The following is a 115,343-nucleotide window of genomic DNA, read 5'->3' as shown; positions in this document are numbered from 1 at the left end:
CACGATGGGTTGTTTGCTCAGGCTTTCCAAATCCACGGTCAGTGTGGAGTGATAGCCCAATTGGTGGCCCTTGCCGAACGGGCTGGTGTTGGGATCGGGGATGATGATCGGCAATGGGTTGCCGTCCGCGTCTTGTTCCAAAAACACCTGTTGATGCGCATTCAGCAGCATGAATTCGTTTTGTAAACGCCATATGCCGTAGCCGATACTCAGGTCCGCGCCGTAAACGGTATTGCGGATCCGGTTTTCGCCATCGAACTCGCTGAGGTGGGAAACGCCAATTTCAATGCCTTCAGGATTGGCATTGTGGATCTTGTAGGTGTTTTGCCCCAAAGCCAGACCCAACCGGCCGCCGACGGTATGGCCGTCGTTGGCATAGAGGGCGTCGGTCCAGAACACCGAATAGTTGAACATATCCCAGGCGCCGTAGGAACGAATACCGTCGGCATTGTAACCGCCCAATTGCATGCGGGAGGTGGTCAACGGCGCGGTAATAGTGATGCGGTCCTTGTTGGCGAAGTTTTGGTAATCGGTACCGAACGGTAAGTCGAAACGGCCGGCCTGGATGTGAAAACCTTTGTTATTGAAAATCCGGCCACGCGGGGGAATACGATCATTGAATGAATGGTAGTCGACCAGCGCGACGGCGATGCCGGCCATGGTGCTGCCGCCACTTAGCGCGCCGGGGCCGCTATTACCGCAGAATACCGCGCCGGGCGCGCCATAATCGGCGTTGGATGAATTGCCGCAGAGTACTAACGCCGAGCTGGCACCAAAGTGGTCGTCATGCACATAGTCCAGATCCAATTCTACCGAGCCGACGCTGAAGGTTTGGTCGGTAGAGTTGCCGGTTTTGGCGTTGATGTCGAAAAAGCCGCTCATTTGCAGGCCGTTGGCTTCGGCTGCTTCTTTCAAAGCAGCAATTTTTTTGTCCAGCGCTTTCAGTTTGGTATCCACTGTCGGCTCGGGCTTAGCATTGGCAGCGGTTTTTACCGGTGCAGGTGCCGGCGCGGGTTCGCCGGCCGGAGTCACTGTTGGGTTTGCCGACACCGCGACGGAATTGTTTCTTTCCTGCTCCAGTTGTTTGATGCGGGCTTCCAGTTGTTCAATTTTCTGGTCTTTTTCCTTCAGCACGCCTTGCACAATCTGTCGAATATGCTCGTCTTCCGCAGCGGTTGCATGTACGTCGGCGTAGGCTGCCAAGCTAAGCAGGGCGATAGCTATTCGCTGGTTTCTTGGATGCATGTCTATCTCTGGGTGTAAGCTTAGGACTACGTTTGTTTCAGAATCGTCGTAATGAGGCAAGGTTAGTTGCTTTTGTTGGCATTACAAGTTGGTGCATATTGCCGCACTAAATTCGCCGATCCGTTTCCGAATGACGGTGCGGCTTATTCAACAAAGAATCTAATGTTACAATGGACGGTTTTATGCCCGGCGCGCGTCTGTCAAAGGCTGGGGAACCGCGAATCAAGCTTAGGTCGTTTATGAATAAACTGAAATGTGCCGTGATAGGTGCCGGATATTTAGGAAAGTTTCATGCGGAAAAATACGCATCGTTAAAGGATTGCGAATTGGTGGCGGTGGTTGATATCAATGCCGAGGCGGCTCAACAAGTCGCCGAAAAAACCGGCTCTCAAGCTTTGACGGATTACCAGGAATTACTGGGCAAAGTCGATGCGGTCAGCGTTGTGGTGCCCACCAGTTACCACCACCGCGTATCCAAGGACTTTCTGAACGCCGGCGCGCATGTATTGGTGGAAAAGCCGATCACCGTTACGGTTGAAGAAGCTGATGAGCTGATCGCGATTGCCAAGAAAAAAAACGTCATTCTTCAAGTCGGGCACTTGGAACGGTTCAATCCAGCCGTGCGCGGTCTGGAAAAAATGGAAGATAAGCCTTTATTCATCGAGTCGCATCGCCTATCGCCGTTTAATCCGCGCGCCAACGACGTCAGCGTGGTGCTGGATTTGATGATTCACGATATCGATATCATCATGGCCCTGGTCGATTCGGAAGTGGAAAAAATAGATGCCAGCGGCACGGCTGTGCTGACCCAAGGCACCGACATCGCCAACGCCCGCATCACGTTTAAAAACGGCTGCGTGGCTAACGTGACAGCTAGTCGGATTAGTATGAAGATGGAACGCAAGATGCGCATGTTCCGCCCCAGTTCCTATATTTCCGTGGACTTTCAGAACCGGGTTTTGATCAAACATAGGACCGGCGAGAAGGAAATGTTTCCCGGCATCCCGGAAATCGTTACCGAGGAATCGGTATTTGAAAGCGGCGACGCCCTGCTTGACGAGATTAAACATTTTGTCAATTGCATCAAGACCGGCGAGAATCCGCTGGTTCCCGGCGAAGCGGGCCGTAAAGCGCTGGCTACCGCGATAGAAATCACTAAATTCTTAATCCATCGATAAAGGGCTGTCACTATGATCCCCATGGTCAATCTGCAAGCGCAGTATGCGGAAATTCAAGATGAAATCGTCGGCGGTTTCACCGAAACTCTAAACAACTGCGCGTTTATCCTGGGGCCGAACGTACAGGCTTTCGAGAAAGAAGCCGCCGCCTATCTGGGGGTTAAACATGCTATCGGTTGTGCGTCGGGCACCGATGCGCTGCATTTGGCCTTGTTGGCGGAAGGCATAGGCGCCGGCGACGAAGTGATTACCAGCGCATTTACCTTTATCGCCACCGCCGAAGCGATCAAATATGTCGGTGCCAAGCCGGTGTTTGTCGATATCGATCCGGGCACTTTCAATATCACCCCGGCCAATATCGAAAAAGCGATTACGGCCAAAACCAAGGCGGTGATGCCGGTGCATTTGTTCGGCCAGCCTGCCGATTTGCCGGCTATCAAAGCTATTTGCGACAAACACGGCTTGAAACTGATTGAAGACTGCGCGCAATCCTTCGGCGCGACGGTTTACAACAAGCAAACCGGCAGTTTCGGCAACGCCGCCGGCTTTAGTTTCTTTCCCAGTAAAAACCTGGGCTGTTTCGGCGACGGCGGCTTGGTGACCACCGATTCCGACGAGACCGCCGCGAAGATCAAGCAATACCGCAATCATGGTTCTGACGTTCGCTACTACCACGACGTGATCGGCTACAACAGCCGGCTGGACGAGTTACAGGCTGTAGTGCTGCGCGCCAAGTTAAAACGCATTGACCAATACAATGCCGCTCGCCGCCATGCCGCGCATTTGTATTCTGCGCTGATGGCCGACTTGCCTTTGACTACGCCGTATGAAGACGGCATTGGTGTGCATGTCTATCATCAATATACCTTGTTGTCGGATCGCCGCGACGAGGTGATGAAGGCCTTGCAAGAGCAGAAAATTGGCTGTGCGGTGTATTATCCGGTGCCGCTGCATCAACAAAATGTCTTCAAGGAAGAGTGTGCCGGGTTGTCCTTGCCGGTCACCGAGTCGGTAGCGGCGCGCTGTTTTTCTTTGCCGATTTGTTCCAACCTGAGCGACGATACCGTCAAGCAAATTGTCGGCGTGATTCGCGGCGTTTTCCAAGCGTAATTCAAAAAATGTAGGGTGGGCTAAGCCATGAGCGGCCCACCAACAACTCTCAAATGACCAATCAAGCAGTCTATACGGTGCTGTTTAGCGCCGGTGAATCCTCCGGCGACCAACACGCCGCCAATATGTATCTGGAACTGAAACAGCGTTGTCCGGCGATTCGCGGCATCGGCATGGGCGGCAGCAAAATGCGCCAGGCCGGTATCGACGTGCGTTACGATTCGGCGGGGATAGGCGTGATCGGTTTGGTGGAGATTCTGAAGCACTACGGCGAGATCCGCCGAGCGTTGAATTTACTGAAACAAATCATTGCCGATGAAAAACCGGATTTGCTGGTTTGCGTCGATTACAAGGAGTTCAATCTAAAGCTGGCGCGCTTTGCGAAAAACCAAGGCGTGAAAGTGCTATTTTACGTCAGCCCACAGGTTTGGGCCTGGCGGCCGGGCAGGGTAGTGACGTACGGCAAGGCCATCGACATGATGGCGGTCATCTTTCCGTTCGAGACCCAATACTACGAAGCCGAAAACGTACCGGTACGTTATGTCGGCCATCCCTCGGTCGACAAAGTCCATCCGCAACGCAGTCGGTCCGAGGATTTCGAGGTGTTTGGTCTGGACCCCAATCGGCCTGTCGTTGGCATACTCCCCGGCAGCCGGGGTAACGAAATCAAACGCATCTTGCCGGTGATGCTGGCGGCGGCGGCTAAATTGGCGGCGCAGCGGCCGGAATTGCAGTTTGTATTGCCGCAAGCCGATTCGATCAGCGATGCGGAATTGGCTGAGCATCTGGCTAATAGTACTGTGGCAATCCATATCGTCAAACAGCAGCCCTATGATGCGATTCAATGTTGCGACGCGGTGATGACCACCTCCGGCACCGCCTCGCTGGAAATCGCCTTACTCGGTGTGCCGATGGTGATCGTATATCGATTGGCAGCGTTCAGTTATTGGTTGGGTAAACGCTTGGTAAAGATCCCGTTTATCGGTTTGCCGAATATCATTGCCGGCAAGGCCGTAGTCAAAGAATTGATTCAGGAGCAACTGACCGCGGAGAATTTGGCGACCGAGATTTTCAATTTGTTGGCCGACGGGGATTATCGGCAGCGCTGCATTTCGGCGTTACAGGCCGTCAAACACCAGCTTGGCGATGGTGGCGGCTCAAAAAATATGGCGGAACTGGCTTTGGAGATGTTGGGCGGGCAAATAGCCGCCCAGGACCTATAAAACATCCGGGCTGCTCTGTTGGCAAGCAGCCGGATTTGAAGATTTACAGTCAGTATTAAACCGGACTGCGACTGTCGCGTTGGTCGTAAAATGCGGCGACAAACGTATCGAAGGTTTGATTTTCGATTGCGTCCCGCAAACCTTGCATCAATTCCAAGTAGTAGTGCAGATTGTGGATGGTGTTGAGCCTGGAGCCCAACATTTCCTTGCATTTATCCAGGTGCTTTAGATACGAACGTGAGTAATTTCGGCAGGTGTAACAACTGCAATCCTCGTCCAGTGGCCGAGTATCGAATTGGTATTGCTGGTTTCTGATTTTGATCACGCCGTGGCGGGTAAATAAATGGCCGTTGCGGGCGTTGCGGGTCGGCATCACGCAATCGAACATATCGATGCCGCGCCTGACACCTTCCACCAGATCTTCCGGGGTGCCGACACCCATCAGATAACGGGGTTTATCCACCGGCATTTTCTGATGAATCGCATCCAGCGTTGCCAGCATTTCGTGTTTGGGCTCGCCTACCGATAGGCCGCCGATGGCATAGCCGTCAAAGCCGATGTCGGTCAAACCGGCTATGGATTCTTCGCGCAATTGCGGATACATGCCGCCTTGCACAATGCCGAACAGTGCGGACGAGTTGCCTTCGTGCGCGCGCTTGCTGCGTTCTGCCCAACGCAGGGACAAGCGCATAGAGTCGGCGGCTTCTTGATAGGTGGCCGGGTATGGGGTACATTCGTCAAAAATCATCACGATATCCGACCCTAGGTCGCGTTGCACCTGCATCGACTCTTCCGGGCCCATGAATATTTTGCTGCCATTGACCGGCGATTTAAACGTTACGCCTTGTTCGCTGATTTTGCGCAATGCACCCAGGCTGAACACCTGAAAACCGCCGGAGTCGGTCAAGATCGGCTTTTGCCAGCGCATGAAATCGTGCAGGTCGCCGTGGGCTTTCATCACTTCCATGCCGGGCCGCAGCAACAAATGAAAGGTGTTGCCCAGTATGATTTGCGCGCCCAACTCGTTTAAATCTTCCGGGGTTAAAGACTTTACCGTGCCGTAGGTGCCGACCGGCATGAAAATCGGTGTTTCCACCACGCCGCGGGCAAAAGTTAGTTGACCTCGGCGGGCGTGACCGTCGGTGGCTTTGAGTTTGAATTCCATGGAAATCCGGCAAACGAAAAAAGGCGAAATTATCGGTTCTTTTTGTTCCTCAAGCCAGAGGATATGTAGTTCGGCGCAGAATAATCCTGTTTTGGCAGTTTCGCTGCCCGAAAATCAGGGTGTGTGTGTTGGTTAGCTTCAAAAAAAATTTGATTAGATTACCGCAGCTTTTGTATGCATATGCCCATCAGGCGGTATTTTTGTTTATTATCGGGCAATTTTAATGACATCGAGTCTCTCGCCCCTTAGCGATAGTGATGAATTTTTTTCAGGCCATAACAACTACAATCGGCCATTCTCGGGGAGAGGCTATGTTTGATACAAAAAGCAAAACCATTTTGGTAGTCGACGACTCTCCGGAAAATCTCACCGTCATCAGCGAATTACTGCAACCGCAATACCGCGTGCGGGTTGCAACCTCCGGGCAAAGAGCCTTGCAGATGGTCGCCAACCAGCCTTACCCCGATTTGATTCTGCTTGACGTGATGATGCCGGGCATGGACGGTTATCAAGTATTCGAGCATCTGCGCGCCGATCCTATTACGCGTACGATTCCGGTGATATTCGTCACCGCGATGGACAGTATGGAGTCCGAACTGCATGGACTGGATGTCGGCGCGGTCGATTACATCACCAAACCCATCCTGCCGCCCATCGTTTTAGCGCGCATCCGCACCCAACTGGAGCTGAAGCAGGCCAGAGATTGGCTGCGCGATGAAAATACCTACCTGGAAATGGAAATAGCCAAGAGGATGAGCGAAAACGAGTTGATTCAAAAAGTCAGCATTCGCGCCTTGGCGCATCTGGCGGAAATTCGCGATCCGGAAACCGGCAACCACATCCTGCGCACCCAAGGTTATGTCCAGCATTTAGCCCTGGCCTTGCAGAGCCATCCGCGCTTTTTCGCGACATTGACCGATCATTACATCGAATTGCTGACGCGCTCCGCGCCGTTACACGATATTGGCAAAGTGGGCATACCGGACGCGATCCTGCAAAAGCCAGGCAAATTAACCCGCGAGGAATGGGCAGTGATGAAGACCCACGCCAAATTGGGCAGCGACGCGATAGAAATGGCCGAACGTGATGCCACGCGCTCGGTGGAGTTTTTGATTTTGGCCAAGGAAATTGCGCATTGGCACCATGAAAAATGGGATGGCAGCGGCTATCCGGACGCGCTGGCAGGCGATGCTATCCCGGTTTCGGCGAGGATTATGGCGCTCGCGGATGTATTCGATGCGTTGATTTCCCGGCGTGTTTACAAAGAGCCCATGGCTTTCGCTGAAGTCAAGGCTATTATTGCTGAAGGACGTGGTCGCCACTTTGATCCGGATATGGCCGATGCCTTTTTAGCCGATTTTGACTCATTCCGCGATATTGCCCAACGCCATCTCGATTCAATCGCGGAGTAAATGAGTCATGACACAAAACGCTCGCATATTGTTGGTTGAAGACGAGGAAATTATTGCCATCATTATTCGGGATTTACTCGCCGCCGAAGGCTTTCTGGTGACGGTTTGCGCCAATGGCTGCATTGCTTGGGAAACGTTGCAACACGACCACGCCGGCTACGATTTGGTGCTGCTGGACCGGGGCTTGCCGGGGATGGACGGCATGGAATTGCTGCGATTGATCAAGAGTGATCGGGTCTTGGCCGCCATTCCGGTGATTATGCAGACCGCACGCAGCGACAAGAAAAGCATCCAGGAAGGGCTTAGTCAGGGGGCTTATTACTATTTGACCAAACCGATTCAACCGGAAATATTGATCGCCGTGATCAATGCCGCACTGCAACAGCGCCGTGAGTTGCAGGAGATGTCCGAAACAGTCAATCGCGCCGAACGTCCGTTGACGCTACTGCATTCCGCTGTGTTTCGTTTTCGCGATCTCGATGAAGCGAAGATGTTGAGTCATTGTTTAGCCCAATCCTGTCCGGAGCCCGAGCGGGTTATCCACGGTTTGCAAGAGCTGATGATTAATGCGGTCGAGCACGGTAACCTGGGCGTTTCCTATGCGGAAAAAGGCGAGCTGATGCTGGCGGGAGTCTGGCTGGACGAAATTCAAAGGCGTTTGACACTCCCGGAATTTAGCCGGCGTTTTGTTACTGTGCATTTCCAGCGATTCCCGGATAAGCTGGTGTTTACCATTCAAGATCAGGGTGCCGGTTTTAATTGGCAGGATTTTCTGGATTTTTCCCCGGAGCGGGTGTTCGATTTGCACGGCCGAGGTATCGCGATGGCCAGACTGATGAGTTTTGATCGTCTGGAATATCAGGGTAACGGCAATACGGTATGCGCTGTGGTTAACGGAGTGTCTCCTCTATATGGCTTCTTCGATGATTGAAGTCAATGCTGTCGAATAACGATCACTCAAACTCAGCGCAGGTCAGCCGCAAAAGCGTATTAGCCGTGGTGCTGATATACGCCATCTTCGCCGCCAGCTGGATTTTGGTGTCGGATCAGTTGCTTCACCACTTTTTCAAAGACCCCGACCAGCTTACGCTAGCTAGTATGCTGAAAGGCTGGGTTTACGTGCTGGTGACATCTTTACTGCTCTACGGCTTGATGCGGCGCTGGTTTGGCCGAAACGCCAAACCCCAAACTATTCCCCCCGCGCCGCGAAGCCAGTTGTTGTCGCTGGGTTTGTTGATGGCGGTCATCTTGGCTTTGATGGCGGCAAGCGTGGCTCTGACCATCGAGCAACACACTCAAGAGGAGTTCGGCCGGCTACAGGCGGTCGCCGGCCTCAAGTCCAGGCAAATCAGCGACTGGCTAAATGAACGGCGCGGCGATGCGGATTTTATCCAAACCAGCGAATTTATCATCGACCTGTATCAACGCTGGCAGATTGATGGCGATATGCAAAGCGCCGAACGCCTGCAAAGCCGTTTGGAACAATTTCGCAAAAGCTGGGGAATCTCGGCCATCAGCCTGCTTAAACCTGAAGGCGAGCGTTTATGGCGTTCCGCGAATGCACCCGCCACGCTCTTGCCTGGGCTGCTAAAGGTTGCGGAGCTGTCGACAAAAGCCCGGCAAGTCCAATTAGTCGATCCTTACAAAGATGACGGCGGACGCGTCCTGCTGGATTTGGTTGTGCCGCTGACAGCCCATCATCAGGTAGCGGCGCCGCTGATTGTTTTGCATCTTGATCTTAGCCAGTGGCTGTTTCCGGTTCTGGCGAGTTGGCCGGTAGCTAGCGGCAGCGGCGAAACCTTGTTGTTTCGGCGTGAGGGCGATGAAATTCTCTATCTGAATCCGCTGCGCTTTCGTCCGGATGCGGCGGCATCTTTTCGTCTGCCGCTCAACACTGCAAATTTATTGGCCGGCAAGGCGCTGCAAAGTCAAGCTAGCCTCGATAACGTCCTGGAAGCCAAGGACTACCGCAATGTTTCCGTTATTGGCCTGGTGCAGGCCATAAGCGGCACGGACTGGTTGTTACTGACCAAGCTGGATAAGGTCGAAATCTACACCAAGGCCCGGAGTGAAGTCTTTTGGATCGTGTGCGTCGGCAGTTTGACCATTTTTATAGTCTGCGCCGGTTTTTATCTGTTGCGGCAGAGTCAGAGCTTGGCCTTGGCCACGGCGGTACAGAAAGCGCAAGCGGAGCGTCTGCGGGCGCTGGATTTATTAGCCGCCATATCCGATTTGTCCGTGGACGCGATATACGCCAAGGACCTAGAGGGCCGTTACATCCTGTTTAATACCGCCGCCGCCAATTTTGTCGGTAAGCCGGTAGAGGAAGTGCTAGGTCTGGACGACACAGCCATATTTCCGCTCGAGCAAGCCGAGCAATTACGGGATTTTGGCCGGCGGGTGATGGCAGAAAATATCACTCTGACTAATGAAGAAACACTGGACACTCAACACGGACCTAGAGTGTTCCTGGCAACCAAAGGGCCGTTGTGCGATGAGAACGGTAAAGTGATAGGGCTGTTCGGTATCTCGAGAGATATTACCGAACGTAAGCAGGCCGAGCTTGAGTTACGCGAAAGCGAGGCACGCTTTCGCGGCTTGGTAGAACAGTCGCTGGCGGGCATTTATATTATTCAAGACGGGCGTTTCGTTTACGTCAACCCGGGATTTGCGGCGATCTTCGGCTATCAGCGGGCTGAGGACATTATCGACGGCAAACTGGTGGCGGATCTGGTCTGTCCACGGGACCGGCAGATGGTGTTGGAAAATTTGCGTCGACGTATCGATGGCGAGGTTGAGGACATTAATTACTGCTTTGAAGGCATACATCGCGACGGCCACGGCATTGACGTCGAAGTACATGGACGCGGTTTTACATACCAAAACCGCCCGGCGGTGATTGGTTTCATTCTGGATATCAGTGCCCGTAAAGCCGCCGAACACCAACTCAATCTCCAGGCCGCGGAACTAAAGGCGCGTAACGATGAATTAGAACGTTTTAACCGGGCCATGGTAGGCCGCGAGCTGGATATGGTTAAGTTAAAGCAGCAGATCAATGATCTGTCTGCGGAGCTGGGCCGGCAACCACCTTATGCATTGACGTTTTTATCAACCCAGCCCATAAATACCGCTAGGCATGAGCCTGACGAAGGGCGTGCCGGGTCCGGCTTCGACCAGCTCAGCTCGAACCAAGTACTAGTAATACATGGAAACGGGTTGATAAGCGGCAACACGTCGGCTGCGGAAGAAGACAGCTTATGAGTATCGCTGAGCTGCCATTTGGCGATTTTTCCAAGCTGGTGCGTTCTCGTTACCTGCTTAGGCATAGACTCGGCTATGTATTGGCGGTGCTGCTGGTTGCGGTTGCGCTGGCAATTCGTCTGAGTTTGCCAGCATCCTTCGGCGAACGCCCCATGTTGCTGCTGTTTTTGTTTCCGGTGATCGTGAGTGCCTTGCTCGGCGGCTTGGGGCCTGGACTATTGGCGACCTTGATGACGGCCGTTGTGACTGATTTCCAGTTGCTGCCACCGTATCGCAGCTTGGCGATTGCCGGAATTTACGATGTGGCGCAATGGACGCTATTAATTGCCAATGGCGTTTTAATTAGCCTGTTTAGCGAATTCTTGCTACGCACCCGGCAACGCGAAAATGCGCACTGGCGGCAATTGCTGGAAACGCGGGACAAGCTGCGGTATAGCCAAGCCTTATTCCAGACCACGTTCGAACAGGCGGCGGTAGGGATTTGTCTATTAACTCCGGACGGACGGTGGCTGAAGGCTAACCGCAAGTTTTGCGAGATAGTCGGTTATAGCGACGAAGAATTGCTAACCAGCAATTTTTCGGACATTGTCTATCGGGAGGATTGTGGCGGTCTGTTGCAGGTGCCGACGGACGAAGTGGATAGCTTTTCCGGAGACAAGCGCTTTATTCGCAAGAACGGCAGTATCGTCTGGGTTAAATTAAGTGCTTCCGCTGCGCGCAAATCGGATGGTCGGCCCGAGTGTTTTATTTTGATCATGGAAGATATTGAGCAGCGCGAGCAAGCGGTGCTGGCGCTACATAACAGCGAAACGGCTTTGAAAAGTGCCCAGCGTTTAGCCGCTTTAGGCAGCTGGACATGGGACTTGCAAACTGGCGAACTGAAGTGGTCGGAACAGATTTACAGTTTGTTCGGCCGCGATCCCCATTTACCGCCAGCCGACTATGAGGAGGTTGCCCGGTATTTTAAGCCCGATAGCTGGCAGGGCTTGCAGGCTGCCGTAGCTAAGGCCTGTAGCGATGGCGTAGCTTACGAATGCGAGGCGGAATTGATGGACCATGACGGTCTGCGTCGCTGGGTAGTAGCCCGAGGCGAGCCGGTCCGCAATGAGCAGGCTAATATTGTGGCTTTGCATGGCACCTTGCAGGATATAAGCCCGCGTAAACAGGCCGAACTTGCACTGCAAGATGCACAGCGGGCGGCCCTGGAAAAGCAAAGCGAGGCCAGGTTAGCCGCGCTTAATTTGATGGAGGATGCGCTTGCGGCCCGTGAAGCGGTCGAGGTGGCTAATGCCTCGCTGCGCGAAAGTGAAGAATTCAAGCGGGCTATTTTGGATTCAGTGAGCGCCAACATCGCGGTGTTGGACCGCGATGGCGTAATTGTCTCCGTCAATAGACCCTGGCAGCAGTTTGCCGAGGATAATGCCCTGGCATGCGGGAAATCCGTTGATGTTTGCGGCATAGGTACCAATTATTTGCAGGTTTGCCGGCAGGCATCGGGTCCGTATAGGCAGGGATCGTTGGCGGTATCCACCGGGTTGTCGGCTGTTTTGGAAGGCCGGCTTCCCCGTTTTAGGTATGAATATGCCTGCCATTCCGCGCAGAAGCAGCGCTGGTTTGCTATGGTCGTCACGCCTTTGGAAACTGCGGAAGGCGGCGCGGTGGTTTCTCACACCAATATCACCGAGCGTAAATTGGCGGAGATTGCCCTGGTCGAGAGCGAGGAACGTTTACGCTTAGCGCAAAGTAGTGCCAGCATTGGTATCTGGGATTGGCATATTGCTAGCGGCAAAGTGCAATGGACTGCCGAACTTGAGGCCATGTTTGGTTATGCACCAGGGACTTTTCCGGGTAATTATCAGGCCTTCAGCCAAGTTGTGTATCCAGGGGACCTGCCTGAATTGGAGCGCCGGCGAGACGCGGCGGTAGTGGCGCGCCAGTCGTTTGATTTTGATTTTCGGGTACAACTGCAATCCGGAAGCGTCAGATGGCTAAACTCTAAAGGCGGCGCCCATTATGATGAAATGGGAAAACCCAAGCGCTTGTTCGGTATTTGCATCGATATTACCGAGCGTAAAAACACCGAAAGCGAACTTAAACTCTGGGCGCAAGCATTCGAAAACGCTGAATTCGGCTTGGCGATTGCCGATGCTCAGACCAATTTGTTTTTGGCGGTGAATCCGGTCTTTGCCGCGGAGCGCGGCTACACTACGGAAGAATTGATCGGTAAACCGGTACTAATGGTTTATCCGGCTGATTTAATCGATCAGATCAAAGACCGGATCGAGAGCCTCGATACCACCTGCCATGGGGTGTTTGAGACCGAACATCAGCGCAAGGACGGTAGCCGTTTTCCGGTGATGATAGACGTGACCATCATTAAGTCCGGCGACGGCAAGCCATTCAGACGTGTGTCTTACGCCTTGGATATTAGCGAGCGCAAGGCCTCGGAGCTAGCTTTGCGCGAGCAAACCGATGCGCTACAGCGCTTCAATCGGGCCATGGTCGGCCGGGAAGTGGACATGATTGCGCTAAAACAAACCGTCAACGAGCTGTCTCGGCAACTGGGGCGGGAACAACCCTATCCTCTGGCGTTTATGGAGCGGACCGGGATAACCCCGACCCTGAGTGACCGGCGATGAAACGCGTCCGCCTGATTATTAACCCGTCCCTTAAGATCCCTGGATTCGTCATTCCCGCGCAGGCGGGAATCCATTGCGGCCGCTGGGCTCCTGCCTGCGCGGGAGCGAGGATATTTAAGGGCCGGGTAAATGTAAATTCAGTAAAACGCCGGGTCTTTTGGCCTTGCCCCGCCGGGGGAGAATATTACTTATCCCCCATGTTGATCGTGATAAGCCTATGAATCCAGTATTGAAACTACTGATTATCGAAGATGTACAGGCTGATTATCTGGCGCTGGTACACCACTTACAGCAAAACGGCATGGCCGTGGAATGCCGGCGGATAGATAGCAACTCGGCGCTGGTGCTTGCCTTGCAAGACGACTGGGATTTGGTTCTGTCGGATTACAAGGTGCCGGGAATGGATACTCGCGGCACCTTGCAATTCATTCAAGCTCACAGTATAGATTTGCCGGTTATTCTGGTGTCCGGCAGCGTGGGTGAGGAAGTTGCGATGGAGTTGTTGCGGCTGGGTATGGTCGATTTCGTGTTCAAGGACAATCCGGTCCGCTTGCTGCCGTCCATACGCCGGGCTGTCCGGGAGCGCGATCAACGCCGGATCAGGCGGGCCGCGGAAGAGGCCTCGCAGCAAAGTCAGGAGCAGGCTCTGTTAGAGCAACACCAGGCGCAGTTGGCGGCCTTGAATTTGATGGAAGATGCCATCGCAGCCCGCCAACGCGCGGAAGCGACCGCGGAAGCCTTGCGCGAAAGCGAACGGCGTTTGATGATGGCGCAGGAAGGCGCGCATGTCGGGATTTGGGATTGGGATATTGTTAACGATCAATGCTATTGGTCGCCGGAGTGCGAGCGCCTGTATGGCGCGCAGTCAGGCGGTTTGCGATCTAACGACGAATGGCGGGCGAATGTGCATCCGGACGATGTGCATTTGATAGACGACCAGTGGGAAAGCCGCATTTTGCGCGGCGAGCCGTTCGAGGTTGAGTTCCGCTTTATCCTGCAATCAGGCGAAACCCGCTGGCTGAGCAGCAAGGGTCGCGCACAATACGACGCCGACGGTAAACCGGTAAGGCTGTTTGGCATTAATCTGGATATTAGCGAGCGCAAACAAACCGAACAGCAACTGCGTAAGTTGGCGCAGGCGGTAGAACAAAGCCCGGCCAGCATCATCATCACCAATCTGAACGGGGAAATCGAATACGTTAACGAGGCGTTTTTGCAGGTCAGCGGCTACCAACGCGACGAGGTCATCGGCCGCAATCCGCGCATGTTGCAATCGAAAAAAACCCCGGCGGAAAATTATCGGGCTTTGTGGACCGCACTCGGCCGTGGCCAGACCTGGAAAGGCGAATTTATCAATAAACGCAAGGATGGTAGCGAGTATGTGGAATTTGCCATTATCGTGCCAATCCGCCAAGCCGATGGCAACGTTACCCATTTTGTGGCGGTCCAGGAAGACATCACCGAAAAAAAACGCGTCGCGCTGGAATTGGACCAGTATCGGCATCACCTCGAAGATTTGGTTGCCAGCCGCACGGCGGAACTGGAAGCGGCTAAAGTGTTGGCGGATTCCGCCAATCAAGCCAAGAGCGCCTTTTTGGCCAATATGAGCCACGAGATTCGTACGCCAATGAATGCCATCATCGGCTTGACGTATTTGCTGCGGCAAAGCAGTCCCAACCCGGAACAAAGCGAGCGTCTGGACAAAATCGACGGCGCCGCCCAGCATCTGCTGTCCATCATTAACGACGTACTGGATTTATCGAAGATCGAAGCCGGGCGGCTGGAACTGGAGCAAACCGATTTTTCCCTGGCAACGGTGTTGGACCATATTCGCTCCATTATTGCCGAGCAGGCGCGGGCCAAGGCGTTGAGCATAGAGGTGGATGGGGAGGGCGTCCCGCCATGGCTGCGCGGGGACCCGATGCGTCTGCGGCAGGCCATGCTCAACTACGCCACCAATGCGGTCAAGTTTACCGAACGCGGTTCGATTCGGTTGCGGGCGATGGTGCAGGAGGAAACCGCTGCGGGTTTGCTGCTGCGCTTCGAGGTGAGCGACTCCGGAATCGGGATTGAAGCGGACCAACAAACTAGCTTATTTCAGGCTTTCACCCAGGCCGATGTGTCTACCACCCGTAAATATGGCGGGACCGGCTTAGGCTTGGCAATTACCCGTCGGCTGGCGAATATGATGGGCGGTGATGCGGGCGTCGATAGCGTACTGGGTCAAGGTAGTCGCTTTTGGTTTACCGCTCTGGTGCAGCGCGGGCACGGTATCATGCCTTTACAAACCATTGAAAAACCCGCCGACGCGGAAATGATGCTACGCCGAGATTATGCCGGCGCGCGCCTGCTTTTAGTGGAAGACAATCCGATTAATCGGGAAGTGGCACTGGAGTTGTTGCATGGTGTTGGTTTGGCGGTGGACACCGCCGAGAACGGGCGAATCGCCCTCGAAAAAATCGGCAAGAACACCTACGATCTGGTGCTGATGGATGTACAAATGCCGGAAATGGACGGTTTGGAAGCTACGCGGGCGATACGCGCGCAGCCGAGTTTTACCCGCTTACCAATTTTGGCGATGACTGCCGCCGCGTTTGAGGAAGACCGGCATGTTTCGCTCGCCGCCGGTATGAACGATTTTGTTGCGAAACCGGTGATTCCGGAAGACCTTTACGCGGCCTTGTTGCGCTGGTTGTCGCCGCGTTCCGGTACGCGTCCCGTCAGTTCCGATAAAGCTGAAACCGCGCGCATTTCGCCAAAATATGTGGTAACTGGCGATACTGTGCCGTCGGTCTTACTGAGCATCGGCGGCCTGGACACCAGGCAAGGACTTGCCGTGGTGAAGGGTGACGTGGATAAGTATCAACGTTTGTTGAGCATGTTCGCCAATACCCATAACGAAGACTTGAAACAAGTCCAGGCCTACTTGGTCGATGGCAAACCCGACGAAGCAAAACGCATCAGTCACTGTTTAAAAGGCGTTGCCGGCACGCTGGGCGCCAAACAGGTTGCCGATTTGGCGGCTAAGTTGGACCGGGCGATAGCCGAGAACAGCAGTTTGCCGGTGTGTATGGAATTGGCGGGTTTGTGCGATAGCGAATTGACGCATCTGGTCCGTGCCATCCTGGCTTTACCTGCGCAATCGGCGACGAATGAAGTGGGCGAGGCGATTATCGATGCGGAAAATACGCGTCAAGTCGTTGCCGCGCTGGCGAGCCTGCTGGCAATTGGTGATGCGCAAGCCAGCCGTCTGGCTCGCGAATATGCGGTATTGTTGCGGGCGAAATTGGGTGCTTCGTATTCCGAGTTTGCCCGGCAAATAGAAGCCTTCGACTATCAAGCGGCGTTACTAACTTTACAGGCCTTGGAGTAGCAACCAATGCCTTTGGGAAACGCTGAACGATTGGTGAGGTTTTATGCCGGTAGCGGCGGACACAAAAAAGCCGCAGTAACTAAAAGAAACGGCGGCTATTGCTAAGCAAATTGCCGAGTCAGGACATTTGCGATTGTAGATAATTTGGCAAACCGATGATGTCGATCAGGCCCAATTGTTGTTCCAGCCAATGAGCGTGATCTTCCTCGGTGTCGTCCAGCATCACTTCCAGAATTTCCCGGGTTTGGTAATCGCGTACGCTTTCGCAATAGGCGATCACTTTGCGCAAATCCGTAACCACCTTATATTCGACCGCCAAATCGTTTTTCAGCATTTCCGGCACGTTCGTACCGACTGCCAGCGGTTCGCGCTTGGATAAATCCGGGGTGCCTTCCAGAAACAAAATCCGTTTGATCAAGGCATCGGCGTGGTTGGTTTCGTCTTGAACTTCGTGATTGATGCGTTCGTATAATTTGCTTAAGCCCCAGTTTTCATACATTCGGGAATGGATAAAGTACTGGTCAATAGCTGTTAGTTCGCCCGCCAGTAATTCGTTTAAATACGTTATGACTTGTTTGTCGCCTTGCATATGCCGCCTCCCGGATAAATTTGATAACGCCCGCTGCTATGGTAATACAAAAAGCCGCCGGGTTCTTGGTTTGCGCGGGTTACTCATTTGCGATTAAACGGCCATGCGATAGCGCTATGCTTCGATGCGACTTAACTCCGAAATTGCTCCACCTGACCATGTAAGTAAGCCGCCTGTTGGTTCAGCTCGCTGCTGGCGGTATGCGCCGCAGTGCCGCTTTCCACCAACTCGACAATCACGTCGCCTATGATATTTAAGTTTTTATCCAGATTTTGGGTGACATGGCTTTGTTCCTTTACGGCTGCGGCGATGTGCTTGTTCATGTCGCTGATGCGGTTGACCGAGTCGTTGATGATAAACAAAGCCTCCTCAGCGGCATTGGATAGGGCGACGGTTTCGTCCATGCGTTGCCGTCCTATTGAAATAACCTCGACCGCTTTACCGGTTTTGCTGATTAAGCTGTTCACCATTTTGTTGATTTCATGGGTGGCGTCCTGGACGGATCTCGCCAGATGTCTGACTTCGTCGGCTACCACCGCAAATCCCCGGCCTTGATCGCCGGCCCGCGCCGCCTCGATTGACGCGTTCAAAGCCAGCAAATTGGTCTGATCGGCGATACCGCTGATGGTGTCGACGATAGCGGTGATGTTTGTACTTTCCAGGCGCATATCTTCGATTACCCGAATGGCCTGGCCGATATTCTCCGACAGCGACGCAATTTTTACAGTGCTGGCCTGGACCACATCGCAACCTTTCAGCACCGATTGCATTGCGTTTGCCGTTGACGATTGCGCGCTTTGCGCATGCTCGGCAATGTCATTAGCGCTGACCGCCATTTCCGCCATAGCCGACACCACTTGTTGCATCTCGCGTTTTTGCATGGACAAGCGTTGGGCATTGTCGGCATTGATTTTGGAGGATAGGGCGGACGATAAGTTTACGGTTTTCGAGGAGGCTTTTATTTGGTTAATCAGCAGGCGCAATTTATCGAACAGAATATTCAAGTCGCCGGCTAGTTCACCCACTTCGTCATGCGACGCAACCGGTAAGGCTTTGGTTAAATCGTTGCTTTCCGTGATGGTCCGCACGTTGGTCGCCACTTGTTTCAAGGGGTTTATCAAGCGGCCGAGTACGTTCCAGGCCAGCAACATTGCCACAGCGACTATGGCAGCCGCAACACCTATCTGGCCGGTCACCGTGACGTTGCGTTGATTATCCAGTAGCTGTTCCACCGCTTGTTGTTCCGCCAGTACCACCGCTATCGGCATCTCCATATACACCGCCCATGTCGAGGCGCCTTCGGCTAGTTTAAAAGGCAGGACGATGTAAACCTTGCCGGCGTCGCTGGCGATGGAGAAATGCGTGGAACTATCGCGAATGCTGTTCTCGATCAAGCGATAGTGATCGGCCAACGCCGATTGTGCCGCTGTTGCCAGTTCTTGCAAGCGGCTATCGCCGGCAATCACGCCGGCCTGGCTAATCAATAAAATTCTGCCCTGACCGGCATAAATGCCTGAATTGGCTTCGCCGATGGTTTTGCTTAAAAAACCCAGGCCCACGTCTGTTCCGGCACCGCCGACATAGTTGTCGCCGTCCAGAATCGGATTGACCACCGACGCCATCAACACGCCTTCATAAAGATAAGGATCCACCACACAGGTGTTGCGCGTCAGTTTCGGGCAGGTGTACCACCAGTTCAGCGGATGGGCGACTTGCGGCGTTTCGTCGGTGATCACGTTTTCGCCTTCTTGCACGGAGCTGATCTGACCGTGTTCGTCGCGCACCCAATAAGGCGAGTAGCGGCCGCTGGCGCTGGAACCCGACTTTTCGTCGCCGACATAATGGGCATCGGCATTGTCGAAGCCGTTTAGTTCGGCGGTCACATAAGTCGATAACACGCTGGGCGATGCCTCCGTAGATTGCCGCACGATTTGATTTACGTGTTCGCGCATTGCCGGCGTGCCGGCCAAAGCCTTTTGTCGGGCATCCAATGTCGCCAGCGCATGAAACCGATTGACGGTATATGCGCTTTGAAAAATGGCCTGCAAAGGCTGGACTACCTGCAAGGCTGCCGATTCCATGCGATAGCGTGCTGCCGATTCGATAGCCGGCGTGATTGCCGCGCCGATTTTTTCCTGAGTTTGGCGCGCGCTGTACCAACCGAAACCGACAATCGCCAACACGATAATCGCCATACTGGCGGCGTTCTGCACCAACAATTTCGATAAAATTGAATTTTTGCGCATGGGGTAATCTGCTGAGGGCGTGCCGGGCTGAATGGATTGTTTTTATTTTTAAGGATAGACCAAGCAGGCGAATGATTTGTTTATTCACCCGGCCCGTAAATATCGCCGCTCCCGCGAAGACGGGAGCCCGGCAGCTACAATCTATTCGCCAAGGGGTCTGACGACTCCCACCTTCGCGGGAATGACGAAGCCAGGGCATTTGGGGGGCGGGTTAATAACAGGATGGGGTCGCAAATTTCACGGAGTGATCAAGCGAAGTTGCCAACTTGGTAAAGGCTTTGGCCCAGCGCTTATAGCCGGTCAAGCTAAATCAGTGCAGCTTGATGGCGTTCGTTTTAAGCAGCGGAGCAAAAGCAGTGTTTAGATCCTTGGCAAGTGCCGTTGGATCGCCATTAACGATGAATACCAGCCGGCCGCGACCGTCGTCCGCCGCTCTGGAAACTAATGGGCTAGGTGGATAAAGTCGAATGCTGGCTGCCTGGATGATCATCGGTTCGGTCTGTTCGGCAAGATAAACCACGCCTTTTATTCGGAGTAAATCTAGGGGATGGCGGGCCAACAGCTCGTGGAGGATGGTTTGCAGTTGCTGCCAGGGCAGAACTTGCTCAAAAAGCAGCGAGATACTGCGAAAGTTGTGAGCGGGTAACGGGCCGTCATCAGGCAAGCGGCGCAACATTGGGCCTGAGTTATGCAGCAAGCTTTCCACGCTGAAGTCTCTTGCCCCTGATGTCTGTCTGGGGGTGGCGGGCGCCAGAGCTTGCAAGTGCGTTTCCAGCGCGGCTTGCTGGTCCGCATCGCTCAAGTCGGCATGAGTTAGTAACAAAGTATCGGCCCACGCCACCTGCGCGCGGGCTTCGGCAAAACTATCCAGTTGCGCCGCAGCCGAGGGTATTGCCAAGGTGGTGATTACGCTTTGCAAATGATAACGGCTGGCCAGCCAGCGCTCGCGCAAAAGCGTATCCAGAATCGGTTCCGGGCTGGCCAGGCCGCTGGCTTCGATAATCATCCGTTCGAAGGGTTTGGTTTCGGCCTGATCCCACGCCATCCACAGGTTTTTTAAAGTGGGTGCCAGCGTGCCCTTAATCTGGCAGCACAAACAGCCGCCGGCCAGAGTCGTCAACGGCATACCGGTTTGTTCCAGTAAATCCTGATCGATGGGGGTGGCGCCGAATTCGTTGATGATTACCGCGGTTTTGGGATTGTTCGCAAGCAGACGGTTCAGCAAGGTGGTTTTGCCGCTGCCGAGGAAGCCGGTGAGGACGATGACGGGGATTTTGTGTGGATCGGTCATATTAATGTGGTCGCCCGTTCCGTATTAAAAGCTGCGTATACTTGCCCCAAGCTAATTCAAGTTTGGTTTACCCATTCGGACGGGGCATAGGTGTAATGGCGAATTATGCCTGATTTTTAAACATGAACGCTAACGACAGGCAGGGGCTGGCTTGCTGCCGCGATCATCAGTGACGTTTGTCTACACGCCGACCCGGCATGAAGCCAAGGCCTCCAGCATATCCTCCTTGGGCAGGTTGCGACCGATAAAGACCATACTCGATTCCCGCGTTTCATCGGCTTGCCACGGGTTGCCGAAAGTCTCGGTCATCAGCATATGCACGCCTTGATAAATCACTTTTTCCGCGCAGCCGGCGATGTTGAGAATGCCTTTGTAGCGGAGTAAGTCGTTGCCGTAGTCGCGGATCATGATGTTCAGAAAGGCCAGTATACGGGCCGCGTCGAGTTCGCGGTTGGTGCGAAACACGAATGAACTGATATCGTCTTCATGTTCGTGGCTGACGTCCTCCAGAAAGTCCGGTTCGATTTTCAGGATGTCGTCCAGATTGAAACCGTCAATATCCAGAATATCGCGCAGTTCGGTCTTGCCGAAATGCACGTGTTTTATCGGCGCTCTGGGGTTCATCGCGCGCAACCGGCTCTCCAGGTCTGCCACAATTTCCGGTTCCTGGAGGTCGGTTTTCGATAGCAGGATACGGTCGGCAAAGCCGACTTGCTCTTGCGCTTCGTGGTGTTCTTGCAGTTGTTGATGGGCATGCACGGCATCGACGACGGTGATGATCGCGTCCAGCTTGTAGTTTTCGGCAATGTTTTCGTCGATAAAGAATGTTTGCGCAACGGGGGCCGGGTCCGCCAATCCGGTGGTTTCGATGATGACCCGGTCAAGCTGGAGTTCTCCCGATTCGCGGCCGTCACTGAGTTCGCCGAGGATGCGCACCAAATCGCCACGCACACTACAACAAATACAGCCATTGTTCATGGTGACAATTTGTTCGTCGGCTTGCACTAACAACTCGTTGTCGATACCGGCTTCGCCGAATTCATTTTCAATCACCGCAATCCGTTTGCCGTGGTCTTCGCTGAGAATGCGGTTCAACAAAGTGGTTTTGCCGGCGCCGAGAAAGCCGGTGAGAATGGTCACCGGCACGGGGTAGTTGCGTTTGGGGTTGGCGTTCATCAGATCTCCGTCAGGATGGGGCGTTAACGCGTTGTATCAGCGCATAAGCCGAGTGATTATGGATAGATTCGAAGTTTTCCGATTCGACGCGGTAGCTGATGATTCGTGGCTCCGCGTTCAAGCGGGCGGCTACATCGCGCACCATGTCTTCGACGAATTTGGGGTGGTCATAGGCATACTCGGTGACGTATTTTTCGTCCGGGCGCTTCAACAGGCCATAGATTTGCGAGGAGGCTTCGGCTTCGACCAGCGTGATCAGTTCTTCAAGCCAGATAAACGCCTTTGTCTCCACCGTTACGCTAACGTGGGAGCGTTGATTATGCGCACCGCGTTCGGAAATTTCCTTGGAGCACGGACACAAACTGGTCACCGGCACCACCACCTTCACTTTGATGCGGCAGCCGGTCTTATCGATTTCGCCGATGAAACTGACTTGATAATCCATTAGGCTGCGTACGCCGCTGACCGGGGCGGCTTTATCGATGAAGTACGGAAAACGCATCTCGATATAGCCGGATTCGGCTTCCAGTTTGGCCAGCATTTCTTGCAGCATTGTCGGAAATGAGGCAATGCTGATTTCCCGGTCGTGATTATTCAATATTTCCACGAAACGGGACATATGGGTGCCTTTGAAGTCGTGCGGCAGATTCACGTACATATCAAAATGCGCGATGGTGCGCTGTTCGCCGCAGCTTTTATCTTTAACTCTGATCGGATGCAGAATGTCTTTGATACCGACTTTGTCGATGGCAATCCGCCGGGTGTCGGGCCGGCCTTGAATATCTTCGATGGGGCTCATAGGTTTGTTTTAACTATTCAGGTGTTGTTGGGAACACTCGTGTTTCAGCCGTGCACTCGAAACCGGGCCTGCTCGGCAAAGTCGGCGTCGTTGACTGCGAAATTGCTGAGTTTCAAGCTGTAGAAACGGTTGAAATGATCTTGTACGGTCCGGGTGATGCCGGCATCGTAATTCGGTTGCAGCACTTGGGCGCGACCGGCCGGGCGCGCCACGACGCAGCCGTCTCTTACCACCAGTTCGCCGTTTTTAAACAGCAGCGCCGCGTTGGCGAACATGGCAGCGATATTGGCTTGCGGACGGGCGGCAAACGCCCCCGTCAGCCGGTCGCATGTGCCCACGCCTTGCGGGTTGTAGACGGCAATATCGGCAATAGCCCCCGGTGCCAGATGGCCTCGGTCGTGTAAGCCCAGCAATTTCGCAGCGGCACTCCGGGTCATGGTCGCGATTTCGGTTAAGGTAAATTCTCGTTTCAGGTTTGGCAGCAAGGTCATCGCCAGCGCTTCTTGGTTCAAGCGCGCCATATAGGCTTGCCGGTAATCGGCGTCCATCAGCAGCCGGATCAATTCGGGGTAGGCGGTAAACGGTGCGCCGTTGGGATGATCGGTGGTGAAAAACAGCCGCTCCGGCGCGTCGGCCAGCAAAAACAGTTCCAGACCAATCGCCCATTGCAGGGTGTTGACGAAGCTGGCTTCGCGGTAGCGATAAGGCACCACGCCACCGGAACCTTCACGCTCGGCATCCCACATCACCCATTTGTTGGGGCTGGCGTCAGCGTGGCGACTGTATTGCGCGATGACGTCACCGGAAATGGTTACGGTCTGACCAAACAGCACTTGGCCGACATCCATGGTGATGTTGAGGTGGCGGTTGAAGGCCTCCAGAAGTTGCGCAGCCGCCGAGGAAAAGCCCTTGGCGCCTTCGTTGCCGTAGGCGTAAAACTGCACGTGCGCCAGGTGCATCGGCAAACCTTGCGCGGCTTCCATGGTGGCGACGATGGTATCGACATTGCCGGGAATGCCTAAGTTGTTGCAATGCACGTGCACCGGGTGCGGCACACCGAGCTGGCAGACGGCGGTTTGCAAGGTTTGCAGAATCTGCCGGGAACTGACGCCGTAGTCTGGTACGACGTCATCCAAATCGAATTGGCGGGCGTTGCTTTTAAAGGCATTGGCACCGCCGGCATTGATGACTTTCAGGCCCAAGGCGCGGGTGGCGTGTAAGGTCCAGGCCACGTAATCGTTGATCTGGTTCTGACTGGCCTTGGCTCGCATCAAACGCAGCAGTAAATCGTCATTTCCCAGTATCGCCAGTGCCGCAGTGTCCAGAATGGGAATATCGGCCATCTGTAAATGCACATCCAGCGCATTGACCGGCAACATGGCCGGCTCGACGACCGTGGTATAACCCATCCGCGCGTAACGGTAGCCGGTATCGGTGGTAGACCACTTCGCGTTGCTAAACGGATGATCCACATGTCCGCCGTGAGTGTATTTAGACGCTGGCACTATGGCCAGATTGCAGGCGGTCCGCAACCGCCGCGCGACATGGTTGCGGTGCTGTTCGGGTAACAGCAGCCGTGCGGTGTTGACGTTGCCGCCGGCAATATGGGTGTGAATATCCACCGCACCGGCCATCACGATATGCCCGGATAAGTCGTACACCTGATCGAATTTGGCGTTCGGGCCCGGATCGGACGTGATCAAGCCATCGCGGATAAATAGATCGCCGGGTTCTCCCTGCCGGTTTTGCGTGGGATCGTAAATGTGTCCGCCTGCTAACTTGATCAACAATTTCCAGCCCTCACAGCATGTCCAATGTCAGCACGAGGCGCTTCGGTTGCACGGCGGTGGGTGTCGGCGACCGATGCACAAAACCTTGGCCTTCGTTACCTTCCCAGGCTTCGCCCTTCATCAAACCGACCGCATAGGCCGGCATGCGCCGAATCGCAGTGGCGTCAGTTATCAGGCCGGACTGGTCATCCGGCAAACCGCAGCTGCCCATACCCAGTTTTTGTCTGTCCAGGGCGTATTCCGGCAACCATTCGGTGCCGATGCCGCCATAACTACAAATCATCCGCGCGGGCACCCGATCAACATGAAAGCGCGGACACATGGCGTTTTGTAAAGTCCGCAGGCGCAAGCCGGCCTGTTTCAATCCGAAGAGTTCGCAGAATGCGGAGGTCAAGAGCTCGACGTCCTCCAGCCATGCGCGGTAACCTTGGGTGTGGCTGGCTTGCGGCCAGAGGCTGGCAAAATCAAACTGATCGGGATTCACCGGCTGACTCAGTTCCAACTTGCCAAATTGCTTCGAGGCTTGGTTGATAAAGCTTTCAATGGCCGCAGGCAACGGTCGTTCTATTAAGCAAAGGTTCACGCCATCTTCGTAGATGCGTGTCAAATCGACGAAGTTTTTAGAGATTACCGTTCGGGTCGATGGTTTGTAGGAAACCGGCTGGAACGAGGCGAGGCCACTTAGCTGTGAGAGGGTCGATTGGCGAAAAGGTATGCGAGCAAACACAAAAACTCCTTAAATAGCGATCAGGACTTGTTCGAAAAAAACAATAAATTGCATGAGCACTATGCCCATGCCGAATGCTGCGGCTTGGCCGCTCAGGCTGGAGAAACTACAGCGTTCGTGCAATACCGGGATCAGATCGGAGGCGGCGATGTAAATAAAGCCGCCGGCAGCGATTGGCAGCAATAGGGTCAAGGACGATTCGGCTATCTGGCTAAGGAATAGGGTGAAGATCGCCCCCGGCAATACGGTCAGTGAGCAGTAAAAGTTGTAGAGCACGGCTTGCCTAGGTGCGTAGCCGCCGCGCAGCAGTGCGCCGACGTCGCCGAGTTCTTGCGGAACTTCGTGGGCGATGATGGCCAAGGTGGTGGTCAAACCTAGCGCCGGATCGGCCAGAAAACTGCCGGCGATCAATATGCCGTCGACGAAGTTGTGCATGGCGTCGCCGATCAGATTCATTTTTGCCAAAGGCAGAATCTCGCCACTCCCCGGCGTGATATCGACGTTGTGGTCGTGGCGCCAACGCACCAGTTTCTCCAACACGAAAAAGCCGAACACACCCACCAACACGGTTAAACAAACGTCGCTGACCGTACCGTGGCGACTCACCGCATCCGGAATCAAATGAATAAAAGCGTCTCCTAACAACACGCCTACCGCCAACGCCACCAAATACGGCACTACCCGATTCAACACCGCGGGTTTAAGCCATAATGCAAACACGCTGGATAAGGAGCAAAGGCTCACGGCGAGGCAGGCTGCAATAGCGCCGGCAATGGTGCTGAGGGCTATAGTCATGTGCGATGTGGTCCGGCAGACTTGATGGAATGGTAGTCGTGGTGCGAGCTGTAAATAAAGTCGGCGATTTGGTTCGGCAATGCGTGGGTGGCGAAATGCGCCAACATGAATCCCAATACAGTTATAAATAGTCTGGAGACGACGCGTTTCGGCAAGTCTGCTTCAACGAGGTATCCGACGATGGCTAGTATCACCAAAAGCTCAAAGCCGATCAGGTGCAAATAACTATCGATGCTAGCCATCGGCAAACCATTGGGGAAATTCGTCGCGATAGTGATGCCAAATCTCCGGGCCGGCAGCGAGTTCGGCATCGGTTAGCAGGCAGTCGTTGAGTTCTTGGCGGACTTTATCCGCATCGACGTTTTGGCCGATAAACACCAGCTCTTGCCGGCGGTCGCCATAGGGTTCCGCCCATTGGGACTGAATGTCCGGTAAATACTCTTCCGGCCATTCCTGTTTGGGCACCGAAGCCCACCAGCGCCCGGCCAAGCCGTGCTGCATCATTCCGCCGGCTTGCGACCAACTGCCGGCATGATCGGGGCGCGAGGCTAGCCAAAAGAAGCCTTTAGAGCGCAGCAATGTGCCGTTCTCCCATTCCCCTTCGTGTAGAAGATCATAGAAGCGCTGCGGATGGAAAGGGCGGCGGGCCGTGTAAACAAAGCTGCCGATGCCGTATTCCTCGGTCTCCGGGGTATGTTCTCCACGCAATTCTTTCAACCAGCCTGGCGCTTGTTCGGCTTTTTCGAAATCGAACAAGCCGGTGTCGAGGACTTTATGCAGATCCACCTGTCCCATCACCATAGGCACGATTTCCGCATCAGGATTAAGGCTGCGCAACACGGCTTTTAGATTGAGGATTTCGTCGCTGGCGATCAGATCGATTTTGGAAATCAGGATCACGTCGGCAAATTCGATTTGATCGACCAGTAAATCGGCGACGTTACGTTCATCGTCGTCGCCCAGGGATTCGCCGGTTTCCTTTAAACTGAGGGCTTCCATGTAATTGCGCATAAAATTCACGGCGTCGACAACGGTAACCAGGGTATCCAGGCGGGCGTGGTCGGATAAGCTCGCACCGTTTTCGTCGCTAAACGTGAACGTCTCTGCAATCGGCAAGGGCTCGGCGATGCCGGTGGATTCGATCACCAAGTAATCGAAGCGGCCTTCCTTGGCCAAATTGCCGACCTCGATCAGCAAGTCCTCGCGGAGGGTGCAGCAAATGCACCCGTTGCTCATTTCGACCAGTTTTTCCTGGCCACGATTCAGTTGTACTTCGTTTTTGACCGTTGCCGCGTCAATGTTGACTTCGCTCATGTCGTTGACGATCACCGCTACCTTGAGCTTATCCCGGTTATGCAGGATGTGGTTCAGCAAGGTGGTTTTGCCTGCACCCAGAAAACCGGACAGCACGGTGACGGGGAGTCTTCTGGATGGCGCGTCCTTAAAAATCATGGCGTTTTCGATGTTATATTGTAGCAATTGGGTGGTCAAAAAAAGGCGCTGCCGATAAAAGAAGCGCCTGTTTAAACGGTTCTAATAATTCACTCTAAAGCCTACTTCCGCTCCGCGTCCTGCTTCCGGTGCAAAATTTCGCAAGTACGATGTCGAATTGCGGATGTTTTGATTCAGCAGGTTGTTACCTTTGGCAAATACCATCAACTTGGCGTCTTTATAGGCTTTGACTTGATAGTTGGCGCCCACATTCAGCAAGAAATAGCCGGCAGTAGAGGTTTCGAAATCGCCGGCATGGGGCTGCGATTCGGCGCGAGTAAAGCGCAGATAGGTCGACAATTTATCCCGGTTGAAATCCAGTTGCAGGCCGTAGCGTAACGGCGGCATGCGTGGTACGTCGCTGCCGTTGACGAATTCGCCGCGGGTGTAGTCGCTGAATAAGGTCATCTCCAATAATCCGAGATGGTTTTCCATCATTGGCACGATCAGTTTGGCTTCATAACCTTTGAAGATGGCGTCGTTTTGTCCGCTGGTGACCAAAGGCACGCAATCCGCTACGCAAGGATTACCGTCTTGATCGACGAATTCGCCGTTGCGTTGCTGGAAAATATAATCGCTGGCCCAGTTGTGGAATAAGTCGAATTCGGCGCGTAACCAATCGGTTTTGAAGCGGTAGCCCAAGTCCAGGTTGTAGGAGGTTTCTTCTCTTAAACCCAAGTCGCCCCTGTCGTAACTGCGGGTGGCGTCGTGGTAACCGTCGGACAGCAATTCTTGGACCTGCGGCGCGCGCGAGGAACGAGTCACCGCCAGGTTCAGGCTGTTGCGATTATCCAGTTTCCAAACGGCCGAAGCCGACGCGCTGATGGGGGTATAGCTGAGATTGGCGAAGCCGTCCGGGCGAATATCGGTTTGTTCGACGCGGGTGCCCAGTTGATACGTCACCGCGCCAATGTCGAATGATTCGACGGCGAAGACGCCATAACTGGTAATGTCCGAGCGCGGTACGATGCTGTCACCGGTGAGTTTTTCGATCGCATTAAAGTCGCTGGCTTGGGCTTGAAAACCCACCACGCCGCGCAGCGGTCCCAAATCCTGGTGAGCCAATTCCATGCGGCCTTCGTAAGACTGGTTGGTGTAGTACGCACCGGGTTCGCCGTTGGCGATTTCGGTGTGTTGGTAATCGGTGTATCCAAGCCGGGTCCGCAGGCTTTTCGCGAAGCGGAATGGATTGTTCAGTTCGCTCTTAAAATCGTACTTGGTTTGCCGCATCGCGATGCGCACGGTTTCGTCGCCGGTGCCGTCCGGAGCGATGGCGTAGTTGTTATTTAGATTATTGATGGATACGCCGGCAAAGCCGGGCGCACCGATCCAGGACAAGCCGGCCGAACCGCTGATCGCTTCGGCGCCGGTGTTATTCAAAAAGCCTTTGGGGTTATCGACAATCTCCAGGCTGGGATCGGTGATCGCGACTTTTGCGGTGTCTATGCCGCTGCCGCCGATGTCCAGATTGTTACGATGCCGATAAAAGCCGTCCAGGTGATACGCGATGTTGTCCTTGCCGCCCTCGACTTTCATCGTGGTGCTGGTTTCGTCGGAAGTGGAATCGAAACGCTGCTCCAGCGCAGCGCCTACCAGCTTGTCGAACTGGCGGCCGGGGATACGGTTGTCAATGACGTTAACTACGCCGCCCATCGCGCCGCTGCCGTAGAGTAGCGTGGCCGGGCCGCGCAGCACTTCGATGCGCTCAGCCAACAGAGGTTCGACGCTGGTGGCGTGGTCGGGGCTGATTGCGGAAACATCGTTGCTGCCGATACCGTTGTTCAATACCCGGACTCTGGGCCCGGCTTGACCACGTATCACCGGAGTACCGACGCCGGGGCCGAAGGATTGGCTGCTGATGCCCAGCTCGTTTTTCAAGGTATCGCCGATGCTGTGGCCGGTTTTCATGCGCAATTCGTCGTCGCTCAATACGGTGACAGGCACCGGGCTGTCCGATTTTCTGTCTTGCAGCGGTGCCGTGACGATTATTTCGTCCAGTGCTTGAATAGCAGGTTCTTCGGCCATCAGAACCGGAGATGGCAGCATTAAAATCAGGGCAGCGGTTTTTTTCATGTTAAGCGAGGCAGTCAGAAACGATGTTTAAATATGTTATATTATAACAAGCGCTGATGCAATATTATCGCATTAGTTATTGCATAGTCCCGTTACGGCTTCCTTGGTGATTTGAGTTTGATTTGTTGTGAAAACAACAATGTTGACAGTAACAATTCGAGAGGGCTAACCGGATCGCTCTCTAAATCATATGGCTAAAATGTTACAGAAATGTTTCTTTAAACCCCGGAAGAAATACTTATTCACGGCGGCGGTGACAGACTTAGGTAATTTAGGCCTACTTCCTGCTGATCTAGGGGTGCGGCTTTTCCAGACATTGCATGGCCTGGATCGCAATTTCCAGTTCCTCGGCCGTGGCAATCACCAATACTGTCACACCGGAGTTGGGTTGACTGATGTTGTCGCAAGGTCGCACCGGTTTGCGGTTTTTTTCCTGGTTTATGGCAATCCCGAAGATGGTCATATCCAGACAGACTTGTTCGCGTAGCCAGGCATCGTTTTCGCCGATGCCGCCGGTAAATACCAAGGCATCGACCCGGCCCAACACCGCAAAATAAGCGCCGATGTACTTTTTGATGCGATAGGCGTACATCGCCAGCGCCAGGCGGGCAAGATCGTCGCCGGCTTCGGCCATGCGGTGTATCGCCCGCATATCGTTTTCGCCGCAAATGCCTTTGCAGCCGCTTTCTTTGTTGAGCAGGGTTTCAATGGCCTCGTTGGACAAATTCAGCGTGCGGCTCAGATAAAAATGGATTGCCGGGTCGATGTCGCCGCAGCGGCTGCCCATCATCAAACCTTCCAGCGGCGTCATGCCCATCGATGTATCGATGCTTCGGCCGTTTTGGATAGCAGTGACGCTGGCGCCGTTACCGAGATGCAGCGTGATCAGATTAGTTTCTGATAAAGGTTTGCCGAGATATTGCGTGGCCTGTTCGGCAACATAACGGTGGGAGGTACCGTGGAAGCCGTAACGTCTTACCCCATGTTCGGTATAAAGATGTTCGGGCAACGGATAGCGATAGGCATAATCGGGCAGGGTTTGATGAAACGCCGTATCGAACACCGCGACTTGCGGCGTCTCGCCCATTTGCCGGAGGGCTTCTTCGATTCCCAACAGATTGGCGGGGTTATGCAGCGGTGCCAGCGGAATCACTTCGGCAATGTGCTGCATCACTTGCGTATCGATTAACGCCGGCTCCCGAAAATGTTCGCCGCCATGTACCACCCGGTGGCCGATGCAGGCCAGTTCGCGACGGTCGTTCAGCACGCGGCAAGCAGCCAGTGTTTCGAACAACAATTGCAAGGCTTGTTGATGGTTGCGGCAGCTGATTTCTTCGTGTGTCCGATCATTATTCGCCAGCGAATAACTATGGCTGGCGGCGTCTTCGCCGATACGTTCGATGATACCGGCAATCAATACCGAGCGATCAGACATGTCGAATAAGCTGTATTTAACCGATGAACTGCCGGCATTGAGCACCAGAATTTTCATGAATATCTCGAAAGGGTGAGGCGATTAATGCGCAAGTTTCGCCGGTGGGGGTGGGTTGTAGCGGCGCTCCAGATCATGGTCGATTTTAGTGGTCAGGCTTTCCACCGCTTTGATGGTCAGACTGGCGTTGGGGCCTTTGGATTCGGAAATGTAGTCGCCGATCAATTTGCCATCCTCCACTTTGACCAAACGTCCCATCAGATAGGCGAACAAAAAGCTGGGTTTATGTAACCGTCCGACCAAAATATAGTCCGCTTGAAATTGCTTGCCCAGCTGCGCGGCGGCATCGGCGTGGTCGAACAAATAGCCTACACCGCTGTTGGCCGTTTTTTGCGCTTGGTTTGGTATTGCTATGACCACATAGCCGGCGCGCTTTAACTCCTGTTCCAGCAGCGGTTTTATCGACGCGGTTCTTTGTACCTCAGCGGGGACGCCCGGTGCCAGTGTCAGGTCTTTTAATTCAAAATCCAGAACGGCGATGCGGGTTTCCGCCAGTGAGCCAAAGCTCAAACTGTAAAAAAGTAGGCCGATTAGTAGGGCTTTTTGAATCATAATTTGTCGGCCTCCTGGGCCTGAATCGCAGTAATGACCACGGTGTTGACGATGTCGGTCACGGTGCAACCGCGGCTTAAATCGTTGACCGGTTTGTTCAAACCTTGGAGGATGGGGCCGACGGCGATTGCGCCGGAGGAACGCTGCACCGCTTTGTAGGTGTTGTTGCCGGTATTCAGGTCTGGAAAAATTAATACTGTGGCGCGGCCGGCGACCTGGCTGTCGGGCAGTTTGGTTTTAGCGACGCTGGCATCCACGGCGGCATCGTATTGCATCGGGCCTTCCAGCAACAGATCCGGTCGCAGCGATTTGGCGATTTTGACCGCTTCGCGGACTTTATCCACTGCCTCACCCTTGCCGGATTCGCCGGTGGAATAGGACAGCATGGCAATGCGCGGTTCGATGTTGAACATGCGCGCGGTTTCGGCGGCGTTAATGGCGATGTCGGCCAATTGCGCGGCATTGGGGTTCGGAATCACCGCGCAATCGCCATAGACCAATACGCGGTCTTCCAGGCACATGAAAAACACGCTGGAAACTATCGATGCGCCGGGCTTGGTCTTGATGATTTCAAAGGCCGGCCGAATGGTATGTTGAGTCGAATGCACCGCGCCTGACACCATGCCGTCGGCATAATCCAGATGTATCATCAAGGTGCCGAAATAGCTGGGATCGGCCATTAAATCGAAGGCCGTATCGTAAACGATGCAACGATGTTTGCGGGCCTGGTAATAGGTTTCCGCGAATAGCGGCCGCAGATCCGATTTGATCGGGTCGATGATGTTGATATTGTCCATCTTCAAGGCCATGGCCTGAATTTTCTGGCGGATTTCGGCTTCGTTACCCAGCAGGGTGATTTTCACCACATCGCGCAGCAGCAAAATTTCTGCCGCACGCAGAATCCGCTCTTCATTGCCTTCCGGTAGCACGATATGTTGCTTTCTGGCTTTGGCGCGCTGCAACAGATCATACTCGAACATCAGCGGCGTGATTTTGTGCGACACCTTGCTGCACAGCCGCAGCCGCAGTTCCACCATATTGATGTTACTTTCGATTAATCCCAACGCGGTGGCGATTTTGCGGTCGTCTTGAGAGTGTAGGCGGGCTGTGACCTGACTGACTTGTAACGCTGTGGTGAAGGTGTCGGAATCGACGCCGAGCACCGCGAAAGGCGTATCGCCCAGGCCATCGATCAATTTTTGCACTTGCGGGGCCGGTTGTTGATGGCCGGTTAATAATAAGCCGGCAATCTGCGGATAGTTGCTGGAATTGTAGGCCATCAGGCTGGCCATGATGATGTCCGAGCGGTCGCCAGGGGTAATCACCAAGTCACCGGTTTCCACATAATCTAGAAAGTCCGGCACCAACATCGCCGCCACTTTGTAGTGATACACCTCGCGGCTCATCGTTGCGTTTTCGCCGGAAAACACTTTAGCGCCTATGACTTTGGCGATGTTGCCGATGGTGGGTTTTTCCAGAGATGATTCGGCAGGTACCACGTACACCGGAAATTCGCTGGAATGATTTAAGCTGTGACGCAAGCTGGCAATTTGATTTTGAGCGACACCGATGATGACCGTGGCCAGCAATTCGCAGTCGTGTTCGTGTACGGAATGTTTCAGGCTGGCCAAGCCATTTAAAATTTGTTCGTCGCTACGATCTTCGCCCTGCATAACCGGCATCATCAGGCAGCCCAGATTGTTGGCGACATCGGCGTTGAAATCGAATTCGAAAATGGCGTTGCCATGTCGATAGTCGCTGCCGACGCAGAGCACATGATCGCAACGGGCCTTTAAGGCCCGGTATTTGGCTAGTATGGTTTTCAACAGTTCGTCGTATTGTTCGGCGGCCAAGAGTTGTCTGGCTTCCGCGCTGGTACAGCCATACATGGCTTCGTAAGGGGGGGCGAGTTGATAGCGGTGGCTAATGAATTGAATCAAATCGTCTTTGTCGGCATCGCCTTGAATAATTGGCCGAAAAAAACCGATATTGTCCGCGTAGCCGGATAACATTTCGATGATCGCCAGCATGATCAAAGATTTGCCGCTACCCTCGTCGACGCCGGCAATATAGATGTCTTGCGAAATAACGGGTTCGCTTCTTTGCGGATGGGACTGAGTCGGATTCATGATCGATGACTTATATATTAATGGGAAAGTCTAACCGAGGATGTTGCCACATGGCGCGCCGCTTGGCGACTGTATATTTTATTTATTCAGGCACCGCGCAAGTGTTGGGCGCATGCAAATAGTCTTTGGCTATCATAGGTTTGGATTTATAAAATAATGTAATATCAAAATAATTATTGATTAATCTGCAAGCTCGGCTTTAATGGCTATACTACTAGCCGGGCGCAGGGATTACTTGAACAACAGAGATGGCGAAATTTACCGTTTATTTTAAAGACAATGCAATCCATACAGGTGTTTTTGATTCTGGTGTAGTGCATATCGGTCGTGATGAAACCAGTGACCTAGTGGTTGACAGTCTTGCCGTCGCGCCCGCGCATGCCGTTGCCGTGATTAAAGACGGTACATGCGTTCTCAAGCAATTGAACGAAAAGTTTCCGTTATTGGTAAACGATCAGCGCACCAAGGAATGGAACCTGCAAAACAACGACATTATTAACATCGGTAAGCACTATATTGTTTACAACACCACCGATGAGTTTTCGGAAAAAGTCCTGGTATCCACGCCAGCCGACTTCGGCGATGCGGATGTACGGGCATTAAATGAGAAGCTGGAAGAAGCCGTAAAATCCCCCGAGGCCAACTTACAAGTGCTGAATGGCATGCACATTGGCCGTATCTTGCGCTTGAAAAAAGCCATGACGCGCCTGGGTCACGAAGGCGCTGGCGTTATAGTCATAGCCAGGCGCAAGGACGGTTATTTCCTCTCCGCCTTGCAAGGACATGAGGGCCTGGCAATTAACGACGAACCCCTAGGCGACCGCACTGTGCAATTGCAAAGTAACGATGTGATTGTCGTTGACAGTACCTCAATGCAATTTTTCTTGGATTAAGCCTATGACATTTGAAAAAAGCGATGATAAACGCCGTTTTCACAGGATTTTTTACCATACAGGGGCTGTGTTAACCGGTTCTGGACAAACCTATCCTTGCAAAATTATCGATCTGTCCTTGCGCGGCTGTCTGTTGGATTTAGAGCAGCCCTTAGTCGGTCAGGCCGATGCTTTATATTCCTTGAAATTCGATTTATCAGAAGAAATCAGCATTACCATGGAAGTGGCGGCAACCCATGCCGATGCCAACAGAGTGGGTTTTAAGTGCGTGCATATCGATATAGACAGCATTTCCAGCTTACGCCGATTGGTGGAACTCAACCTGGGCGATAGCGAGCTGCTGGAGCGGGAGTTGGCGGCTTTGGGTGATCTGGCGGAACACGCCGATCGTTAACTAGGTAAGCAGGTTTATAACGTCAGTCCAATCCTGCCAGCCAAAGCCTAAAACGCATGCCCCATTCCGAGGTATAGCCTACCGTGGTAAAGACAATATCGCCGGCGGCGTTAATGAAGAAAATCGCCGGTACGCCTTTAATACCGTAACGTTGACCGAGACTGCCGTTGTTGTCGTTCACAACCGGCCAGTTAAGTTGCTTGTTTTTTAGATAGTTCTGTAATGCGCTGTCGTCGCCCGAACGCACCGCGACCGTCAATCCCGGATAATCCCGCAGTACATTGCTGACGCTGTCCTGCATGCTTCGGCATATCCCGCACCATTCCGCCCAGAAATACAGCACGGCCGGACCTTTGCTCAGGCGTTGCATCGCACTTTCGCCGGCCAGCGTGGTTTGGGCTATGGGCGGTGGCGTACCGCTGACTAAGTCCTGATTGACCAGAAATTGCCCGGCAAAAATAAATAAAGCCGCAAAAATATAAAACCCCAGTTTTTTCGCCATTACAAGCCTTGCATCACGCTGGCGCCGTATTGTTTAAGCCAAAGCCGGTGTTGTTTAAAGTCGGGTAGATGTTCGGCTACCAGTTGCCAAAACGCCGGGGAATGATTTTTGTGTTTGATGTGGCAAAGCTCGTGTACCACCACGTATTCCAAAACCGCCGGTGGGGCTAACAGTAGCAGCCAATTCATATTGATGTCGTTTTTCGGTCCGCAGCTGCCCCAGCGGCTTTTTTGGGTTTTGATGCGGATACTGCGCGGAAACAGCGCAAAGCGCGGTGCGTGTAGATCGACCAATTCCTGCACATGCTGCTTGGCCTGGTTTTTCATCCAGCGGGTCAAAGCTTGCTGAATCAGTGGGGAGTGTTGTTCATCGGCAATCCCAGTGGGCAATTTCACCCAAAATATCTCGTCATTCAGTAGCTCGATGCGGACGGTTTTGGCTTTAGTAGTGGTGATTTTTAGCGGTAAGCGGTGGCTTTGGTAGGGGATATGCACGCCATCCCGATACTCGCTCGGCGCTAGCCGTGGGGCGGCGGTTTGTATTCTGCCGACGACGCGTTTTAGCGCGGCTTCTATCCAGTCCTTTTGGGCATGCACAAAAGCCTGAATGCGCCGTTCGGAAACTTTTAGCGGTGCCACCACTTCGATTTTGTCGGCGGTGACCACGATGCGGGTGTTTTTGGCGCGGCTGCTGCGGCGCAGGTTGTATGGTAAGGCGGCGGTGTGTTTGTTCAAAAAGGCGATTCCAGCATTCTTAATTTAAGCTCGGTCCACATGCTCAAGCGGTCCGAACCGCCGACATGTTGCCCGGAACCTTTGCTTTTGGCAAGCCATAAGCCGGTGCCGTTAAAGCTGTAGACGGGTTGCAAGTCCCGGCGTTGCGTAGCCGCGACGATGCCCGGTTTTAAGTTGTCCAGCACCAGGGGCACCGCGCGCGGCGAGTCGAAATAGGTGAGTACCATATGAGCCTGATTCAGTTCCAAAGCCTTGACATAGGTAATCCGTAGCTTGCTTTCATCGACGCCCATTTCCACCAAGGTAAAATATTTGGCTATGGAGTAATCTTCGCAATCGCCGGCACCTTTGGCCAGAAACTCGGTTGGCGCAGCCCAGTAATCGGTTTTTTGCCACAGGATAATATCGTCAACAAACTCGACGTTACCGTTGAAAAAGTCGTTGACCCGCGCCAGTTTCTCGGCTTCCGGCCAGCTTTTGCCGTTCTCGATCAAACTTTGCCAGTCCACAAAACGTTGTTTGGCGGCCGAGCCGTATTTTTTTTCTACTTTATCCAGCAGGCTCTGATCGATTAATAAGTCGGCTGCCAGCACCATGCCGCAACATAGGCTGAAGACAATAAGGGCGATGCCGGCAGCGTTGAGTGCGCGTTTGTTAGCGGCTGGCACCGACGATTCCTATCGCCTTTAAGCTGCGATAATCCTTATCCGATTGTACGTTTTCGGCCAGAATCGAAATATCCAGTAACGTGGAAATTTCTTGCATGGTTTGCACGAAGGCGTGTTTTTGCGAGGAACTGTCGATGCCGTTACCGATGTCGCGGGCCAGGCGGATAAAGTCCGGTTTCAGGCGTTTGACCAATTCCGCCGACATGGATTGGGTTTCGAAGCGTTTTATCATCACCCGCGCGCCCCATTGATGCACGGTTTCGATGAAGGCCTGATAGGCGTCTATATCCTTGACGACGGCATAAGCAGACAAACTGAATACCAGCTTTTTGGCTTCCGCCGGATTTTGCTTGATCAGTTTCTCCAGCCAGAGCCGGAAATCGCTGTTTTTGATGGTGCGGGTCGATACGTTGACGGCGATGGCGTGTTCGATGTGATTGTGTTGAATATGATCCAACGCGATGCGAATTACGCCTTTATCCAGATCGACGATTTTGGCGAATTTTTCGGCAATCGAGATGAACGGACCGATTGCCACCAGGCCGCCCTGTTTATCGTGCACCTGAATGAAAGCCTCTTCCATCAACAGTTCGCCGCTGCTGAATGCGGCGATCTGCCCAATATACCAAACCGAGTAACCGTTGTGGTCGACGCAGTCGAAGACCAAATCCTTCCAGGTGGCAATATCGCGGGCAAAATTATCGCCGGTGCGGATGAAATAACTGTTGGCGCCGATCAGATGCGCTTGTTCGTAAGCTTCGTGGGCGGCTTCCAGCAGGCTTTCGGTGGTCAGCAGCGGATTGAAAGCAACCACGCCGATGTGGGCCAAATCGGTTTTTTGGTAGCGTTCGCCCAATTCGGTAACTTCGTTGCTCAGGGCTTTCACCAACCCTTCCAATTGTTCCGGATTTCCAATCTCCAGCACGAGTGCAAATTCGGCGCCGTAGAATCGATACGCTTTGCCGGATTGTTCCCCAGCCAATTTGGCGATTTTTTCCAGTATGGCGGCAAACGCTTGTAAGAATTGATCGATCACGTCGCTGTCGCGCTCTTTAACCAGATCGACCAAACTGTCGATTTTTATCAATACAACAAAGGCATCTGCGTCTTCCAATGCCAAATTTTTCATGTCGGTTTCGAACACAGCTTTTTTATACAGCCCGGTCAAATCGTCGCGTAACAGGCTGGCGCCCATTTGGTCCAGTTTGCCATGCAGTGCGGCTATCGTGGTTTTGATTTTATGGGACATCGTATTCATGGACGCTGCTACATTGCGAACTTCGCGGGTCCAGGGCAATTCTTCTATGCTTTCGAAATGGCCGTCGCTGATCTGCTGGGCCAATAGATCGATTTTTCTTAGCGAGGCCAATGTGACACGCAAAAGCAGTGCCAGCAGGGCGATGGAGAACAAAAACGCCGCCAGGGAATAGTAAAATCCGGATTTGGCTTGTTCATACAGTTTTAGATAGGCGTAGCCGGAGTTTACGGTGACGTAGATCACTCCGCTCATGTTCCAGCCTGAGCTGATTTCGCTTTCGGCGGTGGCCGATGTCATCGGCAGGAGTTCGGTAAACCAGTCCGGCACGCCTTCTATGCGTTTGTCGCTGCTCAGGGCTACCAGCTCTTTGTTGTCCGCATCGACCAGTCTGATTTCCTTGTAATAACCCATATCAAAAATTGCGTTCATCATGGTTTTAATCACCGGATCGCGGTTATCGGCCATGTAAGGGCTAAGAGATAGGCCCAGCGAGGTGGCGGTATCCTGGGCATGATTCTTCGATTCGCCTTCCAGATAGTCCTTGATGTTGTTGACGCTCAACGCAAAATTGACGCTGAAAATCATCAAAAACAGCGCCGATATCAGGATTAACAATTGTTTGGATAATGACATGAGGCTCAGCTTCCCGTGGCTTCTTGGTTAATCATATGCGTCGCGAGTTGTTGCAGGGCGGTACGGATGTTTTCGCGCAGGCGCGGATCCGTCTCAATTTCGTCCAAGGCCTTATTCATGCACAGCATCCATTGATCGCGCTCCGATTCGCCAATCGGAAACGGAAAATGCCGGGCGCGCAGCATCGGGTGGCCGAATTCTTCGATGAACAAATTCGGGCCGCCCAGCCAGCCGGAGAAGAATTTAAATAATTTGTCTTTGGCGGTGGACAGGCTGGGGGCGTGCATGGCTCGGATGCCCTGGGCTTCCGGCAGAATATCCATATAAAAATAGAATCTATCGACCAAGCTGCGCAACGCCATCTCGCCGCCGATTAACTCGTAGGGGGTGGGGCTCATTTCCTATTTAACCTCGTATGTGCAATTTCTTTAGGTATACTAGCAGACGGTATCGACAATGCCTTGAAACTCCCGGGACATTGTGCGGTCACAGCATTACTTGTAACTTTGAGAGGATAACTGATCATGCGTTTAAATACTGCAACTGCTCGTTCGGAAGCCGGCATACTGGCGACCAATAAGGTTTTAAAGAATACTTATTTATTGCTATCGATGACTCTGCTGTTCAGCGCAGCTATGGCTGCGGTGGCAATGACGCTGGATTTGCCGCATCCGGGCTTGATTATTACCATGGTGGGCTACTTCGGTCTGCTGTTTTTAACCACCCGTTTCAGTAATAGTGCGCTGGGTTTGGTGTTTGTGTTTGCGTTGACCGGTTTCATGGGTATGACCCTGGGGCCGATTTTAAACATGTACATACACGCGTTCAGCAACGGCCATGAACTGATTTTAACCGCACTGGGCGGTACCGGCGTTATTTTCCTGGGCTTGTCAGGCTACGCGCTGACCACCCGCAAGGATTTTAGTTTTATGGCCGGCTTCCTGATGGTAGGGGTGCTGGTAGCGTTCTTCGCGGGTTTGGCGGCGATCTTGTTCTCGGTACCTGCGTTGTCGTTGGCGGTTTCCGCGATGTTCGTGTTGCTGATGTCCGGTATGATTTTGTATCAAACCAGTGAAATCATCCACGGCGGCGAAACCAATTACATTCTAGCCACCGTGTCATTGTATGTGTCCATCTACAACCTGTTCACCAGCTTGCTGCAATTGTTGGGCGTATTCGGCGGTAACGACTGATAGCTCGGTCAAATACGCTATTCGCTGCGAGTGTTAAACAAAGCGGATTGATAAAGCAACGCTGTTAAAGGAAAAATGCCCCGTCGGGAAACCGACGGGGCATTTCTTTATATGGGCATTACAGCTTGTTTAGTTCTTCAATTGGCCGGTTTTCGTCTGTCATTTAACCGGCCCGCAACGATGCTCAGGCAGTTTTAATGTTGCTCAGGGCTATACCAAGCCTCAGCCGCCATTTTGTACATTTCTTGAAAAATGACTTTCAATAATTGAAAAGCTGAAATAGCTATCAGTGCGCCGATAGTGACTCCGGCCATAGCGACAAGTGCGATTTTCATAATGCCTCCTCTTTTTTATCGAATAAAGTGTGAACAGCGTCATAAAAATGCCGCTTCGGGCGCGATTTTCCTATGTTAAACGAGGATTTCAAGTGGTTTTTAAACTACATCTGTCGCGCAATTTTTCAATGTTATTCATCTTCAGAGACTTAACATTCGACGTTAATGTTGTTTGCTAAAAATTTTTTTTCAAATGTTGTGTCTTTGCCTGCCAGCTGCTGATTTTTGAAGAACGTTTAAGCGGATATTGTCGGATCGGACTTATACTCTGGTGCTGCGTTTAATAGACGCAAAAGGGACGTACTCATGCGGCATTTGACTTAAGCAAATAAGCTGGTTAACTATAAAGCGGGGGATAAAACGATGAACGATAAACTATTGCCAAAAATTGACGAGAACCTGGTTTCGAAAATTGTGGATATTTTCTATGCCAGTATGCTGGATGACTATCGGATCAACCGATATTTTTACTCCAGGCCTATCCAGGAGCAAAAGGAACCTCTAAAACAGCTTGTAAACGCTTTGCTCAGTGCCGAGTCAGTCGAGCCTAAAAAACTGTCCGAATTGGCTGATGATTATTTTGCGGCGGCTTTTGCCAGAGGGAACGCCAAGCCCAGTTTGGTGAATAATCGAGACTTTGCGTTTTTGGAGATGTTCGTCACCGGCGATCTTGTCGGCAGCGACGAGAAACCCCATCTCACTCTGCTCTGTCCCGGCCATTCCCATTTTTTAAGATTACAGCCGATTGACGATAACTACGACGTGGTATTGGAACTATTGCAAAACAGCCTCAATCAATTGGAAGTTCCGCAGGAAACGGCTGCCCAGATTATGGCATTTGCGGCGTCCGGCCGGGACGGCATTCTTGGCAGAGGCCAGGCGATTTATGATGACGGGGATATAGCGACCGATTTCCGTACACATGGTTAATTTTGCTATCGTCTAAAGCTCGGAAATTGCTAAATCGTGCTGTTGCGCTTGGTGGGCTGGGCAGGCTTTTTGTTAGACGCGCGAGTTTTAACGAAGCTACAAGTCTTGGGCTTGAATAAACCTCAGTTGTCAGCATTCAATCAAATTCACCGCCAAGCCGCCGCGTGAGGTTTCCTTGTATTTGGTTTTCATGTCGGCGCCGGTTTCGCGCATGGTTTTGATGACCTTGTCCAGGGACACGAAATGCTTGCCGTCGCCGCGCAGGGCAATTCGCGCGGCGTTGATAGCCTTTACCGATCCCATCGCGTTACGCTCGATGCAGGGCACTTGCACCAAACCGCCGACTGGGTCGCAGGTCAAGCCCAAGTTATGCTCCATGCCGATTTCGGCGGCGTTCTCGACCTGCTCGGGAGTGCCGCCCAATACTTCGGCCAGTGCGCCGGCCGCCATGGAACAAGCGACACCGACTTCGCCCTGGCAGCCGACTTCGGCGCCGGATAGTGAGGCGTTCTCTTTGTACAAGATAGCTATCGCAGCTGCCGTCAGCAAGAAGCGAATCACACCTTCCTCATTCGCGCCGTCGCAAAAGCGCCAGTAATAATGCAATACCGCCGGGATGATGCCGGCAGCGCCGTTGGTGGGTGCGGTCACCACGCGCCCGCCCGAGGCATTTTCCTCGCTGACGGCAAGCGCGAACAAATTCACCCACTCCATTGTTCCGACCGGCATGCTTGGCGTTTGCCGGGGTATTTCGCCACTGAGCTGCCGATAGAGATTGGCAGCTCGGCGCCTGACTTTCATGCCGCCCGGCATTACCCCTTCTTCGTGCAATCCGCGTTCGACGCAAGCCTGCATCACCTGCCAGATGTTTAACAGTTTTTGGCGGATTTCCTCCTCACCCCGCCAGGCTTTTTCGTTGCTTAGCATCAAGTCGCTAATCGATTTGTTATGTGTCGCGCACAGTTTTAGTATCGCTGCACCAGTTTTGAAAGGGTAGGGCAGGCAGGTATCGTCATTGCTCAGCCGATCAGCGGCCGCAGCTGCGTCGGTCACTACAAATCCTCCCCCTACCGAATAGTAATCGCTTTGTAGCAGTTCGGCGCCGTTTGAGCCGAATACGGTAAAGCGCATGCCGTTGGAGTGATAGGGCAGTACTTTGCGTTGAAACAGCAAGTCGGCCTTCTCGTTGAACGGCACCGGGTAATGTTGCAATAGCTTAACTGCCCCCGTCTCGCGGATAGTCGCTAGTCGTTGCGGAATGATGGCGGGGTCAATCAAGTCGGGTGCTTCGCCTTCCAGACCAAGCAATACCGCTTTGTCGGTGCCGTGGCCTTTGCCTGTCGCGCCAAGCGAACCGAACAATTCGATGCGTAAGCGCTGTACTTGGCCAATAATGCCCTGTTGTTCCAGATTATTGACGAACGTCATCGCCGCCCGCATGGGGCCTACGGTATGAGAGCTGGAAGGTCCGATACCGATTTTAAAAATATCGAAGACGCTGATAGCCATAGTTATCGCCTAAATAGTGCTGAGAAAAGTGTTTCAAGAATAAAGGATCTGTGTCCCCATCGATAGCAAAGCAATTAATATGCCTCTGTCGCGAGCTTGTAAACAATATGTAGAAACGAAAAGGCAGGGCTGGCATTCCTAACTAGACTTATGCGTAAAGGTTGCGAAAACAAACTGAGTAGCAGTTTTTCCGACACAATTCGGGTTCGAGCTGCGAATGTCTTTCTTTTGGATTAATGGAGCCAGATCGTGAAAATACTGTTCCTAATTGGCTTTAGCATATCCGCATTTTTACCGGTTTGTCAGGCGATGGCCAAACCGATGAAGTGTGTCGTCGATGGAAAAACTTTGTATACCGACGATCAGGCCCAGTGTGAGAAAGGTGCCATCAAACCTATCAATGGCAGTGTACTGATTTCATCTTCCCCAAAGGCAACACCGGGTGCAAATAATAATGCCAAGCCAGCTCTTGAATTGCCGTCAGGTCTTAATGGAATTCTCCAACATTTCGGCATCACCGAAAAAGAGCTGGAAGATGGTTGGCAAACTGTTATGGAGGCGCATAAGCGCGGGTCATGGAAAGCGCCTGAAATGCCTGAGGATGACAAATAGCGGTTGTTTGTTCAATTCAATCAAACACGGCCGATTGCATTGGTATAAGGTAAGTATAGAGGCATAAAAAACCCCGCGAAGCCGGATAGCTTGCGGGGCTTTGCAATAGTGTGGGCCTGTGTGAAGCAGGCTTAGCTATTTACAGGCTGTAGTACATATCCAGTTCAACAGGGTGAGTGCTCATACGCAGACGAGTCACATCTTCTTGTTTCAATGCAATGTAGCCATCAATCACGTCATCGGTGAATACGCCCCCACGAGTCAAGAACTCGCGGTCCGCATCCAGAGCTGCCAGGGCTTCATCCAGAGAGAACGCTACTTGTGGGATAGCTTTTTCTTCTTCTGGCGGCAAATCGTACAAGTCTTTATCCATCGCTTCACCTGGGTGAATTTTGTTTTGGATACCGTCAAGACCGGCCATCAACATGGCGGAGAATGCCAAGTATGGGTTAGCGGTTGAGTCTGGGAAACGTACTTCGATACGGCGACCTTTAGGATTGGTGACGTAAGGAATACGGATAGACGCAGAGCGGTTACGTGCTGAGTAAGCCAGCATCACAGGCGCTTCAAAACCAGGAACCAGACGTTTGTAGCTATTGGTTGATGGATTGGTGATCGCATTCAATGCTTTAGCGTGTTTGATGATACCGCCGATGTAGTACAGCGCGGTTTCAGACAGGCCGCCATACAGGTTGCCGGTGAACAGGTTGACACCACCTTTCGCCAAAGATTGGTGAACGTGCATACCGCTGCCGTTGTCGCCAACCAGTGGTTTTGGCATGAAAGTCGCGGTTTTGCCATAAGCGTGAGCAATGTTGGCAATCACGTATTTCAAGCCCAATACTTCGTCGGCTTTTTTAACCAAGGTGTTGAATTTAACACCGATTTCGCACTGACCGGCAGTTGCCACTTCATGGTGATGAACTTCGACGGTTTGGCCGATTTCTTCCAGGACCAAGCACATTGCCGAACGCATATCTTGGAATGAGTCGACTGGCGGAACAGGGAAATAACCGCCTTTAACGCCTGGACGGTGACCGATGTTGCCGTTTTCGTAAACTTTCTCTGAGTTCCAACCGGCTTCTTCGGAATCAATTTGGTAGGAACAGCCGCCCATGCCGGTGTTCCAGCGGACGTCGTCGAAAATGAAGAATTCGTTTTCAGGGCCGAAGAATGCGGTATCGGCGATACCGGTAGATTGCAAATAGGCTTCTGCGCGTTTGGCGATGGAGCGTGGGTCGCGGACATAACCTTGCATGTCTTTCGGTTCGATAATATCGCAACGCAAGATCAGGGTTTTGTCATCAAAAAATGGATCGATAACCGCTGTGCTTGGGTCGGGCATCAGAATCATGTCGGATTCGTTGATGTGTTTCCAGCCGGCGATGGATGAACCGTCGAACATGTTACCTTCTTCAAAGGTATCTTCGTCGATAGTGTGCGCTGGGAAAGTAACGTGTTGTTCTTTGCCGCGCGTATCGCAGAAACGGAAGTCGACAAATTTTACGTCGTTTTCTTGGATTAATTTCAGAACGTGTTCAACAGACATTAGTGAGGGTCTCCGTAGGTTGTAATTGTTTTGGTCGATAAGCTAAACGTTTTAACAAAATCATCAAACGCAGTAAAGAGCTATAACAAACAAAGCCTCCAAAGGGCTTTCAACTCTATGGAGGCTTAGGGATTTAAAACGATAAATTTGCTTGGGTAACCAACTTAGAAAGTGATTACCACGTCCGCAGTAACCAGGAATTGGTTGTGGCGGGTGCCGTTGTCGAACGCTTTCGCGTTATCGGTAAAGTCATAACGCAGGTTTGGACGCAGGTTTAACCATTTTGCCGGTTTGTAGCTTAAGCCTGCTGTAACGGCGTAATAACCGCTGCCTTCTTGAACGTAACTGGCTCCGTAGTTGGTGCTGCAAGCAAAGTTATTGCCGACATTACCGGCCGCAGCAAAGCATCGGCCTGGACCGTTGACTCTGAAACCATTGTGGTCGCGGAACCATTCTGCACGCAAGCCTGCAGAAACTTTATCGTTAACGTCATAAATCAGGTACTGGTTAAGGCCGTACCACTCAGCATTTTGGTTCGGATTGGCAGCGTCAGTCGCGTTACCGTTTGCTGTCCAGACGTTGTCGGCAAAGCCGTGATCATGCTGGATAATGTAGTGCAGTTTATCGGTGAAGTTATGTTTACCCACGATGCTATACATGGCCCAAGAGTCACTGGCGCTCTCGGAACGTTCACCTGCTGTTGATGTTATCGCCAACGACGTGCCGGCGTCGTCGCTAGTCCAGGTGACGCCGCCCAGCCATGCCCAGTTACCTAGATCTCTATCCCAGTTGCCATCCCAGCCGCCGGAGTTGCTGCCGGTGACGGCGCCGCCCATTACTGTCCAGTTGGGGTTGTAGGCATAGGTCGCCAGTATACCCGTGTGGGTGAATGGCTCGCCGTATTGCATGGTGTAGGGTTTGGTGATGAAGAAGTTATCCGGTGCGGTAACAACTTCGTAACCGATTGGAGTATAAAAGTGTCCGGCTTTTACCGCGATACCATTGCCAAAAGGCAGGTTAAACTCCGCATAGGCTTGCGGTAATGCCAAGCCGTAGAATCGCTCCCCGTGTCCGCTCAAATTCAAATCCCAGTTGCCACGGTCACTGTCTGCTAGGGTGCCGGGGTCGAACCCGAATGAACCATAAGCTTGTGTAAACGCGGCGTCGGTACCGTACATCACGTCCACACGACCACCGATGTCGAAAGCATCGCCGCTAACAGTAATCGCTTTTTGCAAATACAGGTTCAATTGGTTCATTTGCGGCTCGCCAGTCCGGTCATTAAATGTTACCGGGCCGTTAAAACCGTCGCTGTTGCTGTGCAAGTTGGCGCCGACACTAGCGTTCAGCCAGCCACCAATTTTAAGATTGTGATCCTTCATAAATTTGGCTTCATTTGGATCAATGCCGGCTGCACCTAGCAAGCCGGATGCTTCCGTCCAGCTGTCCGCACCAGCGGAGGCACTGCAAATCACCATTAATCCGGCTAAGCAAGCGCGGCTGTGTGATTTTGTTAACGTTGTGTTGTTTCTCATGGTGGTTATCCCCTTGGTTCAGTGACTACTGAAAGATTGTACAGCAGTTTTTAGGCCATATTCGATTTATTAAAAATCAATAAGATAGGCGCCATATGTAGACTAGTTCATGAATCGCAATGGTGCAAATTCATTTTGTTGCACCAAAGTAATGCAGTGTTGTGATGTTGCGACAACACCCTATTTATTCTTAAAGCAAACCATTAAAACTGGCGGATCAAGGCCTGCAGGGCGGTATTGAGTTGCAATGGTGCAATCCAAAAAACGTCGCACCACTTTAGTGCGTTTCTTTTGTCCTTTTAGTTGATGTGTTTAATAAATCGTTAAAAATCATGGGAATAAATAGTGGCATGCATCATGCTTTGCTTGTTTCGGGAATTTACTAACTCAAGCAAAGAGGTGTTGAACTATGAAACTGATAACAGCGGTGGTTAAGCCGTTTAAGCTAGACGACGTGCGTGAGGCGTTGTCGGATATCGGTGTATCTGGCGTAACGGTTACTGAAGTAAAAGGCTTTGGTCGGCAGAAAGGCCACACGGAACTCTATCGCGGTGCCGAATACGTGGTGGACTTTTTACCCAAGGCAAAAATAGAGGTAGCGGTTGCGGATGCTTTGCTTGAGCAAGCCGTCGAAGCGATTGTGAAAGTAGCCAATACCGGGAAGATCGGCGATGGCAAAATTTTTGTAACCGATCTGGAGCAGGTGGTTCGGATTAGAACCGGCGAATCCGGCGAAGAAGCTCTTTAATATCAAGATGGGGAAACCAACAATGAAATATTTAACAGGCATGGCGCTGTTCGCGCTGTTTGGACTCTCGGGCATGGCGTTTGCGGAAGAGGTTGCGGCACCGGCCGTGCAAGCTACCGTTAATAAAGGTGATACCGCATGGATGATAGTAGCTACCGTGCTGGTTGCCTTAATGGTAATACCCGGCTTGGCCTTGTTCTACGGCGGTATGGTGCGCGCCAAAAACATGCTGTCTATCTTGATGCAGGTCTTTGTTATTTTTTCGATGACAGCGATTATGTGGGCAACATTCGGCTACAGCGTAGCGTTTACCGAGGGTAACGCCTTCTTCGGCGGCTTTAGTAAGGCATTTTTGAAAGGCATCACCCCGGATTCTATGGCGGCGACTTTCAGCAAGGGGGCTTATGTACCGGAATTCATTTATGTGGCGTTCCAGCTTACTTTTTCGGCTATCACGCCGGCGTTGATCATCGGCGCATTTGCCGAGCGGGTTAAATTTTCAGCGGTGTTGTTGTTTACCGTGATTTGGTTTAGCTTCTGCTATTTGCCGATGGCGCATATGGTTTGGTACTGGGCCGGCCCTGATGCGTATACCGATGCCGCTGCTGCGGAAACTGCCGGTGCGACTGCGGGCTTTTTATTCCAAAAAGGCGCCCTGGATTTTGCGGGCGGCACAGTGGTGCATATCAACGCCGGTATCGCCGGTTTGGTCGGTTGCTTGATGATAGGCAAACGTATCGGCTATGGTAAAGAGTTCATCGCTCCACATAGCGTTACCATGAACATGATAGGCGCGTCCTTACTGTGGATAGGCTGGTTCGGCTTTAATGCAGGTTCCAACCTGGAAGCCAACGGTCTGGCGGCATTAGTCTTCGTCAACACCTTGCTGGCCGCAGCAGCGGCAACCCTGGCCTGGATGGGCGCGGAATGGGCAGTGCGTGGTAAACCCAGCATGCTGGGTGCTACTTCAGGTGCGGTGGCCGGTTTGGTTGCAATCACCCCTGCTTGCGGCTGGTCAGGTCCAATGGGTGCTATCGGTTTGGGTTTGGTGGTCGGCGCGGTATGCTTCTGGTCGGTAACCTTTCTGAAACACGCACTGAACTACGACGATTCATTGGATGCGTTTGGTGTGCATGGGGTCGGCGGTATCATCGGCGCCTTGGGTACTGCCGTGGTCGCCAGCCCTGCCTTGGGTGGTACCGGTGTATGGGATTACGTCACCAACGCGACCTTGCCTGATTACAGCGTGATGACCCAGCTTGCCAGCCAAGCCTGGGGCGTCGGCATCGCCATCGTTTGGTCCGGCGTGGTGTCCTTCATTGCCTTCAAAATTGCTGATGTGGCTTTGGGTCTGCGGGTTAGCGAAGCGACCGAGCGTGAAGGTCTGGATGTCACCGAACACGGCGAAACCGCTTATCATGTTTAGGCTCGAAAGCTGCGGTTAACACGAAAAGAAACGGGTGGTCGGCGATGGCTGCCCGTTTTTGTTATCATGAAGCACTACTTTGGTGCTTTTGCCCGCGTAAATTGTAGGTTCTACCGGAATTATTTATTATGGTGGCAACAGTGACGAAACAGCTTTTTAATCATTCGAATTTGGGGATAGCATGAAATTAATTACAGCGATTATCAAACCATTCAAGCTGGACGACGTCAGGGAAGCCTTGTCCGAGATCGGCGTGGCCGGTGTGACGGCAACCGAAGTTAAAGGTTTTGGCAGGCAAAAAGGCCATACCGAGTTGTATCGCGGCGCCGAGTACGTGGTGGATTTTCTGCCTAAGGTCAAGCTGGAAATCGCAGTTGCGGAACACGTTGTCGACCAAGCCGTGGAAACCATCGTCAAGGCCGCAAACACCGGCAAAATCGGCGACGGTAAAATTTTTGTGACCAACTTGGAACAGATCATTCGCATTAGAACCGGCGAGACCGGAGAAGACGCTATCTAAGTATTCAAAAAAGTAAAAACAGCGAAACATCAAAAATCGCCCTGGTCTGCGCGTTATTCGCAGACCAGGGCGATTTTGTTGTTTAAAGACTGCTTAAAAATAACAACACACCACCATCTAGTGAAAGACAATGACAACAATAAAAAGAGCGCTGATGCTGATTGCATACAGCTTGATGTTGCCGCAGCAGGCTTGGGCCGACGGCATTAACCAGGCCAATACGGCTTGGGTTTTAACCTCTACCGCACTGGTTTTATTCATGACCATTCCTGGTCTGTCGCTGTTTTACGGCGGTTTGGTCAGAAGCAAGAACGTGCTGTCGGTATTGATGCAATGTTTTGCGATTACCTGTCTGGTATCGATATTGTGGCTGGCCGGCGTTTACAGCTTCGTATTTACCGATGGCGGTAGTTGGCAGCCATTTCTGGGCGGCGGCAGCAAGATTTTTTTGCCGGAAATGAGCACGCAAAACTTGATCGGCGATATTCCGGAAACCGTGTTTTTCATGTTCCAAATGACCTTCGCCATTATTACCCCGGCGTTGATTGTCGGTGCCTTTGCCGAGCGGATGAAGTTTTCGGCGATGCTGTGGTTTAGTGGGCTTTGGTTGATCGTGGTTTATATGCCGATTTGCCATTGGATGTGGGGTAACGGTTGGCTGGCGGCGTTGGGTGCCAAGGATTTTGCCGGTGGGATAGTGATTCACGTCAACGCCGGTGTGGCTTCCCTGGTGGCGGCATTGGTTTTGGGGCGCCGGAAAGGTTTTCCCACTGTGGCGATGCCGCCGCACAATATGACCATGGTGGTCACGGGCGCCGGTATGCTCTGGTTCGGCTGGTTCGGTTTTAACGGCGGTAGCGCGTTAAAAGCCGACGGCAGTGCAGGGATGGCGATTGCCGTGACGCATATTGCCGCCGCTGCCGGTGCTTTGACCTGGATGATGATCGAATGGCTACGTTTTAGTAAACCGAGCGTGCTGGGTATCGTCACCGGGATGGTCGCCGGCTTGGGCACCATCACGCCGGCTTCCGGTTTTGTCGGGCCGATTGGTGGTTTAATCATTGGGGTTGTCGCGGGTGCCGTGTGTTTTTATGCCACGCAATTCGTCAAACGCCGGTTAAAAATCGACGATTCCTTAGACGTGTTTCCGGTGCACGGCGTCGGCGGTTGCGTCGGCTCGATTTTAACCGGCGTGTTCGCGGCTGAAAGTTTCGGTGGCTTGGGTTTAAACGGCGTGACCATCGCCGAGCAAGTCGGCGTGCAAGCGCTGGCGGTTTTGGTGACGGCGGCCTGGAGTGCTTTGTTCAGCTATGTTTTGTTGAAACTCATCGATGCGTTCATCGGCCTACGCGTCAGTGAAGACGAGGAACAGCAAGGTTTGGACATCGTGCTGCACGAGGAAACCGGCTACCACAATCTGTAAAAATTAACGCTTAAACTATAGGCTTCTCATAGCGGGCAGGGCGGATAGCCACACTGCCCGCATCCCTACAAAATTAGGAAAACCATGCCCATTACTCTCGAAGCTTTAGAAACCATCGTACGCGCGGCCGGCGAAGTGGCGATGCGCTATTTCAACGATTTAGATTCTCTGGCGATTAACAAAAAAAGCGCTCGCGATTTGGTGACCGATGCCGATGTCGCGGTGGAAAATTACCTGAAACAAGCGCTCGGCGAGCAGTGTCCCGAGTACGGTTTTTGGGGCGAGGAAAGCGGGCAAACCGCGAATCAAACCAGTCGCTGGATCGTCGATCCGATTGACGGCACTCATTCATTCTCGAAAGGCCAATATTTTTGGGGTATAAGCGTAGCCTTGGAAATTGACGGCGAATTGATGATGGGCGCGGTTTACGGTCCGGCCTTGGATGATTATTACTGCGCGGAAAAAGGCAAGGGTGCCTGGAAAAACGGCAAACCTATTCGGGTGTCGGACGAAACCAGTTTGGCCAGCAGCATGGTGTCCACCGGATTTGCCTGCCTGCGCCAATATCTGGAAGATAACAACCTACCGCGTTTCAATCGCATCGCTCAGGCCACTACCGGTCAACGGCGGCTCGGTTCTGCGGCGCTGGATTTATGTACAGTTGCCGACGGTCAGGTCGATGCCTTTTGGGAGCAGGAGCTGAATCTTTATGACATCGCAGCGGGTGTGTTGATCGCCAAAGAAGCGGGCGCGACGATCACCGACTTTAAAGGCAATCCCGGCGTGTTTCCAAAGCAAGTGTTTGCCACAAACGGCAAGATTCTCGATCAGTTGTTGCCATTGATGTGAGCGTTTGTCATCAAGGTCTCGCAACGTGCGGCGATATCGATAGCTTGCTGCGTGGACGAGAAACCGGCGTATTTTTCCGCGAACTGCCGAGCAGCCTGCGAGTATTTCTCATGGCGGAATAGCTCAGTAAGCGATGTTTTGAAGTTAGGGCTTTTGCTTTCAACGGTGACATAAGCGCCGGCGCCAAGTGCTGCGGCATTTTGGGCGCTGATCAGTTGTTCGATCTGAAAAGGTAATGTCAGCAAGGGTTTGCCGCGCAGCAAGAAAGCCGACAGCGTTGCCACGCCGCCATGGCAAATGGCCAGATCGCATTGCTCAGCGGCGGCAGAGATCATTACCGGCTGCGGTGTGATGTGTAGATTGGCGCTACTATTCTTTTCTATAAAAGCCGGCGTTGTGCCGGGTATATGCACCAGTATCGACCAAGGCGACGCGCGCAACTGTTTTAACAATGCTTCCAGGCCAGGATATTTGGGGTGCAAATAAGCGAATATTTTTTCCGCTCCGACGCTTGGCCAGATTGGCTCAATACCGGCGGTTTGCAAAATAGTTGGTCCCCAATAGTTTGCACTACGCCATTGTTTATAGTGATCCAGCTCCGGAAAGGTGCAGATAAAGTCTTCCGCAAACTCAAATAAGTCCGCCAAAATCCTCAGTGGTGGAGTATTCAGACGGGCTAAAACCGAGTTTGTAGTGTTCAATACCTGTCTTTCGATGTCACTTAAGACCTTATCGGCGACTCGAAACCAAGGACGGATATTGGGCATTGGACTGATGCGCGGTGGCGAGAAAAATCCGTTGCCAAACCCAGCTCGCGGTATGTTAAATCCGTGGGCCGCGAGCAAGGCGGTCGGAGCATGATCGAATACAATCAGGTCAGGGTTCAGTTGCTGATATAAGTATTGCCAGGCTTTTGCCCGGGTAAGCAGGCCAATTTCATAGGTAAAGCCCGCATTCAGTATAAGCCCAGGATAACTGGAGGCCGGCGGTCGCGGATGATCATCTGGCCAGCGCATAGGTGCCTGCAAATAAGCAAAATTGTCGCCAGCAAGCAAGACTTCGGCGTATTCCAGATCTTTGAGTGCGAATAACACTTCGTGTCCATTTGCTCTCAGTTGGCGGGCCACGGGTAAAAATGCGGCGATATGCCCGTATCCTGCTCCTAATTCCCAGCAAAAAAGTACTCTACCCATGGTTACGAGAATGAGATCGAATGATGAGTTGTTGTGCTTGACACATTGCTTAAGGCGCTTTTAGATAAAATAATGTTCTTTAGGATTATTGGTTGCGATTTATCCACGGTGGATAAATTTTAGTAAACGATATGGGATCAGGCTATTTATTAGAGTTTGTAACTCACCGAGGGTATTCGGTGCCATAATCGGCAACCTATGGTTTTTATTATTTAATTTGTTCTATCAACCCTGCTAATTTCTCATGATCTTACCTATATTACATCCAGAAAACTTGCCAGGTTTATGCGGATTAGTAGCATTGCCGCCAATGCGTTCTTACCAGCGCTTAATCCATGCAATTCGACCTCTTGCGTTCAGTTCCAAGGAGATTCTGTTGGCTGCGGCTGCGGCCTTGTCTTTTGCGCCGTTCTCAGTACAGGCTTGGACTCTAGACTTTTCATCGAGGACCTATAATTTCAACGAAGCGGATGGCATTGTCCAGGTTAATGTTAATTTGGCTAACAGCTCGGGCGATTATGGTGGATGCACGATAAGTGGCGATGTGGTGGCTGTTGGAGGAAGCGCAACTGCTGGCAGTGATTATAATATTTCGGCTGGTACCTTTTCGTTCAACGCTCCTAGTGTCTTTGGGAGCGCTCATTCGGCTAGTGCGCCGGTATCGATCAATATCATTGATGATGCAGTGGTGGAAAGTGCTGAGACGGTAAATTTAGCCATCCAAAATTTAAATGAGAACTGTAGCTTTGATTCTGCGTCGGCTGGCGTGTCAGCAGTTGCCAATATCGTGGACAATGACGTTGCTCCCACTGCCACTCCCACAACGCCAACGACGCCGACAACGTCAACGCCGAATCTAAGCGCCGATCCGACCTTTACCCCCAATCAGCAATCAATTTACGAAGGTTTAACCAGCGCTTGCTCCGGCGCGAGCGGCGATTTATTGAACCGCTGCAATGAAATCAACAACGCCGACCTGAATGCGATCATTCCCGATGCCGTTGCCGCGCAAGGCGCGGCAGCCGTGGATTTCGGTTACAAACAATTGTCCGTGGTGCATGGCCGCATCGTGAATCTGCGTAATTCCCAGCAGCAAAGCTCCTCGTTACTGGGTTATTCCACCATCAATATCAACGGTGAAACGATACCGGTAGGCAAGGCTTTGATGACGGCATTGGGTCCGGCGCGGGGCGGTGCCGCTGGCGATGATCCAAACGACCAACTGTTCCGCGATAGCCCTTTGGGCTTCTTTCTGAAAGGTCAATTCAATGTCGGCGAAAAAGCCAATACCAGCAGCGAACGAGGTTTTAAAGCCGACAGGAAAGCGGTGACGTTTGGCATGGATTACAGCATTATGGATGAACTAGTGCTGGGCGCGGCATTCGGCTACGGCTCTACCGACACCAATTACAATTTAAATAGCGGCAGCATGTCGGCCGATGCATTCGAGTTTTCGTCTTACGGCAGTTATTTCTTGCCGCAGTCATTTTATATAGACTGGATAATGAGCTACGCGCTGCATTCGTTTGACATCAATCGGCGCATCCAATACACCGGATTCGACAATACGGCCACTAGTGCCGTCAATGGCGACCAGTACGGCTTTAGTTTAGGGTTTGGTAAAGATTTTGCGTTACAAAGTTTTGTGATTAATCCCTATGTAAGACTGGATTACAGCAAAACCAAAGTCGATAGCTATCAGGAAAGCGGCGGTGGCGGCTTGGCGATGGAGTTTGCCGGCCAGTCTATCGATTCGGCGACATCGACTATCGGCGGCCAAGCCAGCAACGCGATCAGCACCTCTTGGGGTGTGTTGTCGCCCGGCGTGCGCTTCGAATGGGTGCATCAATATTTGGACGAAAGCCGTTTGATCCAGGCGCGCTTTAGCCAGGCGGCTGCCGGCGCCGGCACATTCGCCGTAAAAACCGATACGCCGGATCGCGACTATTTCAATATCGGTACGTCGTTGGCGTTGAGTTTGCCGGAAGGTCGGGCGGGTTTTTTACGGTACGAATACCGCTTGGGGCAGGCGTATATTACCGATCATACTATCGAGCTGGGGGCCCGAATTCCGTTTTAAGGGATTTGTAGCGAATACTTTGGGGAAGGGGCCGCGCCGGGAATACCCCGTAGCGGCCGACTCTAATTCAGACTTATTTGGCGTTGGCCAATTCCGCGCGCATTTCGTCGATGACTTTTTTGTAATCAGGTTTACCGAAAATAGCCGAGCCCGCAACGAAGGTGTCCGCGCCGGCTTCCTTAATTTCACGAATATTGCCCACGTTCACGCCGCCGTCGATTTCCAGGCGGATATCAAAACCGCTGTCGTCGATAATTTTTCTGGCTTGGCGCAATTTATCCAACGCGGATGGAATGAAAGATTGGCCACCAAATCCGGGGTTAACCGACATCAGCAAAATCATATCGACTTTGTCCAGCACGTGTTCCAGATAATGTAACGGGGTGCCTGGGTTGAATACCAGACCGGATTTGCAACCCAGGTCTCTGATCATTTGCAGTGAACGATCAATGTGTCTGGAGGCTTCGGGGTGGAAGGTAATGTAGCTGGCACCGGCTTTAGCGAAATCGGGAATGATGCGGTCTACCGGTTCCACCATTAAATGGACGTCGATTGGGGCGGTTACGCCATGCTTACGCAGCGCTTCGCAAACCAGCGGACCGATAGTCAGATTGGGCACAAAATGGTTGTCCATAACATCAAAATGCACAATGTCTGCGCCCGCATTCAAGACATTAACAACTTCTTCGCCCAAGCGTGCGAAGTCTGCGGAGAGTATGGAAGGTGCAATCAGATTGTCAGCCATCTTTTGATCCTTTTGGTGAGGTTAAAAACCACCATTATAACTTCTTTCCGGCATTTGGCTAAAACAGTGGATTGATCGAACAATTTAGGGTCGCAGACGCCTGTTTCAAGCCTCAACTATCAGCTGATTACCAGCGCTTGATTGTTGTTAGGCTGGTAGTCGGTCAGAAATTTTTCGAATTCCGCTATCGGTAGCGGCTTGCTGGTCAAATAACCCTGATAAAGATCGCATTGCCTGCTCTTTAGAAAAGCCAGTTGCTCAGCGGTTTCCACACCTTCCGCAACCACTCGCATGCGCAACGTTTTTGCCATGGCGATAATCGTGGCGGTGATTTCCATATCGTCCGTGTGTTTAGGAATGTCTTCAATAAAACTTTTATCAATTTTTAAGACATCCAGCGGAAATAGTTTCAAATAAGCCAGCGACGAATAACCGGTGCCAAAATCGTCAATGGCCAGATGCACACCCAACCCATGCAACTTATGCAGAATTTCGATAGCTTCTTTTTCGCGCTTCATCAGGGCGCTTTCAGTGAGTTCGAGTTCCAGATACTCGGCTGGAAAACCGGTTTCTTCCAGAACCTTGGCGACCACATCGCTGATGTCGCTATGCAAAAATTGTTGCGGGGACAGGTTAACCGCCAGACGCAAGGGCGGAAAACCGGCTTTTCGCCAGCGCTGGCCGTTGCGGCAGGTTTCTCTCAACACCCAATTGCCGATACTGGTAATCAGACCGGTTTCCTCGGCAATCGGGATGAAGCGCAGCGGCGGTATCAGTTCGCCGCTGGCAGTCTGCCACCTGACGAGGGCTTCTGCACCCACTACCGCGCCATTATCGATGCATATTTGCGGTTGAAAAAACACCCGCAATTCGCCTTGCTCGATAGCTTGCCGCAGGCGGATTTCGATGTCGATGCGTTCGCGCGCCGCGCGAGTCAAATCTTCCGAGAAGTATTTGAAACGATTGCGGCCTTCGTTTTTGGCTTGATACAAGGCCGTATCGGCTTGCTGGATCAACTCGTCCGGCGAACCACCATGCTCGGGAAACATGGCAATGCCGACACTGACGCCGATGCGTACCTCATGACCACTGGGTAGTTGCCAGGTTTGGTTCAAAGCGCTGATGATTTGCGTGGCGACATGGGCCACCATTTCCGGTTGGTTGACTTCTTCCAACAATACTACGAACTCGTCGCCGCCGAGTCGGCAAATAGTATCGCTGGTACGCAGCCGGGTAGTCAGGCGCTCGGCCACCATTTGCAGTAAATCGTCGCCGGCCAAATGGCCGAAGCTGTCGTTGACGTCTTTGAAGCGGTCCAAGTCCAGCATCAACACCGCCATCTTGTTGGCTTGGCGGCGGGCTTTCTCGATATTGTGTTGCAGGCGCGACAGGAACAGCATGCGGTTCGGCAACTTGGTCAGCGGGTCGTGGTGGGCCAGGAATTCCAGTTCCATCTCCGAAGCCTTCAGCTTGGAAATGTCGGCAAACACGCCCACATAGTGACTGATCTCGCCATTGCCGTCGCGCACGGTGCTGATGCTTAATAGTTCAGGATACACTTCTCCGCATTTGCGGCGATTCCAAATTTCGCCTTGCCAATGATCCGTCGTGGCAATATTGGCCCACATTTCCCGGTAAAAATCGGCGTTATGGCGGCCGGAACTCAGGATGCCGGGACTATTCCCGATCACATCATGATTGGTGAAGCCGGTGATATCGGTAAACGCCCTGTTGACCATCGTAATCCTGCGCCGGGAGTCGGTAACCATCACGCCTTCACGCGTGCTTTCAAACACGGCGGCGGCTTGTCCCAAGCGCTCCTCGTTGGCTTTGATGTCGGAAATATCGGTAATGGTGCCGACGTAACCGCATAATCCGCCGGCTTCATCCAGTTCCGGCTCGGCGCGGCCCACCACCCAGTGCACACTGCCATCGGCATGTTGAAAACGGTACTGCATATTGAATGGCAGTAGGGCTGAAACGCAGCGCTGCCATTCGGCAATGACCGACTCTCGGTCTTCGGCAAGCAAACCGACTATCCAGCCGTCACCATGTGAGTTAATAAAATGCAAACCGGTGATCTCGCACCAGCGGTGATTGACATAGTCGCATTCACCTTTTTCATTGGTACGAAAAATCCCAACCGGGGCAATTCTCGATAAGGTATGGAAGAGTAATTCGCTCTCCTGCAAGGCAATCTCCGCTTGCTTGCGGGCGGTTATGTCGCGCAAGCCAATGACATAGGCCGCAGAGCCTTCCCATTCCAGTGGTGCGGAACGCAGTTCCGCCCAGGCTATGCCGCTGGGACGAATCAGGTTAATGTCTTGAAATTGAATTTTGTCAGCAGGAATCGGAATTGCTAAGGAATGGCCGATCAGGCTGCCGCGTTCCAGTAATTGTTCTGCTGCCTGATTGGCATAAATAACGTTGCCTTGCGGGTCGACCACCATCACGCCGTCGGTAATGGTGTCGAGGATCAGATTGAGTTGTTTGAGTGTTTGTGGCATTTAGGGGGTACGACGCGGCATCAAACGATCACTGTCTGCACACCTGTACCAACATTTTGGGTAGTGATTGCCGCCATCACCGACGACATCCGGGAAAGATCGCCCAGCAGCTTTAATACCGGTTCCGGCAGGTCGCGCACCAGCATCGGTGTGGCAAATATTTCTTTTTCCAAAGCTTTTTCCGGCATGCCCAATACTTCGACCACGTCGAATACCCAATGGCCGGGCTCGTAAATGCCGGCCAGCACCGCGCTGATTTGCTCGACCAGCCTGCGGGTTTCCGGATTTAGCGACACCACATATAAGGTCAAAACCAGTTTATGGTGGTTGGCGCGACGTTCTTCATGGACTTTGGCGATATGTACCACTTGCGCGATATTTCTGATTTGCGATGCCGACAAGGGCTTGCTGGCCAGTTCGAATTGCAAGCCTTCATCATGGGCGTCTTTCAGTTGATCCATGAATTCGGCGGCAAAGGCCGTGACGATATAGACATTCAGGCTGTTGTCCAAGGCCTTCAGGCGACGTAAGGTTTCCACGCCGTCGATGCCGGGCATGCGTAAATCCAGAAATATCAAATCGGGACGATCGGCTTCAACCATGGCGATACCTTGCAGACCATTCTCGGCTTCGCGAACCTTATAGCCTTCCTCTTCCAGAATCAGCTTGAAGGCGCCGCGTACCGCAGGGTCGTCGTCAATCACTAGAATATTGTTTACCATCGCCTCTGTCTCAATCCGTTAAAAAAATACTAATAGTGGGGGAATTTTAACCGTATGCGGCAACCTTCGCCAATGCGACTTTCCACCGCTATCGAGCCATCGGCATCCTGAATCAGACGGCGAGTGACCGATAAACCCAGGCCGGTGCCCTGGCCGGGTGGTTTGGTGGTAAAGAAGGGGTCGAACATGCGGCCTTGCACCTCGTCGGGGATGCCGGGGCCGTTGTCTTTTATAATCAACTCTAGCATTTTTTCCGCGGAGCTGACGCTAATTTCAATGACAGGTTGCGCAATGCCGCGCAGCGCATCGCGGGCATTGATTAAGAGATTGATCAGAATCTGTTGCATGCTTTCTGCGGTGCAGGCGAGTTTGGGCAAGTTTTCCGGTATCTCGGTGCGAACTTGGATAGCGGTTTTGCGCAATTCGCCTTCCAGTAACAACAAGGTTTGGCCTAAAACCTCTTCCAGCGAGCAACTGCCGGTTTGCGTGTTTTTTTGATGCATGAACACCAGCATATTCGAAACAATGTTTTTGATACGTTGAATTTGCTGCAAGGCTTGCGCGAGCACTTGTTTGGATTTGGCGTCTTCAGTGCGGTCCGAGACAAATTCGACGAAGTTCATCACGCCCATCAGTGGGTTGTTGATCTCATGGGCCACGCCGCCGACCAGCGTGCCGAGTGCCGACAACTTTTCCATTTGCAGCATATGATCCTGATTTTCCTGTAATTGTTTATAAGCTTGGCGGGTTTGTTCCAGTAAGCGGGCATTTTCCAACGAAATAGCGGCTTGCGCGGTCAATAGCTCGGTCATGCTGATTTTTTCCGGAGTGAATACGCCTTCGGATAGCCGGTTTTCCAGATACAGCAGACCGATTAACTCACTTTGCTTGATGACCGGCAAACACAATACCGAGCGTAAGCCGAACGCCACAACCTCGGGAGCATTTTGAAAATCACCTTCACTACAGGCATCGCTCAGCACGACTTTTTCGTGGGTGCGTTGCACGTAATTGACGATGGCGTGGCAGATGCCGCGCACCTTGTTCAAGCCGTAATAGTGCTTATGTATCGTGCGCTTTTTACCGACGTGCTGCTCGGCGGCGACCAAGAGCTCGTCATTTTGTTTGATCAGCAAGTAACCGTGTTGGGCTGCGGAGCTTTCCAACACCACGGCCATGATTTTTTGCATGAGTTGAGTCAGATCGATTTCCGCCGATAACGCCAGCGCCGACTTCATCAAATAGCTGATGTCCAGACTAGGTAAGGTAGTGGGCGCCGGGTGGGGTTTGGCTATTCTGGCGCCGGTTTCCGGGCTGACGTATTGATGACGCTCCTGTAGCCGGTTGTTTTTCGCGTCCGCACGGCATAGACGGTAATGGCGGCGGGCTTCGCCGTAATACAGTTCCGCATCGCCCAGGCCATGTTTCAGGGTCAGATCGGCCAGCGCTTCGTATAGATGGCCGGTCAGTACGCCATAGTTCTGTGCCAGCGATAGGGCGATGGCATCCAGATACAGATTGCGCGCGTCGCGATATTGGCCATGCTGATTGGCTAATTCCGCATGTATAAACATCACGTAGGGCTTTAACAAGGGACCGAGTTGCCCCCACACTTCCAGTTCAGCGAGCAAGGGCGGAATTTCGGAATCGATTCGCGCATCATCCGTTTCCGAGCGCAGCAGGTTCAAGATCCGAAATACATACCAAAGACGTTTCAAGACATTGTCGGTTAAACCATGCAAATAGTTTTCCACGGTTTTCAAGGATAGTGCCGCCGAACTATAGTCGCCCAGGTAATATTGGGCAAAACCCAGTAATGCGAAGTAACTGCCGGTAGCGGCAACATAATTATTGGCTTGCCAGTCAGCCAGGGTCGCTTGCATATCGAGCTGACCGCAGTCGGGCTTCATCGGCAATACCCAGCCGGCCATTACTGCTTGCGCCAGACCTATCGAAAACGACAGCTGGTTTTTACGGGAAAATTGTAAACACTCCTCGGCGGCTTCCTCGACCCAGCGCAGGTTTTTACCCTGGGCAATTAGATTCCACATCAGCGGGCCGTAGGACAAGCCGGCGTTGTATAAATCGCCGCAGTTCTTCCCGGATTGAATAGCTTTATGCGCGTAATCGACAATATCGGCGGGGTGGCTACGCGAGTGCATATTGCACCAGACGATGCCGTTCATGCCTCTGGTAGCGCCAAAGGTGTTGGGGTATTTGGCGCAAAGGTCGTGAGCCAAATCCTGATAGCGAAACGCCTGCGCGAATTTGCCTTGTTCGCCCAGATTTAGGCCCATGATGGAAAACGAATAAATCACCGATTCGTCCATGCCGCCTTCCAGACAATGCAAGGTGGATTGGGCGGCGGACAAATACAGCTGCGGCACCAGACCGCACATGTATAAATCCGGAATCAACTCGCTATAAAAAGCCAGTTCGATTTTGCTCTGCCGCTGTTCGGTAAACGGCATGTTTAGGATTTTTTGCCAGACATCGTCTTGCTGTTCGATGATCTGCATCAGATTTTCCATACGTTGCCGGGCTTGCTCGGGATCGTCGGGAATGGACTTGTTGAAATAAGCCAAGCCGCGATTGGCAGTGGCGATAGCTTGTTTGAAGTTGCCGAACGAGGATAGCGAAGTGGTCTGATCGGCCAGCGCTTCGGCTTTGTCCAGGTCGCTGACCGCATGCTCGATCAGCCGATTCAATAAAGCTTCCGAGCTGTCGTAGCGGCCGCACATCAGATCGGTTTTTGCCAGGCGTTGATAAATCCTAAACGTCAGCGCGTAGGCCGTTTCCCAACAATCGGTCGGCAGATAATTGTGGGCCTTCAGGAAAAATTCGTTGGCGGCATCGCCGGCTAGAGCATCCAGGGCTTTATTGCCGGCGTTGAAGTTGATATTCACCAGCCAATAGGCGGTTTGCTCGTCGAGTATAGCCGGGCAACCCTGATTGAGATGGGCGGCGATGGTGAATAAATTGTCCAGGCTGACCAGCTCGGCACCAGGCGGAACCACAGACAGTAGGCGATTGCCTATGCGCCAATGGATGCCGGGGCGGGACGCGGCGTCAACTTGTTGCAATACCGCTTCCTGCACCCGGTCATGGACAAATTGCAGGTCGGCTTTATTTTCCAGCAAGAGCCCCATGCTTAATACCGGTTTTAAATCCTCGAACAGCTGCTCGATGGGTTTGTCCAGCACCAGCCCGACATCCTCGGCAGTAAAGCGATTGCCCATGCATGCGCAGTGGTAAAGGATGTGTAAAGTCCGGCTTGGCAATTTACGCACTTTGGCACTGAACAGCTCCACCACGCTGGCCGGCATTTGCGTGTCGCGGATGCGGTTCATATCCCATTGCCAGTGCTGTTTGGCGTCGATACCGAGTAAACCTTCGTTGTACAACCAGGCCAGACTTTCACTGACAAACAAGGGGTTGCCTTCGGTCAAATGCGCGATAAAGTCGGCCAAATTTGCCGTGGCGGTTAGCGACGAATCCAGAATGTAGGCGACCATTTCGTGGCAGTCGGCGTCGCTGAGTTCGGTGAGATGAATCTCGGCCAGCGGGTCGGCGTTTTCTTGCACGCTACGAATCAGTTTCGTCAGGGGGTGATCTTGGTCCACTTCGTTGTGACGATAAGCGCCCATAAAAAACAAATAAGGGTGTTCGCGATGATTGGTGAACAGGTTTTGCAAGAAATCGAACGTGGCACTGTCGCACCATTGCAGATCGTCGATGAATAAGACCAAGGGATTTTCTTCGCTGGCCAGACAGGCTAGAAAGCGGCCGAACAGATTGTTGAAACGATTACGGGCTTCCACCGGCGGCAAGGGCGGGGCTTCGGCTTGCGGGCCGATGATGAATTCCAGCTCCGGCACCACGTCGACGATCACCCCGCCGGCATTGTCCAGCGCTTCGAGAATTTTTGTGGACCAATCATTTACTTGCGCGTCGCTTTCGGTCAGAAAGGTGCGTATCAGATTGCGCAAGGCCTGGATCAGCGAACTGTAGGGAATATTTTTTTGGTACTGATCGAACTTGCCGGAGCTGAAATAACCGCGATTTTTCACCAACGGTTTTTGCAGTTCCTGAATCAGCCGGGTTTTGCCTATGCCGGATAGACCGGAAATAAACACCGAACGAAACTGGCCTTGGGTTACCTGACTATATTCCTGGCGAATAAGCTCGGTTTCGCTTTCCCGGCCGACCATTTTCGAAATGAAAATCACCCGACGGCTGCGGTCATGCTGGCCTATACCAAAATCCGATACGCTGCCGGTAATTTCGTGTTCTTTCTGGCAGCGCAACAAATCCGCCAGCAAGCCGGAGGCGCTCTGATAGCGTTTTTCCGGTTGTTTCAAAATCAGTTTGGCGATGATTTCGCTCAGCGTGTTGGGAATGCCCGGGCTGATATCGTGGACTTTGACCGCCTCCTCGGCCAGATGCGAGTGAATCAGTTCCAAGGGATCAGCGGAAAAAAACGGCAAGCGGCCCGTCAGCAGTTCGTAAAACACGATGCCCAGCGAATATAAGTCGGTGGAGAAATCAACCCGGTAGTTGATGCGGCCGGTTTGCTCCGGCGAGGTATACGCTAAGGTGTTGCGGACAAACTCCGGATCGTAAATGAAATGACTGACATCGCGGATGTCCAACGGCGTAATGAAATCGGTCAAACGCAGATTCAAACTGCCGGATTGCACCAAAATATTGTGCGGTTTGATGCCGCCATGAGTGATGCCGGCATCATGCACCGATTGCAAGGTGTCGGCTAATGAGCAGGCCAGCGTAAAAAAATCGGCTAAATTCACCGCCTGCTGTTGGGTGATCCAAGCGTTTAATGATTGGCCGTTGAACCATGGTTGCACGATGAATTGATCGCCGTCGTTGGATTCCAAAGCCAACGGCGTGCAGACGCGCGGGTCGTGCAATACTTTCAGACGTTCGATTTTTTGCCGCAGGTGCCGGGATTGGTCGTCCCAACTGGACAATAGTTTCAGGCATTTAACCACCAGCGGGTATTCCGGCACATGTTTATGGTAGCCCTTATAAACCGTGGCTTGCAGGCTTTCTCCGAGTTTGTCGGTCAGCACGTAGCTGTCCAGTTGCGGAGCGTTTTTGAGCGGAACTGTTCTGGTGCTTATATCGATCATGCGTTGGCGACTGGGAGTATTAACGCGATTTTCGCGGCAGTTCCGGGAGCGGGCTGTTTTATAATTCTAGTCTTGTTTTGACTCAGCAGGATTAGCCATGGCCGCGACAGCCTCCAATATGCTGCCTCTAGGCAGTATCGCTCCAGACTTTTGTTTGCCGGATACCGTGTCCGGCCGCAACTATGCCTTGCAGGACTTGAAAGGCGAACGCGGCACCTTGATTTTGTTTATCTGCAACCACTGCCCGTATGTGTTGCACATTAAAGAGCAGTTGATCGCTATTGCCCGGCAATACGCCGCCTCAGGCATTGCGACGGTGGCGATCAGTGCCAATGACATCGAAAACTACCCGCAGGATGCGCCGGATAAAATGCAGCAGATGATGGTGGAATGGGGGCATCCCTTTGCCGCGTATTTGTACGACGAATCGCAGGCGGTGGCCAAGGCGTATCAGGCGGCCTGTACCCCGGATATTTATCTGTTCGATGCCGGTCTGGCTTGCGTTTATCGGGGCCGCCTGGACGGCGCCACGCCGAAGAATGCGGTGCCGGTAACCGGCGAGGATTTGCGCAGGGCCTTGGATCAGTTGCTGGCCGGACAGCCTATCGACGCGGCACAAATTCCCAGCATCGGCTGTAATATCAAATGGAAACATGCGGAGTAGTTGACGGTAATCCGGAGCAGGTTACCACCCTGGTAAAAACCGCTGTTTAGGTGTTTGATCTTTTCTGACTTCTGCCTGTGCAGAAGCGCTCTCAGACTTTGCCGTGCACTTTTTAGCGTTGTATATCGTCGAATTGCTCAACCAACATATCAAGTTCTTTGCTGAGTTCCGAGACACCGCCGCTGGCCGTGCTGGCATGAACCGCATGCTCTGTGGTTTGTCGCGATAAGGTGCCGACGGCTTCTACCGTTCTGGAAATTTCTTCGGAAACGATATGCTGTTGTTCGGCGGCGCTGGCGATCTGCACGATCATGTCGTTAATAATATTGACCGACAGCGTGGTTTGTTGCAGCGATTCGGTGGAGTTTTTTCCGTGTTCCGCACCGGTTGCCGCCATTTCCCTGACTTTAGCCATTTCCTGTACGGCGTTGTTCACGCCGGAGCGCAGGCCGTCTATCATTTTGTGAATTTCCTCCGTGGATTTTTGTGTGCGTCCGGCCAAGGTTCTGACTTCGTCGGCCACCACCGCAAATCCCCGGCCTTGCTCGCCGGCTCGCGCCGCTTCAATGGCGGCATTGAGTGCCAAAAGGTTAGTTTGTTCGGCAATCCCTTGAATCACATCAAGTACGCCGCCGATTTTCTTGCTGTGATCGGCCACAATTTTGATGACCGTTTCGGCTTGGTCGACCGCGATCACTAAGCGGTCTATCATTTGGATGGTATTGTTGACCCGCGATAGCGTCTCTTGCGATTGCTGATTGACGTCGTTGGCGGCTTGGGCGGCGTTGGCTGCGCTGCGGGCTACCTCGCTGACTGTGGCGCTCATTTGGTGTATCGCCGATGCAATCTGTTCGATTTCCGACAGCTGCCTATCCATTGCCACGCTGACTTGGTTGACTGCTCTGTAACTCGTATCTGCTTTGCCTGCCAAGGGCTCGGTCGCTTGAGTTAGACGGCGAATGATGGTTCTGGATTTTGCTTTTAACAGTTTCACCGCCAACAGTAATTGCCCAACCTCGCTGCTGTCAGCGGTGTAAATCTGCTGCATCACCGGATTGTCGATAACCCCGCGTGCTTCCGCCGCGGCAACTTTTAAGGGTTGTAAAACTAAAGAAAGCCAGGCATAACCGGCAGCTAGAGGGGCGGCAAAAACTGCTGCCGCTACCCCAAAACCGCTAGTCTCGGTCATGTATAGGCTGACGGCGGTCGTCAATTGAATCAGCGCAAACCCGGCGGTCAGTTTGCCGGACAAACCGATGCGGCTCAGAGGCGAATCGATATTTTTGCCGTTGTTCAGTTTTTCGTAGACAGTATTGGCACGGGCTACGCTAGTGCTGTCCGGTTTAACCCGCACCGATTCGTAGCCGACGATCTTGCTATTTTCGAAGCGTGGTGTGACAAAAGCATCCACCCAGTAATGGTCACCGTTTTTACAGCGATTTTTGACGATACCCATCCACGGCCGGCCGCTCTTCACGGTTTGCCACAAATCGGCGAATGCGGCGGACGGCATGTCGGGATGGCGAACGATGTTATGGCTTTGGTTTAACAGCTCTGTCGTGCTAAAGCCGCTAATCTCCAAAAAATCTTGATTGACATAATTGATCTTGCCGGCGGGATCGGTCCCGGAAGTGATGGTGGCCGAAGACGCGTAAATCACTTCACGCTGGGTAATAGGTAAATTTTTTCTCATTTTTTATGGGGTAGGCAGAGATAGAAAGGTAAGTCCCCACGCAAGCGTTTGCTGACTTGGCTGTACCGCTATTGTTAATGAAGTATAAAGGGCTTTAACGCGTTTGCAAAAACCGGCCAATGATTAGGGTTTGGTATCCGCGCCGGATTTTGTTGTTAGATACCGGCGATGCACTATGCTTGCAACGGAAAAACCTAAAAAGAGGATGGAAATGACAGAATATCAATCACGGCAGTTGCAATTCAGCGGTAGCGGTGGCGAGTATTTCCGGATTTGGATCGTCAATGTCTGCTTGAGTATTGTCACTTTGGGAGTTTACTCCGCCTGGGCCAAAGTCAAACGTAATCAATATTTTTACCGGCACACTACGTTAGCCGGCGCGAGTTTTGACTATCACGGCGATCCTAAGGCGATTTTGAAGGGACGGATCGTCGCCTTTTTATTGTTTGCTTGCTATACCTTGGTCGGTAAATTCGATCAGGTGGCGGGGTCGGCTATTCTGCTGGTGATCATAGTCGCCATGCCCTGGCTGCTGATGCGTTCGCTCCGCTTCAGGCTGCATAACACCAGCTACCGGGGCTTACGTTTTGCCTTTCATGGCAGCACCGGGGCGGCGTATTTCAATTTTCTGCTATTGCCGGTGTTGTCGGCGTTGACCCTGGGTTTGCTCTGGCCGCTGGCGCAACAGCGCATGGCCCGTTATACCCGTGAAAACAGCACGTATGGCAGCGAGTTTTTTAAGTTCTTCGCCGGTAGCGGCGCTTATTACCGTATCTATTTTATGACGATATTTATCGGCGTATTAGTGTTTGCCGGTCTGATGACCAGCGTCATGTTGCTCGGGAGCAAAGAGCTGATTCCGGTGGAGGCAGACCAATTGGTGGCGATGAGCGTCTTGGTAGCCTCGATAGGTACATATTTGGCCTTGTTTTTACTGGCTTATCCCTATGTTGCGGCGCGTTTGCAGAACTTAGTCTGGAATAACACACAATTGGGGCCGCATGGCTTTCAGGCCCAGCTGCGGGCGCGGGAGATGCTGGGCATCATGTTTGGTAATGTACTATTGACTTTGTTGACCTTGGGCTTGTACAAGCCGTTTGCCGACATCCGCTTGGCGCGTTATCGCATCGAGCACGTGGCCTTATTGCCGCAGGGCAGCATTGACGATTTTGTGGCCGGTTTGCAGACTAATAGTTCCGCCGCCGGCGAGGAAATGGCCGAGATGTTCGATTTCGATATTGCCTTGTAAATGTGGCTCACGGCTGTTTACTACGACGGGCGGCAAGCCCGGCCGCATCCCGTCACCCTCTGTGTGGAAGGGGATAAACTGTTGTTGCAGGGCCGGGACATTGTGCGGCGCGAAGAGTTAAACGGTCTGAAAATTCCGCCGCCGCTCGGCAGCACGCCGCGCCTGATTTTGTTCGCCGACGGCGGCCGCTGCGAAGTGGCAGACCGGCAAGGCTTTGCCGAGATGTTGCAGGATGCAGGAAATAGCGCGGTGGCGGGTATGGAGAATAGCTGGTGGTATGCGTTGGCAGCGCTGCTGTTAACTTTGAGCCTGCTTGCCGTTGTGTATTTGTTTGGACTGCCTTATGCGGCGCGGGTCGTGGCGGACCGGGTGCCGGTTTATCTGCTGGAGCGGATGGATAATCAGTTTTTCGCCAGCCTCGATCAAACCTTGTTGATGCCCAGTAAACTAGCCGAGGAACGTCGGCACACCCTTCAGGATGGCTTGCGGCGCCTGGTCTTGCCGCCGGGTGAGGACCGACCGGCGCACATTGAATTTCGCGGTAGTCCGACATTGGGCGCCAACGCCTTTGCGTTGCCCGGCGGCAGCGTGTTGGTACTCGACGACCTGGTAAATTTGGCGAGTAACGACCAGGAAATTTTGGCGGTGCTGGCCCATGAAATGGGTCATGTTCATGAAAAACATGCCTTGCGGCAAATGTTACAGGCTTCCGTGGTCGGTTTGGCGATGGCTTGGTACATTGGCGATGTCAGTAGTCTGCTGGCCGTCGCACCGACCGTATTATTACAAACCCGCTATTCGCGCGATTTCGAACGCCGGGCCGATGCTTTTGCCGCCGAATTGTTGCGCGCTAACGGTATTCCGGTTAGCCGGCTGGCCGATATATTGGAAAAACTGGAGGCCGCTCATCAAACCGCCGCGCCGAAACAGCCGGTAGAATCGGTTGAAGCGCTGGATTATTTATCCAGCCATCCTAATACCGAGGAACGCATCAAACGTCTGCGCGGTCAGTAAAATTGTCCGAGGCTCTTATTGTGCGGTAGGCCAATTAATGTTCATTAGGAGAACAAAAACGCATGAAATGTATTTTCCCCGTTGCGCTGGCTTGTTTGCTTACATTCAGCGGAACCGGCTGTTCCTATAATGCCAAGTCCGATCACCACGCACAAAATCGCAAAGTGCATCACTTGGTTATCGTTTGGTTGAAACAGGCTGGCGACGAGAAACTCCGGCAACAATATATCCAAGACAGTGAAGGTTTGGCTAAATTGCCGGGCGTGTTGGCTTACGCTGTCGGTACACCGGCGGCGATTAATCGCGGACGCGCGAATGCCGCGTTAGATGAAAGCTATGATGTGGCGGTTTCCAGCGTTTACGAAAGTCAGCAGGCTTACGAAACGTTTTTGCAGAATCCGGAATATCTGCGCGTGGCGCAGCAGGTTTTGCGGCCCTTGGTGGACAAATATAAGGTTTACGACTTTATTGAATGATGCCGACAGTCTGCGGCAGCAAGTTTGAGTCGGGTTGGGCGCTGGCCACAACCCGAGTTATTGGGTCTATTTTTTCAAAGCCGCTGCTTCTGCGGCGCGGCGGGTAATTTCCGCCCAATCGCCGGCATCGACCAAGTCGGAGGGGGCCATCCAGGAGCCACCTACGCAAGCGACGTTGCTCAAGGCCAAATACTCAACCGCATTTTTGGGGTTGACACCACCGGTCGGGCAGAAGGTCACTTGCGGCAGCGGGCCGCCGATGGATTTCAGCATTGGAATGCCGCCCGCCGCTTCGGCCGGGAAAAACTTCATCGCGGTAATGCCTCTGTCCATCAAACGCATCACTTCGCTAGGCGTGATCACGCCGGGTAAAATCGGCACGCCGGAAGCCAAGGCCGCATCCAGCAAGCTGTCGGTGACGCCGGGGCTGACGATGAATTCCGCGCCGGCATCAATGGCGTTTTTCAGTGTTTGAATGTTGATGATGGTGCCGGCACCGACAATCGCGCCCGGCACTTCGGCTTTGATGCGCCGAATTGCATCCAGCGCCACCGGCGTGCGCAAGGTGATTTCCAATACTTTCAATCCACCTTCCACCAGCGCGCGCGCCAAGGGTACGGCTTGGTCGAGTTGGTTGATAACCATCACCGGCATTACCGGCGAGGTGGTCATGACTTCTTTTATTGATACGGTCATTTCTTATTTTCCTAATGTGATGGTGTTTGGATAAACCCGCGCAATGAAGCGTGTCTGGTTAACGAAACGATAATAGCCAAACGTCTTGGTCTTATACCGTATAAGTCGTTGAGGCCGTCTTGCCGCCGCGTCCGGTCCAGTCGGTATGAAAAAACTCGCCTCTGGGCCGGTCGGTGCGTTCATACGAATGTGCGCCAAAATAGTCGCGTTGTGCCTGCAATAAATTGGCTGGCAATCTTTCGGTGCGATAGCCGTCGAAATAGGCTAGCGCAGACGAGAAGGCCGGTGTGGGAATACCCAGTTGTATGCCCAATATCACGGCTTGACGCCAACCCGCTTCGGCCTGTTTCATTGCCTCGACGAAGAAATCGGCCAGCAGCAAATTTTCCAGATCGGGATTTTGCTGGTAAGCCTGTTTGATGTCGTTCAGAAATTGGCTGCGAATGATACAGCCGCCGCGCCACATCAAGGCAATGTCGCCGTAATTCAGCGCCAGTTTGTATTCCTTGGCGGCTTCGCGCATCAGCCGAAAACCTTGCGCATAAGAAATGATTTTCGAGGCATACAGGGCTTGGCGAATAGCTTGAATCATTGCTGCTTTGTCGCCGCTAAAGCTGGCGCTGGTTTTAGGCAAGGCTTTGGCGGCTCGGATGCGCTCGTCTTTTTGCGCGGACAAGCAGCGGGCAAAGACCGATTCGCCGATCAGGGTCAGCGGTATCCCTAAGTCCAGCGCGTTGATGCCGGTCCATTTGCCGGTGCCTTTTTGGCCGGCGGTATCCAGAATGCTGTTCAGCAAGGGTTGGCCGTTGTCTTCTTTGTAAGCCAGGATGTTGGCGGTGATTTCGATCAAATAAGAGCTTAATTCGCCTTGATTCCACTCGGCAAAAATTGCCTGCATTTCGTCGGTGCTCAAGTTCAACCCTTCGGCTAACAGTTGATAAGCTTCGCATATCAGCTGCATGTCGCCGTATTCGATGCCGTTATGCACCATTTTTACGTAGTGGCCGGCACCGTTGTCGCCGACCCATTCGCAGCAAGGGTCGCCGTCAACATGGGCGCTGATGGCCTGAAAAATCGATTTAACCGCCGGCCAAGCTGCTTTGTTGCCGCCGGGCATGATGGAAGGGCCGTGCCGCGCGCCTTCTTCCCCGCCGGATACGCCGGTACCTATGTAGAGCAGGCCTTTTTCCTGCAAATATTGGGTGCGGCGGTTAGTGTCTGTAAACAGCGAATTGCCGCCGTCAATGATAATGTCGCCCTCTGACAGCAAAGGTATTAAGTCGTCAATATATTGATCCACGACAGCCCCAGCCTTGACCATCAACATGATCTTGCGTGGTGACTCCAGACTGTTCACCAGTTCTTGCAGAGAGTGTGTACCGATGACTTGGGTGTTTTTGGCGGCCCCCTCCAAAAACTCATCGACTTTGCTGGTGGTGCGGTTATATACCGCTACCTTGAAGCCGTGGTCGTTCATGTTCAGGACTAAATTCTGTCCCATGACCGCCAGGCCGATCAAACCGATATTTGCTTTCATGTGCGTGCCTACTGTAAACGTTGTCATTGTTGGGTTATTACACAATGTTGCTTAATTCTGGTTTCAAGAAAGTCGTCCTTCCGAGGAAGGACGGATTTGGCAAAGTGAAACTAAGACGGCATTGCTTAAAACGCGTGAATATCAGTCCACGAAAAACAGATTGGTTGCCCCGGTTTCCGAGGTGGATGCGTTTGCCCGCATCGCGCCGAACAGTTCGCGACCCATACCGAAATGGTGGCCGGTAGCGCTGTTGGGAGCCGGCACGCGGGCATCGAATTCGGCTTGATCGACTTGTACGTTGACTTCGCCGGTTTGCGTGTTTAAGGCAATGATGTCGCCGTCGCGGACTTTAGCCAGCGGACCGCCGTCTATGCATTCCGGCCACATGTGGATCGCCGACGGCACCTTGCCTGACGCGCCGGACATCCGGCCGTCTGTCACCAAGGCGACATGAAAACCCCGATCTTGCAATACCCCCAGCACCGGCGTCAATTTATGCAATTCCGGCATGCCGTTGGCTTTCGGGCCCTGGAAGCGCAAGACAACGATGACGTCTTTTTCCAGTTCACCGCGCTTGAAAGCTGCTACCACATCCAATTGGTCGTCGAACACCATGGCCGGTGCGGTCACCACCTGATGTTTTTCCGCGACCGCAGAGATTTTCGAGACCCCACGGCCCAGGTTGCCGTGCATGACATGCAGGCCGCCGCCGGTGGCGAAGGGTTGCTCGACGCTACTAATGACTTCCGGATCCAATGAGCTGGCCGGCCCTGGTATCCAATCGAGCTTGCCGTTGTTAATAGTTGGTACTTGGCTGTATTGAGCCATGCCGCGCTGGTCGCCGATGGTCAGAATATCGCCGTGCAGTAAACCATGTTCGAGCAATTCCTGGATCAACAAACCCATGCCGCCGGCAGCCTGGAACTGATTGACGTCGGCCGGGCCGTTCGGATAAATCTTGGTCAATAGCGGGATGGCTTTGGAGAGGTTATCGAAATCGTCCCAGTTGATGATAATGCCGGCCGCGCGGGCGATGGCGATCAAATGGATGGTGTGGTTGGTCGAGCCGCCGGTTGCGAGCAAACCGATAATCGCGTTGATGATGGCTTTCTCGTTGATGACATGGGCAATCGGCCGGAAGTCGTCGCCCAGCGCCGTAAATTTCAACACCTGTTTGGCTGCGGCTTTCGTCAATTCGTCGCGCAGCGGGGTATAGGGATTGATGAAAGAACTGCCGGGCAAATGCAAGCCCATGATCTCCACCATCATTTGATTGCTGTTGGCGGTGCCATAGAAAGTGCAGGTGCCGGGGCTGTGGTAAGCCTTGGATTCTGACTCTAATAACTCTTTTTCACCGACTTTGCCTTCGGCGAATTTTTGCCGGGTGCGGGATTTTTCCTTGTTGGAGATGCCAGTGGTCATTGGGCCGGCTGGCACGAAAACCGCAGGCAGGTGGCCAAAGCTCAAGGCGCCGATCAGCAAACCCGGCACAATTTTGTCGCAAACGCCCAGATACAAGGCGGCGTCGAACATGTTATGGCTCAAACCAATAGCAGTGGACAACGCGATCACGTCGCGGCTGAACAGCGACAATTCCATGCCGGGCATACCTTGCGTAACCCCGTCGCACATGGCCGGTACGCCGCCCGCGAATTGCGCGACACCGCCGGCTTCGCGCACGGCCTGTTTAATCAGTTCCGGGTAGTGTTGATACGGTTCGTGTGCCGACAGCATGTCGTTGTAGGCGGAGATAATGCCGACGTTGGCTTTGACGGCATGCGATAGCGCGTCTTTTTCATTAGCGGAGCAGACGGCAAAACCGTGGGCCAGATTGGCGCAAGGCAGATTGGTGCGCTGCGGGCCGTTGGCAATAGCGGCGTCGATGCGGGCCAGATAAGCAGCGCGGCTTTCCCGGCTACGTTCCACCACGTCGGCGGTCACTTTTTCTAAAACAGGATGCATAAGCTCTCCAGGGCAGCAGATGGGGTGGTGTCGACGCGCCGAACAGCGTTTTGGAATCGAGAGTGATCAGGTTATGCGCGTCTAACCCACCCTAAAAATTAAGCGACTAAGGTGCCCAGTACAATTCCACCGGCACGTCTTCCTGATTCAATAAGCCCCGGATCGGCATATCCTCTAACGGGCCCGGTTTCTGGGCGCTGTTGAATACCGCCAACTTGTCTTCGCCGGTAAACAGAATCACGATGCGTTCGGACTTTAACAAGGCACTGCGGGTTAGGGTCAGACGTTCCGTATTGGGTCCGGTCACTTCGCTCTGAATGGCGGTGATGGCTGCGGTCAGATTTTGATTGTCTTCGCTCAACGCGTCGGCCAGGCCTTCGGCATGCGGAAACAGGGAGGCGGTATGCCCGTCCGGGCCCATGCCGACAATGCTCAGCGTGAAAGGTTGCGGCAGTTTGGCGTAGCGGGCTTCGGTTTCGGCTTGGCCTTGTTTGGCCGTGTCAGCCAGGGTTTTCATGCCGATAAACTCAACGTTTTTGGCGTTGTTGATCAGCAGACTGCGGCGAATCAGTGCCTCGTTGCTGGCGCTGTGTTGATTATCCACCCAGCGTTCGTCCACCAATGCCACCTTGATTTTTTTCCAATTCAAATCGGATTTGGATAAGGCTTCGTAAAGCGGGGCAGGGGTAGTGCCGCCGGATACCAATAAAGTCGCCTGACCGTGTTTGCTGACTGCTTCGGACAAAACATCCTGGCATTCGGCGACCAAGGCGGTAAACAGGTGGCTACGTTGTTCGAAAAAAAATTCTCTAACCATATTCGTTGTTCTCGTGATGGATACAGATTGATTACTCTTCCCAGGCGCGGCCGTCGCGGGCCAATAATGCCACGGAGGCAATCGGCCCCCAGCTGCCAGCCGGGTAAGATTTTGGTGCGCTGTGGTTTTGCGCCCAGGCGTCCTGGATCGAATCGACCCAGGCCCAGGCTTGTTCGATTTCTTCGCGGCTTAAAAACAGCGTTGTATTCCCGCGCAGGGCTTCCAGAATCAGTTTTTCATAGCCGCCGAAAATGCTGTTTTTCTTGAAGGTTTCCGAAAAACTTAAGTCCAGCTTGGTTTGTTGCAGTTTGATATTCCCGTCTATGCCCGGTACCTTGTTCAGCATCACCACATCCACGCCTTCGTTGGGCTGCAAATGGATCACCAGTTTGTTGGCCGGCAAATCGCGGAAGCTGTCCTTGAAGATGTTGTGCGGCAACTGCTTAAAGTTGACGACGATCTCGGTACGTTTGTTGGGCATGCGTTTGCCGGTACGCATATAAAACGGTACGCCGGCCCAGCGCCAGTTGTCGATGTCCACCCGAATCGCCACGAAGCTCTCGGTGGTGCTTTCCTTGTTGGCGCCTTCTTCTTCCAGGTAACCGGGTACCGCCGCGCCTTTGATGAAACCGGCGGTGTATTGGCCGCGCACGGTTTTTTCCTCCACGTTACGCACGGTGATCGGCCGCAAGGCTTTTAAAACCTTGATTTTTTCCATGTGGATGCTTTCCGCTTCCAGATCGGCAGGCGGTTCCATCGCCACGAAAGTCAGAATCTGCAGCAAATGATTTTGCAGCATGTCGCGGAGCTGGCCGGTTTTATCAAAATATTCCCAGCGGCCTTCGATGCCAATGTCCTCACCCACCGTAATCTGGATATGGTCGATGGTGTTGTGGTTCCAGTTGGTGGTGAAGATAGAATTGGCAAAACGTAGGGCCAGCAGGTTCAATACCGTTTCTTTACCCAGGTAGTGATCGATGCGATAGACCTGATCTTCTTGGAACACTTCCTCGACGACATCGTTGATTTCCTTGGACGATTTCAGGTCATGGCCGATGGGTTTTTCCATCACCATGCGCGATTCGGCGGTCAGCACCCCACAGCTTTGCAATCCCTGGCAGATGCTTTTGAACAGAAACGGTGCCACGGCGAAATAGTTAACCATCACCCGTTTTTCCGAATCGACCACGGCATTTAACTGTAAGTATTGCTCGGGTTGAGTCAGGTCGATTCTTAAGTAGGAGAGTCGATTCGACAGCCTGCCCCAGATTTCGTCGTCAATCGGGGTGTTTAAATGTGCGATCAGACTATTATGGGCAATTTCCACAAAACCAGCGCTGGTTTCATCCAGCCTATCAACGCCGATAATGCGGGTATCGGCTTCCAATAACTGGGATTTTTCCAGACGATATAGCGAGATCAGTAACTTTCGTTTCGATAGATCACCCAATGCGCCGTAAATCACCAGGTCGCAGGGTTTGTAATTTTGATTTTTCATTAGTGATACCAGGAATGAAGAAGAGGGTTGATCGGCTTTGGCATGTCGATTTCAGCGCGCAAGCAAATGCGCGTTGCAGGAAACTCTGGGCCCGGATCAGTCGAAAATGCCGCTATTATAATGTTCGTTGCCGGTTTGGAACAAGATCAAAGGCCGCCAGGGCCGGATTTACTTGGGTTGGCGGCGCAGGAAACGGTTGCCTGTTAGCCGAACATCTCGGTGGTATAGCGATAGGCTTGAATAGTGTCCGACCAATAGGCGGCGGGTAAACCGGCCTTTTGTTTCAGGTGTTGCAAAAATTGCTTGGGATTGGGTAAATCCTCCCACACCGAGGGCAGGAAGGTGCCGCGCCGGCCGCCTTCCTGCAAGATGATGCCGTCCATGCCGGGACGAAGTTGCGCGATCAGGTCCACTTCGGAATTAAATTTCAGCGCGACGGCTGGGCTAAGCACGGAGATATGCAGATCAAGATCCGCCAGTTCCTCGGTGGTCAGGGGCGGAAAACGCCGATCCCGGAACGCCGCAGCAAAGGCATTCTCGGCCACGTCTTCTGCCAAAGGCCGCACCGCTTCCAGCATGCCGATACAACCGCGCAATTGGTCACCGCGTTCCAGCGTGACGAATGTGGCGCGGTTTTGGCGCAATTCCGCCGGATAGTCGCCCAGATTAACCGGCAGCGGCCGACCGGTTTGCAGGCCGTGAGCAATGGATTGCCGGGCCAGCTCCAGTAACTGATTCTGCATGGTTTCAGTCAACGACATAAGCACCGTACCCCACCACTTGCTGTTTGTCGCCGGCCGTGTCGCCGGAATTTCGCAGGTCTATAGTTTTAATCGATAGACCTTTTTGTTGCAGCAGTTTCAACAAGCCGTTGACCGGCACTTTGCCGCAGGCGGCTTCGCCGCAAATTTCGGTGTATTGCAAATGCTCTATCATCCGGCTGGTCGCCTGATCCAGGCGTTTGGCGGTGTCGTAGTCGTGATAATGGCTGAGATCCGAGCTGATAACCAGCAAGGTTTCATCGCCGCCCCACAATAGCTCCAGAGCCTGGCTAACTTGGTCGGGGCTGGCATCGCCGGCGACTATGGGAACCAACGTGAATTGCTGTAGAACTTCCTGCAAAAATGGCAGATGCACTTCCAGGCTATGTTCCAGGGTATGGGCTTGTTCGATGTATTCCACAAACGGCAAATGCATCAAGGCGTCGATAGCGGCTCGGTCTACCTCGACATCGCCGAGCGGTGTGCTGTAAGCGTGGGTTCTACTGACCGCCAAGCCGCGAAACGCCACGCGATGCGAGGGGCCGATCAGTACTACGCGGGTAATGCTGGCAGCGGCCGGCTTTAAGCGGGCATAGGCGGTAGCGGCTATCGGCCCGGAATAAATGTAGCCGGCATGCGGCACGATCATGGCTTTGGGTACTTTGCCGGATTGGCTGACGTCCTGCAAATAGCCGGAGACCGCGTCATGGAGTTGTTGGGGGTGGGCAGGATAAAACCGTCCTGCTACGGCGGGTTTTCTGTTCATGCGCTGATCCTTTTTTAAAGTTTTAATACGATCAGAGGCCGGGTTTGGCGGGGAGTATTAAAAAATTGAATACCCCGCTCGCCTAGGGTTTATTCTACTGCTAACTCTAGCGGATAACGACCCGATTTTATGCTTGGGGTTCAAGGAGCATCGCCATGACGACTTTACTCAGCGCAGATACCGCCGCCACCCGCTACTGGCATGTGTTGGCGGACGGCAAGGTGCAGTGCGACTTGTGTCCGCGCTTTTGCAAATTGCATGAAGGCCAGCGCGGATTGTGCTTTGTGCGCCAGAATCTGGACGCGCAAATCGTGATGACCAGTTATGGCCGCTCCAGCGGCTTTGCCATCGATCCTATCGAGAAAAAACCGCTGAACCATTTTCTACCCGGCACGCCGATTTTTTCGTTCGGCACCGCCGGCTGCAATTTGGCCTGCAAGTTTTGCCAGAATTGGGACATCAGCAAGTCGCGGGAGATGGACACGCTGATGAGCCGCGCCGCGCCGGAAGCAATAGCCAGGGCCGCACTGGAACACGGTTGCAGCAGCGTTGCCTATACCTACAACGACCCGGTGATCTTTCACGAATATGCCATCGATACCGCGCAAGCCTGCCGGGAGCTGGGATTGAAGTCCGTGGCGGTCACGGCGGGTTATGTCTGCGCCGAGCCGCGCGCCGAGTTTTACCGTTACATGGACGCCGCTAACGTCGATTTAAAAGCCTTTAGCGAGGATTTTTATCACAAGATCACCGGTGGCCATTTACAGCCGGTGCTGGAAACCTTGCAGTATTTGAAACACGAAACTCCCGTTTGGTTGGAGTTGACTACGCTAATGATTCCCGGCGCCAATGATTCAGAGGCCGAGTTGGAAGCGATGACGCAATGGGTGGTGGAGCATTTGGGACCGGATGTGCCCATGCATTTCACCGCGTTTCATCCGGATTGGAAAATGACGGATACGCCGCCCACGCCACGTTCGACTTTATTGTTGGCACGCAGCATTGCATTGAAAAACGGTGTGCGTTACGCCTATGTCGGCAATGTTCATGACAAGTCGGCCGAGAGCACTTATTGCCACAACTGCGGCAAAATTTTGATCGGTCGCGATTGGTATGAGTTGTCGGATTGGAATTTGGATGCGGCCGGCAATTGCCGGTTTTGCGGCAGTGCCTGCGCGGGAGTATTTAATCCCTTACCGGGCGATTGGGGCGCTAAACGCCAGGCCGTAAAGTTTTAACTGGCAGGTTTACCGCTAAGACCAGGCGTCCGGATTGATTTGACCGATGGCCTGAAATGCGGGTTTGCAGAATAAGTAACCTTGAAATAGCGTGACGCCGCAGGCCAGCAGAAAATCCCGCTCGGCCTTGGTTTCAATGCCTTCCGCCAGCACTTCGATGCCGAGTTCGCGGCAGATTTGCACCACCCCGGCAACAATCGCCTGTTTGGGTTTGCTGAGGTTGATGTCGCGTACTAAATCCATGTCCAGTTTAAGCACATCCGGCTGAAATTCGGCGAGCAGGTTCAGGCCGGCGTAACCCGCGCCGAAATCGTCGATTGCGGTTTTGAAGCCGAAGCGGCGGTATTCGGTAAATATATTGATCAAATGCGGACGGTCGGAAACATCCTCGCCTTCGACCACTTCGAAAATGATGCGGTCTTTAGAGAAATTGTAGCGTTGCGCCGCCTCAAAAGTTGAACGGATGCAGGCTTCGGGTTGGTAAACCGCATTCGGCATAAAATTGATCGACACAAACTCTTGTATACCCAATTTGGCCGCGCCTTCTACGGCTTTTATCCGGCAGCTTTGGTCGAAGCGATAGCGGTTGGCGTCGGTCACTCTACCTAATACCGATGCGGCCGATTCGCCGTTAACCCCGCGCACCAAGGCTTCGTGCGCAAAAACGGTTCGAGCAAAAAAATTGACGATGGGTTGATAGGCAAAACTAAAGTCAAAATCCAGCTCATCCAGGTCCTGGCAGCGATTACAACTGGGTAGGTCAGTATTGGTGTGGGCTTGCGGGGAATTTGGCGCGGTTTTTTCTGGCATAGCGGATTCTCGGAATCGGTATCAGGATGTTAGCCATCCTTGCTTAAGCGGGGGCGTTCTTTGCGGTCATTATTATCAAGTGTAGCGAAGTTCATTGGAATAAACATTTAATTTGCCAGCTTTCGATGGCACTGGATCAGCTTAATTTCAGGATTCACTTAAGTGGTTCAGTGTCAAATCCTAAGATTTAATTATTTGAACCAGCATGAATTTTGATTCTGATTGGAAACTTGCATATGATAGACAAACAGATTTAATTCGGTACTTGTTCACACTGTCCCTGCAAACATTACGCAGGCTTCCGGCAAACGGAACGTAAGGGAACTCCATGAAAAAACCTCGATCACTCGATCACGACGGCCTGGATGGCATTATTCCGTCTACGGACAAAGCGCGGCTGAAATCCGGCAATCCGCAAGGCAAAGCAGACAAAATTTTCAAAAAGCCCAGGGACGGTCATGTGCCATGGTTACTTGGCGTGATCGGTTTACTGGCCTTGGCTGTGGTTTTTGTGCCCGATTTGACGCAGAAGCCGGAGGCCATTTCTCAGATCGCAGCCCTGGATAAACAGGTAACGCCAGTCAAAAGCCCGGCGTCAACACCGCTTGTAGCCTCAGAAAATACTGATACCCCAGCGCCGAAGTCCCCAGCCGAAGCGGCTCCAGCTTTGGTTGCCGAAGCTAAACCCGATCACGCGCTGGCGGCAAATCAAAACGCGCAACAGTCTGCCACCGGCGATGCCAACATTCAGAGCCCGGACGCGTTGCCGGAGTTACCCACCGAACCGACAGCGGCAGGTACTCCCAAATCTTCTCCGGATAAGGCCGCTCAAACGTCTGCCGCGGTGCCCTTTACCGTATATTTCAAATTCGATTCCAGCAAATTAACCCCAGAATCGGCTAACAGCGCCAACGAATTATTAAGCGCGGCCAAAAGCTGTCAGAACCGGATCAAGCTGAACGGGCATACCTGTAATTTGGGTAGCGATGCCGCCAACATACAGTTGGGTTTGACGCGTGCCAATGCGGTAAAAAAATTATTGATCGCCAACGGTATCGGCGCAAAAGTCATCCTCACCGCATCGGAAGGCATGAGAAAACCGGCGGCACCGAACGATACCAAAGAGGGCCAGGCTTTAAACCGTCGGGTCGAATTGCAGTGTGTGGATAATTAACCGAATTGAAGAGGATAGACGCCATGATACAAAACAGTAAATCAGACTATCAGATAGCCCAACAGCAAATTCTCGACGGCATTATTTCAGGCGAGTTCGATATCGAAAACCGCAAGGATTTGGGGCCCTTAATTCCAATCCGCTTGTTTCAAGCCCTGCGCATGGTGGCGCTGGGATCGAACGTGGAAGACATATTGGGGCAGGGCGCGCCGTCGCTGGTTTACCATTCCGGCCAGAGTTTGGGCTTGGCGATGGGGCAGATTGCCGCCGCCAATATCGATAAGGATTTGGAAACCTATGTCGGCAAAATCAAATTATTGTGCCGACAGCTGAGCATCGGTTTGGTAGTGCCGGACAAAGTGGATTTGTCGGCGGGGGTGTTGGAATTGCGGGTGGACGAATGCGTATCCTGCGCCGGTATTCATCACGTTTCCGCGCCTATCTGCCATTTCGAAGCCGGCATGGTCGGCGGCATCGTCAGAACCTTTTTCAATCGCAATGTGAAGGCGACCGAAACCAAGTGCAATGCGCTGGGCGACAAGACTTGTTTAATCCGCGTCGATTTACTGTAGGTTGATAATTATTAAAAGAATTAGGAGAGCAGCATGAGTAGTAATGTCCAATTTCTCGACCCGCGAAAATCTCAGAACAACGAAATCGATTCCATCTTGCGTAATCTGATGAACATCCAGGGCGTATCGGCGGCGGCCATTGTCGACAGCGACGGCTTTGTTACGCATATCCACCGCGATTTCGAAATCAACACCGACGCCATCGGCGCTTCCGTGCAGGTGGTATTCGGCGCGGCGGCGAAAGCCGCGCAACATGTCGGCCATCATTTGACCAATATGGTGATCTGCGAAAACAATGATGGTTATATTCTATCCACGCCGATTGACGGGGGCTTCATTTTGGCTCTGGTAACCCAGCGGGAAGCCTTGTTGGGCCGGGTGCGGTTTGAATTGAAAGAAACCATTCCGGTATTGAAAAAATTATTCACCAGTTATCTGGCCAATTAACCGCTGCCTAGAGCCTAAATATGCATTGGTTTGAATCGCAGTTGGCGCAGCTGGATACGCTCGTCGACGACTATCTCGCCGCGCGCCGGCAACCGGCGGCCGACATCGTCAATGTCAGCGAAGCCACCCGCCTAAAGCGCGCGGCATTTATTGACGCCGTGCAGGCTGTGGTGGATAAAGTTGTCAAGATTGAGGGCGTAAGCGCCTGTGCAGCCTACCACGACGGCCTGATTCTGGCCCAATCCGCCGAAGCGTCCAATATGGATGCATTCGGGGCGGTCATTCAGGATACGATACGCGCCGCTCAGCACGGCGAAACCTCCCTAGGCCTCGGCGAGATCGAACAGATCGTCATCGTTGGTGCCGTCAACAAGCTGGCTATGCTCAGCGTCGGGCCTATCATTCTGTGTATTTCCAGTCCCAAGGGTGTCAATTTAGCCACCGTGTTGAGTCAGGCAAAATAGACAGCGGCAGTTACATCCACGCCGCCGTTTCTTCCATCCCCCTCCGGCTGTTAGGAGAAATTCCACTCTCCCACGGTCATAGAAATTGCCCTCCATTGGCAGCTGAACTAAGCTGTTCAGTAAATGGTGGGTGTTGTCTCACGGTTTCGAAAAAAGAATAACTAGATCTTCGTTAAATCACCGGGGGGATGCAAAATGAGAGACTGCTGGTCTAAATTTGGCGTCGGCATGGCTATCAGACTGGCTTTTGTGTTTGGTGTGCTGCGCCAGCCAATCACTATGGCGGCGGAAATCGGCGGCGACTTAGTAGCTGATACCGCGAAGTCTAGCCAGACCTTTTCGGCTGATTCGAAGGCGGATGAGGATGCCGGTATCGAAACCAAGGCCTCCGAACAGTCCCATGACGCAAGCAGGGATGTCGCCGATATGGATTTGGTGGAGCTGGTAAATGTCAAGGTGTCGCCGTTCGATGTCTCCTTCCAGCTCGATAGCGGATATCTGGCCTCGAATTCAGTGTCCGGCTCCCGTTTCGATGCGCCGATCAGCGACTTGCCGTTTGCGCTCCAAGCCTTCACCGAGTCCTTCATCAAGGATCAAAAGCCCCGCGATATTTTCGACATAGCCCGTTATTCGCCAGGGGTCACTTACCGCAGCAACGACTTCAACGAAGGCAACGCTAACTTGGCCATTCGCGGCTTCGCGGTTGGATCTTTGGCCGGCGGCAATATCCACACGCTGCGCGATGGCGTCCACGGCCCGTCCATTTTGGATTTCACCAATATCTCGCGGGTTGAAGTGGTCAAGGGGCCGGCATCGTTTCTGTACGGTCAGGTCGCGCCGGGCGGGATCGTCAACGTCATCACCAAAAATCCGCAACGTCAATTCGCCGCCAATGCCGATGCGCGCTACGGCTCCTACGGCGAATACCGTTTCGATGTCGATGTGACTGGACCCGCTACAAAAACCTTGTCCTACCGGCTGGCGGCTTCCTATGATCAGGATATGCATTACTGGGAACCGTATGATGCGCACTCATGGAATATCTCGCCTTCTTTGCTTTGGCAACCCACTGATCGCCTTAGCGTCTCGGTAAAATACGAAAACTTCGAAAAAATCGAAGAACCCCAGCTAATGCAAAAACCCGGCTACAGCACGCAGGTCGGCGTGTTGCCGACAGCCGCGGATCCCAACCTCTCGGGCGTGGACGTGCCGGGCCTGCCCAATAATTGGAACAGCATGGCCTACAGCGACTTTCGGCATAGCAACACCCATAATCTCAGCACCTGGATAGACTTCAAGGCCGACGAACACTGGAATCTGCGTACCGGCTTTTCGCATTTGGAATACGATGTCGACGCGCTGTTTACCGGTAACTTCGGCATGAGCAATAACACCACGTTGATGCAGGGGCGTCGGGTCAGACAGCAAATTTATAGCAACCGCGACGACACCATAGAACTGCAAGGCGTGGGCAAGTATGACCTGGGTTTCGCCAGCCTGCGCTTATTACTGGGAGGTCAATACATTGATCGCAACTTTCACCGATCGGCCGGCCAGGCAGCTAACGATCCGGCCTTAGGCAGTAACCCAACCGCTTCGCCGCTACCGTTGTGGGACTTAGGTAATCCCTACACCTGGAACAGCAATACGGCGATACCTTTATCGTTGTTGACGACAAGCGGCTCCGATGAGAATGTGCAGGCCGTGGACAAATCGGTCTATGGCAGTTCCACCTTCGGTTTCTTCGATGACCGCTTACTGGTGTTGACCGGTTGGCGCTGGACCGAGACCGAAAGTCAGTTCACAAACCGCCAGACCAGCCAGGCGCAAGCCTCCACCGCCAGCACTGTTACGCCGCAATATGGCCTGATCTACAAACTGACACCTGAATGGTCGTTGTTCGGCAGCTACGCCGAATCCTTCGTGCCCGGTACTTTTCCGGTCAACAATCTCGACGGCACCTCGTCGATTCCCAAGCCGACCGAGGGTTGGGGGTATGATGTCGGTATTAAGGCCGACTGGTTTGGCGGTCGCTTGTCCAGCACGCTGACTTACTTCGATATCCGCAATAAACACATTGTCAACGATCTGGCGGTGACCAATTCCGCCGGCGGCATCACTATTTACGGCCTGCAAAGCGGTGAACAGCGTTCCCGAGGCATCGAATGGGACGCCACCGCTAAACTGACCGACGACTGGCAACTGTATCTGTCCTACAGCTACATGGATGCGAGGATTACCGAGTTCAGCGGTCGGGATCATGCCATCCTCGGCCAAGATCCTGGCTCGCTGGATGCGGCGGGTCTGGCTAATTACAAGAACGTCAACCGTTTCCACAACGCCCCATTGCAGATGAGCGCGCCGCATCTGGCCAACCTGTGGACCCGTTACGACTTTAGTGTGGAGGCGCTGCGCGGCCTGCATCTGGGCGGCGGTGTCAATCTGATCTTCGACCAGACCCTGCTGCCCGATAGCCCGGCGACCTCGCGGCAAACGTACGCCTTGTTGAACGCCCTGGTCGGCTATACCTGGGAAGCGGGAGGGCATAGCATGAGCGTAGACCTGATGGGCAAAAACCTGCTCGACGAACAGTATCGGCCTTCGCAAAGCAGCCGTGGCAGGCCCCGCGAGCTGATGATCAACTTTTCGATCAAGTTCTGATCCTGGCACTCAGACTATGAAACTCCCTGGCAATCCGTTTTGTTTCGCGCTGGAGTCATTTGGGTTGGGTGTGCACACCCATCTGAACGCGTCTTGCGGTGTCTGTGCGGTAAAGCGGGTTGGTTGTAGACGCCGTGCCGGGGTGGTTGTTTTGCTTGCCGCACTGTTGTTTTTACCGGGATTGACTCTAAGCCAGGGCGTCACGGTAGACAATCCTTACAAAGTCAAAGCCGCTTTCCTGCGCAATTTTGCCCATTATGTCGTTTGGCCGGAATACGCGCTTCCAGCCGGCAATGCACCTTGGTGTATCGGTATCCTTGGACCCGATCCGTTTGGTGATATTTTGGAAACGACCTTGCGGGGACGGACCGAGCAGGGTCGTACTTTTGTCATTGTTCGCGCCGCTACCTTGGAAGAGCTGCCACCGTGTCAGATTGTTTTTATGACTTATCCGGATACCGCAAAGCGGCGCGCGGCGCTTGCTGTGTTAAAACAGAAGCCGATTCTTACGGTCAGTGACGAGCCGGAATTCTTGCCGGACGGTGGAGTCATAGGATTTGAAGTGACGGATAGGGTGCGGATGAGCATCAACCTCGACCAAGCCCGAGCGGTTTCATTGGCGATTCAGACCAAAATGTTGGAAGTCTCCAGCGAGATTTTGGAAAACGGCGAGATGCGCCGAATGAGATAAGTCATGTCCATCCAAGCCAATATATATAACAGACTTGCGTTGGTACTTTGGGGGGCGGCGCTGTTGGCGTTTGTATTGGCAGGGGTGGGGCTGGCGCTGTTTCATAGCATGACCTTGGAACAGCGCGTCCGGCAGATCATGGAACCTTACGCGCAATTGGTCTCTGTGGGCACTGACGCGGCGGTGGCTTTCGAAGATCCGCTGCGGGCTCAGGAAGTTCTCGATACCTTGCGCGCCAATCCGCAAATTCAAGAGGCGGATATTTTTTTGGATAGCGGGAGGATTCTGGCCAGCCTCAACCGCAACGTCTTCGGCCCTCCTCGGGGTATGCCAAGCCTGCCCGATGGCGTTTATCTAAACCACGATACCGCAGAGTTGTTGCAGGGTTTAAGCAAAGGCGGGCGCCTGCGCATTGTGATGGGTTTGGAACAATTGAGCCAGCAAACGCATCAGTTGCTCTGGTTATTCGGTGCCGGCATGCTGGTGTTATTGGCCGCGACCTTAGGGCAGCTGGCGGTGCTGCGACGCACTATCATTCGGCCGATTGCGTCCTTAACAGTCGCCGCCGAGCGTGTTCGGCACTCCGCCGACTACCGGCATCGAGTGCCTGCCGTCGGTACCGATGAAGTAGCGCGTCTGGGGCAAAGTTTCAACGCGATGATGGACGCGGTTGAGGAGCGCGAAATCGAATTGTCCCGGCTTAACGTCTTCCATCGCACGATTTTGGACAATGCGGCCTACGCTATTGTCTCTACCTCCCCGGACGGCACTATCACCAGTTTCAATTTGGCCGCAGAACGCTTGTTGGGGTACACGGCCAACGAGTTGATAGGCAAGAAAACGCCGGCGCTTTGGCATGATAGGGTAGAGGTCGAGCGCTACGCTCAGAAATTGTCTGAAGAACTTGGGGTCTTGATTTCTCCGGGATTCGACGTCTTTACCGCGCGTCCCTTGCGCAATCTGCCTGAGGAAAGCGAGTGGACTTTTATCCGCAAAAACCGGACCCGCGTGCCGGTGAATCTTTCCATAACTGCCTTGCAGAGCGAGGGCGGCGGCATCTGCGGATTCGTCGGCTTGATATACGATCTTACCGAGCGTAAACAGGCCCAGCATCAGCTGCAATTGCTGACTTACTCTCTGGATCAAGTGAAGGAATCCATATTTCTGATGCCCGAGAACGATCCGAAATTTCTTTATGCGAGTCAAGGTGCCGCTACCAGGCTGGGATACAGTTGTGATGAACTCACCAGTGGTATGGGGGTGTTCGACATTGATCCCAGCTGGTCGCCGGCAGTGTGGGAGACATTTTGGCCGGCGTTGTCGGAGCGCCGCCAGATGCAATTCGAAACGACTCACCGTACGCGTGATGGCCGGGTTTTCCCGGTGGAAGTGACCGGTAACTGCTTTGAGTTCGACGGAAAGATATACAACCTGGCAATTTGCCGGGATATTACCGAGCGCAAAAACGCCGAGAAATTGTTGTCGGAATACGCCGCGATTGTTGAATCCACTGAAGATGCCATCATCGGTAAGACTCTCGACGGCATCATCACCAGCTGGAACAAGGGTGCGGAACGCATGTTTGGATATAGCGCCGACGAGATCGTCGGTCATGCAATTGCTATCCTGATACCCGACGAGTGCCGGAATGAGGAACGGGAAATCCTGGATAGAGTTCGACGCGGAGAATCCATCAGACATTATGAGACGATCCGGCGCCGTAAGGATGGGAAATTGATTGACGTTTCCGTGACGGTGTCGCCGCTGCGAAATTCGCAAGGCCAAATTGTCGGGGCTTCCAAAATTGCCCGCGATATCACCGACCGCAAACGCGCGGAAAACGAACTGATACGCTATCGAAATGAGTTGGAAAATACGGTACAGCAACGCACTGCCGAGCTGCTGCTGGCTCGCGATGCCGCCGAAGCGGCTAATAAAGCCAAGAGCGTGTTTCTGGCGAATATGAGCCACGAACTACGCACCCCGATGAATGCAATTCTCGGATTTTCCGGCATCCTGCTGAAAAATCCCTTGCTGCAGGACAGTGATCGCGGCAACGTCGAAATTATCAATCGTAGTGGCGAACATTTGCTGAACTTGATTAATGACGTGTTGGAAATGGCCAAGATAGAAGCTGGCCGCGTCCAACTGGAAGAAGCGCCGTTCGATTTGGGGGAAATGGTGCTTGATGTGATAAAGATGATGCAGGTACGCGCTGCCGAAAAAAACCTGGAATTAGTCGTCGATCAGTCTTCGGCATTTCCGCGCTATATCGTCGGTGACCAGGCCCGCTTGCGTCAGGTATTGATCAATCTGGTGGGCAACGCGCTGAAATTTACCCAGCAAGGTGGGGTGATCATACGCCTGTCCACCAAGAACAACGCCATCGCCCATCTGTTGATTGAAGTAGAGGATTCCGGCCCTGGGATTACAGCTGAAGACCAAAAGCACATTTTCGAACCCTTTGTGCAGATAGGACACCTTGCCGACAACAAAGGCACCGGGCTGGGCTTAAGCATCACCCGGCAATTTGTGCAACTAATGAAGGGCTCCATCAGTCTGGAAAGTTCGCCGGGAAAGGGCTCCCTGTTTCGGATCGATGTGCCGCTCAAGCAGGCGCAGGCAGCCGATATTAGCGATCTGTACCGTTTGGAAGAACGCATGGTTCTGGGCTTGATGCCGGGGCAGGACAATTACCGGATTCTGATAATCGAAGATCAGCTGGAGAATCAATTATTGCTGGTTAATCTGATGGAGGCCGTGGGCTTTCAGGTTAAGGTAGCCGAGAATGGCAAGGTGGGCGTGGCTGAATTCCAAAGCTGGCAGCCACACTTAATCTGGATGGATAGACAGATGCCGGTCATGGATGGCTTGGAAGCGACCAGAATCATTCGGACCTTGCCGGGTGGCAAGGATGTGAAAATAGTGGCGGTCACGGCGTCGGCTTTCACCGAACAGCGGGCGGATATCATGGCGGCCGGCATGGACGACTTAATCTGTAAGCCTTACCGGGCCAACGAAATCTACGACTGTCTAACCCGGCTATTGGGAGTGCGTTATGTTTATGCCGACCTACCGTCAATGATGCCCGAGGACGTGATCTTGACACCGGAGATGCTGTCAGTAGTGCCGCAGAATTTACGCGGGGATTTGGCGTTGGCGGTTAAAAATTTGGATAGTGAGCGCATAGGCATCATTATTCAACAGATTGCGGCTTATGATCTGCGCGTGACTGGCGCGTTGACTCGGCTTGCCGAAAGTTATGAGTATCCGACGATACTCAAGGTACTGGGGAGTAACTAGAACATCATGATAAATACAGGCAAAATTCTGGTCGTTGACGACACCTCGGCGTCTTTGAAGTTGCTGTCGGACCTGCTGAAGGCCGAAGGGTACGAGGTACGCTCGGCGATAAACGGCGAGCTGGCCGTTAATTTTGCTACCGCCAATCCGCCTGATTTGGTGTTGCTGGATATTCTGATGCCGGGTATGGGGGGCTTTGAGGTGTGTCGTCGGCTCAAAGCGCATCCTGACACCCGCAATGTGCCGATCATTTTCATCAGTGCGCTGTCCGAGCCGGATGAAAAAGTCCAAGGCTTCGAGCTAGGCGCGGTGGACTTCGTCACCAAGCCGTATCAGCGCGAGGAATTGCTGGCGCGCGTGCGTACGCATCTGGAAATCGACCGGCTGCGCAATCATTTGGAAGAACTGGTGGAAGAGCGCAGCCACCAACTCCTGGAAAGCGAGAAAAAGCTCAGGGCCAGTCTGAACGACCTTGTCGCGGCACATAGCCTAATGCACACGCTACTGCATACTATTCCCGATCTGGTCTGGTTAAAGGACCCACAGGGCGTGTATATCACCTGCAATCGCCAATTCGAACGCTTATACGGCGCCAAGGAAGCCGACATTGTCGGCAAGACCGATTACGACTTTGCCGCCAGGGAACTGGCCGACTTTTTCCGCGAGAATGATCGCAAAGCCCTGGCGGCAGGCCGGGTTTGCGCCAATGAAGAATGGCTGACGTTCGCCGAGAACGGCTACTCCGGCTTGTTCGAAACCCTGAAGACACCGGTATTGAATCAGGACGGCCAACCGATAGGCGTGCTCGGCATCGCCCGCGACGTAACCGCGCGTAAGGCAGCCGAAGCCAAAGTCCAGCGCCACATGCAGCTCTATGCCGCCTTGAGTCAGTGCAACAAGGCCATCGTGCATAGTGCCGACGAAGCCGAATTGTTCCTGGAAATTTGCCGCGCCGCCGTGGAATTTGGCGGTATGAAAATGGCCTGGGTTGGCTTGTTTGCCGCTGATCGGCGCGCGATATGTCCGGTTGCCAGTTTTGGCGAAGGCGCAGATGAGTTGGCCACGATAGATATGTCCATGGCTGCCGATAGCGCTTTCGGCCACAGCCCTACCAGCATCGCGATCCGCGAACAATGTCCTTATTGGTGTCAGGATTTCATTAACGATCCGCTTACCGTGCCATGGCGAAAACAGGGCTTGCGCGCCGGATGGGCTGCGTCGGCCTCGTTGCCATTGCGGAGAAACGATAACGTGGTCGGCGCATTCGTATTATACGCTGACGAGGTTAACGCCTTCGACGATGCCGCTCGCGATCTGTTGGTCGAAATGTCGATGGATATTAACTTTGCCTTGGAGAATTTCAGCCGCGCGTTGGCCCAAAAACAGGCGGAAGCCGAGATCGAGCGCTTAGCCTTTTACGATCCCCTGACCAATCTACCGAATCGCCGTCTGCTTTACGACCGCTTGCAACAAGCGATAGTGACTAATGCCCGGCATGATAAACACGGCGCGGCCTTGTTTATTGACCTGGACAACTTCAAAACGCTTAATGACACCAAGGGCCATACTATTGGCGATTTGCTGCTGATCGAAGTCGCCCAACGTCTCCGAGATTGTGTGCGCGAAGGCGATACCGTCGCCAGACTGGGCGGCGACGAATTCGTGATGATCCTCAACAGCCTAAGTACGGATGAAACGCGTGCGTCCGCTCACACCAAAAAGCTGGCCGGCAAAATCCTTTCCGCCATTGATCAGCCCTATTCCTTGCAAGGATATGACCACCATTGTTCGGCCAGCATGGGCATCTGCATGTTCCGCAATCAACATATTACGGCGGAAGAGTTGCTGAAATACACCGATACCGCACTATACCAAGCCAAACGCGGCGGCCGTAATAGGCTGCTGTTTTACGATCCGGTGATGCAGGCAGCTTTGGAGACTCGCGCGGCATTGGAAAGCGATTTGCGTTGCGCATTGGCCGAGCAGCAATTGGTGTTGTATTACCAGATGCAGGTCAATCAAACCGGCCGGATTATCGGCGCGGAAGTGTTGATACGTTGGCAACATCCGCAACGCGGCTTGGTTTCGCCTTTGGAGTTTATTCCCCTGGCCGAGGACACCGGTTTGATTTTACCGATAGGCAAATGGGTTATGGACTCGGCTTGCGCTCAGCTAAAAGCCTGGGAAAGCGATCCGGTTAAGTCTAAGTTACAACTGGCTGTTAACGTCAGCGCCATGCAGTTTCATCAAGAGGATTTCGCTGAGCAAGTGCGGCGAACTCTGGCGCGCCACGATTTGAGTCCTAATCGGCTTAAACTTGAGCTCACCGAGAGTTTGGTGCTGGATGACATTGACGATGCGATTGTGAAAATGCGGCAACTGCGTGATTTTGGCGTGCGTTTCTCAATGGACGACTTTGGCACCGGTTATTCATCGTTATATTATCTGACCAAGTTACCGATTGACCAGTTGAAGATCGACCAGTCCTTTGTGCGCAATATTACCTTATCCCAAAGTGATGCGGTGATTGTGCAAACCATCATCGGCATGGCTGAGAACTTGGGCATCGAGAGTATCGCCGAAGGCGTTGAAACCGAGGAGCAGTTGAGATTCTTGGAATTGCAAGGGTGTCATTTATATCAGGGCTACTTCTTCGGTAGGCCGGTACCGTTGGCTGATTTTGAAGCCCAATGCAATTATTCAGCGCAACCCGATTTGCAGGCTAAAGAAAGTTAGAGGTGCATCATTTGCCCATCTTCTGCCTGAACAAAGGTCGAGGCTTAGCGGTATAGTACAGGTGTCTATGCTGCTACGTGGTTTTCTAACGCCAATTTCCAAGACATCAAAAGCTTAGGTTGGCAAGCTTGGAGTAGCTTAGGTGTTGTTGCCACTTCGAAGAGATAGCCTTGAAACGCAATTTTGAACGTGTTGTCGCTCTGCCATGCGCTTTAATTTAGTTACCCAGGTAAAGCGGTAACAGCCAGTAGTTGAGCTGTAAATAATCATTATAAAAATAATAAGCGAAGGGGTTGTTGGTGGGTAGCGAGGGAGAACAAAGAAAGTGCGAAGTCGTCGGTATCGGCGCTTCCGCCGGTGGGCTGCAAGCCTTACTGCCGGTTATTTTCGGATTGAAGCTGCGGGCCAGATACGCCTATGTTTTGGCCCATCATCTATCACCCGATAAACCCTGTTCCCTTATAGAACTATTGCAGAGCAAATGCCAGCTTGCCGTATCCTGGGCAGAGGATGGTATGGCACTGGCGCCAGATCACCTTTTTGTGTGTCCGCCGGGGCACAATATCGAGGTGGTCGATGACCGATTGATAGTATCTGAGTCTGAAGACGGGCAACCCATTGCACCATCGATTGATCGATTATTCCGCTCAATAGCCGAAACTCGCCAGGAAAAGGCCATCGTGGTCATTTTATCCGGCTCTGGACACGATGGCACCTTGGGAGCTGAGGCTGTGGCAGCTGCGGAGGGCTTGGTCATCCTGCAAAATCCGGCAGATGCCGTGCATAGCGCGATGCCCGAGTCAGTGATTAAATTAGGCCTGGCGGATCTGGTGGGTAGCTCGCAACAAATTGCCGAGTGGCTGAATCACACTGATGACATTGATTTCGTTATCAACGATGAAGTGATGGGCTCTGCCAATGCTTTTGCTGAACTAATCCGCTTGGTACACCATACGACGGGTTTGGATGTTAACAGTTACAAGGAAGGCACCTTGCGCAGACAGGCGTTCCGCCGGTTTCGCAGTCTGGAAATCGAGTCCTTGGAACGCTATGTCGACTACGTTAAAGAACACCCGGAAGAACTTAGCCGACTGCAACACCGCTTCATGGTGTCTGTGTCGTCGTTCTTTCGCGATGACACCGCCTTTGTGGTTTTGGAGGCAGCATTACGGACTTTAGTCATCGACAAAGCCGCCGGCGATTCGATCAGGGTTTGGGTGCCTGGCTGCGCAACCGGTGAAGAACCTTATTCTATTGCGATGCTCCTAGCCGAAATTTTGGGAGACAGGCTAAGTCTGTTCGAAGTAAGGGTGTTTGCTACCGACATTCGCGACGAGGCAATTGAGTTCGCGCGGGCCGGAGTCTATACATCCCGAGAAATGGCTGGTTTGAGTCCGGAGCGGCAGCAACGCTGGTTCAAGAATGAAGGCGGCGGCTGGCGGATTCAGCCGGTTGTTCGCGAGTTATGCATCTTTTCCACGCATAACATCATTCATCACCCGCCCTTCATCAATATGGATTTGGTGAGTTGCCGAAATTTGCTGATTTATTTCAAACCGGCGCAGCAAATGGACTTAATCAATGCCTTTCATTATGCGCTGAAGCCTGACGGCTTATTATTCCTGGGAAAATCAGAATCAGTTGGGCTTAATTCGCCCCTGTTTGAAGTATTGGATGGCAGCAATAAACTGTATCGCCGTCGTGCAGTGGATTCACGGCATGTGCTTCGTTATTCGCCCTTTAATGTGGCCTTGGAAGCCAACAGAACCAACACGAATATGGGAAATGTGAACTATCGGCAAGCGCTAACCGCGCTGGCCATTAACGCATTGATGAGGGATTACGCGCCAGCCGGCGTGTTGATCAATGATAATTTTGAACCGTTGCGCTTTTTTGGGAATGGTCGCCGCTTTTTTGGTTTGCCTGAAGAAAGTACCGATTTTTCAGTGTTTTCGCTGTGTCTGCCGGAGTTGCGAAACGAGCTGAAAGCGCTCTGCTTCAGGTTGATGCAAGAAAATCTAAACGTCGCCACGGGTGTTTCGCTCGATTTGTGTATCGATGGCGTCGCCTGCCGGGTCAGGCCGAAAGTGACCCGCATTGAGCAGACGCCGGGCAGTCATGAATTTGGCATCCTGATTACGTTTGCCGAGGATGTGCCCGTCCCGCTAGTCGAAAAAGCCCCCGGAACGGTTGAACAACCCGATGATGAAATTGCGGAAATTCGCCGAGAGTTGGTGGAGAGTCGAGAGCTCCTGCACAGCGTGATTAACCAACTCGAATCCGCCAATACCGAATTGCAAATACTGCGCGAGGAAGTGCAATGCTCCAGCGAGGAATTACAAGCGTCCAATGAGGAATTGCAGGCGTCGAATGAAGAATTAACCACCCTAAATGATGAACTGCGGGTTAAGTCACTGGAGTCAGCGCAACTCAATGCCACGCTGACGAGTATCCAAAATTCCCTGCGTAGTAGCTTGGTCCTGGTCGACAAAGAAGGCCATGTCACGCGCTACAATGCCTTCGCTACCCGCGTGTTCGGCTTAGTGCCGGACGATATTGGGCAATTTTTGTACGGGATTCCCTGTCATATTCCCATACCCAAGTTACGAGACTTCGTGAGAAACGTAGTAGCTAGTGGCGAGTCGGTGGTGGAGCAGATCCACCACGGCGATTTTCATTTTCTGATGCAGATCGATCCGTTCGAGAACGAGGTGGGCGACATTGCCGGCGCGGTGTTGAGCTTTTCCGATATTTCCGAGTTGTATTCCGCCGAAGAAGCCCAGAGAAATATTGAAGCCCGCTTTCGGCTGTTCATGGATAACAGTTCCGCTGCGGCTTGGATTAAAGACGATGAGGGGCGTTATGTTTATTTAAATAAAGTGTATGAACAGCGCTTTCGGGTAAAACTCCAGGACTGTCTGAATAAAACCGATTTTGAGGTGTGGCCGCAAAGCGTTGCTGAACAGTTACGCGCCAATGACTTGGTAGTCATGCAGACCGGGCAGGCGTTAGAAATAGATGAAACGATCATCGAAACAGACGGTAGCGAGCAAATTTGGCATAGCAGCAAGTTTAGCTTTTGCGATGTGGAAGGCCGGTGTTATGTCGCTGGGGTGGCGACAGAGGTGACGGCTCAGCGGCAAGCCGAGAGAGTATTACGCGAAAGTGAGCAACGCGTGCGTTTGGCCATGGACGCCGCCAGAGGCGGTTCGTGGGAATGGGAATTGGCGACTAACCGGAATTATTGGTCTGACGACCTATGGGCTTTGTACAACATTCCTTATGGCTCGGTCGAACCCTGTTATGCGTCTTGGCGGAAAACGGTGCATCCGGACGACATCGCGCGGGTAGAGGCCATCAACGCAGATGCGGTCGCGCGTTCGGCTGCGTTCGAAACTGAATGGCGGGTCGTGCTCCCTGAGGGGCAGGAGCCGCGCTGGCTAATGTGCCGAGGTCGCCCGCTATCGAATGACGATGGCAGCGTGATTAAATATATCGGTGTGGTGATCGATATTTCCGCGCGGAAGAGATCCGAAGAGCAATTGCGCAAAAATGCTCTGCTAGAGGAAGAGCTGAGCCATTTGCAGGGGCTTTTGGAATCGGCTTTTGCGGGCTATTGGGATTGGAACATTCCCAAAGGCAGCGAATATTTTAGTGATACCTTTAAAGCTATGTTGGGTTATGGGGATGACGAATTTCCAAATGTCCCGGAATCCTGGAAAAAATACATTTTTAGCGAGGATTTGCCCCGTGTTACCGAAAAGTTCGAGCGCCATGTAGCCAGTCATGGTGCAGAGCCTTATTACAACGAAGTGAGGTATAGACACAAGAACGGTTCCACGGTATGGGTGATTTGCGCCGGCCGGGTGGTGCAGTGGGCGGAAACCGGTGAGCCGCTTCGAATGGTGGGATGTCATATCGATATTACGCAGATGCACCAGCGCTTGGACGAACTGGTTGAAGCGAATCTGCGTGCCGATACCGCCAACCAGGCAAAAACTGCATTTCTGGCCAACATGAGTCACGAAATCCGCACCCCGCTCAATGCCATTGTCGGTCTCACCCATATTTTGTCCCGCAAAGTAACAGACCCGGAGCAAACGAGTTTTCTGAAGCAAATTGGCGACTCGGCGCAACATTTGCTTGGCGTGATCAGCGATATCCTCGATTTGTCCAAGATCGAGGCAGAAAAGTTGGTGTTGGAATCCGTGGAGTTCGATTTAATTGAAGTGGCGGCCAAGGTTCAGACGATTATGCACGAATTGGCTGAAAACAAAGGCCTGAGCTTAAGCGTGGATTGCTCAACTTTAAACTATCTATTGTGTGGAGACCCCACCCGCTTTAGCCAGGCGTTAATAAACTACATCAGCAACGCGATCAAGTTTACTGACAAAGGTTTTGTGCAGGTCCGGATTTTCCCGGTCAGCGAACAAGGCGATAAAGTGCTGTTGAGGGTGGAAGTGCGTGACAGCGGTCGCGGCATCCCGTCGGATATGATTCCAAAGTTGTTCTCCGCGTTTGAGCAAATCGATAATTCCATCACCCGCAAGCACGGCGGCACCGGCTTGGGCTTGGCAATTACCAAACGGCTCGCTCAATTAATGGGCGGCCAAGCCGATGCCACTAGCTCGGTGGGACATGGCAGTACCTTTTGGTTTACCGCTTGGTTAAGCAAGGGCAGCCATATAAGCGGCACCAGGCAATTGCTGGACAGCGGCGACGACACCGCAGAGCAGATTCTGCGTAGCCAATATGCCGGCACCCGTTTGTTGCTAGTAGAAGACGAACCGATCAATCAAGCGGTTGGCGTCATTCTGCTGGAAGCGGCCGGCTTTGAGGTCACGGTAGCGGATAATGGCGCGGACGCGCTGGCTCTGGCCAAACAACAGCCGTTTGCTTTGGTGATTATGGACATGCAGATGCCGGTGATGGATGGGCTTGAGGCTACCCGGCAAATCCGCTTGCTGGACGGCTGGCAAAATGTACCGATTATCGCGATGACCGCTAACGCTTTTGCTGAAGACCGTGAGTTGTGTTTGCAAGCGGGTATGAATGATTTTCTCTCCAAACCGTTTGATCCTGCCAGCCTTTGTGCTCGTTTGTTGTATTGGTTGGAGCACAGTGCGCGGGCTTGAATTGGAAGCTTTGCTGGTCGTTCTCGATGCGCATCATGGTGTTGTTGGTTTTTACTGTAAATTCCCATCAGGGGAATTGTAAGTTTCGGGTTGTCTCGAAGTGCGGAGCCGAATTGCTTAGAGTGTTATTAACCCGGCCCTTAAATTCCCTTACCTGGAATGACGTTGCCGTGATTCGAATTTCCATACTTGTAGCCGCTATTGCCATCCTTAGTGCCTGCACACCGCCGGATGAAAATCCGAAGACGCCATTGACACTGGAAGCGGCTGTTGCCGGTGAGTGGCGAGATCCCGCTAATGTCGCTCGCGACAAGTGGCGGCATCCTTTGCAAACGCTGGCGTTCTTCGGCGTCAAATCTCAGCAGACTGTGATCGAAATAACGCCGGGTTATGGCTGGTATGCCGAGATTCTGGCGCCTTTGCTCCGCGAAAGCGGCCATTACGTCGCCGCTGTGATAAACCCTGATAGCGCTGTCAAAGACAGCGCCAAAAACTATTATGCAAAGCAATTCAACGCGCTTGAACGCAAATTTCAGGCTTCGCCAGGGCTATACGGCAATCCGGAGATTCGGCTTTTTGATGAGGCTAAGCCGACCTTCGGCGCACCCGCGTCAGCGGATGTGGTATTGACGTTCCGCAATGTCCACAACTGGCGGGAAGCGGATAGCGTCGCATTGATGTTCAAGGGTTTTTTCGACGTGCTTAAACCCGGCGGCACGCTGGGACTGGTCGAACACAGGGCGAATGGCGACGTGGCGGACGACGATTTTTCAGGCTATATCGGCCAAAATCAACTGATTGCCTGGGCCGGTGCGGCCGGCTTTGTGTTGCAGGCATCCAGCGAGGTCAATGCCAACCCGTTGGACAGCAAAGATCACGAGGGCGGCGTGTGGAGTTTGCCGCCGGCATTCAGCCTTGGCAGCAAGGATAGGGATAAATACGCCGCAATCGGGGAAAGTGATCGCATGACCTTGCGGTTTATAAAGCCCGGAACGGCGCTCGGTGCCGTTCAATAGGCTTTGGAGTACCCGCGGCGAAATTAGCCGGCGGATGACGATAACATTGACTATCTCTAAAAGAAGGGATTTACTCAGTAACAAATTTTCTTTGTCAAAGGTACCGAATCGATGAACGAAATACTGATTGCCGTAGCGGTTGGAGAGGATGGAAGCATTGCGCCACATGCCGGCAGGGCATCGTGCTGGCTGGTCTATGTTGCCGGGAATGACGCGGAGGCGAGTCTGGCTTGGACGCTTGATCTAACCGAGATTGGCAGCCTGCATGAATGGCATGTGCGTGGCGACGGCAATCGGCATCCGCTGCATTATGTTGATGTAGCTATTGCCGGATCAGCGGGAGAAGGAGTGAAACGTAACCTGCTGGAGAGAAATACCGAACTGCATACCAGCAGCGAGACATCGCCTTTGAAAGCGGTGGCCGCCTATCTGGCTGGCGAACTTGTCGATGGCCTGCCGCATGAGGAAGCACATTGCCTAAAAACCAGCGATCAGTGAAACCGAACTTAAATAACTTAAATATCGTCTCTCCCGCTCAGGCGGGAGCCCAGTTGCCGGACTTGGTTCGCTGAGCGGTATGACTACTCCGGGGAGTTTAAGGGCCGTGCCGCTTACTAGCTCGGCGCAAACGTTTTACTACAAACTCAAAACTCCCAAACCACTTTGCCGTAAACGCCGCGTTGAACTTCGGCGGCTTGGGTGAAGGTTTCCTGGATGTATTCCAGATGTTGGTTGTCCAATAGATTTTGTCCGACCAGCGATAGCTCGACGGCCTGATTGAGTTTCCATGCCAGACGTAAATCCAGGGTGGTGTAAGACCTGATGTACGCCGGCCCTGACAGCGTAAAGGCGCTGGCATTGTCCACATAACGCAGCCAGGCATCCAGGGTAATGTCCTCGGTGGGATTCAGCAGCGCGCGTAATGAGGTTTTATGCTGCGGCGATATGGCTTCCTGATAATACTGATTGCTGGCCAGCTCGGTCTTTAAAACGCTATAGCTTAAATCCCAGCGCCACCAATCCAGCATCTTCCAGACCGCCGCCGTTTCCACCCCGTAGGTATGGCCTTTTCCGGCATTATCAACTATGAATGGCTGTTTTATAAAAAACGGTAGATTCGTGGTGTCGATGTTGCCGGCGGTATAGGAACGTAGGTTTTTATAGTCGTTGTAAAACAGTGACACATCCAGGGAAAAAGTATTGCTGGGAGTGTAGCGATAACCTGTTTCATACGCCAACACTTCTTCGGAACGAAAAGCGTTCGAACCGGTTACCGCCAAGGCGAGCGGCAAAGGCGTGCTGTTGGGGCTGGTAAGCGGAGGCACGACTTGGCCGATCAGTTCCATATGGGCATCCACCCGCGACGGAATGCGCACGCCGCGGGAGACCGCCGCCCACAGCCGGTGGTTGGGGTCCGGCCCCCAGAGCAGACGGGCCGTGGGTTGCACCTCTATGCCGGTGTAATCGTTATGCTCCAGTTTGGAACCCAGCGTGAGCCACAGTTGTTCGTCAACTAAGGTCAATTGGTCCTGTAAGAACGTACTGAAATAGCTCTCACCGCGTTGAGGAGGAGTAAAATTAACAATACTCTGCTTAACTTGGTTTTCTTTGGTATAGGTATATCGATAACCAGCCCCCCAGATTATGTCGTTCCAATCGTTCAGGGCAAAGCGGTGTTGAAAATCCACATCTCCGGTATAGCGCTCCTCTTCAATAAAACTTTCTCTGCGGTCGTAACTGTCAAAGTACAGTTGTAGGGCGTAATTGGAGGTGTCGGAAATGCGATGTTGCAGACGGCCAAGCAAATTACCGCCAGTGGCTTGAACCTGGTCGGAGATGGTTTCTCGATAGGGAGCCGTGAGCGACGCTAAACCGATTTGTTGGTTTAAATCGCTATGATACACATCGCCTTGCACGGTTGCGGAGTCGGCAGCCGACCAGTCTGAATCTATACGAAAACCGCCCTGCATTTTGCTCCAGGCGTCGCCGACAGCTTGGCCGGCTGGCCTGCTAAGGGCATCGCGTTCAAAGCCCTTGATATAAGCCCGGCCGCTGGTGTTCTCGTTCAGTTTGCCGCCGTAGCGGAATGCGCCAAACCCGCGTTCCTCGCTGCCACCGCCAGCCGCGAACAAGCCGCCTTGCGTATCCGCGGCATGTTTGGTGATGATGTTGATGACCCCATTCACAGCATTGGCGCCCCACAGCGCCGCACCGGAGCCGCGAATGACCTCGATGCGCTCCACGTCCTCCAGCATCACGTCTTGCATTTCCCAATACACGCCGGAGAACGCCGGCGTGTAGATATTTCTGCCGTCGATTAACACTAATAACTTATTGGAAAACCGGCCGTTAAAGCCGCGCGAACTGACCGCCCATTTGTTGGCGTCGATCCGGCCGACGTCAATACCGGGCGCCAGACGCAGTGCGTCCGGAATGTTGGTGGCGCCCGCGCGTTTGATGTCGTCGTTGCTGATGACAAATACCGCCGCCGCCGCATCCCCTAGCGCTTGGGCTTTCTTAGAAACGGATGTGATTTTTACCGATAGCAGTTCTTCTATATTTAACTCGGTTAAATCGGTATCGGCCGAGGCAATTTCCGTATGGATAGCCAAAGATAGCGCGCTTATCCAAACGGTGTAAAAGGTGTTTTTCATTCTGCTGCAAATGGGGGCAAGGCAAGAGACATGATATCTCTCGGTTAATTCTTCAGTTGCAAATGTAGCGCAGCATCGATTTATCACAAAGTTTTTGTAGCATTTAGGTCAGTCTATTGACTGATTGTGCTGCGGATTACGCAGATTCGGTGAATGGCGGGCGCGCTTTAAGGCTAAGGAATGGAGGAGGGTAAGTCGAGTGGCCGCTTGCCCGATTACGGCGGGACGAGCTTAAAGTTTTCAGCAGCGTTCTAGCTTAAGATGCTCAAGACCTTGATCTGAAGCAAGGTGTTATTAACCCGGCTGTTAAATAGCGTCGCTCCCGCGCAGGTGGGGCCCCAGTGGCCGGGCGCCAGGCGAAGTGCGTCGGGAATACGTCGCTCCCGCGCAGGTGGGGCCCCAGTGCCATACTGGATTCGCCACGCGGTAACGGCTCCCGATTTTGCGTGAATGACGACACTGTGAATACAAGGGCCGAGTTAATAATCAGGTAGGTTTCATACATCCGCCCACATCCGCAGCAGGTTGTGATAGCAGCCGGTCAGGTTGACGGTTGGGGCGCTGTCGCCCTGGGTGTTGCGCAATTGCAGGATAGCCATATCCATTTCAAACAGTAGGCGGCGGCGTTCGGTTTCGCGCACCATACTTTCCAGCCAGAAAAACGAGGCCAAGCGCGCGCCGCGCGTCACCGGTTCCACCCGGTGTAGGCTTGAGCCCGGATACAGCAACATATCGCCCGCTGCCAGTTTCACTGCATGTTCGCCGTAGGTGTCTTCGATGACCAACTCGCCGCCTTCGTAACTGTCCGGGTCGGCCAGAAAAAGGGTAGCCGACAAATCGGTGCGCACCCGTTGGCCGCTGATCTGACATTGGCGGATAGCATTATCGATATGGTTACCGAAAGTGTTCTGCTCTCCGGCGTAACGATTGAATAGCGGCGGGAAGATTTTTTTCGGCAGCGCCGCCGACAGGAATAGCGGATTGCGATTCAATGCGTCCAGCACGATGGCGCGGGCGGCATGACTTTGCTCGGTTTGCTCCGGTAATTGCCAATTGTTTTTCACTAGCGCGGACTGCGTGCCGGCGGTGATGCGGCCGTCCGCCCAAGGGGCATCGGCCAATAGCTCGCGGACTGTTTGCAGCTCGGCTTGGGAGAGGACTTCCGGAATTTCGATTAACATGGCTCTAATCCGCGATGGCTTGCATGGCAAAAAACACGGCCAAACTCATCGAACCCAGCCCCAAGCCAGCGGCTGCAATGCGATTGCCGTGCAACCGGGTCCATAGCAAAGTGCCGGTCAAACTCAGCAAAAGCAAGCCGCCGGCCAAAGTGTCAACCAGCAACACCCAGCCCACGCCCATGCCGGTGCCCTTGTGCAGATTGTTCAGCGTGTTCAACAAGTTTGCTTCGCCTTGCTTGACCGTGACAAAGGCGTTGCCTTCCCAGTAGTCGGCGGACAGCATCTTTTGCGGATTGCGGACGTTGATTTGCCAGGATGCCGGTTGCTGGACCGCTTGATTGTTCCAAGTCACGGTTTTACCGGGTTCCTTGCGGATTTTGGCGTGGGACGTATCTACACCTAAAGTTTGGCCCAGCCAGGCGGCCAGCTCTTTCGGGTCCGTGGGATGCGGGTCCGGCAATGCTAGTTGGATTTCTTTTTGTTCCATCCGGCCGATTGGGATTTTCAACACATCGCGGTGATTCATTAAAATGCCGGTAAAACCGAATAGCAAACCCAGTGCCGCGCCCCACAGCCCGAACCAGGCATGGGTGCGGCGCAGCCATTTCAGGAAGGCGCTGCGAGATAGGTTTTTCGGTAAAAACAGATAGCCGCCGTTGGTTTTCTTGGGCGGGCGGCTGGCTGGCGTCAGTAATGGGTCGGTAGCGGTATTCATGGGTTAATTTCCAAAACCTATGGCTAGTGGGTTGGCAAACGGTAATAGATTGGTTTTCCTTAAGTGGAGCCTGAGCTGCTGAACGGACGATCGATAAAGCCGGTCAATATCGTTCAACAACTCAGGCGCCCAGGGTTAATACTTAAAGCTCACCGTCAATTGCCCGGATATCGGCATGCCCGGCAAAGCCGAGTTGGTTTGGCCGGATTCGTAATAGACGGTATCGGTCAGATTGAATACGTTGAGTTGCACGTCATAATGCTTTTGGTGATAAGCCACCACCGCGTCCAGGCGGGCGTAACCCGGCAGTACGGCTTCGTTGACGCTGTCGGCATACCGGTGGCTGGCGTAATACACCCCGCCGCCGACTTCCCAGTTATCGGTTAAGTGGTAGGTGCTCCAGGCCACCCCGCTATGTTCAGGCACGTTGACGGCAGTCATGCCTTCAAAGGATTTCAGTAAGCCGCTGACCGAGCCGGTTGCCGTTGATGTGGATTTGTTGATTTTCGCGTCAAGATACGCATAGGTCAGCGATACGTCCCACTTCGGTAACACTTCGCCGGCCAGACCGGCCTCGAAGCCGTCGGTACTTTGCTCTCCGGCCAGGATTTGCAGGTTGGCATCGAGCGGCGAGGTGGTGCGGGCATTGGTTTTTTCCAGTCGGAACAAAGCGGCAGTGGCTGACAGTTTGCCATCCAATAATTCCCATTTACCGCCGATCTCGTAGTTGTGGTTTTGCTCAGGCGGCAGGTTGGCATTATTGGCCGATAAACTGAGGCTCTCGGCGGACGGATTAAATGATTTGCCGTAACTGAAATAATAGGACTGGGTCTTGCTGGGTTGCCAGACGATGCCGCCGCGCGGGCTCCACTGATCGACACTGCTGTTGAAATCGGCTGCGCCAATGCGGTCGGTCTGTTGCGCGTCGAACACGTCGTAACGGGTGCCGGCCAATAATTTCCATTCCGGACTGATCTCGAATTGATCCAACACATAGCCGGCGTAGGTTTGGGCTTGCGTCAGTCGATCAGTGGCCAGCGTGCCGCTGAAGTCGTACGCCAAGCCGGTGACGCTAGCGGTAAGACGCGGGTTGAATATCGACACGCGGCTGACGCCGGTCGAGTTTTTCGACTTGAAATCGTACTCTTCCCAGCCGAATTCGCTACCGAACATCAAGGTATTGTTAAAGCCGAACAAGGGTTTTTTGTAGACAAAATCGGTCTGGTTGTAGACGTTTTCCTGGGTATTCAGGCGCAAGGCTTGCGAACGGGCGATAGTGCCGGCATCGGCTCCGGTGTATGCCGCCGCGCCGGAATAAAGATGGGTCAGGTATTTACGTTCGTAATCGCCGTAACGGACGGTGTTTTTTACCGAAAAATCACTGTTGAAGCGATGGCTCAGCGCTACGGTGGCAACATTGACATCGGTATCCATCATTCGGTTATCGGTAAAGCCATAGAAGCTGTTGATCGGTACCCCGGCAGGCCGGCCTTGATACATAGGCACGCCGTAGTCGAACACACCTTCTTCCTGTTGATGCAGCAGGTTTAGGGTCAAATCGGTATCGGCGCTGATGTCCCATTTGAACGAGGGTGCAATCCCCCAGCGGTTGCTGACGTTATAGTCGCGGTAGGAATCGGCATCCTGATACATCACGTTCAACCTTGCCGACAGGTCTTGATACTTGGTCTCGGCATCGATGGCTGTGCGTTTGAAGTCATACAGACCGTAAGTAAAGCTACCGTTAATCCCCGTTCTGCCGGTCGGCTTTTTCGCAACTTGATTGATCACGCCACCGGTGGCACCACGGCCAAATAAAATCGACGAAGCGCCTTTCAGCACTTCGGCTTTTTCAATGAAAAAGGTATCGCGATTGTATTGGCCGTTGTCCTTGACGCCGTCCAAATATTGATCCGAACTGGCGGCGAAACCGCGCAGGGTAATCGAGTCGCCGGTACGGCCGCCTTCGCCGGCGGCGATAGTCAGGCCGCTGACATTGCGTAATGCATCGCGCAAATTGAAAGCGTTTTGCGATTCGATCAATTCTTTTTTCACCACGCTGACCGATTGCGGGATGTCACGTAACGCCATTTCAGTCTTGCTGCCGGTAGTGGAGGTCTCTGCTTTGAAGCGGGTGGTTTTATCGCGATTGGCTTTGACCTTGACGTCTTTTAGTACCACTTCCTGCTCTTCGTTGCCATTGGTTTCGACGGGCGGCTCGGCGGCAAACGCCACTCCGCTCAGCGCTGCGCCCAGCGGTAATAGGGCCCCAAGACGCCATTTAGCAGTGGAGGTTTTTTGGGTGGTCGAATGGTCTGCGGACATAGTATTCCCTTGATAAGCATTAATGACGTTGCTGGCTGCCTGGCGGGGAATGCTGGGTGGCTAAGATTTTCGGTGTACTGGCCGGCATATCGTTGGCCGGCAATCGATCTTTATTCGAGATGTACTGATTCCAAAACAGCTGGAAATTAGGCGACTCTCAAATAATAACGATTCTCATTTTAATTTTTTTGACGCCAATGTCAACTCCGGAGGTTGTTGCCAGTATGTTTCCAATACAGAAACGTCTGGGGCCGGGTGGGTATTGACTGGAATTTCGTCAATTACGATGCGCTGTTTTAGGGCATAGGTATTCATTGAACATGTCACGGCTTTTGCAAAGCAAAGTCTAGGTTTTGCCGATATAGCCGAAGAGAAGTAGCGCTTTACTTTTTAAATGAGAATAATTATCATTTAAATCAAATTCGATCCAGGATGTTTTATCGTGAACAAATTGTTGGCATTTTTTCAGGAACCTTCCGCCGTCAGGTTGGCGATTGCGCCGGAGGTGTTGGCAACGCTGGTTGAAAAAGGCGAATTGCATGCCACCGATTTTAGATGTCTGGATTTGAGATCGAAGGGCATAGTCTGGAAGATGTTCCTATTGCTGGCGATGTCGAAATTGGGTGGAAATCTGCATCACTCGGAGCGGCATTGAGTCGCCAGCACCGAATTTTTTATACAGCTTGAGCTGTTTTATGAAGGAGTAAAATGATGAGCAAGAAACCTTGTATCCACGAATGTCTGGCGGCTACCGAATTCAGTAAAGTCTTGATTTGCCGAGAATGCGGTGTTGTGCATTTACATGTGCAGAACATGTCCTTGCGCCTGGAAGTAAGCGATTTCCTGAGTTTTGCCGATACGATGGTGGAAGCCGCGCACCAGGCCAGAGCCGGTCAAAAAGACAAAAGCAAACGCGCCGGATTTACTGTTGTTAAATCCAGCACCAGACTTAATTAGCAAAACTGCACTAGCCGCAAAATCCCTCGGAGGTTTTTATGAAATACCATCCAGGCGCGATCATGATCGCCTTGATTTCTGCTACGTTGTCCTCGTATTTTGTGGCGGCAATTCTGTTTCCAGATACCGGCGCGAAAATAGTTGGGGGTTTTCAAGGCGAAGGCGCGGTGGTGATGTGGATAGCATTAGTAGCGGTAATGCTCGCCGTGGCTTTTTACGTTAAAACTAATAAAACGCTGATCGACCGTGTGCTTACCGGTCGGGCTAGTACTAAGGAAATCTCAGACTCTTTTTTGACTATCGGTTTTTTCAAGAAAAAGGACTGACGGAAGTCTTCGCATCCAGTAAGCAAACCGGCGACATTGCCAGTCGCCATAGTTGCTTAGGTAGATCATTGAGCGATCTCCGAACCGATTATCGCAGCCTGCAACTGCTTACCTGTTGACCCCTAAGCCCGCCAAGGCCGTCCGGCGTAATAGCACGAACCTTCAGGTGTTTGGACATTCCCTGTCGAACAAATGACTAATATTCGCGCTCAGCCGAGTATCGTGGGTGCGGGGCGTCGAAACCGTGCAACTAAACAAGCTCCGGGCTAAAGCAGGTGGTTGTTTAGTTGGCCTATGTCGCTATTTATCGCTAAAAAGGGCACGGGCGGAAAAATAGATTGGCAAAAATGTGTCGAGTCTAATTAGTCGGACCGCGGAATAGCCTTCAGAAACTACCAACCCTGCTTACACTGTATCTGCTCGCGTCCAGAGAGACGACTCTGTCGGCCATGCCTATGGTTTCCGGTCGATGGGCGATGGTTAAGCGGGTGATGCTTAACGAATTGATTGCCAAATTCACGTCCCGCTCTTTTTCGACATCCAAGTGGCTGGTTGCTTCGTCCAGGACCAGTACTGACGGTACTTTGTAGAGCGCCCGCGCAATGATGAGCCGTTGCTTTTGCCCGCCGGAGAAACTGCTGCCCATGTCGCCAACCTGGGATAGATAACGCATGGGTAGAACCTCGATTTCCTGGTCGATGCCGGCGAGATGAGCGCTTTGTTTCAGCAGCTCGAAATTGGTTTGTAAGTCGAATCCGGAAATGTTTTCCTGAAGGCTCCCGGAGAATAATTGGTCTTCCTGCAGCACCGCCCCCACCAGCCGGCGCCAATTTGCCAATCCGAATTGGCTTAAAGGCATGCCGTCGATTTCGATGACGCCCTCGGTCGGTTCGAGCAGACCCAAGCAGAGTTTGACCAAGGTGCTCTTTCCGCAACCGGACGCGCCGACGATGGCGATGTGTTCGCCGGGTCGGATGGACAGATGCAAATTGCGAAATACCCATGGCATATTCGCGCCGTAGCGAAAGCCCAAGTTTTTAAACTCGATCATGGGGCTGAAATTCTTTCTGTTGATGACTTTGTCCGCGGCGTAGCCGTCGGTAGGCTCTTTTTCCGCCAAGACAATATCCGCTAAACGCTCCACATGCAGGCTGACCATGCGCATGGACATCAGGTTGTCGATTAGTCGTTGCATCCGCGAGGTAAAATCGTCCTTGTAGGAAATAAACGCCATCAGCATGCCGACGGTCAGAGCGTTGTCCATGACCATGATCGCGCCGACCGCCAGCACGGCGATGGCTTCGGCGGCAAATACCGCGCTATAGCCAAGCGAAAATCCCAGTGACATTTTTTGCGCGCTAATGCGTTTATTGACGCCGGTCACGAACAAATTCAGCCAGCGCGCCCGGCGCTGCTCTTCCAAGCCCGCCAACTTTGTGGTGTGAACGGCCCGAATGCTTTCCAGGAAATGGCTTTGCGCCTTGGCTTCGAGCGCCAATGCTTCATCGGTTAATCGGTGGTAAATGCCATGGGGCAAAACGCGGATCAGCAGATAGGCCAATACGGCGGCGATGGCGAAAGCGCTCAACATGGGGCTGTACAACAACATCACCGCCAGGACAATTAAACCGAACCCGCCATCCAAGACCACTTCCACCAATTTGCCGGTCAGCGTTTGTTGAATAGCTTGCATCGATTGAAACCGGGACACGATATCGCCAGTGTGCCGCATTTCGAACCAATGCACGGGCAGCTTTAACAGATGGCCGATAATGCGACCGGCCCATTGCAGATTAAACTGCGTCGCCAGCACGATGGCCAGCCAGCTTCTGACGGCTTCCAGGACGATTTTAATCACGGCAATCAACGCATAAGCCAAGGCCAATATCAGCAGGAAGTCCCGGTCGCCGGACACAATCGCGCCGTCCACGATCCATTGCGCGACTATCGGCGTCAACAATGCGAATAGTTGCATGGCAACGGCCAATACCGCTATTTGCGTCAAGCTGCGTATCAGGCCTTCGATCTTGCCGACCAGTTTGGCGATGGGAATATGCGGCTTGGGCGTGATACGTTCGAACGCCGGCGAGGGCGTCAGCTCCAACGCCATCCCGGTAAACAGCTTGTTGACTTCGGCCGGAGAAAGCGCTCTTTCGCCCTTGGCCGGGTCATGGATAAGCACCTGCCCGCGGGTCACTTTTTTAAGCACCACAAAATGGCTCATTTGCCAATGCAAAATACAAGGGAGACTGAGTTGATCGAGTTCCGCCAATTCCAGGCGTAGCGGTCTGCATGAGAACCCGAGCGCCGCCCCGATACCGACTAAATCCATCAGAGTGGAGCCACGTAGTGAAACTGCGTATTTTGCGCGCAAGTCGCTCATGGTGTGTTCGGCGCCGTGGCAGGCGGCGACATAGCCCAAACAGGCCAAGCCGCATTCGGCCGCGGTGGTTTGCAAGTAAGACGAATAATGTGAGTAGTTACGGTATTTCATTGGTCGCGGGCTGCCCTTGGCAATATGGAATCGGCTAGTCAAGCGATTAGGGTTCGACCGGTTCACCGCGAACGGCTTCATTTGAGGCATTCGCCGTCGCACCGATTTCGGCATCGACAAAAACTTCCAGCAATGCGTCGGGATTGATGTGGCGCGCAATCGCTTCGTTCACCTGAGCTAGCGTCAAGGCTTCCACACGGGCATTGATTTCGGCGTAGTACTGCATATCGCGCCGCAAGCGCAATAACAGATTCAGCTTAGCAAACAGCTTGTCATGATCGAGCTTGCTCAGGTCATTGCGACGCCGCCAGTTATCTTTTGCGCTGTTGAGTTCGGCCTCCGTGAGGCCGTTTTTAACCAGCAGCGCCAATTCCTCATGCACGGCTTTTGAGAGCTGTTGCCGCATGGACGGCGCATAGGTGGCGCTGACGGTGACAGTGGCTCGCGGTTCGAAGGCGGATGCGCTCATCTTGCTGGCCACGCCGTACGAAATGCCCTCTTGTTGACGCAGGCGGCGACCGAGGCGGGATTGCAGCGCATCCTCGCCCAACGCGAAATTCACCAACGCTAGTGCCAGCGCGTCGGCTTCGTCTGCTTGCAATGGCCGTCTGAGCTGAGCCGTGTAAATGCCGTGCGAGCCCTCGGACATGGCAATGAAATGCTGGCCGGGGCCTAATGCAGCGTAGGGCAGGGGCGGTCGCTGATATGCCTGCTTGCTGTGCCACGGCTCCAACAGGCTCTCCAACTGCTGACGCGTCGCTTTCGCATCAAACTCTCCGGACAGCATAAACTCCCCATTCGCGCCGAAATAATCGGCATGGAAGGCTTTTACATCGTTCAATTCAATGTTTTCCAATGCAGCAAGCGCTTCCGCCTTGCTGGGCTCGCGACGGATATCGCCGATAGGGTAATGGCTAGTGACTACCGTCACGGCTTCTTCCGCGACGACTTGCGGTTTTGTGCCCTGACTTTGGTAGGCGACTTGCAATTGATTCCTGACTTCCTTGAATCCCTGTTCCGGTAACGCCGGATTTCGAAGAACATCGATCAGCATTCCAAGAAATTCCTGCAACGATTTAGCGGGCAGATCGAAACGAATCGCCAAGCGGTCATCAACTGGCGTCATCGACAAGTGGGCATCCAAACCAACCAAGCGATCAAACAATTTCTGCCGATCTAAAGTGTTTGAGCCGTGAGCCAACAGGCTACCGGTCAAATCAGCCAAAATACGTTTGCCGAACATACTGTCCGCCGCGCCCATACGCAGATTCCACTGTCCTTGCACGCGACCGATCGGTATAGGTTTGGGCCAGAGGGCAACCGCCAGCGACTCGTTAATGCTAAAGCGCTCGATTTGCGTATCAAGAGCCGTCGCCGTCGCATCGTTAACCGCTGGGCTCGCGGTTTCCGGCAGGTGCGCCGGCACGGACGCGGCGGATGGTTCGCCGGTTGTTGCGTGCGATACCACGGATTCCTTTTCCGCCATGAAGCTTGCCGCATGTCGATTGCTCATCAGTTGGGCAACCGGGATACTTTGCTGGAAAATCGCTTTGGCCGTTTGCTGAATCTCCGGCAAAGACATTTCTTGGGCCGCGTCGATGCTCTCGAACCACAGCCGCCAGTCGCCGATGGATGCAAATTCAGCCAATCGGTAGCCAAAGGCAGCGGCTACCGATTGCACGTATAAAGCTTCGTTGCGTATTAAGTTTTTGGTACGTTCCAGTTCTTTTTCCGAGAACTCGGTATCGCCCAGCGACTGCACTTGGCCTGCTAAGGTGTTCTGGAGTTGTTCCAACGCTTCGTTATCGGCTGTCAGCGGGAGCGCAGTTACTTCGAATGCACCCCCATTGCGTAATAGCAACGGTATTGCCGAGACAGAGGCCGCCTGTCCGGCGCTGACCAGCGACTCATGTAAACGACTGGCCGGAGAACCGGCTAGCAACCCGCTCAATAAGCCCATTGCCGCAACATGCTTGGCATCGAACGAATGCCGTAACGGATAAAATAATGAGACGGAAGCACCATCGCCGTCGCCGCGAAAACTCCGCTGCGAGTCGCTACTCTCCACTCGGGACGCCGCCTGGAATGTGGGTGGCGGCCCGATTTTGGGAGATTTAATCCCACCAAAATGAGTTTCCAGTTGCTTCCAGGTTGCGGCAACGTCAAATCGACCGGTAATGATCAACAGCGCATTGTCGGGGCGATAGTGTGCTCGATAAAAAGCCCGGACATCGTCGATTGCGATACTGCGTAATTCAGCTTCGTTACCTATCGGCGGACGTACATAGGGGGCAAAGCGAGTGACAACCGGCAGTATTTGTTGCGCTAATTTTTGCTGATGATTGCTATCGCCAAGCTCCTTTTCTCGCAATACCACGGGCAATTCTCTGGCAATATCCGCTTCCGTAATCGTCAGTTTATGCATGCGCAAAGCCTCTTGTTCCAGCAGCCAGTTCAAAGTCGGCTGGTCGCTTGAAAAGGCCGTGTGGTAGATAGTGCGGTCGAAATTGGTATTGCCGTTATAGGCAATGTTGCGGCGCGCCATCTCGCTAACCAGCGCATGATTGCCCGGCGTCGTGGGCGCGCTAAACAGCAAATGCTCCAGCAAATGTGCGAGGCCCGACTTTCCTTCGGGATCGGCGAGCGAACCGCTGAAATACACCAGCGTCACCGCCGTCCGCTCGGCCTTACTATTGGGAACCAACAAGGCCCGGAAGCCGTTCTCGAATTGCCGCTCGATCGCGCCGTATTTCTCGGCGGCGGCGCTGTTTGTTTTATTTTCCGTAGCGTGCCCGGTACCAACGTTGACGAGAGTTAGTATTAAACATGCTATTAAGGTCGAGCTGGTACGATTCATGGGCAAGACTCCTTTCTTTGGTTGAATAAGTCGAAGTTAATTAAATTATGAGCCGTAATAACTAAATTTAGAGAGATACAGACAGACAAATAAATACACTCGTCATATTTTAAATATCATGCGGATGGATATTGATAAGCCAATCCGACTAACGAGGTTAAACTAATATCCGCATAGAAGGCCTATCTAAATGGCATTTTTGATGGCAAAAATATACGATAAATAAAAGCGATGATGCTCAGTAATAAAAATATCCCCGAGAATAGAGCTATATTGTCATTCAGCGCTTTGTCTTGTGTAACTAAATCTGAAGCCGCGCCGGCACAAATAAATCCTGTCATCAAGTAAGTTGTTGTGTCCTGTCGATAAACGAATTCGGCGGTGCATTTTTCCGAGAATAGCCTTTTGATTTGATTTTTATTTATTAAAATTAAAAAAACCCGGAAAGCAATATAAAAAAGAAGGCGATAAATAAGGCAATCGCTTCTGCGCCATGGAGATGTGAAGCAATATCCGCAGTAGCTTTTGGAAATACGAATGTTAATACAGCAAGTGTCAATAATAGGGCGAAAGCCTAGGTAACTGAAATTAAAAATTGGTAAATTTTCATAATAAGGTTATGTAGAAAAAATTAATATATAACCGATAAAAAAAATTCTTTGGCAAGCCATTTTCAGTTTTTATCAACTTTTTAATATAAACCATGCAATTATACAAATAGCTATCGAATTCAAAAAATGAAGTAAAAACTGAAATCTTGTCATAGCATCCTTGTCTTTACGTAATTGACTTTTAATCACCATTTCAAGAGAGATAACAGAGACCATTACGGCGAAAAATAAACTAATAAAAAGATAAATCATTGCACCATCCTCAATAAATACTCGGCAAAGTAACCCACCAAAAATTATTAACCGTCGCCATCTTCACCATGTAATTCTCGCTGAATTTGTGCAAATATGGCCCCATCATTGAGCATAGCGTCCGCCAGAAGAAAAGATCCCACTCCAACGCCTACAACACCGACAGCAACACCTAAGACACTACTAACCGCAGCAGCTTGTGTCGCTGTATAGACACTCCCAGTGGCTACAACAGTTCCGCCTTGAATTTGATCGCCTACTGATATACCTCCGCCGACAACAGACATTTCACGAATTGTTAATTCACGCATTTCTATATCCTTGTATTTTAATTAATATGTATATTGGTTTTTACCGACCACCGATTCTCAATGCCTTTGTTGTTGATTCACGATAAAAATTTAATTGTAAAGTGAGTGAAGGCGTTTATATATATAATTGATAGGCTGATCCAAAGTACTCTCCTTCTTATTATTTCTGAGCTAGGTTTAATAAATTTTGATTTTCCTATAATGGTTGTAATCATCACAAGGATAACGCCGAAAACTAATAAATAAGTCTGTGTCTCGTTCATATCGCAATAATGTAATGTTAAGTTGATAAATGTGGGAGTGAATGATTATTAGCTTCCATCGCCATCTTCCCCGCCACCGCTACTCAAAGCACCGCCTTCAACTAAGCCATCTCCTATGGCAAACCCACCTAAGATTACGGCTGCCGCCCCGGCCGCAACTACTACAGCGCCCACTTCAGGTGCAGCTGCAACTAGTGCGATGCCGGTTCCTACAAATGCTAAACCACCGCTGACTTCATCCCAGTCAACCCCTCCGCTGACAATCTCCATTTCCGTAATGGTTAATTCACGCATATATTTATCTCCTTGAATAAAAAAGTTATAGAGTTAATTTTTAACGAATTATCTAAAATAACTCTATAAGGTCTAATGTCGATAATATTTTCAACAATTGACTCTCCTTGTCGGATAATTGCTTAGCATTTTTATTGGCCTGCAAGTTATCGGCTGAACTGATGCCGGCAAGAAAGTCGGCGCTCTCGGCGTCGAGATTTATCTTGAAGCCGTTAGCTAATAAGGTCTTCTGATCGTTAGATATTGGTAGGAACGAGTTTATTCGAATTTTATTGCGGAGAAGGGCGGTGTTATCCGATATACCAGTCGGAGACAAACTGCCAATATTAAATCGCGATTTAACTCGTTGTTGCTCCGTAACGGCACTGTAAAAGTTATTTAGATTTTCCGGTTCGGCTAGCGCGCTTTGTAATATAGGGGTAAAACTTTCAATGAGGTCCGTAGTATTTAGATAAGGGTTGAAAGAACCCCGGCTTTCAACGAGATCCGGTAATTTCTTGCCGCATAACCAAAGCAGATAATCCAATAATTTAGGCGGAAACGTGCCTATGGCGATATGAAACGTCTCGTCGCCTTCAATGGGAAGGGCTTCGTGCCACCAGCCTCTTGGGATATAAAGCATATCGCCGGCTTCCAGAACCGTGTCCAGTACCGGTTCGGAGGGACATTCGGCTTTGTGATTCAAGCTTGTTTGATGAGGTAACGGCAGTTCGAGCGTGGGCTGGTAAATCAGCCATCTTTTGCGTCCAATCAATTGCAAGGCGAACACGTCGTGGGTATCCCAATGTTTGCCAAACGAACCGTCGCCGCCGAAAGCCGCATAGGCATTGGCGTTGGTCTTTTCGCCGACAAATTGCGCGACATCCATGCAATAGTCGTTAATTTCCGGGAGATAGAGCTGTAGTTTGTTTAATACCAAGGTCGCACCGTCCGTTAAGTATCGGTATAAAACGTCTTTGACGATTCGCGTGCGTTGTTCGCCCAGTTCCCAATAGGGCTCGGTATAACGGCCCGGATCGACCGGTCCGTCTTTAAATAACTTAATCTGCGTATTGGTGTTTTCCATGGCGTAAAGCGCGTGGTCGATATGCTTCCAGCTCAAACAGTTTTCGGAAAGCGCCTGGCGCTTCAGCCACCACTGATTTTGATAATGCGTGTCGAAAAATTGTGTTTTATCGATGCCGAAACGAATCAATGACATAGTGGTCCCTAGTTATATTTGGTTAAGCCGTAAAGCGGTTCGATAATCCATTCGATTAAGCGCCGCGTATCTTGTTCGATGTCCGCTTCCACGATCATGCCGGATACCAGTCGTTTCGACTCGCCGTACACCAAGGCAAACTGCGAATCGAGTTTTACTGTGACGCGGTAATAATCGTCGGGCGGGGAATTGGCGAATAAATTCGGTAGCGTCTTCGATGAAACCGGATTTTTCGAGACGGTTGCGACCGTTCCGGAATACTGGCCGAACTTTTGATAGGGGTAGGCTTGGTAACGCAAACGTACTTTCTGGCCGGATTCGACAAAGCCGATGCCGCGCGTGGTCACGTACAATTGCGCGGTCAGTTCCGCGCCGTTGCCAAGCAAGGTGGCTAAAACCTCTTTATCCGGAATTTGACCGGGATGAGCGTTAATGCCGGTGACAATGCCGTCTACCGGGGCGACGATAGCCAAGTGATTTTGAATGTGGGCTTCCTGGATTTTTTGGCGGAGTACGCTTAAGTCCTGATCGATATTGGCGATGCTGATTTGGGTTTTTTCCGGCGCGATGCGTTTTTCGTCTTCCAGCTCGAGTTTTTTCCGCGCTAATTCGTCGTAATCCCGTTTTAGATCCGATGCCTGGGTACGTAATAGCGCCAGGTTATCCAGCTCCTCATCCAATTTGTCTTTTGCAATAAAGCCGGATGTTGCCAAGCCGCGGTGTTTATTTAGCCGCTGCTCCGCCAAAGTCAATCTGTCGTGATGCTGGTTTATTTGCTGTTTGGCATCGGAAATCGATACTTGTATCGCGGCCAATTGCCTGGATAGCGCTGAATTGTTTTTGTCCAGTAGGGTGCTTAATTGCCGCTTTTCTCTGAGATTCGCTTCTTCTTCCGCGCGCAGCGCCGCTTCAAGCTGATCGGCGAATCGGCTGCCGCTTGCGTCGGACTGGCTGGTGAATGAAGAAAGATGGCGTTCGTCTCTTAACGTAAATAGCGTGTCTCCCGCCTGAACCGTTTGGCCTTCTTCAACATGAACGGCCGAGATAAGCCCAGGCGAGGGTGTGGCGATAACGATAGCACCGCCGTTCGGAACCAGCATACCGGTGGCGTTGGTTCGTTTGGTATAGGACGCAAGGCTGATAAACAGGACGGCGATTGCGACAAGAGATAACACAATCCCGAATACCAGCCACGACGACCAAGATCTCGCCAGCAGGATGTCGCCTTCCAAGCGCCCGACCTGAGCCGCCATGGCTTCGGCGCGATACAGATTCGTCGAGAACATGCGTTCCGCCTATCGGGTTTCGATGTTTGACAGCGACGCGTTTCGTTGGGCTGCTAAGACTAATGCCGAGCTAAAAATTAGCGGTTTGATGAGATTTGCGGTTTCAGGCTGCCTAAAACCGTTATCTGACACGGCGAAACAGCTTGAATTGAGAATGTAGCGGGTGGAATATGATTTTGACATAAGGTCTCCTGGATGAATTGATTAGCACCGTGAAGGCTGGCTAGTCAGGAGACATGGCTGGCGTCAAGCCTTCTGCACGAAGGCTGAGTGGACTTTAAAAAAAACACTGCTTTTTATCAACTCAATTTCAACGGTAGGTCGGCAAAAATCATGGATTAGTCTGTGCACGGTAGATACTCTGTTCAAAGT

General features: G+C 52.6%; 87 protein-coding genes (1 of these 87 running past the window's edge). 38 read left to right on the top strand and 49 right to left on the bottom strand.

Going from position 1 to position 115,343, the window contains the following annotated elements; all coding sequences use genetic code 11:
- Window positions 1–1,245, bottom strand: partial view of a hypothetical protein gene (locus tag A1332_RS04480; RefSeq protein WP_064007357.1) — the 5' portion only. The gene continues 228 nt to the left of window position 1, outside the view; only the first 1,245 of its 1,473 coding nucleotides appear in the window; it begins with the start codon at window positions 1,243–1,245; its stop codon lies beyond the left edge, outside the window.
- A 239-nt stretch (window positions 1,246–1,484) separates the two neighbouring features.
- Between A1332_RS04480 and A1332_RS04475 the strand changes: the two genes are divergently transcribed.
- From A1332_RS04475 to lpxB, 3 genes are read left to right on the top strand one after another with little or no spacing between them, the layout of a single operon-like run.
- On the top strand, window positions 1,485–2,423 hold the full coding sequence (locus A1332_RS04475; protein WP_064007356.1) for a Gfo/Idh/MocA family protein: 939 nt from the start codon (window positions 1,485–1,487) through the stop codon (window positions 2,421–2,423).
- Between the two features lie 12 nt (window positions 2,424–2,435).
- Entirely contained in the window at window positions 2,436–3,533 is a 1,098-nt protein-coding gene (locus A1332_RS04470; protein WP_064007355.1) for a DegT/DnrJ/EryC1/StrS family aminotransferase, read from the top strand.
- Window positions 3,534–3,586: 53 nt separating this feature from the next.
- Window positions 3,587–4,756 carry a lipid-A-disaccharide synthase gene (gene lpxB, locus A1332_RS04465; protein ID WP_064007354.1) on the top strand — a complete coding sequence of 390 codons (1,170 nt, stop codon included), beginning with the start codon at window positions 3,587–3,589 and terminating at the stop codon, window positions 4,754–4,756.
- A gap of 55 nt (window positions 4,757–4,811) precedes the next feature.
- Here lpxB and tgt read toward each other — a convergent pair whose 3' ends face one another.
- Window positions 4,812–5,921: a tRNA guanosine(34) transglycosylase Tgt gene (tgt, locus tag A1332_RS04460; RefSeq protein ID WP_064007353.1), complete on the bottom strand. Its 1,110-nt coding sequence runs from the start codon at window positions 5,919–5,921 to the stop codon at window positions 4,812–4,814.
- Between the two features lie 311 nt (window positions 5,922–6,232).
- Here tgt and A1332_RS04455 point away from each other — a divergent pair, with 311 nt between their 5' ends.
- From A1332_RS04455 to A1332_RS04435, 5 genes are all read left to right on the top strand, one after another.
- Entirely contained in the window at window positions 6,233–7,333 is a 1,101-nt protein-coding gene (locus tag A1332_RS04455) for a response regulator (protein WP_064007352.1), read from the top strand.
- Window positions 7,334–7,340: 7 nt separating this feature from the next.
- The gene (locus A1332_RS04450; protein WP_064007351.1) at window positions 7,341–8,264 is read left to right on the top strand and encodes a response regulator; all 924 of its coding nucleotides are present in this window, start codon (window positions 7,341–7,343) and stop codon (window positions 8,262–8,264) included.
- 5 nt (window positions 8,265–8,269) lie between these two features.
- Entirely contained in the window at window positions 8,270–10,594 is a 2,325-nt protein-coding gene (locus A1332_RS04445; RefSeq protein ID WP_064007350.1) for a PAS domain S-box protein, read from the top strand.
- Window positions 10,591–13,233 carry a PAS domain S-box protein gene (locus tag A1332_RS04440; RefSeq protein ID WP_064007349.1) on the top strand — a complete coding sequence of 881 codons (2,643 nt, stop codon included), beginning with the start codon at window positions 10,591–10,593 and terminating at the stop codon, window positions 13,231–13,233. The genes A1332_RS04445 and A1332_RS04440 overlap by 4 nt, the downstream gene beginning before the upstream one ends.
- 217 nt (window positions 13,234–13,450) lie before the next feature.
- A complete protein-coding gene (locus tag A1332_RS04435; RefSeq protein ID WP_064007348.1) occupies window positions 13,451–16,606 on the top strand; it encodes a response regulator in 3,156 nt (1,051 codons plus the stop codon).
- A 118-nt stretch (window positions 16,607–16,724) separates the two neighbouring features.
- Here A1332_RS04435 and bfr read toward each other — a convergent pair whose 3' ends face one another.
- The 14 genes from bfr to pta all read right to left on the bottom strand — a co-directional run bounded on the left by bfr (window position 16,725) and on the right by pta (window position 33,756).
- A complete protein-coding gene (gene bfr / locus A1332_RS04430) occupies window positions 16,725–17,195 on the bottom strand; it encodes a bacterioferritin (RefSeq protein WP_064007347.1) in 471 nt (156 codons plus the stop codon).
- A 131-nt stretch (window positions 17,196–17,326) separates the two neighbouring features.
- The gene (locus A1332_RS04425; RefSeq protein WP_064007346.1) at window positions 17,327–19,441 is read right to left on the bottom strand and encodes a methyl-accepting chemotaxis protein; all 2,115 of its coding nucleotides are present in this window, start codon (window positions 19,439–19,441) and stop codon (window positions 17,327–17,329) included.
- A gap of 310 nt (window positions 19,442–19,751) precedes the next feature.
- Complete coding sequence (locus A1332_RS04420) at window positions 19,752–20,732, bottom strand: CobW family GTP-binding protein (RefSeq protein ID WP_064007345.1); 981 nt, start codon at window positions 20,730–20,732, stop codon at window positions 19,752–19,754.
- A gap of 180 nt (window positions 20,733–20,912) precedes the next feature.
- Entirely contained in the window at window positions 20,913–21,908 is a 996-nt protein-coding gene (locus A1332_RS04415) for a CobW family GTP-binding protein (RefSeq protein ID WP_064007344.1), read from the bottom strand.
- A 10-nt stretch (window positions 21,909–21,918) separates the two neighbouring features.
- On the bottom strand, window positions 21,919–22,707 hold the full coding sequence (gene folE2, locus A1332_RS04410; RefSeq protein WP_064007343.1) for a GTP cyclohydrolase FolE2: 789 nt from the start codon (window positions 22,705–22,707) through the stop codon (window positions 21,919–21,921).
- Window positions 22,708–22,751: 44 nt separating this feature from the next.
- Window positions 22,752–24,497, bottom strand: coding sequence for a formylmethanofuran dehydrogenase subunit A (locus tag A1332_RS04405; RefSeq protein ID WP_064007342.1), 1,746 nt, complete (start codon window positions 24,495–24,497; stop codon window positions 22,752–22,754).
- A gap of 10 nt (window positions 24,498–24,507) precedes the next feature.
- On the bottom strand, window positions 24,508–25,125 hold the full coding sequence (locus A1332_RS04400) for a DUF1826 domain-containing protein (protein ID WP_419865987.1): 618 nt from the start codon (window positions 25,123–25,125) through the stop codon (window positions 24,508–24,510).
- A 108-nt stretch (window positions 25,126–25,233) separates the two neighbouring features.
- Window positions 25,234–26,019 (bottom strand): ZIP family metal transporter, encoded by a 786-nt coding sequence (locus tag A1332_RS04395; protein WP_064007340.1) that lies wholly within the window; start codon window positions 26,017–26,019, stop codon window positions 25,234–25,236.
- On the bottom strand, window positions 26,016–26,261 hold the full coding sequence (locus tag A1332_RS04390) for a hypothetical protein (protein ID WP_064007339.1): 246 nt from the start codon (window positions 26,259–26,261) through the stop codon (window positions 26,016–26,018). The genes A1332_RS04395 and A1332_RS04390 overlap by 4 nt, the downstream gene beginning before the upstream one ends.
- Entirely contained in the window at window positions 26,254–27,471 is a 1,218-nt protein-coding gene (gene zigA / locus A1332_RS04385; protein WP_064007478.1) for a zinc metallochaperone GTPase ZigA, read from the bottom strand. The genes A1332_RS04390 and zigA overlap by 8 nt, the downstream gene beginning before the upstream one ends.
- 81 nt (window positions 27,472–27,552) lie before the next feature.
- On the bottom strand, window positions 27,553–29,583 hold the full coding sequence (locus tag A1332_RS04380; protein ID WP_064007338.1) for a TonB-dependent receptor: 2,031 nt from the start codon (window positions 29,581–29,583) through the stop codon (window positions 27,553–27,555).
- 292 nt (window positions 29,584–29,875) lie between these two features.
- Window positions 29,876–31,075 (bottom strand): acetate/propionate family kinase, encoded by a 1,200-nt coding sequence (locus tag A1332_RS04375; protein ID WP_064007337.1) that lies wholly within the window; start codon window positions 31,073–31,075, stop codon window positions 29,876–29,878.
- Between the two features lie 24 nt (window positions 31,076–31,099).
- The gene (locus tag A1332_RS04370) at window positions 31,100–31,627 is read right to left on the bottom strand and encodes a DUF2380 domain-containing protein (protein ID WP_064007336.1); all 528 of its coding nucleotides are present in this window, start codon (window positions 31,625–31,627) and stop codon (window positions 31,100–31,102) included.
- Window positions 31,624–33,756, bottom strand: a complete 2,133-nt coding sequence (pta, locus tag A1332_RS04365) for a phosphate acetyltransferase (RefSeq protein WP_064007335.1) — start codon at window positions 33,754–33,756, stop codon at window positions 31,624–31,626. Before pta ends, A1332_RS04370 begins: the two co-directional genes overlap by 4 nt.
- 248 nt (window positions 33,757–34,004) lie before the next feature.
- Here pta and A1332_RS04360 point away from each other — a divergent pair, with 248 nt between their 5' ends.
- Window positions 34,005–34,649, top strand: coding sequence for an FHA domain-containing protein (locus A1332_RS04360; protein WP_064007334.1), 645 nt, complete (start codon window positions 34,005–34,007; stop codon window positions 34,647–34,649).
- A gap of 4 nt (window positions 34,650–34,653) precedes the next feature.
- Complete coding sequence (locus tag A1332_RS04355) at window positions 34,654–35,043, top strand: PilZ domain-containing protein (protein WP_064007333.1); 390 nt, start codon at window positions 34,654–34,656, stop codon at window positions 35,041–35,043.
- Window positions 35,044–35,065: 22 nt separating this feature from the next.
- On the opposite strand, the gene A1332_RS04350 is transcribed toward A1332_RS04355, so the two are convergent.
- Genes A1332_RS04350 through A1332_RS04330 form a run of 5 tightly spaced genes read right to left on the bottom strand, consistent with a single transcriptional unit; the run spans window position 35,066 to window position 39,236 of the window.
- Window positions 35,066–35,545, bottom strand: a complete 480-nt coding sequence (locus A1332_RS04350; protein WP_064007332.1) for a protein disulfide oxidoreductase — start codon at window positions 35,543–35,545, stop codon at window positions 35,066–35,068.
- Window positions 35,545–36,279, bottom strand: a complete 735-nt coding sequence (locus A1332_RS04345) for a M48 family metallopeptidase (RefSeq protein WP_064007331.1) — start codon at window positions 36,277–36,279, stop codon at window positions 35,545–35,547. Before A1332_RS04345 ends, A1332_RS04350 begins: the two co-directional genes overlap by 1 nt.
- The gene (locus A1332_RS04340) at window positions 36,276–36,947 is read right to left on the bottom strand and encodes a transglutaminase-like cysteine peptidase (protein WP_064007330.1); all 672 of its coding nucleotides are present in this window, start codon (window positions 36,945–36,947) and stop codon (window positions 36,276–36,278) included. Before A1332_RS04340 ends, A1332_RS04345 begins: the two co-directional genes overlap by 4 nt.
- A complete protein-coding gene (locus A1332_RS04335; RefSeq protein WP_064007329.1) occupies window positions 36,934–38,838 on the bottom strand; it encodes a LapD/MoxY N-terminal periplasmic domain-containing protein in 1,905 nt (634 codons plus the stop codon). Before A1332_RS04335 ends, A1332_RS04340 begins: the two co-directional genes overlap by 14 nt.
- A 5-nt stretch (window positions 38,839–38,843) precedes the next feature.
- On the bottom strand, window positions 38,844–39,236 hold the full coding sequence (locus tag A1332_RS04330; protein WP_064007328.1) for a group II truncated hemoglobin: 393 nt from the start codon (window positions 39,234–39,236) through the stop codon (window positions 38,844–38,846).
- A 126-nt stretch (window positions 39,237–39,362) separates the two neighbouring features.
- On the opposite strand from A1332_RS04330, the gene A1332_RS04325 reads away from it, so the two are divergent.
- A complete protein-coding gene (locus A1332_RS04325; RefSeq protein ID WP_026604070.1) occupies window positions 39,363–40,031 on the top strand; it encodes a Bax inhibitor-1/YccA family protein in 669 nt (222 codons plus the stop codon).
- A 194-nt stretch (window positions 40,032–40,225) separates the two neighbouring features.
- On the opposite strand, the gene A1332_RS25215 is transcribed toward A1332_RS04325, so the two are convergent.
- Window positions 40,226–40,366: a hypothetical protein gene (locus A1332_RS25215; protein WP_155931185.1), complete on the bottom strand. Its 141-nt coding sequence runs from the start codon at window positions 40,364–40,366 to the stop codon at window positions 40,226–40,228.
- A gap of 363 nt (window positions 40,367–40,729) precedes the next feature.
- On the opposite strand from A1332_RS25215, the gene A1332_RS04320 reads away from it, so the two are divergent.
- Entirely contained in the window at window positions 40,730–41,296 is a 567-nt protein-coding gene (locus A1332_RS04320) for a hypothetical protein (RefSeq protein WP_064007327.1), read from the top strand.
- A 129-nt stretch (window positions 41,297–41,425) separates the two neighbouring features.
- Here A1332_RS04320 and A1332_RS04315 read toward each other — a convergent pair whose 3' ends face one another.
- Window positions 41,426–42,805 carry an L-serine ammonia-lyase gene (locus A1332_RS04315; protein ID WP_064007326.1) on the bottom strand — a complete coding sequence of 460 codons (1,380 nt, stop codon included), beginning with the start codon at window positions 42,803–42,805 and terminating at the stop codon, window positions 41,426–41,428.
- Between the two features lie 249 nt (window positions 42,806–43,054).
- On the opposite strand from A1332_RS04315, the gene A1332_RS04310 reads away from it, so the two are divergent.
- Window positions 43,055–43,417 carry a hypothetical protein gene (locus A1332_RS04310; RefSeq protein WP_064007325.1) on the top strand — a complete coding sequence of 121 codons (363 nt, stop codon included), beginning with the start codon at window positions 43,055–43,057 and terminating at the stop codon, window positions 43,415–43,417.
- Window positions 43,418–43,556: 139 nt separating this feature from the next.
- Here the strand turns inward: A1332_RS04310 and glnA are convergent, their stop codons facing one another.
- Together glnA and A1332_RS04300 are read right to left on the bottom strand one after the other, a co-directional pair.
- Window positions 43,557–44,966 (bottom strand): glutamate--ammonia ligase, encoded by a 1,410-nt coding sequence (gene glnA / locus A1332_RS04305; protein ID WP_064007324.1) that lies wholly within the window; start codon window positions 44,964–44,966, stop codon window positions 43,557–43,559.
- Window positions 44,967–45,130: 164 nt separating this feature from the next.
- The gene (locus A1332_RS04300; protein WP_231890209.1) at window positions 45,131–46,501 is read right to left on the bottom strand and encodes a porin; all 1,371 of its coding nucleotides are present in this window, start codon (window positions 46,499–46,501) and stop codon (window positions 45,131–45,133) included.
- 409 nt (window positions 46,502–46,910) lie between these two features.
- Here A1332_RS04300 and A1332_RS04295 point away from each other — a divergent pair, with 409 nt between their 5' ends.
- From A1332_RS04295 to A1332_RS04275, 5 genes are all read left to right on the top strand, one after another.
- The gene (locus A1332_RS04295) at window positions 46,911–47,249 is read left to right on the top strand and encodes a P-II family nitrogen regulator (protein ID WP_020485491.1); all 339 of its coding nucleotides are present in this window, start codon (window positions 46,911–46,913) and stop codon (window positions 47,247–47,249) included.
- 22 nt (window positions 47,250–47,271) lie between these two features.
- Window positions 47,272–48,675 (top strand): ammonium transporter, encoded by a 1,404-nt coding sequence (locus A1332_RS04290; RefSeq protein WP_064007322.1) that lies wholly within the window; start codon window positions 47,272–47,274, stop codon window positions 48,673–48,675.
- Between the two features lie 181 nt (window positions 48,676–48,856).
- A complete protein-coding gene (locus A1332_RS04285) occupies window positions 48,857–49,195 on the top strand; it encodes a P-II family nitrogen regulator (RefSeq protein WP_020485493.1) in 339 nt (112 codons plus the stop codon).
- A 154-nt stretch (window positions 49,196–49,349) separates the two neighbouring features.
- Window positions 49,350–50,618: an ammonium transporter gene (locus tag A1332_RS04280; protein ID WP_157203943.1), complete on the top strand. Its 1,269-nt coding sequence runs from the start codon at window positions 49,350–49,352 to the stop codon at window positions 50,616–50,618.
- A gap of 84 nt (window positions 50,619–50,702) precedes the next feature.
- Window positions 50,703–51,467, top strand: coding sequence for an inositol monophosphatase family protein (locus A1332_RS04275; RefSeq protein ID WP_064007320.1), 765 nt, complete (start codon window positions 50,703–50,705; stop codon window positions 51,465–51,467).
- On the opposite strand, the gene A1332_RS04270 is transcribed toward A1332_RS04275, so the two are convergent.
- Entirely contained in the window at window positions 51,446–52,561 is a 1,116-nt protein-coding gene (locus tag A1332_RS04270; protein ID WP_231890208.1) for a glycosyltransferase, read from the bottom strand. The two genes, A1332_RS04275 and A1332_RS04270, sit on opposite strands and share 22 nt — an antisense overlap.
- Before the next feature lie 475 nt (window positions 52,562–53,036).
- Here A1332_RS04270 and A1332_RS04265 point away from each other — a divergent pair, with 475 nt between their 5' ends.
- Complete coding sequence (locus A1332_RS04265; protein WP_197491391.1) at window positions 53,037–54,740, top strand: autotransporter domain-containing protein; 1,704 nt, start codon at window positions 53,037–53,039, stop codon at window positions 54,738–54,740.
- 73 nt (window positions 54,741–54,813) lie between these two features.
- On the opposite strand, the gene rpe is transcribed toward A1332_RS04265, so the two are convergent.
- The 4 genes from rpe to A1332_RS04245 all read right to left on the bottom strand — a co-directional run bounded on the left by rpe (window position 54,814) and on the right by A1332_RS04245 (window position 63,864).
- A complete protein-coding gene (gene rpe / locus A1332_RS04260) occupies window positions 54,814–55,485 on the bottom strand; it encodes a ribulose-phosphate 3-epimerase (RefSeq protein WP_064007317.1) in 672 nt (223 codons plus the stop codon).
- A gap of 119 nt (window positions 55,486–55,604) precedes the next feature.
- Window positions 55,605–57,992: an EAL and GGDEF domain-containing protein gene (locus A1332_RS04255; RefSeq protein ID WP_064007316.1), complete on the bottom strand. Its 2,388-nt coding sequence runs from the start codon at window positions 57,990–57,992 to the stop codon at window positions 55,605–55,607.
- A gap of 20 nt (window positions 57,993–58,012) precedes the next feature.
- Complete coding sequence (locus A1332_RS04250) at window positions 58,013–58,714, bottom strand: response regulator (protein WP_064007315.1); 702 nt, start codon at window positions 58,712–58,714, stop codon at window positions 58,013–58,015.
- 29 nt (window positions 58,715–58,743) lie between these two features.
- Window positions 58,744–63,864: an AAA family ATPase gene (locus A1332_RS04245; protein WP_064007314.1), complete on the bottom strand. Its 5,121-nt coding sequence runs from the start codon at window positions 63,862–63,864 to the stop codon at window positions 58,744–58,746.
- A 97-nt stretch (window positions 63,865–63,961) separates the two neighbouring features.
- On the opposite strand from A1332_RS04245, the gene A1332_RS04240 reads away from it, so the two are divergent.
- Entirely contained in the window at window positions 63,962–64,528 is a 567-nt protein-coding gene (locus tag A1332_RS04240; protein WP_064007313.1) for a thioredoxin family protein, read from the top strand.
- A 112-nt stretch (window positions 64,529–64,640) separates the two neighbouring features.
- On the opposite strand, the gene A1332_RS04235 is transcribed toward A1332_RS04240, so the two are convergent.
- Window positions 64,641–66,221 (bottom strand): methyl-accepting chemotaxis protein, encoded by a 1,581-nt coding sequence (locus A1332_RS04235; protein WP_064007312.1) that lies wholly within the window; start codon window positions 66,219–66,221, stop codon window positions 64,641–64,643.
- Between the two features lie 211 nt (window positions 66,222–66,432).
- Here A1332_RS04235 and A1332_RS04230 point away from each other — a divergent pair, with 211 nt between their 5' ends.
- From A1332_RS04230 to A1332_RS04220, 3 genes are all read left to right on the top strand, one after another.
- Window positions 66,433–67,470 (top strand): YjgN family protein, encoded by a 1,038-nt coding sequence (locus tag A1332_RS04230; protein ID WP_160167694.1) that lies wholly within the window; start codon window positions 66,433–66,435, stop codon window positions 67,468–67,470.
- Entirely contained in the window at window positions 67,471–68,484 is a 1,014-nt protein-coding gene (locus A1332_RS04225) for a M48 family metallopeptidase (protein WP_064007311.1), read from the top strand.
- A 62-nt stretch (window positions 68,485–68,546) separates the two neighbouring features.
- Window positions 68,547–68,960, top strand: a complete 414-nt coding sequence (locus A1332_RS04220) for a Dabb family protein (protein ID WP_064007310.1) — start codon at window positions 68,547–68,549, stop codon at window positions 68,958–68,960.
- 66 nt (window positions 68,961–69,026) lie between these two features.
- Here the strand turns inward: A1332_RS04220 and A1332_RS04215 are convergent, their stop codons facing one another.
- The 7 genes from A1332_RS04215 to amrB form a co-directional block, all read right to left on the bottom strand.
- Window positions 69,027–69,656 (bottom strand): bifunctional 4-hydroxy-2-oxoglutarate aldolase/2-dehydro-3-deoxy-phosphogluconate aldolase, encoded by a 630-nt coding sequence (locus A1332_RS04215; protein WP_064007309.1) that lies wholly within the window; start codon window positions 69,654–69,656, stop codon window positions 69,027–69,029.
- A gap of 91 nt (window positions 69,657–69,747) precedes the next feature.
- Window positions 69,748–71,193 carry a decarboxylating NADP(+)-dependent phosphogluconate dehydrogenase gene (gene gnd / locus A1332_RS04210; protein ID WP_064007308.1) on the bottom strand — a complete coding sequence of 482 codons (1,446 nt, stop codon included), beginning with the start codon at window positions 71,191–71,193 and terminating at the stop codon, window positions 69,748–69,750.
- 141 nt (window positions 71,194–71,334) lie between these two features.
- Entirely contained in the window at window positions 71,335–73,155 is a 1,821-nt protein-coding gene (gene edd, locus A1332_RS04205) for a phosphogluconate dehydratase (protein ID WP_064007307.1), read from the bottom strand.
- A gap of 106 nt (window positions 73,156–73,261) precedes the next feature.
- On the bottom strand, window positions 73,262–73,972 hold the full coding sequence (pgl, locus tag A1332_RS04200; RefSeq protein ID WP_064007306.1) for a 6-phosphogluconolactonase: 711 nt from the start codon (window positions 73,970–73,972) through the stop codon (window positions 73,262–73,264).
- Window positions 73,973–74,003: 31 nt separating this feature from the next.
- Window positions 74,004–75,470: a glucose-6-phosphate dehydrogenase gene (gene zwf / locus A1332_RS04195; RefSeq protein ID WP_064007305.1), complete on the bottom strand. Its 1,467-nt coding sequence runs from the start codon at window positions 75,468–75,470 to the stop codon at window positions 74,004–74,006.
- A 203-nt stretch (window positions 75,471–75,673) separates the two neighbouring features.
- Window positions 75,674–76,231: an AmmeMemoRadiSam system protein A gene (amrA, locus tag A1332_RS04190; RefSeq protein WP_064007304.1), complete on the bottom strand. Its 558-nt coding sequence runs from the start codon at window positions 76,229–76,231 to the stop codon at window positions 75,674–75,676.
- Window positions 76,218–76,997, bottom strand: coding sequence for an AmmeMemoRadiSam system protein B (gene amrB / locus A1332_RS04185; protein ID WP_064007303.1), 780 nt, complete (start codon window positions 76,995–76,997; stop codon window positions 76,218–76,220). Before amrB ends, amrA begins: the two co-directional genes overlap by 14 nt.
- A gap of 155 nt (window positions 76,998–77,152) precedes the next feature.
- Here amrB and amrS point away from each other — a divergent pair, with 155 nt between their 5' ends.
- Window positions 77,153–78,235: an AmmeMemoRadiSam system radical SAM enzyme gene (gene amrS, locus A1332_RS04180; RefSeq protein ID WP_064007302.1), complete on the top strand. Its 1,083-nt coding sequence runs from the start codon at window positions 77,153–77,155 to the stop codon at window positions 78,233–78,235.
- 15 nt (window positions 78,236–78,250) lie between these two features.
- Here amrS and A1332_RS04175 read toward each other — a convergent pair whose 3' ends face one another.
- Window positions 78,251–79,045 carry an EAL domain-containing protein gene (locus A1332_RS04175; protein ID WP_082879527.1) on the bottom strand — a complete coding sequence of 265 codons (795 nt, stop codon included), beginning with the start codon at window positions 79,043–79,045 and terminating at the stop codon, window positions 78,251–78,253.
- Window positions 79,046–79,373: 328 nt separating this feature from the next.
- Between A1332_RS04175 and A1332_RS04170 the strand changes: the two genes are divergently transcribed.
- From A1332_RS04170 to A1332_RS04120, 11 genes are all read left to right on the top strand, one after another.
- On the top strand, window positions 79,374–80,219 hold the full coding sequence (locus A1332_RS04170) for an OmpA family protein (RefSeq protein WP_064007301.1): 846 nt from the start codon (window positions 79,374–79,376) through the stop codon (window positions 80,217–80,219).
- A 23-nt stretch (window positions 80,220–80,242) separates the two neighbouring features.
- Window positions 80,243–80,791, top strand: coding sequence for a V4R domain-containing protein (locus A1332_RS04165; protein ID WP_020485518.1), 549 nt, complete (start codon window positions 80,243–80,245; stop codon window positions 80,789–80,791).
- Window positions 80,792–80,824: 33 nt separating this feature from the next.
- Window positions 80,825–81,238 carry a roadblock/LC7 domain-containing protein gene (locus tag A1332_RS04160; RefSeq protein WP_020485519.1) on the top strand — a complete coding sequence of 138 codons (414 nt, stop codon included), beginning with the start codon at window positions 80,825–80,827 and terminating at the stop codon, window positions 81,236–81,238.
- A gap of 20 nt (window positions 81,239–81,258) precedes the next feature.
- Window positions 81,259–81,702: a roadblock/LC7 domain-containing protein gene (locus tag A1332_RS04155; RefSeq protein WP_064007300.1), complete on the top strand. Its 444-nt coding sequence runs from the start codon at window positions 81,259–81,261 to the stop codon at window positions 81,700–81,702.
- Window positions 81,703–81,930: 228 nt separating this feature from the next.
- Window positions 81,931–84,363 (top strand): TonB-dependent siderophore receptor, encoded by a 2,433-nt coding sequence (locus A1332_RS04150; RefSeq protein ID WP_231890207.1) that lies wholly within the window; start codon window positions 81,931–81,933, stop codon window positions 84,361–84,363.
- 16 nt (window positions 84,364–84,379) lie between these two features.
- Window positions 84,380–85,054: a YfiR family protein gene (locus A1332_RS04145; protein WP_082879526.1), complete on the top strand. Its 675-nt coding sequence runs from the start codon at window positions 84,380–84,382 to the stop codon at window positions 85,052–85,054.
- A 3-nt stretch (window positions 85,055–85,057) separates the two neighbouring features.
- Window positions 85,058–88,357 carry a PAS domain S-box protein gene (locus A1332_RS04140; protein WP_064007298.1) on the top strand — a complete coding sequence of 1,100 codons (3,300 nt, stop codon included), beginning with the start codon at window positions 85,058–85,060 and terminating at the stop codon, window positions 88,355–88,357.
- A 6-nt stretch (window positions 88,358–88,363) separates the two neighbouring features.
- On the top strand, window positions 88,364–91,093 hold the full coding sequence (locus A1332_RS04135) for an EAL domain-containing protein (RefSeq protein ID WP_064007297.1): 2,730 nt from the start codon (window positions 88,364–88,366) through the stop codon (window positions 91,091–91,093).
- 299 nt (window positions 91,094–91,392) lie between these two features.
- On the top strand, window positions 91,393–96,228 hold the full coding sequence (locus A1332_RS04130) for a CheR family methyltransferase (protein WP_197491390.1): 4,836 nt from the start codon (window positions 91,393–91,395) through the stop codon (window positions 96,226–96,228).
- Between the two features lie 122 nt (window positions 96,229–96,350).
- Window positions 96,351–97,244 carry a class I SAM-dependent methyltransferase gene (locus tag A1332_RS04125; protein WP_064007295.1) on the top strand — a complete coding sequence of 298 codons (894 nt, stop codon included), beginning with the start codon at window positions 96,351–96,353 and terminating at the stop codon, window positions 97,242–97,244.
- Between the two features lie 111 nt (window positions 97,245–97,355).
- The gene (locus A1332_RS04120; RefSeq protein ID WP_064007294.1) at window positions 97,356–97,742 is read left to right on the top strand and encodes a NifB/NifX family molybdenum-iron cluster-binding protein; all 387 of its coding nucleotides are present in this window, start codon (window positions 97,356–97,358) and stop codon (window positions 97,740–97,742) included.
- 146 nt (window positions 97,743–97,888) lie between these two features.
- Here A1332_RS04120 and A1332_RS04115 read toward each other — a convergent pair whose 3' ends face one another.
- From A1332_RS04115 to A1332_RS04100, 4 genes are all read right to left on the bottom strand, one after another.
- Window positions 97,889–99,898: a TonB-dependent receptor plug domain-containing protein gene (locus tag A1332_RS04115; protein ID WP_064007293.1), complete on the bottom strand. Its 2,010-nt coding sequence runs from the start codon at window positions 99,896–99,898 to the stop codon at window positions 97,889–97,891.
- 497 nt (window positions 99,899–100,395) lie between these two features.
- Window positions 100,396–101,079 (bottom strand): Fe2+-dependent dioxygenase, encoded by a 684-nt coding sequence (locus A1332_RS04110; RefSeq protein ID WP_064007292.1) that lies wholly within the window; start codon window positions 101,077–101,079, stop codon window positions 100,396–100,398.
- A 4-nt stretch (window positions 101,080–101,083) separates the two neighbouring features.
- Complete coding sequence (locus A1332_RS04105) at window positions 101,084–101,794, bottom strand: PepSY-associated TM helix domain-containing protein (protein ID WP_064007291.1); 711 nt, start codon at window positions 101,792–101,794, stop codon at window positions 101,084–101,086.
- 135 nt (window positions 101,795–101,929) lie between these two features.
- On the bottom strand, window positions 101,930–104,119 hold the full coding sequence (locus A1332_RS04100; RefSeq protein WP_064007290.1) for a TonB-dependent receptor: 2,190 nt from the start codon (window positions 104,117–104,119) through the stop codon (window positions 101,930–101,932).
- Between the two features lie 442 nt (window positions 104,120–104,561).
- On the opposite strand from A1332_RS04100, the gene A1332_RS04095 reads away from it, so the two are divergent.
- From A1332_RS04095 to A1332_RS04085, 3 genes are read left to right on the top strand one after another with little or no spacing between them, the layout of a single operon-like run.
- On the top strand, window positions 104,562–104,774 hold the full coding sequence (locus A1332_RS04095; protein WP_064007289.1) for a hypothetical protein: 213 nt from the start codon (window positions 104,562–104,564) through the stop codon (window positions 104,772–104,774).
- A gap of 56 nt (window positions 104,775–104,830) precedes the next feature.
- Entirely contained in the window at window positions 104,831–105,076 is a 246-nt protein-coding gene (locus tag A1332_RS04090) for a hypothetical protein (RefSeq protein WP_064007288.1), read from the top strand.
- A 38-nt stretch (window positions 105,077–105,114) separates the two neighbouring features.
- Entirely contained in the window at window positions 105,115–105,402 is a 288-nt protein-coding gene (locus tag A1332_RS04085) for a hypothetical protein (protein WP_064007287.1), read from the top strand.
- A 385-nt stretch (window positions 105,403–105,787) separates the two neighbouring features.
- Here the strand turns inward: A1332_RS04085 and A1332_RS04080 are convergent, their stop codons facing one another.
- From A1332_RS04080 to A1332_RS04050, 6 genes are all read right to left on the bottom strand, one after another.
- The gene (locus tag A1332_RS04080) at window positions 105,788–107,896 is read right to left on the bottom strand and encodes a peptidase domain-containing ABC transporter (RefSeq protein ID WP_082879525.1); all 2,109 of its coding nucleotides are present in this window, start codon (window positions 107,894–107,896) and stop codon (window positions 105,788–105,790) included.
- Window positions 107,897–107,942: 46 nt separating this feature from the next.
- Entirely contained in the window at window positions 107,943–110,753 is a 2,811-nt protein-coding gene (locus tag A1332_RS04075) for a M16 family metallopeptidase (RefSeq protein ID WP_064007286.1), read from the bottom strand.
- 910 nt (window positions 110,754–111,663) lie between these two features.
- Window positions 111,664–111,927 carry a hypothetical protein gene (locus A1332_RS04065; protein WP_064007284.1) on the bottom strand — a complete coding sequence of 88 codons (264 nt, stop codon included), beginning with the start codon at window positions 111,925–111,927 and terminating at the stop codon, window positions 111,664–111,666.
- A gap of 311 nt (window positions 111,928–112,238) precedes the next feature.
- Window positions 112,239–112,484, bottom strand: coding sequence for a hypothetical protein (locus A1332_RS04060; protein WP_064007283.1), 246 nt, complete (start codon window positions 112,482–112,484; stop codon window positions 112,239–112,241).
- A 52-nt stretch (window positions 112,485–112,536) separates the two neighbouring features.
- Window positions 112,537–113,685, bottom strand: a complete 1,149-nt coding sequence (locus tag A1332_RS04055; RefSeq protein WP_064007282.1) for a cupin domain-containing protein — start codon at window positions 113,683–113,685, stop codon at window positions 112,537–112,539.
- 8 nt (window positions 113,686–113,693) lie between these two features.
- Window positions 113,694–114,971: an HlyD family secretion protein gene (locus tag A1332_RS04050; protein WP_064007281.1), complete on the bottom strand. Its 1,278-nt coding sequence runs from the start codon at window positions 114,969–114,971 to the stop codon at window positions 113,694–113,696.
- Window positions 114,972–115,343: the final 372 nt, after the last annotated feature.

It is taken from the genome of Methylomonas methanica (assembly GCF_001644035.1).
GTDB lineage: Bacteria > Pseudomonadota > Gammaproteobacteria > Methylococcales > Methylomonadaceae > Methylomonas > Methylomonas methanica_A.
The sequence above is the reverse complement of the archived record's forward strand: the minus strand, read 5'-3'. Positions and strand labels throughout refer to the sequence as shown.

What these genes read in the sequence shown, in the direction of transcription:
- A1332_RS04335 (WP_064007329.1), bottom strand. Translation starts at nt 38,838, where the DNA reads ATGTCATTATCCAAACAATTGTTAATCCTGATATCGGCGCTGTTTTTG.
- pgl (WP_064007306.1), bottom strand. Translation starts at nt 73,972, where the DNA reads ATGGTTAGAGAATTTTTTTTCGAACAACGTAGCCACCTGTTTACCGCC.
- A1332_RS04395 (WP_064007340.1), bottom strand. Translation starts at nt 26,019, where the DNA reads ATGACTATAGCCCTCAGCACCATTGCCGGCGCTATTGCAGCCTGCCTC.
- glnA (WP_064007324.1), bottom strand. Translation starts at nt 44,966, where the DNA reads ATGTCTGTTGAACACGTTCTGAAATTAATCCAAGAAAACGACGTAAAA.
- A1332_RS04330 (WP_064007328.1), bottom strand. Translation starts at nt 39,236, where the DNA reads ATGAGCCCCACCCCCTACGAGTTAATCGGCGGCGAGATGGCGTTGCGC.
- A1332_RS04440 (WP_064007349.1), top strand. Translation starts at nt 10,591, where the DNA reads ATGAGTATCGCTGAGCTGCCATTTGGCGATTTTTCCAAGCTGGTGCGT.
- A1332_RS04300 (WP_231890209.1), bottom strand. Translation starts at nt 46,501, where the DNA reads ATGAGAAACAACACAACGTTAACAAAATCACACAGCCGCGCTTGCTTA.
- A1332_RS04320 (WP_064007327.1), top strand. Translation starts at nt 40,730, where the DNA reads ATGAACGATAAACTATTGCCAAAAATTGACGAGAACCTGGTTTCGAAA.
- A1332_RS04455 (WP_064007352.1), top strand. Translation starts at nt 6,233, where the DNA reads ATGTTTGATACAAAAAGCAAAACCATTTTGGTAGTCGACGACTCTCCG.
- A1332_RS04085 (WP_064007287.1), top strand. Translation starts at nt 105,115, where the DNA reads ATGAAATACCATCCAGGCGCGATCATGATCGCCTTGATTTCTGCTACG.
- rpe (WP_064007317.1), bottom strand. Translation starts at nt 55,485, where the DNA reads ATGGCTGACAATCTGATTGCACCTTCCATACTCTCCGCAGACTTCGCA.
- edd (WP_064007307.1), bottom strand. Translation starts at nt 73,155, where the DNA reads ATGCATCCTGTTTTAGAAAAAGTGACCGCCGACGTGGTGGAACGTAGC.
- amrA (WP_064007304.1), bottom strand. Translation starts at nt 76,231, where the DNA reads ATGTCGTTGACTGAAACCATGCAGAATCAGTTACTGGAGCTGGCCCGG.
- A1332_RS04415 (WP_064007344.1), bottom strand. Translation starts at nt 21,908, where the DNA reads ATGAACGCCAACCCCAAACGCAACTACCCCGTGCCGGTGACCATTCTC.
- A1332_RS04240 (WP_064007313.1), top strand. Translation starts at nt 63,962, where the DNA reads ATGGCCGCGACAGCCTCCAATATGCTGCCTCTAGGCAGTATCGCTCCA.
- A1332_RS04150 (WP_231890207.1), top strand. Translation starts at nt 81,931, where the DNA reads ATGGCTATCAGACTGGCTTTTGTGTTTGGTGTGCTGCGCCAGCCAATC.
- A1332_RS04450 (WP_064007351.1), top strand. Translation starts at nt 7,341, where the DNA reads ATGACACAAAACGCTCGCATATTGTTGGTTGAAGACGAGGAAATTATT.
- A1332_RS04110 (WP_064007292.1), bottom strand. Translation starts at nt 101,079, where the DNA reads ATGTTAATCGAAATTCCGGAAGTCCTCTCCCAAGCCGAGCTGCAAACA.
- A1332_RS04100 (WP_064007290.1), bottom strand. Translation starts at nt 104,119, where the DNA reads ATGTCCGCAGACCATTCGACCACCCAAAAAACCTCCACTGCTAAATGG.
- A1332_RS04055 (WP_064007282.1), bottom strand. Translation starts at nt 113,685, where the DNA reads ATGTCATTGATTCGTTTCGGCATCGATAAAACACAATTTTTCGACACG.
- A1332_RS04120 (WP_064007294.1), top strand. Translation starts at nt 97,356, where the DNA reads ATGAACGAAATACTGATTGCCGTAGCGGTTGGAGAGGATGGAAGCATT.
- A1332_RS04290 (WP_064007322.1), top strand. Translation starts at nt 47,272, where the DNA reads ATGAAATATTTAACAGGCATGGCGCTGTTCGCGCTGTTTGGACTCTCG.
- A1332_RS04350 (WP_064007332.1), bottom strand. Translation starts at nt 35,545, where the DNA reads ATGGCGAAAAAACTGGGGTTTTATATTTTTGCGGCTTTATTTATTTTT.
- pta (WP_064007335.1), bottom strand. Translation starts at nt 33,756, where the DNA reads ATGAATCCGACTCAGTCCCATCCGCAAAGAAGCGAACCCGTTATTTCG.
- A1332_RS04390 (WP_064007339.1), bottom strand. Translation starts at nt 26,261, where the DNA reads ATGGCTAGCATCGATAGTTATTTGCACCTGATCGGCTTTGAGCTTTTG.
- A1332_RS04170 (WP_064007301.1), top strand. Translation starts at nt 79,374, where the DNA reads ATGAAAAAACCTCGATCACTCGATCACGACGGCCTGGATGGCATTATT.
- A1332_RS04065 (WP_064007284.1), bottom strand. Translation starts at nt 111,927, where the DNA reads ATGCGTGAATTAACAATTCGTGAAATGTCTGTTGTCGGCGGAGGTATA.
- A1332_RS04230 (WP_160167694.1), top strand. Translation starts at nt 66,433, where the DNA reads ATGACAGAATATCAATCACGGCAGTTGCAATTCAGCGGTAGCGGTGGC.
- A1332_RS04140 (WP_064007298.1), top strand. Translation starts at nt 85,058, where the DNA reads ATGTCCATCCAAGCCAATATATATAACAGACTTGCGTTGGTACTTTGG.
- A1332_RS04325 (WP_026604070.1), top strand. Translation starts at nt 39,363, where the DNA reads ATGCGTTTAAATACTGCAACTGCTCGTTCGGAAGCCGGCATACTGGCG.
- A1332_RS04245 (WP_064007314.1), bottom strand. Translation starts at nt 63,864, where the DNA reads ATGATCGATATAAGCACCAGAACAGTTCCGCTCAAAAACGCTCCGCAA.
- A1332_RS04315 (WP_064007326.1), bottom strand. Translation starts at nt 42,805, where the DNA reads ATGGCTATCAGCGTCTTCGATATTTTTAAAATCGGTATCGGACCTTCC.
- A1332_RS04470 (WP_064007355.1), top strand. Translation starts at nt 2,436, where the DNA reads ATGATCCCCATGGTCAATCTGCAAGCGCAGTATGCGGAAATTCAAGAT.
- A1332_RS04155 (WP_064007300.1), top strand. Translation starts at nt 81,259, where the DNA reads ATGCATTGGTTTGAATCGCAGTTGGCGCAGCTGGATACGCTCGTCGAC.
- A1332_RS04370 (WP_064007336.1), bottom strand. Translation starts at nt 31,627, where the DNA reads ATGATTCAAAAAGCCCTACTAATCGGCCTACTTTTTTACAGTTTGAGC.
- A1332_RS04360 (WP_064007334.1), top strand. Translation starts at nt 34,005, where the DNA reads ATGGCGAAATTTACCGTTTATTTTAAAGACAATGCAATCCATACAGGT.
- A1332_RS04275 (WP_064007320.1), top strand. Translation starts at nt 50,703, where the DNA reads ATGCCCATTACTCTCGAAGCTTTAGAAACCATCGTACGCGCGGCCGGC.
- A1332_RS04080 (WP_082879525.1), bottom strand. Translation starts at nt 107,896, where the DNA reads ATGAAATACCGTAACTACTCACATTATTCGTCTTACTTGCAAACCACC.
- folE2 (WP_064007343.1), bottom strand. Translation starts at nt 22,707, where the DNA reads ATGAGCCCCATCGAAGATATTCAAGGCCGGCCCGACACCCGGCGGATT.
- A1332_RS04375 (WP_064007337.1), bottom strand. Translation starts at nt 31,075, where the DNA reads ATGAAAATTCTGGTGCTCAATGCCGGCAGTTCATCGGTTAAATACAGC.
- A1332_RS04225 (WP_064007311.1), top strand. Translation starts at nt 67,471, where the DNA reads ATGTGGCTCACGGCTGTTTACTACGACGGGCGGCAAGCCCGGCCGCAT.
- A1332_RS04420 (WP_064007345.1), bottom strand. Translation starts at nt 20,732, where the DNA reads ATGACCGATCCACACAAAATCCCCGTCATCGTCCTCACCGGCTTCCTC.
- A1332_RS04175 (WP_082879527.1), bottom strand. Translation starts at nt 79,045, where the DNA reads ATGCCAGAAAAAACCGCGCCAAATTCCCCGCAAGCCCACACCAATACT.
- A1332_RS04135 (WP_064007297.1), top strand. Translation starts at nt 88,364, where the DNA reads ATGATAAATACAGGCAAAATTCTGGTCGTTGACGACACCTCGGCGTCT.
- A1332_RS04220 (WP_064007310.1), top strand. Translation starts at nt 68,547, where the DNA reads ATGAAATGTATTTTCCCCGTTGCGCTGGCTTGTTTGCTTACATTCAGC.
- gnd (WP_064007308.1), bottom strand. Translation starts at nt 71,193, where the DNA reads ATGAAAGCAAATATCGGTTTGATCGGCCTGGCGGTCATGGGACAGAAT.
- A1332_RS04075 (WP_064007286.1), bottom strand. Translation starts at nt 110,753, where the DNA reads ATGAATCGTACCAGCTCGACCTTAATAGCATGTTTAATACTAACTCTC.
- A1332_RS04435 (WP_064007348.1), top strand. Translation starts at nt 13,451, where the DNA reads ATGAATCCAGTATTGAAACTACTGATTATCGAAGATGTACAGGCTGAT.
- A1332_RS04090 (WP_064007288.1), top strand. Translation starts at nt 104,831, where the DNA reads ATGAGCAAGAAACCTTGTATCCACGAATGTCTGGCGGCTACCGAATTC.
- A1332_RS04285 (WP_020485493.1), top strand. Translation starts at nt 48,857, where the DNA reads ATGAAATTAATTACAGCGATTATCAAACCATTCAAGCTGGACGACGTC.
- A1332_RS04060 (WP_064007283.1), bottom strand. Translation starts at nt 112,484, where the DNA reads ATGCGTGAATTAACCATTACGGAAATGGAGATTGTCAGCGGAGGGGTT.
- A1332_RS04160 (WP_020485519.1), top strand. Translation starts at nt 80,825, where the DNA reads ATGAGTAGTAATGTCCAATTTCTCGACCCGCGAAAATCTCAGAACAAC.
- A1332_RS04165 (WP_020485518.1), top strand. Translation starts at nt 80,243, where the DNA reads ATGATACAAAACAGTAAATCAGACTATCAGATAGCCCAACAGCAAATT.
- A1332_RS04145 (WP_082879526.1), top strand. Translation starts at nt 84,380, where the DNA reads ATGAAACTCCCTGGCAATCCGTTTTGTTTCGCGCTGGAGTCATTTGGG.
- bfr (WP_064007347.1), bottom strand. Translation starts at nt 17,195, where the DNA reads ATGCAAGGCGACAAACAAGTCATAACGTATTTAAACGAATTACTGGCG.
- zwf (WP_064007305.1), bottom strand. Translation starts at nt 75,470, where the DNA reads ATGAAAAATCAAAATTACAAACCCTGCGACCTGGTGATTTACGGCGCA.
- A1332_RS04255 (WP_064007316.1), bottom strand. Translation starts at nt 57,992, where the DNA reads ATGCCACAAACACTCAAACAACTCAATCTGATCCTCGACACCATTACC.
- A1332_RS04475 (WP_064007356.1), top strand. Translation starts at nt 1,485, where the DNA reads ATGAATAAACTGAAATGTGCCGTGATAGGTGCCGGATATTTAGGAAAG.
- A1332_RS04235 (WP_064007312.1), bottom strand. Translation starts at nt 66,221, where the DNA reads ATGAGAAAAAATTTACCTATTACCCAGCGTGAAGTGATTTACGCGTCT.
- A1332_RS04115 (WP_064007293.1), bottom strand. Translation starts at nt 99,898, where the DNA reads ATGAAAAACACCTTTTACACCGTTTGGATAAGCGCGCTATCTTTGGCT.
- lpxB (WP_064007354.1), top strand. Translation starts at nt 3,587, where the DNA reads ATGACCAATCAAGCAGTCTATACGGTGCTGTTTAGCGCCGGTGAATCC.
- A1332_RS04050 (WP_064007281.1), bottom strand. Translation starts at nt 114,971, where the DNA reads ATGTTCTCGACGAATCTGTATCGCGCCGAAGCCATGGCGGCTCAGGTC.
- A1332_RS04380 (WP_064007338.1), bottom strand. Translation starts at nt 29,583, where the DNA reads ATGAAAAAAACCGCTGCCCTGATTTTAATGCTGCCATCTCCGGTTCTG.
- A1332_RS04295 (WP_020485491.1), top strand. Translation starts at nt 46,911, where the DNA reads ATGAAACTGATAACAGCGGTGGTTAAGCCGTTTAAGCTAGACGACGTG.
- A1332_RS04280 (WP_157203943.1), top strand. Translation starts at nt 49,350, where the DNA reads ATGCTGATTGCATACAGCTTGATGTTGCCGCAGCAGGCTTGGGCCGAC.
- amrB (WP_064007303.1), bottom strand. Translation starts at nt 76,997, where the DNA reads ATGAACAGAAAACCCGCCGTAGCAGGACGGTTTTATCCTGCCCACCCC.
- A1332_RS04105 (WP_064007291.1), bottom strand. Translation starts at nt 101,794, where the DNA reads ATGAATACCGCTACCGACCCATTACTGACGCCAGCCAGCCGCCCGCCC.
- tgt (WP_064007353.1), bottom strand. Translation starts at nt 5,921, where the DNA reads ATGGAATTCAAACTCAAAGCCACCGACGGTCACGCCCGCCGAGGTCAA.
- A1332_RS04355 (WP_064007333.1), top strand. Translation starts at nt 34,654, where the DNA reads ATGACATTTGAAAAAAGCGATGATAAACGCCGTTTTCACAGGATTTTT.
- A1332_RS04250 (WP_064007315.1), bottom strand. Translation starts at nt 58,714, where the DNA reads ATGGTAAACAATATTCTAGTGATTGACGACGACCCTGCGGTACGCGGC.
- A1332_RS04215 (WP_064007309.1), bottom strand. Translation starts at nt 69,656, where the DNA reads ATGACCGTATCAATAAAAGAAGTCATGACCACCTCGCCGGTAATGCCG.
- A1332_RS04445 (WP_064007350.1), top strand. Translation starts at nt 8,270, where the DNA reads ATGCTGTCGAATAACGATCACTCAAACTCAGCGCAGGTCAGCCGCAAA.
- A1332_RS04425 (WP_064007346.1), bottom strand. Translation starts at nt 19,441, where the DNA reads ATGCGCAAAAATTCAATTTTATCGAAATTGTTGGTGCAGAACGCCGCC.
- amrS (WP_064007302.1), top strand. Translation starts at nt 77,153, where the DNA reads ATGACGACTTTACTCAGCGCAGATACCGCCGCCACCCGCTACTGGCAT.
- zigA (WP_064007478.1), bottom strand. Translation starts at nt 27,471, where the DNA reads ATGATTTTTAAGGACGCGCCATCCAGAAGACTCCCCGTCACCGTGCTG.
- A1332_RS25215 (WP_155931185.1), bottom strand. Translation starts at nt 40,366, where the DNA reads ATGAAAATCGCACTTGTCGCTATGGCCGGAGTCACTATCGGCGCACTG.